The organism is Corynebacterium sp. CQ3829_602738, from assembly GCF_054478435.1.
Genome location: NZ_CM137003.1, coordinates 1757207 through 1872549, shown reverse-complemented (window position 1 = coordinate 1872549; position 115343 = coordinate 1757207). Strand labels below are relative to the sequence as shown.

Below are 115343 nucleotides of genomic sequence, written 5' to 3'. Positions count from 1 at the left end.
GGCGGCCTGCTGCAGCTCCGGGACCTGCAGCCCCAGGTGGCGCCGGACGCAGTCCACGAGCTGCACCGCCCGGACCACCTCCGCTGCAACGCCCGGGACCGGCTCCGTCTGCCACGAATGTTCGCCGGCTCGAATCTGCTGCAAGGCCTGGATGGTTGCCCGGGCCGGCGTGGCGGTGCGGATAGGCATGCCGCGGTGGGTGAGTGTCCAGGTTTCGGTGTGGGGCGCTCGCAGCCGAGCAACCGCGGGTCGGAAGGTGGAGGCAGGCAGTGTCGCCCGGACGGCCGCCCGTAGCGTCGTGTCCGCCCCTTCCACCAGGTACGGCAGTCGGTACAGCGCCAGCGCCGAGAAGCCGCAGACCACGCTGCCGGGCCGTTCGGAGGCGTGCACCACCGCGCGCACGGCTGCGGCGACGTCGTAGCGTTCCCGGCGCGGGTGGTGTCGCGCGGCCAGTTGCGTTGTCCACTCGTCGTGCCCAAATCGTTCGTGAACGAATAGTCGCTTGCTCACGCGCAGGTAGTACTGCTTGGGTTGCATCTGGTCGGCGCGCAGGATCACCGGGTCGAATTCAATTTCCATGCCGTCGTGCATAGGTATATGACGCTCCGAGCTGCGCCTCGGTTCCTACAATCGCCGTATGCGCGAAATCGAAATCACCCGCGGCGGGTTCACCGTCTTCGCCCGCGTTGTCGGCGACCCCAAGGCCCCGGCGCTGCTGTACCTGCAGGGCGGGCCGGGGTTTCCGGCGCCGCGCCAGCGCTTCGCGTGGATCACCCACGCGCTTGAGCGTGGCTACCAAGTGGTGCTCTTGGACCAGCGCGGCACCGGCCGCTCCACCCGCATCGACGCCGCTACACCTTCGCTTATCGACGCTAAAGTGCTCACGCAGCTGCGCGCCGACGAGATTGTCGCCGACGCCGAAGCGCTTCGCGAGGAGATGGGGCTGAAACGGTGGGACGTGCTGGGGCAGTCCTTCGGCGGGTTCTGCCTGATGCACTACCTGGCCGCGCACCCGGAGGGTGTGGGCAGGGCGTTGTTTACCGGAGGTGTGCCGTCGATAAGCAAGGGCGCGGACGAGGTGTACCGTGCGACGTTTGCCAAGCTGAAGCACCGCAACCTGCAGTTCAACGAGCAATACCCGGCCGCCGAGCGGATGGTGCGCGAGGTGTGCCGCCACCTGGAGGCACAGGAGGAGCTGCTGCCGACGGGGGAGCGCCTCAGTGCGCGCCGGCTACGCACTGTGGGCATCGAGCTGGGCCGCGAGGGTGGCTTCGAATCCCTGGCGCGGCTGTTCGAGGCACCGTTCCACCAAAACGGGCGCCTGCGCACCGATTTCCTGGCGGAGGTGGGCGAGCGCGTCAGCTTTGCCAAAGGCCCGCTGTACGCCGCGGTGCACGAGAGCATCTACGGCGGGACGGTGCCGGGTGCGACCAACTGGGCGGCCGAGCGGGTATCGGCCGAGTTGGACGGGTTCAGCCCGCACGCACACCCGGACGATGCGGAGTTCTACCTCACCGGCGAGCACATCTTCCCGTTCCAATTCGATGAGGATCCGGCGCTGCGCCCGTTCGCACAAGTCGCCCACGACCTGGCGGAAAAGGACGACTGGCCCAACCTGTACGCGGGATTGGGCAGCGACTACGACGCGTACGCGGCGGTGTACACCGACGACATCTTCGTCCCGCGCGAGCTGTCGCTCGAGACCGCGTCGGCGATCGGCGCGCAGGTGTTCGAAACCGACCAGTTCCAGCACGACGGGCTGCGCCGCCACGGCGAGGCGGTGCTGGGCCGCCTGCTGGACATGGCGGGAGTGTAAAGGGGCCTAGAGCTCCGGCAGCTCGTCGCCCACGGAGGGGTAGGACGGCTGCGCGCCGGGCCGGGTGACGGAGAACGCGCCGACGCGGCACGCGAAGGCGGCGGCGTCGGCCATGCTGTCGCCTTCGAGGATGCGGTGGCAGAACGCGCCCGCGAACGAGTCGCCGGCGCCGACGGTGTCCACCGCCTCCACCTTGGGCGAGTCGATGTGGGTGAGCCCCTCGGCGGTGGCGACGAGCGCGCCGGCGGAGCCGAGGGTGAGCACCACGGAGGCGAACCCGGCGTCGAGCAGGCGGCGGGCCAACTCTTCCGGGGTGCCGGCGCTGTCGAGGCCGAGCTGCTGCAAGATCAGGCCGGCTTCGTGCTCGTTGGCCATGAGCGGATCGGCGGCAAGCAGCGCCTCGCGCGGCACGTCGACGACCGGCGCCAGATTGATCACCACGCGCCCGCGCGCCAGCTCCACGGCGCGCGCGAAGCCGTCGGCGGGGATCTCGCCCTGCAGCAGCACCAGCTCGGCGGTTTCCACGGCGTCGGCGTGCCTGTCCACGAACTCCGCGCCCACCCGCGCGTTCGCCCCCGGCACCACCAGCACGGTGTTCTCGCCGTTGGCGGCGACGGTGATCACGGCCAGGCCGGTGACGTCCTCGACCTCTTCGACGTGGCGCATGTCCACCCCGGCCTCGCGCAGGATTGCGGTGGCGGGGTCGGCGTTGGCGTCGGTGCCTGTCGCGCCGACGAGCACGACCGGGGTGCCCAGCTTCGCCGCGGCGACGGCCTGGTTCGCGCCTTTGCCGCCGGCGGTGATCCCGCCGCCGGAGCCCAGCAGGGTCTCACCCGGGGTGGGGTGGCGCTCCACGTTGACGGTCAGGTCGGCGTTGATGGATCCGACGACGCACATACTCATGGCCGTCAATCTACAGCACAGCGGCGAGCAGCTCGCGCGTGTACGGGTGCTGCGGCGCCGCCCAGATCTCCTCGGTCGCGCCCTGCTCCACGATGCGCCCGTGCCGCATCACCGCCACGGTGGGGCACAGCTCGCGGGCGACCTTCAGGTCGTGGGTGACAAAGATGAGCGTGTGCTTGCCGACGGTATCGCGCAGCAGGTCCAGCACCTGGTCTTGGATGGTGGCGTCGAGGGCGGAGACGGGCTCGTCGGCAAGCAAAATGCTCGGGCGCGGTGCCGCGGCGCGCGCAATCGAGATGCGCTGGCGCTGCCCGCCCGAGAATTGCCTAGGTGTGCGGTCGCCGGTGCCTTCCAGCCCGACGCGCGCGAGCACCTCGTCGGCGCGGGCGGCATCGACGCCTGCCTCGCGTATCGACGTCCTCACGGCCATCCGCGGATCCAGCGACGAGTACGGGTCCTGGAAGACCATCTGCACGTCGCCCGCAACGTTGACGGTGCCGGCGGTCGGCTCGCGCAGGCCGGCGATGATGTGCAACAGCGACGTTTTGCCGGAGCCGGACCCGCCGACGATGGCGAGGCGCTCGCCGGCGCGCACGGTGAGGGTGACGTCGTCGACGGCCAGGGTGTGCCCGCGCCGCAGCGAGACCCCGCCGAGGGTGACCACCGGCTCGCCGAGCGCTGTCGGTGCGGCGGGCGGGCCGGGCACCGTGGCCGCGGCGAGCGCCTTGGCGTAGTCGGAGTCCGGCGCCATCATGCGCCCGCCCTTGAACACGAGCACCCGGTCGGTCATGCGGCGCACCACGGCGAGGTCGTGGGAGATGAACAGCAGCGCCATGCCACGCTCGCGCACGAGGCGGTCCAGAAGCTCCAGGATCTCCGCCTGCACGATGGCGTCGAGGGCGGTGGTGGGCTCGTCGCAAATCAGCGCGTCCGGGTTTTGCGACAGGGCCAGCGCGACGAGCACGCGCTGGCGCTGCCCGCCGGACAGCTCGTGCGGGTAGGCGCCCGGCCGGTCCACGCCGACCTCGCGCAAAAGCTCGCGGGAGACGAGTTTGCCGATTTTCTTCAGCGGGTCCAGCGCCGTCATCGGCTCCTGGAACACCATCGCGACCTTTTTGCCTCGCACGCGCCGGCGCACGCGGTCCGGGGTGCCCACCATCTCGGTGCCGTCGACGGTGATGGAGCCCTCCGCCGGCAGGTCGGTCAAACCCATGATGGACAGGGCGGTGACGGACTTGCCGGAGCCGGATTCGCCGATGATGCCCACGCGTTCGCCCGGCGCGACGGAAAAGGTGATGTCGTCGAGGATGCCGGGGATGGAAAGGTGTTTAACGTCGATCATCAGCGTGTCCCAGAAGGTTGAAGCCCAGCACGGTCAGCGCGATTGCGGCACCCGGCCACAGCGCCAGGTGCGGGGAGGTGGCCAGGTACGGCTGGGAGGCCTGCAGCATGCGGCCCCAGGAGGCGTAGGGCGCGGGCGCGCCGAGCCCCAGAAACGACAGGCCGGCTTCTGCCAGGATGGCCAGGGCGACCGCGACGGAGACCTGGGTGAGCACGAGCGGCCAGATGTTCGGCAGCACGTGCCGCCACGCGATCAAAGGCCCGGAGACCTTAGCGATGCGCGCGGCCAGGATGTAGTCGCGCTGCATGACCTGCATGGTGCCTGCGCGGGCCACGCGCACGAAGGCGGGGATGCCGGCGATGCCGATGGCCAGCACCACAATCCAGATGGAGGCGCCGAACACGGCGGTGAACACAATCGCGAGCAGCAGCGCGGGGAAGGCGAGCAGCAGGTCGGCACCGGCCATGACAAACCTCGACGCGCCGCGCCGCATCCCGGCCCAGATCCCTAGCGGCACCCCGACCAGGCCCGACAGCGCGACCGCACCCACGGCCACGGTCAGCGTTAGCCGCGCGCCGTCCATGACGCGCGAGAGAATGTCGCGGCCGAACTGGTCGGTGCCCATCCAGTGCGTCGCGGAACTACCTTGCAAGCGCGCGGCGACCTCGGTCTGTAGCGGGTCGTAGGGCGTCCACACGAGCGACAGCAGCGCCGCGAAGGCCACCAGCGCGACGATCGCCGCGCCAACTTTGCGCTGCCAGCTCATGCCTGCCTCCGAATCCGCGGGTCCACCACCGTGTAGGTCAGGTCCACGATCAGGTTCACCACCAGGGTGAACGCCACGATGACCATCATCACGGTTTGGACGGTGGCCAGGTCGCGGTTGCCTACTGCGTCGAGAAGCATGGTGCCCAAACCGGGGATGGTGAACACCCGCTCGATCACCACGGCGCCCACCACCAGCGACGCCAGCTGCACGCCGACGACCGTGATCACCGGCAGCGCGGCGTTTCGAAGCGCCGAGGTGAACAGCACATTGCCTATCGACGCACCAAGGGCCCTGCCCGTCCTCACATAATCTTTGCCCATCTCCTCGCGCACCGAGGCTGCGACGTAGCGCGTGAGGATCGAGGCCTGCACGAGCGCGAGCGAGGCCACCGGCAGCACCGCGTGCGCCGGCGTGCCCCAGCCGTTGGCCGGCAGCCAGCCCAGGCGCACCGAAAACAGCGCGACCAGCGCGATGCCGACCAGAAACGACGGCACGATGATGCCCACCTGCGACAGCGCCCCGACGAACGCGCCGTCGGGGGAGTGGGTGCGCCGCGCCAGGTACACGCCCACCGGCACCGCGACGGCGAGCGAGACCGCCATCGCCACAAGGGTGAGCGTGAGCGAGACCCCGGCGCGCTCGATCACCGTGTCGGTGATGTCTTTGCCGGAGGACATGGAGATGCCGAAGTCGCCGGTGAGAAGGCCCGAAACCCAGTCGATGTACTGCACCGGCAGCGGCTTATCCAGGCCCAAGCGGGCGGTGAGCTCCGCGACGGCCTCCTCGGTGGCCGAGACGCCCAGCGCCACGCGCGCCGGGTCGCCGGGAACGGCGCGCAGCAGGGTGAAGATGACCACGCTGGCCGCGGCGAGCAGCAGCACGAAGCGCAGGATGTGTTTTGCCAGCGTGCGGATCATTTCTCCACCTCGTTCAACGGCAACGAGTCGGTGACTACGTTCGGGTCCAGGCCGGACACCCCGGGGGCGTAGAGCACGATGTTCGGCGCGTTGGCCAGGGTCAGCGCCGCGGCGTCGTCCATGATCTGCTCCACTGCACCCGCCATGTCGCCGGCGGCGATGCGCTCGCGCACCACCGCGTTGTCGTAGCCCAGGTAGTAGTCCGGGTTGCCAAAGAGCATGGGCACGTCGCGCGGCTCCACGTGGGCCACCAGCGAGGCCTGGTAGTCGTGGCCCTTGAGCACTTGGTTCAGCCAGACCGCGGGGAATTCGACGGTTTCGAGGCGCACGCGGAAGCCGACGTCTCGAAGCTGCGAGTACAACAGCTCGCTCGCTTCCTGGGCGTAGGGCCGGTTGGGCACGGTGATGGTGATCTCCGGGGTTCGCCCGGCGAGCAGCTCGCGGGCCTTGTCCGGATCGAAGGGGTAGAAGTCGCGGCCCGGGTACCAGGGGTCCGTCGGCGGCACGGGGGCGCCGCCGGTGTCGGTGGCCAGGCCGTTGTAGACCACCTCGTTGACCGCCGCCCGGTCCACCGCGTACGCCACAGCGCGGCGCACGTTCGGGTCGTCGAAAGGCGCGCGGGTGTTGTTCATGGAAAGCAGCACCTCGCCGTTGGTGGTGCCCACCTCGACGCGGATGTCCTCCGGCAGCGTGTCGATCAGCTGCGGCGCCTGCATGCCCCACACCACGTCCGCGTCGCCCACGCGCAAGGCGTTGACGGCGGAGACCGGGTCGTCGAAGTAGCGGATCATCCCGTCGCGCGCGACGTCGCCGCCCCAATAGTCCTCCCGCGCGTCGAACTCGATGGCCTCGCCCACATCGAAGCGGGCCACGGTGTACGGCCCGGTGCCCAGGGGAGCGGTCGCAAGCTTGTCGACGCCTGCCGGTGTCATCATCGCCCCCGTCAGGGTGCCCATGGACCACAGCCACGCGTCCTCGGCAGCGGTCCCGCCCTCGACGGTCACGCGCAGCGTCCGCTCGTCCACCACCTCGACGTCTGTGACCGGATCCATCTGGGCTTTCAGCCCGTTGGTCCACTCATTTTGCACGTAGTGGATGGAAAACGCGGCATCGTCCGCAGTAAACGGTTTGCCGTTGGCGAAGGTGACGCCGTCGCGCAGGTGGAAGGTGAACGTGCCGCCATCGCGCTCCACACGTTCGGCGAGGTGGGGCACGGGGGCACCGGAGGCGTCGATACGCACGAGCGTTTCGTAGACATTGCCCACGAGCGCCTGGGGCGCGGCCGCGCCGCCGGTGGTGGTGAAATCCAGCCCGGCCGGTGCGCCGGAGGCGGCCACGACCACGTTGTCGCGCGGCACCGAATCGCCGCACGACACTAAGGGGAGGGCCAAGGCGACAGCGGCCGCCAGAGTCCTTACATGCATGGAGGAGAGGTTAGCGGATCTCTGATTCCGCCTGGAACCACAGCGGGGATGAGTGCCCGCGCACGTTGTTCAGACCGAAGGACAGCTTGTCCACGCGGAAGGTGTGCACCGCGGCCTCGAGCACGTCGCCGTTGTGCGTCAGCGCCTTGATCTTCACGCGCAGCACCGGGGCGCCTTCGGCGATGCCCAGCTTGCCGGCGACGTCGGCATCCGCCTGCTCGATAGTGAAGGCGCGGGAGATGTTGTTGAAGTCCGCGCCGGCGCGGATGAGCTCGCGGTGGATGGACTGCTCGGAGGTGTCCACGGATTCGATGACCTCCGAGAGCACCGGCAGAAACGCCATCTGCTCAATCACCATGGGCTCGCCGTCGGCGCTGCGCACGCGGCGCACAACGAAGACCTCGTCGCCGGGGGTGATGCGCATGCACTCCGCCAGCTCCTCGCTGGCGGTGTCCAGGCCGAACTGCTCCATGTCCTCGCTCGGGTCCTTGCCCATGCGGAAGATCCAGGAGGTGTTGGACAGGATCTCCTCGAACGTCTCGGTGCGCGTGTTCGACAGCACCAGGGAGCGGCGGCCGCGGCCGGAGGACAGCAGGCCCTCGGCGCGCAGGGTGGCCACGGCCTGGCGCACCGGCCCGCGGGAGGTGTTGAACTGCTCGCACAGCTCCACCTCGCTGGGCAGCGACTCGCCGGCCGGGATGTGGCCGGCGAAGATCTCGTCGCGCAGGTAGTCCGCGATCTCCTCGTGCTGCTGCGGGCGGCGGAGTGGGCCGGTAGGCAGTTGCGCCATGTGCAGGATCACGTCCTTTTTCGACAACCGGGTATGTAACGACACCCGATACTAAACCAGCCGACGAATAACTCCTATTAGTTGGAGGCCTGTCCCGATTAACCCCAGGCTTCGGCGAGGATTTCCATGGACCGGCTCACCTCGTCGTGGCTGCCGGCCTGCAGCGAGATCATCAGCTCGTCGGCCTGGGCAGTCTTGCGGAACGCCTCCAAGTACTCGGCGACCTGCTCGCCGGTGCCCTCGGCGGTGTAGCGCAGCATGTCGATGATCTGGCGGCCCTGGTACGAGTTGACCACGGTGTCCAGCTGGTCGTCGGAAAGCTGCTTGCCCTGGCGCCCCATAAACGCGCGCACGCGGTTGCGGTGCACCACCTTCGTCTGGCGCTTCGCGTCCTCCTCGGTGTCGGCGGCGGTGACGTTGACCGCGGCGATACAGTACGGCTCCGGGTGGCGCTCGGACGGCTGGTAGTTGTCGCGGTAGTAGGCGGTGGCCTGCTCCAGGTGCTGCGGGGCGAAGTGGGAGGCGAACGCGTACGGCAGGCCCAGCTGCGCGGCCAACGAGGCGCCGAACATGGACGAGCCCAGGATGATCAGCGGCACGTTGGTGTTAAAGCCCGGCATGGCGGTCACGCCCGGCAGCGGCGAGGTGTTGGACAGCCACGCCTGCAGCTCCTGGACGTCCTGCGGGAAGTTCTCGGCGGCGCGCGGGTCGCGGCGCAGCGCCCGGCCCAGGGTCTGCTGGTCGGTGCCGGGCGCGCGGCCCAGGCCCAGGTCGATGCGGCCGGGGTAGAGCTCCTCCAGCATGCCGAACTGCTCGGCGATGACGTACGGGGAGTGGTTCGGCAGCATCACGCCGCCCGCACCGAGGCGGATGCGGCTGGTCTTCGCGCCGATGTGGCTGATCAGCACCGCCGGCGACGAGGAGACGATGCTGGACATGTTGTGGTGCTCCGCGTACCAGATGCGCGAATAACCTAAGGCCTCCGCCTGTTGGGCGAAGGCCACGGAGCGCTGCGTCGCCTCGCCGACGGATTCGCCGGGGTAGCGGGTGCAGAAATCGATGAGCGAAAGTGGGGCGTTCATGCGCCCCACCGTACTAGTCCCTGGTTTGCAGGACGGGGACAGCGTCGCCCTCCGCCGAGAGGTCTTCGCCCTCGACGGATTCCATCGTGCCCGGGATCATGGCGGGCTTGGGGCGGACAAAGTCCACGACCAGGCCGATGACGAAGGCGATGACCACCGGCACGACCCAGCCGAGCCCGGCGTCGAACATCGGCGCCCACTGCACAATCGGGGTCAAGGCATCCGCGCCCCACTCCAGCGAGATCAACGTCTCGATCGCGGACCACACCACGGCCGTCCACAGCGGCAGGAAGAACGCCCAGCTGAAGCGGGTGCGGGCGCGGAAGGCCGGCTCGATCAGGGTCAGGGCGATCAGGGTGATCGCCGGCGGGTAGAGGAAGCCGATGACCGGGGCGGCGATCGTCATGACGAACTCGAGGCCCTGGGTGGCGATGATCATGGAGGTCACGGCGAAGATGACGGCCCAGACGTGGTAGGAGCCGGGGAACTGCTCGGAGAAGTACTCGCCGGTCGCGGTGATCAGGCCCACCGCGGTGGTCAGGCAGGCCAGCAGCACGATGGCGGAGAACACGGCCTGGCCGGCGCCGCCCATCGTCAGGTTGGCGGCCTCGGCGAGCAGCCCGGCACCGTTGTCGAACTCGCCGGCGTTCGGCATGACGCGGCCGATCAGGCCCAAGCCGATGTAGACCAGGCCCAGCATGATGCCTGCGCCGACACCCGCTGCGATGGTGCCGCCGACCAGCTCCTTGCCCTCGTTGAAGCCCCGGTGGCGCAGGGTGGAGATGACCACGATGGAAAACGCCAGCGCGGCGATGGAATCCATGGTGAGGTAGCCCTCGAGCAAGCCGGCGGTCAGCGGGCCATCGTCGTACGGCTCGTTCGGCGCGGCCGGTTCGGCGCTCCAGCGGAACGCGGCCACCGAGATCATCACGACCAACAGCACCAGAAGCGCCGGGGTGAGGAACTTGCCCAGCTTCTCCATGATGGTGGTGGGGTTCCAGGACAGCGCCAGCGCGATGCCGAAGAACAGCACGTTGAACACGCCGGAGGAGGCGAAGGACTCGAAGCCGAACAGCGGGGTGATCGCCGTTTCAAAAGAGACGGCTCCGGTGCGCGGCAGCGCGTAAAACGCGCCGATGGACAGGTACGCCAGCACCGGGAAGACCACGCCGAAAATCGAGCCGGCGCGCTGCGCTAGGTCGCGCAGGTTCGAGCCTGACAGCGCGATGGCGATCACGGCCAGCACCGGCAGCAGGGAGGCGGTGGTGAGGAAGCCGAACAGCGCCGGCCAGAAGTTGTCGCCCGCCTCCACGGCCAGCATGGGCGGGAAGATGAGGTTGCCCGCGCCGAAGAACATCGAAAACAGCGCCAGCCCGGTGACGACGATCGCGCTGGTGGAGCGCTTCGAGCCGCCTTCGGGCTGTGATGCCACTGTGGAACCCATGGTCGTTCCTCTCTAGTTGGGTTGAAGTTCCCTAGAGTTTAAACCACCCGACCGCTAGATGGGAACAGGGTTCCATGAAGTGGGATGCTAAAGCTTTGCGACGGCTCCGCCCATCCGCCGCACCGCTTCCTCCAGGATCTCCGGCGAGGTGGCGAAGTTCAGCCTTGCGCGGTGCTCGCCGCCGGGTCCGAAGTCCACGCCCTCGTTCATGGCCACCTTCGCGTGGCGGCGCAGCCACGCGGCGGGTTTTTCGTCGACAAGCTTGGTGTTCTTGAAGTTCAAAAACATCAGGTAGGTCGCCGCCGGCACCTCAATCTCGATGCCCGGCACCGCCTTGGGCAGGTTTTCCACCAGCCAGTCGCGGTTGGCCTTGAGCTGCGCGATCTCCTCGTCCAAGAACTCGCGGCCGTGGTCGTAGCAGGCCTCCGCCGCGACGATGCCCAGGGTGCCCACGCCGTCCTTGGCCACGCCCGACATCGCGTTCCAAGTCTTAACGTCCTCGTCGTTGGAGAAGATCATCTGCGCGCACTTCAGCCCCGCGACGTTCCACGCCTTGGACGTCGCGGTGACCGTGATGCACACGTCCGGGTTGTTCGCCGCGGCGCAGACGTGGGTGCCGTCGTAGACCAGCGGGGCGTGGATCTCGTCCACGATCACCCGGGCGTTGTACTTGCGCGCCAGCGCGCAGACCTCGTCGAGCTGCGATTCGGTGAACACGTAGCCGCCCGGGTTGAACGGGTTGGTCACGATGATGCTGCCCGCGCCGTTTTGGAACGCGGTTTCCACTTCCGCCAGATCCAGGCCCCCAGCGGAGCTGACGTCGATACGCTTGCGCCCCGCAACCTCCGCCACATCCAGGAAGGGGAAGTAGGCGGGGACCGGGACCACCACATCGCCCTCGGTGAAGTACTGGATGGCCAGCATCACGCCGCGCACCACGTCCGCGACCGGGAAGATCCGCTCCGCGTCCGGGCGCCAGCCGTAGCGCTCCGCGTAGAAGTCGGAGACGGCCTCGCCGAGGCGGTGCGCGTGCGGGGCGGGGGTGTAGCCGAACATCTCGCGCTCGGCGGCGTCCACGATCGCCTGCTTCACAGCGGGCGCGGTGGGAAAATCGCTCTCCGCGATAAACAGCGGCAGCACGTCAGGGTTGAACTGCGTCCACTTCCTCGTGCCGCGGGCTTGCAGGGTGCTTAGGTCGGGGAATTGCATGGGGCCTACGGTAGCCATCATCTTCTCTGCGTTGGGTCAGCGCCCACGCGGCGAACACCGCGGCGGCGAGCAGCGTCCACCACACCACGGACGACATGACCCAGTCGCCGAGCACCCGGTCGCGTCCGGCGATGGTGTCCATGTTTTTAAACTGCGAGTGCGGCACGAACACGGTGGAAAGGCCCAGGTAGGTGAGCATGGTCAGCAGCGCGGCGACGTCGCGGCGGCGCCAGGCGAACTCGCCAATGATGAACACGCCCGGCAGCATCCACGCCCACGCGAACGGCGGCGCCCAGGAGGACACGGTGAGTGCCGCGAGCGCAAGGCTGACCGCCGCCATCGGGGCCTCGTCGCGCTGAATAAAAACGCGGGCGGCGTAGATCAGCGCGCCGCCGACGACGAGCACCGCGAGCACCCACAGCGCGCTCGCGCCGTCTGCGCCGGTAAACCGTTGGGCGGCGCCGAACAGCGTGAGGTTCTGGGCCTGGGAGAGGTCGTAGCGCTCGCCGATGTGCCACAGGTAGTCGGTGAAATACGCGGCGGTCATGCCCGGTTGCGCCACCGCACCCAGCGCGGTGAGGGAGGCGAACGCGCCGCCCATCCAGCCGAGCGCCCGGTAGTCCTTGCGGAACAGGAAATACAGCGCGAAGATCACCGGCCGCAGCGTGAATGCCGCGGCGATGCCGGTGAGCATTCCCTTGGGTACCCAGCGCTGGAATTGCGCGGGGCGGGTCCACCACAGGTCCGTGGCCACGAACGCTACGGCGAAAATGGCCAGCTCGCCGTAGTAGAAGTTGAACCGCACCGGGTCCAGCCACAGCACCGCCGGCAGCAGCACCGTCGCGCAGGCGACCGGCGACGGCCAACGGAACCGCCTGAACAGCAGGTAGATGATCCACCACACCGCCAGCGTGCCCGCGATGGTGTGCAGCGCCTCCCACGTGCCCATCTCGCCCGCGCCGAGCAGCCGGCCAAACAGCATGGTCACCGGCGGGTGCAGGAAGTAGTCCTGCCGCCCGTCGGGGTAGCTGAACGCCACCGAGTAGATGTCCGGTTCGGCGAAGAAACCGTCGCCCGCCCCGCGCAGCATCTGCAGGTGCTCCAGCGGGTGGAACACGCCCTCATACGCTGACAGCATCGGCGATTCCATCTTGCGCCACCAGGCTGTTGCAAACGTGCACAGCACCGCGTAGGCCACCAGCGGCGGGAAGGCCACGAACTGGGTGAACCGCAGGGGCTTTTGCCTATCGACGAGCACGAATCCCCGCGCCTGCACCCACATCACAAACACCACCAAAATCGCCCACACGACCAGGCTGGACTGCGCCAAGTCGCGCACGGTGTACGAATCCGGGGTGGTGGACATCGGGTTCATGATCTGCTTGTGCGGGATGAAGATCGTGGAGATGGTCAGATACACCGCTACCAGAAACGGCGGCCACGGGTTGGCGTTGCGGATGCCGCCGACGACCATGATGATGCACAGCGGAACCACCCACACGTAGTGGTGCTGCCAGGTGATCGGGGCGACGAGCAGCGACAGCAGCGCGACGCACAGCACCGCCGCCTCGTTGGCGCGGGCGGCCAGCAGGCGTCGCAAGGCCAGCAGCGCGAGCGCGATGATGCCGGCGAACATGATCGCGGTGAAGTAGGTCTGCGCCGCTTCCGGCACGTACCGGGCCACCAGGCCGCGGGCGGACTGGTTGTGCGAGCGGTTCAGCCCCAGCACGCCGGACATCTGCCCGATCTGGGTGGTGAAGTAGTACGCCAGCGCCTCCGGTTTCAGCGCGCCTGCAACACCCAGCGACATCACGCCGGTGAGAAACGCCGCGGCCAGCGCCTTCCAGTTGCGCGTGAAGATGAAGTACAGACCGAACAGCGCCGGCGTCATCTTCACCGCGGCCGCGACGCCGGTGAGCACACCCGTGGGTAGGTACTTGCGCTTCGGCGAATCCCACCACAGGTCCGTGAGCACCAGCGCCATGAGCACGATGTTGACCTGGCCGTGGTGGAAGGTGTTGTGGACCGGGTCGACCCAAAACGCCAGCGGCAGCGCCACCAGCGCCCACTTGCCGGCGTCGTCGATGCGGCACTTGCGCAGCGTCAGCGTGATCACCCACCACAGGGCTGCCAGCGACACCAGCGAAAACACCACCAGGCCCACCGTCTCCCCGAACAGCGTCAGCGGCGAGAAAAACAGCAGCGACGACGGCGGGTACGAGTACGGCAAATCGCCCGCCGTACCCGTGTTGATCAGGGACTCGTAGACGTTCGGGCTCGCCCAGAACGCCTTCGCGCCGCGGTAATAGACCAAAAAGTCCTCCACCTCGCGCCGGTCCGTGCTGTAGAAGGGCACGTAGCTGTGCTGGTACCAGCCAATCAGCAAACTGAGCAGGCACAGTACAAGCGCCACCGCCATCATCGGCACAGAGAGGATTACTTTTCGCACAAATGGGCATACTAGGGGGTGAGCGCGCCGCCCGCGGGCTAGCGCCTACTGTTCGGCTTCCGCATCTTCTTCGTCCCCGCCGTCGACGTGGAACCCGAACGCCTTCAGGCGCTCCCTGTCCGCAGCGGACGAAGACGCCGTCAGGCGCAACAGCTCGGAGTAGATGCCGCCGGAGACGGCCAGTTCGGAAGGCGAGCCGATCTCGTCGACGTGGCCGTCGCGAAGTGTGATGATTGTGTCCACACCCGCGATGGTGGACAACCGGTGCGCGATCATGATGGTGGTGCGTCCCTCCATCAGCTGGTCCAGGCCGGCCTGCACGGCGCGCTCGGCCTTGGTGTCCAGGGCGGAGGTGGCCTCGTCGAGGATCAGGATCGGCGCGTCCTTGAGCATGGCGCGCGCCACGGCCACGCGCTGGCGCTGCCCGCCGGACAGGCGCAGGCCACGCTCGCCGATGACGGTGTCGTAGCCGTCGGCGAACTTCATGATGAACTCGTGCGCGTTGGCCCGCTTCGCCACCTCCACGACTTCCTCCAGCGTCGCGTCGGGCTTGCCGTAGGCGATGTTCTCAAACACCGACCCGGAAAACAGCGCCGCCTCCTGGAACACCACACCGGTGGTGGCGCGCAACTTCTCCACATCCAGCTCCGAGATCTCCTCGCCGCACACGCGCAGCCGGCCGCGGGTGATGGGGTAGAGGCCCAAAAGCAGGTTCACAATGGTGGATTTGCCGCCGCCGGATTCGCCGACAAGGGCGATGGTTTCGCCTTCGTGGGCGGCGAAGTTGACGCTGTGAAGCACGGGCTCACCCTCGGTGTACTCGAAGGTGACGTCCTCAAACGCGATCACCGGCTCGCGCACCTGCAAAGGAGCCTGCTGCTTTGCGACGACCTCCGGCATGCCCGACGCCTTCGTCGCCTCGACGAGCTGCCGGTTCGCCGTCGGCTCGACCGGCTCGTCCATCACATTGAAGTAGTCGCGCGAGCCGGCGATGGCGCGCTGCGCGGAATCCACGATCCAGCTCATCATCGTCACCGGCTGGCGGGCCATGGTGACCATCTGGATGAGCATGACCATCTCGCCGACCGTGAAGTGCCCGTGCAGGGTGCGGGTGAACAGGATCAGGTAGATGCCCAAGAAGATCAGGTTCATGGCCACGCCGCGCAGGGTGTCCATGGAGTGCCACCAGCGCGACTGGGGGCGGGTGATGTCCACAGTGTTGGTGTAGTGGCGGCCGAACTTCTCCAGCTCGCGCACCTCGGCGCCGTAGGACTTGGTCACCTTCACCTGGCCCACGACCTCGGCGAAGCGGCCGTTGCCTTCATCGATGTTGGCGTTTTTCTCCTTCTCAAAGACCTGCCAGCGCTTCGACGTCAGCGCGGTGAGCCAGGTGTAGAGCGGGAACAGCAGCGCCAGCAGCACTGTCAGCGGCCAGTAGTAAAAGGCGGTGATGCCCAGAATCGCCACCACCTGCATCAGCATGGGCAAGAAGTTGTTGGTGAACGACTGGATGAACTGCGTGACGTTGGCGATTGAGCGGTCCAGCCGGGCGATGATGGTGCCGGTGACCTGGTTGTCGTAGTAGCGCTGCGGCAATGCCAGCAGCTTGGCAAAATACCGCGTGGACAGGATCTGGCGGATCCGCGCGACCATCACGTCGCCCAAGTAGCCGGAGACGTTGCGCAGCACCGAAGCCATGGCCTCGGCGGCGAACAGCGCCACGGCGAGCCAGATGACGGTTTGGGTGGGGTCGGGCAGGGAGGCGTCGCCAAGTTTGGCCACGATCGTGTCAGTCGCCTCCCGCAGCAGAAACGGGGTGACCAACCCTAAACCAGCCACCAGCGTCGACACCGCCACAACCGCGATATAGAAAGGCCAGAGGGCGGAAGCGCTGCGGACAACGCGCATCAAAGACTGCATAATTTCGACACCCTACTAGGGCTGTAAAGTGGTGCAGCAAAGCTTCCCACCGCGACAAAAGAAGAGGCGCACATGTCCCACTGCACCCGCCGCCCCAAGGCCGCCCTGGCCGCCACCGCCCTGGCAGCCGCCTTGGCGCTTTCTGCCTGCGCGGACGCCGAGATGGGGGAGGACACCATCAGCTCCACCCAGGTCACCGCCGCCGAGGACGCCCCGCAGGGCCAGGCCGACGACCGCATCGGTGTGCAGCGCAAGCCCTTCGAGGTCAACGAGGCGGAGCCGCTGGTCAGCGACGAAACCACCGGCGAACGCGTGAAGGACCCGGCGATGGAACTGTCGTACAAGTGGCAGGGCTCCTCGTACGCGCCGAACGGCGGCTCGGTCGTGGTGGTGGCAATCACCAACGAGTCGGACGCGCCGCTGCCGGAAGACGCCCTCGAGCCGAAGCTGCGCTACAACGTCAACTCCACCTCGAACCCGGACATGAAGGACGCGAAGTTCATGCCCATCGCGGAGGATGCTGGGGTGGACATTGTGGGCCTGGACCGCCCGCTGGGCCCGGGCGCGACCGTGAACGCGAAGTACCCCTTCGACGTGTCCACGGGCAACCTGTGGGACGCGGAGTTCACCATCGGCAACGTCACCTTCAAGGGCAACCTGAACAACTAGCGGGCGAACTGGGCGATCGCGTGCGGGTCCAGGGCTTCTGCGACGCGCACGGTTGCGAGGTCGGCGAGCTCGGTAGCGTCGTAAGGCTGCGGGCCCATGGGCCCGAAGAACTTTGCGTATCGACGATAGCTCCGCCCAATCCTCGCCGGCCGGTTTTCCGCCAACTCGTTGAGCTTCGCACGCGTCAGCGGCGCGGACAGCAGGTAGCGCACGATCCACTTGCGTTTCTCGTACGGCGCGCGCGGGAACACCGGATCCGCGGCCCACACCCGGCGGAACTCGCCGGCGTAGTGGTCGCGCCGGCACAGCCACAGCGCCACCGCGGCCTCCTCGCCGGCGCCGACGACGGTGATGTTGGTGGGGTCGCCGCCGAACGCCTCGATGTTTTGCTGGACCCAGCGCAGGGCGAGCTTGACGTCCGCGACGCCGCGGAAGTGCCCGATGGCGTCCGCGGCAAAGGGGAGGAAGCCTTCGAAACCGCGGCGGTGGGGCACGTGCACCTCGACGAATCCATCGCCCAGCTCGACCGGTTGTGACAGCCACACCACCACGGGGCAGTCCGTGCCGGGCCGCGCGCTAACCGGGGTGCTGATGGCAAGTGCGTTGGGGTTCGGCGCGGTGGCGTCGATAAGCAATCCCTGCTCCATGGGCGCCGGGTCGTCGAAGGGGCGCGCTTCGGCGAGGTAGGGGATGGCGTCGAAGACGCGTTTGCCGCCGCGGGCAGTGCCCACGATGGTGCCGGCCGCGCATGTGATTTCCGTTTCACCCATGCGGCAGATCGTATCCGCATACACTGACCGCCATGACAAACCCGCTTCTGACCCCCTCGACCCTGCCGTACAACCTGCCGGACTTCGCCGCGATCCGGCTGGAGCACGTGGAGCCCGCGTTCGAAGAGGCGCTGAAGCGCCACGCCGCGGAGATCGCCGAGATCACCACCGCGGACGCGCCGACGTGGGCCAACACCGTCGAAGCCTTCGAGCTGGCCGGGCAGGACCTGGACCGGGTGATGTCCTGGTTTTTCAACCTGCAGGGCACCGACGCCACCGACGAGTTCGACGCGGTGGCCGACCGCATTGTGCCGAAGCTGTCCGCGCACGTGGACTCGATCTACCAGAACGACGCGCTCTACCAGCGCATCAAGGGCGTCGAGGTGCCGGGCGATGCGGAGTCGCAGAGGCTCTACGACGAGCTGCTGCGCCGCTTCACCCGCCGCGGCGCGGACCTGGACGCCGCCGGGAAGTCGCGCCTGCAGGAGATCAACCAGCGTTTGTCTGAGCTGTCGGAGCGCTTCGGCCGCAACCTGCTCGCTGACACGAAGAAGCTCGCGGTGGAGTTTTCGCGCGAGGAGCTCGCCGGGCTTTCGGACGACCAGCTCGCCGCGTACGAAGACGGCGGCCACTACGTCGTGCCGATTGAGCTGCCCACCACCCAGGCGCTGCAGTCGGAGCTCGAGGAGTCTTCTGCGCGCCACAAGCTTTTCGACGCCTCCCGCGCCCGCGGCCGCGACTCCAACCCGGACATCGTCCTGGAGTCGGTGAAGCTGCGCCAGGAACGCGCGAAGCTGCTCGGCTTTGACACCCACGCCGACTACGTCATCGCGGAAGAGACCGCCGGCACCGCCGCGGCAGCGCGCCAGCTCATCGCGGACCTGGCACCGGCGGCGGCCGCGAACGCCGAGGCGGAGCGCAAGCTCGCCGGCGAACTGGCAGGCGAGGAGCTCGGCGGCGCGGACTGGCCGTACTGGCAGGCCAAGCGCCGCGAGGAAGAACTCGGCATCGACGAGGCGGAGCTGCGCAAGTACTTCCCGCTCGAGCAGGTGCTCACCGACGGCGTCTTCTACGCCGCGAACCTGCTCTACGGCATCACGGTGGAGAAGCGCGAGGATTTGGCCGGCTACCGCGAGGACGTCGACGTCTGGGAGGTGAAGGAGGAGGACGGCACTGGCATCGGGCTGCTGCTGACGGACTACAACGCGCGCCCGTCGAAACGCGGCGGCGCGTGGATGAGCTCGTTCGTGGACCAGTCTCACCTTGCCGGCACGAAGCCGGTGGTGGTCAACGTCATGTCGGTCAGCTCCAACCTGCTCACCATCGACGAGGTGACCACCCTGTTCCACGAGTTCGGCCACGCCCTGCACGGCCTGCTCTCCGACGTGCGCTACCCGTCGCACTCCGGCACCAACGTCCCGCGCGACTGGGTGGAGTTCCCCTCCCAGATCAACGAGAACTACGCGTTTGCCCCCGAGATCGCCCGCAACTACGCCCGCCACGTGGACACCGGCGAGGTCATCCCGGCGCCGCTTCTGCAGGCGATGGAGGCCTCGCGCCAATTCGGCCAGGGCTTCACCACCGCCGAATACCTCGCGGCCAGCGCGATCGACCTTGCGTGGCACTCGCTTGCGGACGACGTCCCGTCGGACATCAACGCCTTCGAAGACAACGTCCTGCGCGAGCTCGGCCTGGACGTCGAGGGGTTGGAGCCGCGCTACCGCTCCACCTGGTTCAACCACATCTTCGCCGGCGGCTACTCCGCGGGCTACTACTCCTACCTGTGGGCCGAAGCGCTCGACGCCGACGGCTACCAGCTCGTCGCCGAAGAAGGCATCAACCGGCAGACCGGCGCGAAGTTCCGCGAGGCGATCCTGTCCAAGGGCTCCTCGCGCGACTACGCGGAGGCCTACCGCGCCTTCCGCGGCCGCGACAAGGACACCCGCCCGCTGCTCGAGCGCCGCGGACTCGCCGGCACGGACGTGTAGCGTCTTACGTTTCCGCGGGTTCGTGCTGTACAGTTCCGGGGAAACCGTTAAAAGACAAGACAAGGAAAGCTGCATGGCGAACGGTACAGTGCGACGCCCCCGCGTGGGCGCACGCGTCGCTGCGCTCGCCGCGGCGTCCGCGCTGGCAGCTTCTGGTCTCGTCGGTGGGGTGGAGGCGCCGGCGGCGGAGCGGCTCGTCGTCAAGCAAGGTGCCCGCATGTTCGTGGACAACCTCGGCAACGACAACCTCACCGCCTGCACCATCGGCTACAACGACCCGAAGCAGCGCCGCAGCTACACCGCCGGACACTGCGCCGACAACGGCAACTACGGGTGGCAAACCGGCTCGCTGGTCTACCTCGCCGACAGCAAGGGCCGCGAAATGACCACCCCTGCCGGCATGATCTACCCGGCCGCCGCCTACTACGGCGCCTCCAACGCCAACGACTGGGCGGTGATCTACTGGTTCAACGGCGTCGAGGTGGAGGCCAACCCCTTCGGCGGCGAGTACGTGCCCATCGAGGACATCGAGCCCGGCGAGACGCTGTGCTACCACGGCTACGCCTCGCACGGCGGCACAAACCGCGCCACCTGTGGGCCGTTCGTGGGCATGATCGAGAAAACCATCTACTTCGACGCCCCCGGCATGCCGGACTACGGCGACTCCGGCGGGCCGGTCTACGCGCCGGGCCGCGGGCTCGTCGGCGTGATGTCCGGGGCGAACGCGCTTGTGGACGAGCGCGGCGAGGAGGTCGTGGGCTTCGAGCGCGCCAGTTCGCTTCAAAGCGGCGCGCTTTACGACGACTCCGCCATCGACACGTTCCTCCGCTCCCACTACGGTGCGTCGGCAAAGCCGGCCTCGCCGAGCAGGAAAACGTCGACGCCGGCGGTGCCGACGTCGGTGCGCAGCACCGTGGTGAACCCCGTTGCGGAGGTCACGCGGGACCCGAAGCCTGCCGCGGAGGCACCGGGGGCGTCGCCGCAGCCCACCCGCGAGCCGGCGCCCGCGGTGACGTCGGTGTCCGGCAACACCATCCACATCTCCGGGCCGACGAAGAAAACCGTGGTGATCCCGGCCGCGACGTTGCAGCCGGCCATCCCGGTCGGCGCGGCGACGCCGTCGAGTGTGCCGAGTGAGGCGCCCGTCGTCACGCCTGAGGCTCAGGAGCAGAGCAGCGAGGACGCCGCGGAGGAGCCGCGCGACAACAACGTCGCCAAGGCGCTGCTGATCACCCTCGGCATCGTGGCCACCGTGGCGGTGCTGGTGCCAGCGATCGGCTACGCGATGGGCCTGATCTGATGAGCAGCGTGCTGCTCGGCTGGGTGATGGGCCTAAGCCCCTGGCTGCAGGTCCCCGCGATCCTCGCCGCGGCCGCGCCGGTGTGCGCCGCGGCCGGCTACGCGCTGCTGCGCCTCGTCGACGGTGTTGCCCGGGCCACCGCGCGCCTGGTTTCCCGCCGCTAGCCCGCGGCGCTAGGCTTACACACCATGGCCAACCCGGAAGAGCTGCGCAAGCAGGACCAGAAGCTGCCCAAGCCGCAGCGCAAGTACCCGCAGTCGCGGGTGACCCAGGTGATGTGGGTGCTCATCGCGCTCGTCGTCTTCGCGGCGATCGTCAGCGCCCTCTAGCGTTCGCTCCGCGCGCTGGCTTTGGCGATGCGCGTGAACAGTGCGACGTCGGGGAGGTCTTCGATGAGGACGGGGGTACCGGAGGCGTCGCAAAGCGGAATGCACCAGTTGGAATACATCTCGCGGTTGGTGCCCGGCTGGTTTTGAATGCGGGTGTCGCCCACCATGTCCACCAGGTTCGTGCACGTCATCGCGGACGGGGTGGAGGCGATAAACCGCGTCAGCCCCTCGACGAGGGCGTCCACGTCGTCGTACTCGCCCAAGTCCCGGTCGAGAAAGTCCACGTCAGCGAGCGGCGAGTTGTCGAACGCCCCCTCCGCCTGCGCGGCGGCGAGCACCTGCGAGATCCACACCGCGTCCGTGGCGTTGAGCTCCTCCAGCGACTCCTTGACCAGCCCGAGCTTGTGGCGCAGCGCGTTGTGCGCGCCCTCCAAATACCCGGCGGTGGGCGGCAGGTCGTGGGTGCCCACCGCGGTCAGCGCGAGGTTGCGGTACTGCTGCGACGGGCGCGGTGCCTCCGGCGGCACGGACTCGAACCACAAAACGGAGGTGCCGAGGATGCCCTTGTCGCGAAGCACGTCCTGGACCCACGGCTCGAACGTGCCCAGGTCTTCGCCGACCACCACGGCGCCGGCGCGCTGCGCCTCCAGCACTAGCACGCCGACCATGGCTTCGAAGTCGTAGTTCATGTACGCGCCGTGCGCCGGGGGGTCCATGCGCGGCAGCCAGAACAGGCGGAACAGGCCCAAAACGTGGTCCACCCTGATTCCACCCGAGTGCCGCAGCACCGTGCGAAGCAAATCGCGCCACGGCCCGTAGCCAGCCTCCGCCAGCTGCTGCGGGTTCCACGGCGGCTGCGACCAGTCCTGGCCCTGCTGCGAGTACTGGTCCGGCGGTGCGCCCACCGAGGCGTCGGGCACCAGCACCTCGTGCAACGTCGCCGCGTCTGCCCCGCCGGGGTGGATGCCCACCGCCAGGTCGGTCATGATGCCCAGCCGCATCCCGGCCGCGAGCGCCCGCTCCTGCGCCACGCGGCGCTGCTCGTCGGCGATGAACTGCAGCCACATGTAGAACTGCACCAGCTCCTGCGGGTCCTCGCCCGCGTGCTTCGGCGCGCCGTGGTGTTCCGACTCGCTTGCCTGCGCCGCGCACCACTCGGCGAACTGGCGCAGCCCCTCGCCCTCAACCTCGCAGAACAGCTCGAAGTCCCGCGTGCGCGCCTCGTCCGCCGCCGAAAGGTAAAACAGCGTGCGCAGCGCCGCCAGCTTCGCGGCGAAAATCCGGTCGCGCTCCAAGGGGTCTGCGGTGTTGTTCATCGCCTTCAACTCCGCAGCAAGCTTCTCGACGTCCTCCCGGTCCCCCTCGTCCAACAGCCCATACTCCGGCACCTGCTCCACCGCGATGTAGATCGGGTTGACAAACCGGCGGGAGGTGGGAAGGTACGGCGAGTCCTCGATCGGCGGGACGGGTTCGGCGGCGTGTACCGGGTTGATCAAAAGGTAGTCCGCGCCCTCGGCCGCCACCGCTTCGGCGATCGCGCCGAGGTCGTTGAAGTCGCCGATGCCCCAGGAGTCCAGCGAGCGCACCGAGTACAGCTGCGCCATCACGCCCCACACCGGGTCCTGCACAACCTCGGCGTTGGTGGACAAGGACGCCGGCACCACGATCAGCGGGCAGACCTCATCCAAGTTGTCGGACTCCAAGTGCAGCTCGTGGTAGCCGGCCGGCAGATCGCCCGGCACGTGGAACGTGGCCTCGCCCCAGACCACGCCGTCGGCAGCGGTGAACGGCGGGGCCCAGTTCTCGTCCTGGTAGGCGTCGCGCGAGGAGCCGTCCTCCAGCCGGATCCAGCAGTGCGCGAAGTGCCCGTCGTGGACGTGGACGTTGAAGTGTTTCTCGGCGCCCTCGGTGGCCACCACGCACGGCGGCATGGGCCTGGTCGCCCAGAATTCTTTGCGGGCATCGAGGTGGAATTGGAGTTCTTCGTCCGACGGGTCGTCGTTAAGCGAAAGCCCCAAGGCCCGCAGCAGCTTGATAAACGACTCGGCGGGCGGCTCGGTGACCAGCCCGTTCGAGGCGCGGTAGGACGTGCCGAAGCCATACGATTCGGCGAGGGCGTGGAGCAGGGCAACGTTGGTCACGCCACGCATTGTGCCAAAGCTAAGGCCAGCACGCTGGGGTAGTCTTGGACACCATGCCTTCAAACGCGCACACCACGGAACTTGGATTCACGCTCAACGACACGGACACCTGCCTCAGCCGGCTGATTCGCACCTGCGAGCAGAGCCCCCACCTGGTGCTGTACTACCGGCCGCGCAACTACGAGTGGGTCTCCGTCACGGCGGCGGAGTTCTTGGAGGAGGTCTACGAGGTCGCGAAAGGCCTGATCGCCGCGGGCGTGGAGCCGGGCGACCGCGTGGCCATTTTGTCGTCGACGCGCTACGAGTGGTCGCTGGTGGACTTCGCCATCTGGGCCGCCGGCGCCGCCTCGGTGCCGATTTATCCGTCGAGTTCGATGCACCAGATCCAGTGGATCCTGGAGGATTCCGGCGCGAAGATCGCGTTCACCGAAACTCGCGACCACACCCAGCTGATGAGCCCGTTCCTGCTGGACGAGACGGGCAAGCCGAAGTTCGCGGACTCCCCATCAAAGCTCGAGCGCATCTACGAGTTCAACGCCTCGGGCGTGGAGACGCTGAAGTTTGAGGGGCGAGACGTCGAGCAATCGCTTATCGACGAACGCGTGGCCGCCACCCGCCACGAAACGCTGGGCTCCATCGTGTACACCTCCGGCACCACCGGCCGGCCGAAGGGCGTGGAGATTTCGCACGGCAACTGGGCGTATCAGTGCTGGGCGCTTTTGGAAAACGAGATCGGCTCGGTGTCCTTCCCCGGCCAGCGCATGGTCACGTTTTTGCCGCTGGCGCACGTGCTGGCGCGCGCGGTGTCGCTGGCGTGGACGATCTCGGGCGCAACCCAGTCGCACTGGTCCGACACGTCGACGATGATGGTGGAGCTGCAGCGCGTGCGCCCGAACCTGGTCGTCGGCGTGCCGCGCGTGTTTGAGAAGGTGCGCGAGGGCGCCTACAACAAGGCAGCGGACGGCTCCGCGATTGGCAAGCGCATGTTCTTGGAGGCCGAGAAGGCCGCGATTGAGTACTCGAAGGCGCTGGACACCCCGGAGGGCCCGTCGCGGGTGCAGAAGGCGAAGCGCGCGGTCTACGACAAGGTCGTCTACGGCAAGATCAAGGAGGCCATGGGCGGCTCCGTCTGGTACGGCATCACCGGTGGGTCCGCAATGAGCGCGGATTTGTCGCACTTCTTCCGCGGCATGGGCGTGCCCATCTACGAGGGCTACGGCCTGACCGAGACGTGCGCGGCGGCATGCGTGAACAACGCGCATGCCAACACGATCGGCACCGTGGGCCGGCCGGTCAACGGCTACTCGGTGCGCATCAACGACGACGGCGAGATCGAGTTCAAAGGCCCCGGCGTGTTTGAGAAGTACTGGCGCAACCCGGCCGCCACCGAGGAGGCGCTCACGGACGGCTGGTTCAACACCGGCGATCTCGGCGAGGTAGACGAGGACGGCTACGTCTCCATCACCGGCCGCAAGAAGGACCTGATCGTCACCGCCGGCGGCAAGAACATCTCCCCGGGCCCGATGGAGGAGATCATCCGCCAGGACCCGCTGATCTCCAACGCGCTGGTGGTCGGCGACGGCAAACCCTTCGTCGGCGTGCTGGTCACGTTGGACGAAGAAGAACTGAAGCGCTGGAAGGCCAACCACAACATCCCGGCGAACAAAAAGGTTGCCGAGCTCGCCCAGGACCCGGCGCTGCGCGCGGAGGTCCAGGACGCGGTGAACCTGGCCAACGCCACCGTCTCGCGCGCCGAGGCGATCAAGAAGTTCCGCATCCTGGACCGCGACCTGTCCGAGCAGCACGACGAGATGACCCCGACGATGAAGGTCAAGCGTAACGTGGTGTTCCAGCGGTTCCAGGAGGACATCGACAAGCTGTATCAGCGCTAAGTCCGGCGCGCCTTCCTTCCTCCTTGGCGGCTGTGGCATAGCATGCCAATTTGTCACTTCCCACAGGCGTTTCCAAGGAGGGCTCGCGATGCACAAGACTGCCGCCGTGCTGCGCCACCGCGAGCTCACGCAGGAGATTTACAACATCGGCGACGAGGTGGCGGAGTACACCGAGCACCTTGCCGAGGCGATTGCGGATTACGACGGCGAGCTCACCGAGGACTGCCTCGCCGAGTTCGTCGAGATCGTCGACGACGCCCGCCAGGATGCCCGCCGCGTCGTCGCTGAGCTGATCGGCTTGCGCCAGGCGCTGACCTCCGGCCGCGCCGCCGGCCACCTGTCCGCGGGCGCGAAGCCGGAGGAGCGCATTCCGGAGCCCGAGCTTCTCGACGCCTCCGGCCTGAACGACCTCTTCCCCCTACAAGCCCCGTTCTCGGTGCAGACGATGCAGGACGCGCTGACCGGACGCACCGACTTGGTGGTGCAGCACTTGGGCGAGATTGTGTCCTACTGCCTGGAGCAGACCGACATGGTCGCCCGCGAGCTCGGCGTGGTGTCGCTGCCGCAGATGTACGCCCGCGTCGGCGAGATCGTCGAGGAGGCCGTTGTCGGCTGGGTGGAGACCGTCTGTGTGGACCACCCGGCGTTCGTGCGCACCATGCGCGGGTCCAACCCGCCGGAGTTTTTGGAGGAGCGCGCCCGCATCGACAGGATCGTGGCCAAGGTCGCCGCGAAGCGTTCTCGCCGCGGCGCCTAGCCTGAGGGCCATGGATTCTTTCGGCGTTTACGTCCACGTCCCGTTTTGCGCCACGCGCTGCGGGTACTGCGACTTCAACACCTACACACCCACCGAGGTGGATTCCTCCCACGCCCAGTACTTGGACGCGCTCGAGAAAGAACTCGAGCTCGCCGCCGCCCGCGGCCTGCCCAAAGCTGACACGGTGTTCATCGGCGGCGGCACCCCGTCGCTCCTCGGCGCAGACGGCCTGACCCGCATCCTCGACGCCGTCCGCAACACCTTCGGCCTGAACCCCGGCGCGGAGGTGACCACCGAGTCCAACCCGGAATCCACCAGCCCCGGCTACTTCGCGGGCCTGCTCGACGCCGGCTTCACCCGCGTCTCACTCGGCATGCAGTCCGCCTCCACGCCGGTGCTCAAGGTGCTGGACCGCCAGCACACCCCGGGCCGCGCCGTCGCCGCCGCCCGCGAGGCCCGTGCCGCCGGGTTCCAGCATGTGAACCTGGACATGATCTACGGCACCCCCACCGAAACCGACGACGACGTCCGCCGCACCCTCGACGCCATCCTGGCCACGGACGTCGACCACGTCAGCGCCTACTCGCTCATCGTCGAGGACGGCACCGCCATGGCCCGCAAGATCCGCCGCGGCGAGCTGCCGGCGCCACAGGAGGACGTCTACGCCGACCGCTACGAGATCATCGCAGACACCCTCGCCGACCACGGCTATAACTGGTACGAGGTCTCCAACTGGGCCAAACCGGGCGGCGAGTGCCGCCACAACCTCATTTACTGGCGCAACCGTAAGTGGTGGGGCGCAGGCCCGGGCGCGCACAGCTTCATCGCTTCCGAGCGTTTCTTCAACGTCAAGCGCCCCGAAAAGTATGCACAGTTGCTTGCCGACGGCGCGCTGCCCATCCAGGACACTGAACCCATCACGGAAACAGAGGCCCACACCGAGGCGGTCATGCTCGGCCTGCGGCTGAAAGAAGGTATCCCGGCAGCTTGGGTCGGGGCGGGGGCACGGGAGGTCGTCGATAGGCATGTGCGCGCGGGGTTGCTCGAGCAAACCGACAGGCTGCGGCTGACCGACAAAGGGCGGCTGCTTGCAGACGGCATCATCACCGATATCCTGGCAGCCGAGTAAGGAGGCGTAATGGGTACTGCGGACCAGCGGCGCCAGGCGGTGCTGCGCGCGATCGTGGCGGACTACATTGCAAGCCAAGAGCCGGTGGGGTCGAAGTCGCTGGTGGAGCGGCACAAGATGGGGGTGTCCTCGGCGACGATCCGCAACGACATGGCGGTGCTGGAGCAGCAGGGCTACATCTCGCAGACGCACGCCTCGTCCGGCCGTATCCCGACTGAGGCGGGCTACCGCGCGTTCGTGGACGCGCTGCACGACGTCAAGCCGTTGAGCGCCGCCGAGCGCCACGCCATTTTGGATTTTTTGGAAAACGGCGTGGATATGGAGGACGTGCTGCGTCGCTCCGTGCAGCTGCTCGCCCAGCTGACCAACCAGGCGGCGGTGGTGCAGCTGCCAACGCTGACGGTGTCGCGGGTGAAGCACTGCGAGGTGGTGGAGCTGACCCCGACGCGCCTTTTGCTGGTGCTGATCACGGACGCCGGGCGCGTGGACCAGCGCAACGTGGAGCTTTCGGCGCCGATCGGGCCGGACGGGGTGCGGCTTTTGCGCGACCTTTTGAACGAGGCCCTGGTGGGCCAAACCATGCGCGACGCCTCGGAGGCGCTTTCTCGCCTATCGACGAAAGCTCCGCCCCACCTCGCCGATCCCACCTCACGCGCGGCAGAAGTGCTGATCACCACGCTTGTGGACGCAGCGCCGGACCGGCTGATCATTGCGGGCTCGTCGAACCTGGTCGTGCCGTCGGGAGGCTTGCAGGGCGTCATCGACGCGCTTGAGCAGCAGGTGGTGGTGCTCAAGCTGCTCGCCGGCGCGCAGGAGCTCGAGCGGGTGAGCGTGCGCATCGGGCGCGAAAACGAGGACGAGGAATTTTCGCGCGCCTCGATTGTTACAACAGCGTACGGCTCGGGCGACGAAGCACTCGGCGGCCTCGGGGTAGTGGGTCCAACCCACATGGACTACCCCGGTACCATGCAAAAGGTTGCCACCGTGGCCCGCTACATCAGCCGCATCCTGCGGGGCGAATAGAAGGGAAGTTATGGCTCGCGATTACTACGGCATCCTCGGCGTGGACCAGGAAGCGACCGAGCAGGAGATTAAGAAGGCGTACCGCAAGCTGGCGCGCAAGTACCACCCGGACGTGAACCCGTCCGAGGAGGCCGCCGAGAAGTTCGCGGAGATCGCGGCGGCGCAGGAGGTGCTGCTGGACCCGCAGAAGCGCGCAATCGTCGACCGCGGCGGCGACCCGATGGAGGCCGGCGGCGGCATGGGCGGCGCGGGCGGCTTCGGCGGCGGGGGACTCGGCGACATCTTCGAGGCGTTCTTCGGCGGCGGCGGCGCCCGCCAGCCGCGCTCGCGCGTGCAGCCGGGCAACGACGCGCTGCTGCGCACCGCCATCACGCTCGACGAGGCCTTCGCGGGCACGAAAAAGGACGTCACCGTGGACACCGCCGTGCTGTGCGACAAGTGCCACGGCACCGGCTCCAAAACCGAGGCGAAGCCGGTGCCCTGCGGCACCTGCGGCGGCGCGGGCCAGGTCCAGGAGATGCAGCAGTCGTTTTTGGGCAACGTCATGACCACCCGCGAGTGCCCCACCTGCCACGGCTACGGCGAAGTGATCAAGGATCCGTGCACCCAGTGCGCCGGCGACGGTCGCGTGCGCGCCACCCGCGACCTGACCGTGAACATCCCGGCCGGCATCAATTCCGGCATGCGCATCCGCATGGCGGACCAGGGCGAGGTCGGCCACGGCGGCGGCCCCGCCGGCGACCTGTACGTGGAGGTGCAGGTGCAGCCGCACCCGGTGTTCGTGCGCGAGAACAACGACCTGCACGTCCGCCTGACCGTGCCGATGTACGACGCCGCGCTCGGCACTGAGCTGAGCGTGGACAACCTCGCCGGCGGGCAGACCACCATCGAGGTGCCCGGCGGCACCCAGCCCGGCGACACCATCCACCTGCAGGGCGAGGGCATGCCGCGGCTGCGCGCCGAGGGCGCCGGCGACATGATCGCCCACGTCCAGGTCACCGTGCCCACCGCCTTGACCAACGACGAGCGCGCCGCCCTGCAGGACCTCCGCGACGGCCACCCGGACAACCCGGAGGTCCACGTCGAGTCCGACGAGCACGGCGAGGGCTTCTTCTCCCGCATGCGCGACCGCTTCCGCCGATGAGCCTGCCGTACTTTTTCACCGACGACCCCGCCGCCGGCACGCTCACCGGTGCCGAAGCCAAGCACGCGCACGTCAAGCGCATCGAGCCCGGCGAGCGCATCATGCTTATCGACGGCCAAGGGTCCACCGCGCTCACCCGCGTCACGTCGGTGGGGGCTGGTCGGGTTGATGGAGTCGTCGAAAGGCAAGAGTTCGTGCCACAACCCACGCCGCGCGTGACGGTGGTGCAGGCGGTGCCGAAGGGCGAGCGCGCGGAGCTCGCGGTGGACCTGGCGGTGCAGGCCGGGGCCGACGCGATTGTGCCGTGGATTTCGCACCGTACGATCGCGCGGTGGCCGGCGAACAAGCAGGCCAAGCAGGTGGAGAAGTGGCGCGCGCAGGCGCTTTCCAGCGCGAAGCAAGCGCGGCGGGCGTGGGTGCCCGAGGTGCGCGACCCGGTGACGACGAACCAGCTGTCCGCGCTGCTGCGTGAGTGCCACGCTCTGGTTCTGCACGAGGACGCCACCGACTCGATCCGCGACGTCGAATTCGGCGATGACGTGTGGCTGATCGTCGGGCCCGAAGGCGGCATCGGCGAGGACGAACTGGAGATTCTCGGCGCCCGCCCGGTGAAGCTCGGTCCCGAGGTGCTGCGCACCGCCTCGGCGGCGTTCGCGGGGCTTTGCGCCATCGGGGCGTTGACCTCCCGCTGGTAGGGTTGGCCCCCATGGAAGAAATGGTGACGCGCAAGGTCGAACTCGACTCGGCGTACGCACAGTCCGTCCTGGGGATCAACGACGACAACCTGCGGGTTTTGGAGGACCAGCTCGGGGTGGGCTTCCACGCCCGCGGCACCGAGCTGACCGTCAAGGGGCACGCGGAGCAGGCGGCGCACGCGCTGCGCGTCGTCGAGGAGCTTGAGTCCATGGCGCGCCGCGGTGTTCCGCTGGGGGTGGACACGGTGGTCCAGGCGGTGCGCATCATGGAGGCCGAAGCGCCGGGTTCGGTCGCGGACATCCTCGGCGAGGAGATCATCTCGCGCCGCGGCAAGGTCATCCGCCCGAAGACGGCCGGGCAGCGCGCGTACGTCGACGCGATCGACGACAACACCATCACCTTCGGCATCGGCCCGGCCGGTTCCGGCAAGACGTACCTCGCCGTGGCCAAAGCGGTGCAGGCGCTGCAGAACAAAGAGGTCAAACGCATCATTTTGACCCGCCCGGCGGTGGAGGCGGGCGAAAAGCTCGGTTTCCTGCCCGGCACGCTCTCGGACAAGATCGACCCGTACCTGCGCCCGTTGTACGACTCGTTGCGCGACATGATGGACCCGGAGGCGATCCCGAAGCTCATCGAGGCCGGCATCATCGAGGTCGCGCCCCTGGCCTACATGCGCGGGCGCACCCTGTCGGACGCGTTTGTCATCCTGGATGAGGCGCAAAACACCACCGGCGCGCAGATGAAGATGTTCCTCACCCGCCTCGGTTTCGGCTCGAAGATGGTGGTCACGGGCGATACGTCCCAGGTGGATCTGCCGCGCGGCACCGTCTCGGGCCTGCGCGTGGCGCGGCGCATCCTCGCGGACATCGACGACATTTCCTTCCAGGAGCTCGGCGCCGGCGACGTGGTGCGCCACCACCTGATTTCGCGCATCGTCGCAGCGTACGACCGTCACGACGCGCAGAACGCCCTGCGCTACGAGAAGCGCCAGCAAGCGATCGAGGCCGAGCGGGAAGCGGAGGCGAACCAGTGAGCATTGAAGTCTTGAATGAGTCCGGCGAGGCGGAGGTCAATGAGCAAATGCTTATCGACGTCGCGTCGTTCGCCATGCGCTCCATGGACGTCCACCCTGAAACCGAAGCCACCATCACGCTCGTGGACGAGGCCACGATGGCAGATCTGCACGTGCGCTGGATGGACCTGGAGGGCCCGACGGACGTGATGAGCTTTCCCATGGACGAGCTCACCCCCGGCGGCGGCCGCCCCGACGCGGACATGCCGGGGCCGGCGATGCTCGGCGACATCATCCTGTGCCCCGCCTACGACCGCAAGCAGGCCGAAATGGCCGGCCACGACCTCGCCCACGAGATGGCGCTGCTCACCGTCCACGGCGTGCTGCACCTTTTGGGCTACGACCACATCGAGCCGAAAGACGAGCGCGAGATGTTCGCCCTGCAAAACGAGATCCTGGCGGACTGGTACGACGACCTCGCCCGCCGCGGTATCGAGTACCAGCCGAAGCCGACCGGCGCGCACGCGTTTCCGTCGGCAGCCGACCGCGACGAGCTGGACAAGCTGATGAAGGGCATCGAGTGACGCTGACCTTCGTCTACGCGGCCGTCACCGTCGCCGCGCTGCTGTTGTCCGGCCTGCTCGGCTCCATCGAGTCCGCGCTGGCCCCGATCTCGCGCGCCCGCGTCGAGGGCATGGTCAAAGACGACACCCCGGGCGCGGAAGCGCTGTTGCGGGTGGTGGACCACCGCGCGAACCACGTCAACACGCTGGTGCTGGTCAAAACCGTCCTGGATGTCATCGCGTCCGTCACCGCGGCGATGCTCGCAATGGACCTGCTCGACTCCGACGGGTGGGCGATCGCGGTGGCGGTGGTCGTCGTCACGCTGCTGCAATTTTCCATCGTCGGGGTGTTCGCGCGCACCGCGGGCAAGCGCAACCCCTACACCATTTCGCTCAAGGCGGCGCAGGGGCTGGGGGCGTTCCAGGTGGTGCTCGGGCCCGTCGCAAAGCTGTTGATTTGGGTGGGCAACCTGTTCCACCCCGGCGAGGACTTCCGCGACGGCCCGTACGCCACCGAGATCGAACTGCGCGAGATGGTCGAGGTGGCGCAGGAAAAGGGCGTGGTGGAAACCACCGAGGGCCGCATGATCCAGAACATCTTCGACCTCGCGTCCAACTACGCGCGCCAAGTCATGGTGCCGCGCCCGGAAATGGTGTGGATCGAGGGCGAGAAAACCGCGCGCCAAGCCACCGCGCTCATGGTGCGCTCCGGGCATTCGCGCGTGCCGGTGATCGGGGAGAGCGTCGACGAAATCGTCGGCATCGCGTACCTGAAGGACATGTTCACCGACCGCGGCACCCCCATCGACCCCGCCACGCCGATCACGGAGTTCATGCGCGAGCCGCTGTTCATCCCGGACTCGAAGCCGCTGGACGTGCTGCTCAAAGAGATGCAGCAGTCGAACACGCACATCGCCATGCTTATCGACGAATACGGCACCGTCGCCGGCCTTCTCACCATGGAGGACCTGCTGGAAGAGATCGTCGGCGAAATCACCGACGAGTACGACGAGGACGAGGAAGCCCCGGTGACCGAGGTGGAGCCGCGCGTGTTCCGCGTCCAGGCGCGCCTACCGCTGGACGACCTGGTGGACTACCTCGCCGACAACCTGGACTACGAGCTGGAGTACGCCGAGGACGTCACCGACAACGTCGATACGGTGGCCGGGCTGTTGTCGTATGAGCTGGGGCGCGTGCCGCTGCCGGGCGCGTCGATTCTGCGCGACGGGGTGCGCTACACCGCCGAGGGCGGCCGCGACCGCCGCGGCCGGGTGAAGACCCGCACCGTGCTCGTCTCGGTGGCGGAGGCCACAGAGCCGCTCCACGGCGATTAGTCCTACTTTTCGGTAGAATTGTGCACGTAAGCAGGTTTCCACCGAGAGGAGCTTCACATGCGCGCTGTACGTTACTACGGCCAGAAGGACATCCGCGTCGAGGACATCGACGCCCCAGAGGCAGGCAAGGGCGAGGTGCTCATCGACATCGCCTGGTGCGGCATCTGCGGTACCGACCTCCACGAGTACCTGGAAGGCCCGATCTTCTGCCCGAAGCCGGGCCACCCGCACCCGATCACCGGCGAGGAGCCGCCGGTCACGCTCGGCCACGAGTTCTCCGGCGTCGTCGCGGCACTGGGCGAGGGCGTGGACGACCTTGAGGTCGGCCAGCATGTCGTCGTCGAGCCGTACGTGCTTCCCGACGATGTCGACCCGAAGGAGCCGGGCCCGTACAACCTCCACCCGGACGTCAACTTCATCGGCCTTGCCGGCGGTGGCGGCGGCCTGTCCGAGAAGATCGCGGTGCAGCGCCGCTGGGTCCACCCGATCAAGAACGACGTGCCGCTGGACGAGGCCGCGCTCATCGAGCCGCTGTCCGTCGCCCACCACGCATTCTCCGCCTCCGAGGCCGGCGAGGGCGACGTGGTTCTGGTCGGCGGTGCTGGCCCGATCGGCGTGCTCACGGCTGCCGTCGCTAAGGCATACGGCTGCACCGTGGTCGTCTCCGAGCTGTCCGAGCTGCGCCGCCAGAAGGCCCTCGACGCTGGTGTCGCCGACCACGCCATCGACCCGTCCAAGCAGGACCTGAAGGAAGAAATCCTGAAGATCACCGACGGCAAGGGCGTCGACGCAGCCTTCGAGGCAACCTCCGTCAACGTCGTGCTCGACCAGCTCGTCGATTGCCTGAAGCTCAAGGGCACCCTGGTTGTGGAGTCCATCTGGTCCAAGAAGGCCGAGCTGGACATCCACGCCGTGGTGATGAAGGAGCTGACCATCCGCGGCATCATCGGCTACGCCCACGACCACGAGCAGACCATCAAGCTCGTCGAGGAGGGCAAGGTCGACCTGAAGCCGTTCATCACCGGCAAGATCGGCTTCGACGGTGTCGTCGACGAGGGCTTCGACACCCTGATCAACCGCAACGAGACCGCCGTGAAGATCCTGGTGTCGCCGGAGCTCTAAAATGCTCGTATGAGCAATATTCTCTCCATCCAGTCCGCTGTCGCGTATGGCCATGTTGGCAACTCGGCAGCGGTCTTTCCTTTGCAGCGCATCGGCCACGAAGTCTGGCCGGTGTACACCGTGAACTACTCCAACCACACCGGCTACGGCGCGTGGGGCGGGCCGATCATCCCCGCCGACGACGTCTCCGCGGTGCTGAGCGGCATCCGCGACCGCGGCGCATTCCCGCTTATCGACGGCATCCTCACCGGCTACCAGGCTTCCCCCGAAATCGCCGACGTGATCGTTGGCACCGTGCGCGACATCAAGGCGGAGAACCCGGACGCGCTCTACACCTGCGACCCGGTGATGGGCTCGGCGACGTCCGGCTGCTTCGTCGCCGACACCATCCCGCCGCTGTTCCGCTCGACGATCGTGCCGGCCGCCGACATCATCACCCCGAACCAGTTCGAGCTGGGGTACCTGACCGAGCGTGACGTGACCGACCTCGATTCCACCCTCGCCGCCGTCGACGCCGCCCGCGAGATGGGCCCGTCCACCGTGCTGGTCACCTCGGTAAAGCGCCCGGAGACGCCTGAGGACGCCATCGAGATGATCGCCGTCGACGATAACGGCAAGTGGATCGTGCGCACCCCGCGCCTGCCGTTTAAACGCAACGGCTCCGGCGACGTCACCGCGGCGCTGTTCACCGGGCACTACCTCCGCGGCCGCGACGCGAAGGACGCGCTGGCCAAGACGGCGTCGTCTGTGTTCGACCTGCTGCGCGTGACCCTCGAGGCAGACTCGCAGGAGCTCAAGCTCGTCGAGGCGCAGGACTACTACGCCAACCCGCAGCTCCAGTTCGAGGTCGAGGCCCTCTAACCGTTTTCAGGCATGCCGATGTGCCCGCCCTTTTGGGGCGGGTTTTCGGTGTGTGGTTAGTCGAAGAGCAGTTCCATCGCGCCCGGGGTGGTCATTGGGACGCGGGTGCCGTTGGGTGCGACCCAGTAGATGCGGGCGTTCGGGTTATCGATGTAGCCGAACGGGCCTTGCCTGTTGTCGGCGTTGACCCCGTTGTGGAAGGGGCACAGTTCGGCGAGGTTGTCCATGTTGGTCATTCCCCCGTAGCGCCAGGCATTGATGTGGTGGGTTTGGGTGGTCTCTGCGGAGTGTTTGCAGTCGGGAAACGCACATCGCGGGCAGAGTAGCTTCGACATGACCTTCTGTTTCGCGTTGGCGCAGCGCTGACCGCAGTACAGGTTGACGGGTCCTTCCTGGGGGTGGAACGCGGCGACTTCGAGTATGTCGCCGAATTCGTGCTCCATGTATTCGGCACCGGTCATGGTGGTGCCGTCGGTGCAGATCAGGGTGACTTCATCGGCGTGGCCTGATTGGATGCGGGCCCAGTCGGCGATCGGCACCAGGATGATCGGCCGGAAATTCGCCTTCGGCACGCCTTTGCCGTCGCGCAGGATCCCGATGAGGGTGTGGGCCATTTGGGCGGCGGCGGGGTCGTCTGCGTCGATGAGTTTGCGCAGCAGGTGCTCCAAATCTGCGAGGTCGCGCTCGTTGTAGGTCAGGATCATGGTGCGCATGCCCGCCTTCGAGCGGGAAAACCTGCACGACGGTGGGGCGGGTTTGACGGGTTGTTTGATCAGCCGTTTGATCCGCTTGGTCAGTGCCCTGTACGAGCCGCGGTGGCGCACCAGGTCGAGGCGGATGCGCCAGCGTTCGGCTGCGCCTTCGACGGCGAGCAGTTTCTTCTCGATGTGCACGAGCTGGTCGATAGGTAAACCCTCGGCGGCGGCGAGGGCGTCGCGTTGTTTGCGGGTGAACTGGGTCGGCCCGTAATACGCGTGGTGCACCCGGGCCAAATCGCGCACCCGGCCGGTGGACAGGCCGGCGGCCATGGCCACGTCGCGGTCGAAGTCGGCGAGTATGGAGACGCCTGCGGAAACAAAGTCAGTGAAGTTCATGGCCTGAAAGCTATGGCGGCACCGCAACCCCCAACACCAGACCCAAAACGAAATCTGTGGATAACCCCCGCCAAAAGACCCCGCCACAACACGGTTGTCCACAGCGAAACCACTCAGGGGTTGACAGGTAGAATCCCAGGCCATGAACGACTTCCCCGATTTCCCGGACGATCTGCCCCGAGAGGCCAGCGCGAACGACGTCGAGCGCGCCGACGCTGGCGGCTTCACTGACACCCCGGAGGGCTTCAGGTCGGGGTTCGTCAGCTTCGTGGGACGCCCGAACACCGGCAAATCCACGCTGACGAACGCGCTGGTGGGGGAGAAGATCGCGATTATGGCGGATCAGCCGGAGACGACCCGTCACCCGATCCGCGGCGTGATCAACCGCCCCGACGCGCAGGTCATCGTCGTGGACACCCCGGGCATCCACCGCCCGCGCACGCTGCTGGGCGAGCGCCTCAACGACGTGGTCAAGGACACCTTCGCCGACGTGGACGTCATCGGTTTCACGGTGCCTGCGGACGAGAAGATCGGCCCCGGCGACCGCTACATCCTGGAGCAAATCCGCGAAACCAAGCCGAATACGCCGATCGTGGGCATCGTGACCAAGCTGGACAAGGCCGGCAAGGACACCGTCGGCGAGCGCCTGCTGGAGCTGCACGAGTTGCTCGGCCAGGACGCGGAGCTGGTGCCGGTGTCGGCAACGCAGCAGATTCAGGTGGATACGCTGCTTGACGTGCTCGTCGATAAGCTTCCGCAAGGCCCGCGTTTCTACCCCGCGGGCCACACCACGGACGAGGACATGGAGACGCGCATCGCGGAGCTCATCCGCGAGGAGGCGCTGCGGGGGCTTCGCGACGAGCTGCCGCACTCCGTCGCCGTCCAAATCGACGAGATGATCCAGGAGGACCGCCGCGTCAAAATTTACGCCGTGCTCTACCTGGAGCGCCCGGGCCAGAAACGTATCATCGAGGGCCCGGACGGGCGGCGCTTGAGCGGCATCGTGCACCGCGCCCGCAAGCAGATCATCGAGCTGACCGGGCAAAACGTGTACCTGGACGTGCGCGTGAAGGTGCTGAAGAATTGGCAGCAGGACCCGAAGGCGCTGGGCCGGCTTGGCTTCTAAGGCCCCGCGCCCGAACTGGCGCGACCGCGCGTTTGTCGTGCGCACCTACGACTTCGGGGAGGCGGACCGGGTCGTCGTCCTGCTCACCAAGAACCACGGGCTTATCCGCGGCGTGGCCAAGGGGGTGCGCAAGGCGAAGAGCCGCTTCGGGTCACGGTTGCAGCCGTTCGTGGAGGTCGACGCGCTGATCTACCCGGGCCGAGGCCTCTCGGCGATCGCTTCCGCCGACACCGTTACCTACTACGGCGCCCGCATCATCGACGACTTCGACCGCTACGCCGCCGCCTGCGCCGTGATGGAAACGGCGGAAAAGCTCAGCTTCGACGAAGCCGACCCCGCGCTGTTCGCCCTGGTCCAGGACGCGCTCAAAAACCTGCAGACCAACCAACACCCCACGATGGTCCTCGACGCGTTCATCCTGCAGGCCACCGAGCACGCCGGCTGGGGCCTAAGCCTGTTCAACTGCGCGAACTGCGGCGCGCCCGGCCCGCACAAGGCGTTCAACGCCACCGTCGGCGGGGCGGTGTGCAACAACTGCCGCCCGCCGGGCTCCATGGACGTCCACCCCGAAACGCTGCACGAGATGTGGCTGATGGAGAGGGGCAGCGAAGTGCCGTCGATACGCGTGGCGCAAATTCACCGCGCAACCGTGGCGCACCTGCAATACAACCTGGAAACCGGGCTGAGAAGCTTCAAGATTATGGAGCAGGCATAATTGACGCCCATGGGCGCACCAAGAATTGACAAAAAGTTCATCCCGAAGCACATCGCGCTGGTGATGGACGGCAACGGCCGTTGGGCGCAGCAGCGCGGCCTCAAGCGCACCGAGGGGCACAAGGTGGGCGAGGAGAAACTCATGGACGCCGTCGACGCGTGCATCGAGCTCGGCGGCGTGGAGTGGCTCTCGGCGTACGCGTTTTCCACCGAAAATTGGAAGCGCAGCCCTTCCGAGGTGCACTTCCTGATGAACTTCACGCGCGAGGTGCTGCGCCGCCAGCGCGACGAGCTGCACGCCAAAAACGTGCGCGTGGTGTGGTGCGGGCGCCGCCCAAAGCTGTGGGGCAGCGTCATCGAAGAACTCGAGGTCGCCGAGGAGCTGACCAAACACAACACGGGGCTGACGTTGGCCATGTGCGTCAACTACGGCGGGCGCGCGGAGATCGCGGATGCGGTGCAAAAGCTTATCGACGCTCACGTGTCCACCGTCGACGAAAAAACCATCGCCCGCTACCTGTACCGCGCGGACATGCCGGACGTGGACCTGTTTCTGCGCCCGTCGGGGGAGCAGCGCACGTCGAACTTCCTCATCTGGCAGTCGGCGTACGCGGAGATGGTGTACCAGGACGTGCTGTTCCCGGACTTCACCAAGGAGGACCTGTGGGACGCGGTGCTGGAGTACGCCAAGCGCGACCGGCGCTTCGGCGGCGCGGTGGACAAGTTCGACAGCTAGCGCTTGGCCTGGCAGGCGCGGCACACGCCGTAGATTTCGGCGTCGTGGCCGACCAGCTCGTAGCCGTAGTGCGAGGAAATGACCTCGGCCCACTTCTCCACGGGTCCGCCCTCGATTTCCTCGCTGCGGCCGCACTCGGTGCACACCAGGTGGTGATGGTGGTGGCCGGATAAGCAGTCGCGGTAGAGGGTTTCGCCGTCGGGGGACTGCAGCACGTCCACGGCGTTGACCTCGGCAAGCGACTGCAGTGTGCGGTAGACGGTGGTGAGGCCGACGGACGCGCCGTCGTCAAGCAATTGCTCATGGATGGTTTTCGCGGACGCGAACTTGTCCAGCCCCCGCAACGTCTCCACGACGGCGGCGCGCTGGCGCGTCATGCGCGGGCCCAGCTTGGGCACGGGGCGGGTGTGCGCCCGGCGGTTCGTTTGCGTCATACCATTGCAGTGTACCTAGTCGCGCACAGGCTTTGGAGTCTGCGGGGCGAGGCCGGGATCCACTTCGGGACGCACGTTCGCCGGCGGGTCGACGATCGCCGCGCCGATGGAGCCGCCGGAGCTCCCGCTGTTTTCCCGCCTGCGCTTGCGCAGCTCGGCCAGCTCGTCCTTGGCCTCGGTGAGTTTCTCCAGCGACGCCAGCTCGTGGATGATGCCGATGATGTCCGGCTGGTCCAGCGCGTAGAGCACCTCGCGGCCCTTTCGCGACGACGACACCAAACCCGCCGAACGCAGCACCCGCAAGTGCTGGGAAATCAGCGGCTGCGACTTCTCCAACTCGGTGACAAGCTGATGGACCACCTGTTCTTCCTCGGCCAGGAGCAGCAAAATCTCCAGCCGAGTCTTCGAGTCCAACACTTTTACAAGCGCAGCGGTGCGGTCTAGATCCTCGTCCGCCAGCTTTGGAAGGTCCGCCAAATTGTAGCGTTCGCTCACGGCGTCCCCTTTCCTCAGCGCCAATGGGAAACAGATGATTCGTTCAGAATACAAGAATGCCTAAACAGAGTGGGACTTATGTCCAAACTGGGCGGGTGACCGGAGGCGTCGTAAGGCGGGCTATGCTGTTGACCGTAATTTGCACGCACTTTCCCACCAGGAGATGTTGATGCCCGCATCAAAGATTGAGACCGTCGTTAACCTGTGCAAGCGCCGCGGACTGGTGTACCCGGCCGGCGAGATTTACGGCGGTACCCGCTCCGCGTGGGACTACGGCCCGCTCGGCGTGGAGCTGAAAGAAAACCTCAAGCGCCAGTGGTGGAAGCACATGGTGCAATCCCGCCGCGACACCGTCGGCGTGGACACCTCCGTCATCCTGCCCACCCGTGTGTGGGAAGCCTCCGGCCACGTCGAGGTGTTCACCGACCCGCTCGTGGAATCGCTGTACACCCACAAGCGCTACCGCGCCGACCACCTCCTCGAAGCCTACGAGGAAAAGCACGGCCACCCGCCGGCAAACGGCCTGGCGGACATCAACGACCCGGAAACCGGCCAGCCCGGCAACTGGACCGAGCCGAAGGCGTTCTCCGGCCTGATGAAGACCTACCTGGGCCCCGTGGACGACAAGGAAGGCCTGCACTACCTGCGCCCGGAGACCGCGCAGGGCATCTTCGTGAACTTCAAGAACGTGATGACGTCGTCACGCATGAAGCCCCCGTTCGGCATCGCCAACACCGGCAAGAGCTTCCGCAACGAGATCACCCCGGGCAACTTCATCTTCCGCACCCGCGAGTTCGAGCAGATGGAGATGGAATTCTTTGTCAAGCCCGGCGAGGACGAGAAGTGGCACGAGTACTGGATTGACAACCGCTACAACTGGTACGTCGACCTGGGCATCAACCCCGACAATCTGCGCCTCTACGAGCACCCGCAGGAGAAGCTGTCGCACTACTCCAAGCGCACCGTCGACATCGAGTACGCCTTCGGCTCCACCGGCTCCAAGTGGGGCGAGCTCGAGGGCGTGGCCAACCGCACCGACTACGACCTGAAGACCCACGCCGAGGCCTCCGGCGAGGACCTGAGCTACTTCGACCAGGAAAACAACGAGCGCTGGATCCCGTACTGCATCGAGCCCGCCGCGGGCCTGGGTCGTGCGATGATGGCGTTCCTCATCGACGCCTACGACGAGGAAGAAGCCCCCAACGCCAAGGGCGGCACCGACACCCGCGTCGTGCTGCGCCTGGACCGCCGCCTCGCCCCGGTGAAGGTGGCCGTGTTGCCGCTGTCGAAGAAGCCGGAGCTGTCCGGCCCGGCTGAGGAGCTCGCGGCGAAGCTGCGCCAGCACTGGAACGTCGACTTCGACACCTCCGGCGCGATCGGCCGCCGCTACCGCCGCCAGGACGAGACCGGCACCCCGTTCTGCGTCACCTACGACTTCGACACCCTGGAGGACCAGGCCGTCACCGTGCGCGAGCGCGACACGATGGAGCAGGAGCGCGTGCCGCTGGCGGAGCTGGAGTCCTACCTGGCCGCCCGCCTGATCGGCTGCTAAATTTTCGCTCATGCATTACGTGAGCTGGGACCGCACGAACCGGGACGCGCCGAAGCTGCTGGCTGAGGACGGCCCGGACGTCCTCGGCGTGTTCGAGCACGACCGCGCGATCGTGTGCGGCCAGAGCTGGGATCTGACCGCGCACGCCGAATCGGGCGCTGTGGCCACGTGCGGCGGCGAGGACGTCGTGCGCACCTCCGACAGCCTGAAGCGCGCCAAGCGCATCGACGCTGTCGTGGACGGCACCTCCTTCGCCCTGATCCCGGAGACGTCCAAGAACTGGGTGGTCGAAGGCCCGGACGGCGAGAAAGTCGCCCAGTTCACGCAGGACCACAACGGGGTGCGCAAGGCCATCCTCGAGTTCGAGGGGGAGACGCAGCTGCCGCCCGTGCAGGTCGCCGGCCTGGCGTGGCTGTCGCGCTGCGTGCTGGAGGCCCGCAAGATGGCCAATTCCAACGCGTTGATTGCCACGCTGGTGTTCCTGTCGCTGTTTGTCGTGGTGGTGGCAGTGCTGTGATCTGGCAGGGAGCTTCGCTTATCGACGACCAAAGGTCCATCGCCGAATCCACCCCCGACACCGTTACGGTGGGCGAGATCGTTTTGAGAATTACGTCCGACAACCCGGCGAAGTTCCGCGCCTTCGACGTTGCGACGAACGAGGAGTACCTGCTGCGCAAAGCCGGGTTCACGGTGTCGCGCTACGCCGCGAATTGCGCTGGCCGCCGCTACACCCTAAACCGCTCGGGCTTCGACCTGTTGTCGGGTGCGATCACCCCGAAGCGCGAGATCCGCGACGGCGCCGGCGAGCTCATCGCCGTGACCCGGGGCTTCCCGTCCGGCGAGCTGGGCGTCGACGTGGCGGAGCCGACGCTTCGCGCCGACGGGTTCGACGAGATCCAGCTGGTGGACCTCGCCTTCATGACGTGGGCGCTGACCTTCGTCGACGCGCCGGCGCGCCGCACGCGCTACTGAGCCTCGGACGGCGCGCCGCTGCGGACCCGCTGTCCATTCCCGCAAACCCTGAGTAAGCCCTCCAGAGTATGCCCGTTTTTGGGCCATACTCTGGGTTTGTTGCTCTGGGTTTGTCGGGTGGGGCGGGGGAGCGGCGCCGGGAGCAGGCGGCGTTGGAGCCGCCTAGAAGGTGCCGCCGCGGTTGGAGGGGCGCCCGCCGGAGAACCCGCCGCCGCCTCCGAAACCACCGCCGCCAAAGCCGCCGCCTCCGCCGAATCCGCCGGAGAGCATCGAGCCCCACAGCACGGCGCTGGCCAGCGAGTCAGCGGTCTGGCGGTTGCGCTGGGCCTGGTAGCGGCGCAGGTCGTCGTTCGCGGCGGCCTCGGCGCGGCGCGCGGTGTCGGTGGCGGCGCGTGCGGCGTCGATGCCCGTGCGGGTGTCGCGCACGCGCAGCTGGTGGGCCTGCGCGTACTGGCGTTTCGCCTCCGCCAGCAGGGTGCGTGCGTGTGAGCCGATGATGCGGCCGCGGGACAGGATCAGGTCCTCGGCGCGCTGGATTTGGGCGCCGGCGACTTGCATTTGCTGGTCGAAAAGCTGCAGCGCGCGGGACTGGTCGCCGGCGATGCCCTTCGCGCGGTCCAGCGCGGCGTCGATTTCGGCGTCCATGCTGGTCAGCTCCTGGTAGAGCGCCAGCGGGTCGGACTGGTCGCGGTCGCCGATCTCGCCCAGCATGCGTTGGGCCTTGGCGGAAACGGTGTCGAGCGAAGTGACGTCGATAGGCGCGCCCTGCGCACGAGCCCCCTTGACTTGCTCGATTTCGCGCAGCTCGCCGCGGATCTCGTCGATCAGCGCGGGCAGGTTGGCCTTCGCGGCGCGGATGTTGTCCTCGGCGTGCTCGATGGCGGCGAGGTTGGTGTCGGAGACGTTGACGGCGCGGGTGGCGGCGGCCAGCGTGTCCAACAGCGCGCCCTGGCGGCCGGCGGGCTGGTCCGCCAACGTGCGCGCCTCGCCGAGGGCCTTTTCCGCCTCGTCCAGCGACGCTTCGGCGAGGTCCACGTTGTCCACGATGGACTCGAGGATCTGCGCCGGGTACTCGCCCTTAAGCTGCGCCAGCGTCGCTCGCGCGGGTTCCAGGCGCGCCCGGATGTCCACGGTGCGCGCAAGCACCTTCTCCACCTCCTCGGGCGCGCGCATGAGCACGCCGCGCATCTCGTTGAACTCGGTGGTTTTGTCGCGCAGCGCCTGCTCGGCGCGTCCCGAGGAGGAGATGATGTCCACCAGCATCGCGCGTTTTTCGGGCTCGGTTTCGGGGATGGCGTCGTACAGCTTCTGGTGCGTGGCAAACGCGCGCTGCAGGGTGGTGGTGGCCTCGTTCATCGCGGAGGTGAACGGGCGCACGCGGTCCGCGCCGAACTCGGCGGTGGCCAGCTCGAGCTCCTGTTTGCCCTGGGTAATCGAGTCGTCGGCGGAGACCAGCGCGTCGCGCGCGACCTCCTCCAGCGTCGGCGTGGGCAGGCGCCCCAGCGAGTCGGTGTCCGCCGGGTCCAGGGCCTTCGCGGACTCGATCTGCTTGGCTTGCTGCTTCTTCGAGCCCTTGCGCGTCGCCGCGTACACGCCGCCGCCCGCCAGCGCCGCGACACCTAGGCCGCCCGCGAGCCAGCCTGCGCCATCGCCTGACGACGAGCTCCCGCCCGCCACCGCATTCACCGCATTCAACGCGGCCGAAGACCAGTTCATCTCGGACAGCTGGGCGTGCGCGGCGGAGTTCATCCGGTCGATCTCGGACTGGGTCCACTCCTCGCCGCCGCCGACGTTATACAGCCGCTCGTCCGGCGAGATCGCCAGCACGGCGGTGTTGGAGCCGTTCGCCGCCACGGCCTTGTCCACCCATTCGGGCGGGGTGTACTGCCCGAACGAGCGCAGGAACACCACGCGCACGGACTTGCCCTGGGTCTTGCTGACCTCCTGGATCGCGCCTTCGATCTCGGCCAGTTCGTCGGCGGAGAGCACTGCGGCGTCGTCGGTCACCGGCTGCGTCAGCCGCCCCGGCTCGAGGGATGCCTTGGTGGCGGTTGCTTGGGCCTGGATGAGGGTGGGCGGAGCTTCCGTCGCAAAGCTGGGTGCGGCGGCGACAAAAAGGCCGCCGGACACGGCGAGGATGCGCAAGTAACGGCTAGTCATGCCGACTAGGGTAGCGCGACGTGTACGTTTACAACGCCGCCGATACGCAGCGCCGCGCCGACGAGGCGCCGAAGGGCGCGCAACTCGCCCCGGATTCGCGCGGGGATTTCGCCCGCGACCGCGCCCGCGTGCTGCACTCCGCGGCGCTGCGCCGCCTCGCCGACAAGACGCAGGTGGTCGGTCCCCGCGACGGCGACACCCCGCGCACGCGCCTGACGCACTCGCTGGAGGTCGCGCAGATCTCGCGCGGCATCGGCGAGGGCCTGGGTTTGAGCCCCGACCTGTGCGAAATGGCCGGGCTCACCCACGACATCGGGCACCCGCCGTACGGCCACAACGGCGAAGTCGCGCTCAACGAGGTCGCGCCGTGCGGCTTCGAGGGCAACGCGCAGACGTTGCGGATCCTTGCGCGCCTGGAGCCCAAAGTGCTTATCGACGGCACGTCCTTCGGCCTCAACCTCACCCGCGCATCATTGGACGCGGCCGTGAAGTACCCGCTGACGCGCACGAACGCGGACGGTTCTGTGAACCGGAAGTACTCGGCCTACGACGAGGACGCTGGCGTGCTGGAGTGGCTGCGTCTCGGGCACGCCGACGGGGCGCCGCCGATGGAGGCGCAGGTGATGGACTTTTCCGACGACATCGCTTACTCCGTCCACGACGTCGAAGACGGCATCGTCTCCGGGCGCGTCTCCCTGCGCGTGCTGTGGGACTTCGTCGAGCTCGCCGCCTTGGCCGAGAAGGGCGCGGCCGCATTCGGCGGCGACGCCGATTCGCTTGTGGACGCCGCCGATAGGTTGCGCTCCCTGCCCGCCATCGCCGCGGCCGCCGAGTTCGACTACACGCTTAGCGCGTGGGCCGGCCTGAAGGCGTTGACGTCGCAGCTGGTGGGACGTTACGTCGGCGCCGTCACCCGCGCCACCCGCGAGGAAAACGAGGGCGTCACCCTGGGCCGCCAGCATGGCCGCCTCGTCGTCCCGCCGGACGTTGAGGCCGAGGTCCGCCTGCTCAAGACCGTCGCCGTGCTGTACGTGATGGACCAGCCGTCGCACCAGGCGCGCCAGGACCGGCAGCGCGACCGCATCTACCGCGTCCACGAGTACCTCCGCGCGGGCGCGCCAGGCACCCTGGACACGATGTTCCAGGCGTGGTTCAACGCCGCCGAGACGGACCTTGAGCGAGAGCGCGTGATCGTGGACCAGATCGCGTCCATGACCGAGTCGCGCCTGGAGCGCACCGCCAAGAAGGCCGCCGCCTTCGAGGGGTACTTCTAGTAAGGTAGGCGCTGTAATCCCCTCCCGTAGTGGTCCCCCGTTTTAACGGCATGGCTGTGGAGGGGTTTCTTTATTACAACCGCTCGGCGATGGCGGCGAGCGCGGCGCGGGTGCCGATCTCGCCGGGGAGCCAGGGCAGTTCGACGCGGGGGACGTCGGGAAGCTGCGAGTCGAGCAGTGCGAGCGCGGAGTCCTCCACGGCGCGGCGCGAGGCCATGAACTCGCCGGCATCGGCGGGGCTGCGGCGGTTGATCACCAGGGTGCCAACGGAAATGCCGTTGGACGTGAGGTCGTCGTAAAGCTCGATGCTCTCAAGGACCGGGAGGCGTTCCGCGGTGAGCACGATGTGAAACGCGCAGGCTGCGGGGTCGGTGAGGATGTCGCGCAGGCGCTCGAACTTGCGGCGGCGGCGCAGCAGCGTGGCGCGGATTTCCTGGTTGCGGCGCTCCACGGGGTCGTCGACCGTGCCGCCGAGGCCGCGGACGGCGCGGGAGAACTTGTCGGATTGCTCGCGCCGCTGCATCAGCCCGCCGGTGTACGCGGCCATGAGCTCCGGCAGCGCGAGCAGGCGGGAGGTGTGGCCGGAGGGCGCGGTGTCGAAGATGATGTGGTCGTAGCCAGGCCTATCGACGAGCTCCGCCACCGCCTCCAACATCGCCGCCTCATGCATGCCGGGCGAGTGCCGTGCCAGGTCCAGGTGGCGGCGGATCTCGGGGTGCATGCGCTCCGGCATCATCGCGCGCATGGAGCGCTCCACGTCTGCAAGGTGCCGCTCGGTGGTTGCGGCGGGGTCGAGCTCCACTACGTCGAGGTTGGGCTCGATCGGCGTGGGGGCGTCGGAAAGCTGCGCGTCCCAGATGTGGCCCAAGTTGTGCGCCGGGTCCGTGGACACCAGCAGCACGCGCCGGCCGGCCTCGGCAAGGCGCACCGCGGTGGCCGCCGACACGGTGGTTTTGCCCACCCCGCCCTTGCCGCCGAAGAACATCACGGGCGCGGCCTCTAGCAGCATCGCACGCCGTCCAGCGGGGATCGCTCCATGCCCATGCGGGTGTGCCAGGCGTGGAATTCGTCGTAAAGCAATGGCATCAGTTCGAGTGTGTAGAAGCTTGTGGGGTTGGGGATGCCCAGCGTCTCCGAGGCGACTAGCAGCGTGAACAGGTCGTCCTCCTCGCGCGCGGCGCGGGCGAATTCGCGCCGGTACGGGGCTTTGTAGAACTCGTCGAGGCCGCGGGCAATTGCTTTAAGACGTTCGCGCATCCGCCAATTCACCCGGAATCGTCTCATCGTCGCGCCAGGTCACAGCCGGTTCCTTGCGCGACTTCGTGATAGCCGTGAACGCCTCGACAATGACCCAGATGGCGCAGCAGATGATGATCACGTCCAGCACCAGCAGCAGCCAGTTGCCCGCCTCGAGGAACGTGCGCAGCTGCAGGACCGCCGCCCACAGCGACATCGCGGTGACGAACACCAGCGGGACCAGCACCGGCCAGGTCGGGCGGCGCAGCTGCGTCAGGATGATCACCACGATGGACAAGGTCAGGCCCGCCATGAGCTGGTTGGTGGTGCCGAACAGCGGCCAGATCAGCATGCCGCCGGAGCCGTCCAGGCCCATGGAGAACGTCAGGCCCAGCGCGCAGCCCACCGCGATGATGGTGGCGACCGCGCCGGAAAGCTTCACGCCGGCCAGCTCCGCCATCTCCGAGACCACGAGCCGCTGCAGGCGGATGCCGGAGTCCATCGTGGTGGCGGCGAACAGCACGGCCATGGTGGCCAGGATGGTCGCCGACAGGGAGGTCGGGATGCCCAGGCCTTCGTTCATGAGGTCGCCGCCGCCTTTGATGAACGCGTCGACGCCGCCGGCGTTCCACTCGTTGTAGATCTCCTCCCAATCCGCGAGGGTTTTGAAGCCGGAGGTGGTGGCGACGATCGTGCCAAGCGCGAGCAGGCCCTCGCCGACCGCGCCGAAGTAGCCGACGAACCGCGCGTCCGTCTCCTTATCCAGCTGCTTCGAGGACGTGCCCGAGGAGACGATGCCGTGGAAACCCGAGATCGCGCCGCAGGCGATGGTGACAAACAGCAGCGGGAAGATGCCGGGGGTGCCGTCGGGGACGGCGTCGCGAAGCGAGGGTGCCACAACCTCCGGCCGCACGATGAAGAACGAGCCGTAGAGGATGGTCAGGCCCACGAAAAGCTGCAGGCCGTTGATGTAATCGCGAGGCTGCAGCAGCACCCACACCGGCAGCAGCGAAGCGATGAACGCGTAAGTGAACAGGAAGATGATCCACCAGCCGCGGTCCGGGATGCCCAGCATCGTCTCCGGCAGGGCGAGCGGGAACTGGTCGCCCAGGATCATCAGTCCGTACAGCGCCGCGACGCCCACGACGGACACCAGCGGCAGGTTCCAGTTGAAGCGGTAGATGGCCTGGCCGATCAACAGCGCGACGACGATCGCGCCCCAGGTCGGGATCACCGCCGTCGGCGTGGAGATGAGCAGGTTGGAGATGACCACCGCGAACGCCGTGTTGACCATGAGCAGCAGCAGGAAGATCACCACGAGGAACAGGTTGCGCCCGCGCGCGCCGATGTAGCGGCCCGACAGCGTGCCGATCGACTGCCCGCGATGCCTTTGCGACGCCCACAGCGCCCCCAAGTCATGCATCCCCGCGAAGAACACGGTGCCGAGCGTGACCCACAGAAACGCCGGCACCCAGCCCCAGATCACCGCGACAGCCGGGCCGATGATCGGTGCCGCGCCCGCCACGGACGTGAAGTGGTGGCCCCACAGGACGTACTTGTTCGTGGGGACGAAATCCACGCCGTCCTCCATCGTGTGCGCCGGGGTGGTGTACGCGTCCGAGAGCTTGTAGACGCGTTTGCCCAGGAATGTGGAGTACAGCAGGTAGCCGGCAGCCATCATTGCCAGGCCGACGAGCACCAGGATGAGTGAGCTCATGGGTCTTCTCCGATCGTGTCGTGCTTCACATGGTCTGTGTCACATTGGTTGGGATTATGGCACACGACACTTTCCTAGGGGTTTCTCAGGGGGTTTCTATTCTTCGGCGCGCTTGGCTTGCGCTTGTGGCGTCGCCAGCGGTCCCTGCATCTCGGCCAAACCCGCAAACCCCTAGTAAGCCCTCCCGAGAATGCCCGATTTTCGGCCTTACTAGGGGTTTGTTCCTAGGGGTCTGCGGGCAGCGGGCCAGGGGGCCGGGCACCGAGCGGCCCCGGCGGCCGGCCCCGAAACCCGGCAAGAACAACGCGCCTCCTGTAATCTCTGCAGCGGGGTAACTAGTCAAGGGGGACTAATGAAAGACACGCGCAAGAAAGAGCTGCGGGAAAAGCTGGTCGATCTGCGGAGGGTGTCGTCCGCAGACACTGAGACGCACCGGCGCATCAGTGAAGGCCAGCTGGTGCAGCTAACCAAGTCCATGTACTTTTGCGCCGAGACGTGGAAGCACCTCAAGGAGTACCAGAAAGCCTTCCTGAGGTGCTACGCAGCAGGGTGCCAGAGCAGGAAAGCCGTGCTCGTCGACTGCTCAGCCGCGCGGCTCAACGGCGTGTGGACAATCGCACGCGGCGAGCCCGTCACACTCGCGGTGCCCAACGGGCGCCCAGCCTCCACCAATAGCAGCTGGACCGGTTACGAGTACCGCCACCGACAGATCCCGGAAGCCGACATCATCTATGACGGGCCCGTGCGCTACACCAACGCGATCCGCACCGCCGTCGACATTGCCCGCGAACGCGGCGTGCGCGAAGGCGTCATAGCGATAGACAGCGTGCTCTCCGGCCACGGCGACCACCTCTACGCGGAACTGCTGCACCAGTTCCGCGCCACCATCGCTCGTCTGGCCGGCACGAAAGGGATCGCCAATGCCCGGAAAGCGTTGCCGCTGGCCAGCAGACTTTCGGATTCGCCCTACGAATCCCTCCTGCGCCTGATCCTCGATGCCCACGGGGTCCCGTACCGCACCCAGGCGGTGATCGGCCGGTACCGGGTTGACTTCCTCATCGGCGACAACCTTGTCGTGGAAGTCGACGGGTGGGAAAAATACGAGGAGGTCCCCCATGACGTCCTGCGCAAGCAGCGTGTGCGTGACGACTGGCTCGCGGAGCGCGGATACAAAGTCTTGCACTTCTACACCAGCGACTTCTGGGGCGACGAAGATGAGTTGATCCAACGCATCCGCAACGCCTGGCCGATTGCCCGGGGCCTGCTCCCCGTGCAGGTGAAGCCAAAGGGCTACACGCCGACCAGCCCGGGGCGCGCCGTGGCGCTGCCGCCGGACCTGCAGGAGGCCGTCGACATGCTAAGCAGACCCTAGCCCCTCGACTTCCGAACACATTCCGAATACCCTTTGAGCCATGACACTTGCAGCAGGAACCACACCGCACACCCGCCGCTCATCCGACCTGAGCAAGCGGTCCGCCGAGGTGTTCGCCGAAGCGGAGAAGCACCCGGTCACGGTCACGCGCCGCGATGGGGAGTCGTTGGTGCTCATGTCCGCGCGGGAGGCGCAGGGGCGGGCGCAGCTGCTGGAGCTCGCGGCGCAACTCGTCACCGTCGCCACGGAAGGCGTCAGCAGCCTCAGTGAGCGAATGGCCCGAGCGTTCCCCTGGATGTTGGCGCTGTCGCAGGCGGACAGGGAATTATGTTCGCAAGAGCTTATCGACGCAGCACGCGCCTCCTTCGCCACCGAACAACCACACCTCGCCCTCGCAGAGTTCACCGCCTGGAAGGAAACTGCGACCGCCATCGCGGCAGGGCTCGGGGACGTCGAAACCGACTGGCTCGACGACAGTGAGCCAGTGGAGCGGCCCTGACGATGGCGGCCGGGAGGACGGGGGAGCTGGTCCCACGCCCCGCAAAGAAGGTCGAGTACGACATCCGCTTCGCCTCGTCCGGGGCGAAGAAGGGGTGGCGTGACCTGGTGGCGACCATGCGGAACCCGATGGCCGATGCATGGGATTTCCTCACCAGGACCCCGACGTCCACCACTTCCACCAACTATCGGCTGAAGGGAGAGCTTGGGGCCGTGCGGCGTGGCGGGCGCTCGTACGAGCGGTGGCAGCACAAACCGACGCTGAAGGGCTCGGCGCGGATCTGGTTCTATGTCGATGACCGCACGGTCTTCCTCGAGGCCGTGCACACCAGCCACCCGAACGAGACGAAGTAGCCCCTCCCGCCCCGCAAACCCCTAGTAACAAAGCCCGAGTATGCGCCATTTTGGGCCTTAATAGGGGTTTGTTACTAGGGGTCTAGCGGGAAAGCTCGACGCCTTCGTCGGTGAGGACTTCGAGCAGCCCGCCTATCGACGCCTCCGGCATCCCCCAATCCGCCACCACCACACGTTTCACGCGGGTCTCGCGCAACAGGTCGGCCAGGGCGTCGAGGTTGCGCGGCACCGGGCGGGCGTCTGGGGACGCACCGTCTGCGGACACAGCGTCAGGGGACGCACCGTCAGGGGACGCAGCGTCGGGGGAAGCAGCCGCGCCCGCGCCGTAGACGGCGGCGATGATGGCGGCGCCGAGGTCCTCGATCGAGCGCACCGGGCGCATCACAAAAACAGCGGGCATTAGTTGACCTCCATTTCGCAGAAGGATTCGTAGTGGTCGGCGGTGTAGAACCACTCGTCGACGTGGCCGTCCGCTCCGCCGCCGGTGACGATGCGGCGCGCGCCGCGGTGGTTCACGCCCGGGGTGTCCACGGTGTACTCGCGGTAGTAGTTGCGTGGCTGCTCGGGGAGTATGCGTTCGTAGTTGCCGAAGCGGCGGTCGTCGTTGTCCGGGTGGGGGAAGGGGCCGCCGGCTTCGATGAGGTCGACGGTGTCCCAGGCTTCGTCGGGAAGCGAGCCGCACGCGGGCAGCCCGGAAGCTGACTCAGCCGACGACTCAGGAGGGGCCGGAGGTGGCGTCGATAGGCAACTGCTCAAAAACAGGCACGCGAGCAGGACGGATAGGCGCTTCATGGGCAATATCGTGCCACGCGCTAGAGTGAGCGCCATGGCTAGGGGCAGAATTCCGGATAGCGACATTGAGGCTATCCGTCAGCGCGCGCCGCTCGACGAGATTGTCGGGGAGTACGTGCAGCTCAAACCTGCCGGTCACGACTCGTTGAAGGGCTTGAGCCCGTTCAAGGACGAGCGCACCCCGAGTTTCCACGTCCGCCCCGCGCACGGCTACTACCACTGCTTCTCCACGGGCAAGGGCGGCGACGTTTTCAGCTTCCTCATGGAGATGGAGCAGCTGAGCTTCCCCGAGGCCGTGGAGGCGGTGGCGGACCACATCGGCTACCACATCAATTACCAAGGTGGATCCACGGGCGCGCGCAAGGTGGACCGCGGCACGCGTCAGCGCCTGTTGGCGGCGAACAAGGCGGCGCACGAGTTCTTCCGCGAGCAGCTGGAGACCGAGGACGCCGCCCCTGCGCGCGAGATGCTGCTCAAGCGCGGCTTTTCCCGCGAGCTCATCTACGACTTCGAATGCGGCTACGCGCCCTACGCGTGGGACCCGATGACCAAGCACCTGTTGCGCAAGGGCTTTGAGGTGCAGGAGCTTATCGACGCCGGCCTGTCCTCGATGGGCAAACGCGGGCCGATCGACAAATTCCGCGGCCGGCTGATCTGGCCGATCAAGGACACCGCCGGCAACGTCATCGGCTTCGGCGCCCGCAAGCTGTTCGAGGACGACCGCCTGGGCAAGTACATCAACACCCAGGACACGCTGCTGTACCACAAGTCCAAGGTGCTCTTCGGCATTGATAAGGCGAAGAAGAACATCGCGGAGAAGCACCAGACGGTGGTGGTGGAGGGCTACACGGACGTGATGGCGATGCACGCCGCGGGCGTGGATACGGCGGTGGCCACCTGCGGCACCGCGTTCGGCGGCGACCACATGAGCCTGATCCGCCGCCTCATGCTCGACGACAGTTTCTTCCGTGGCGAGCTGATCTACACCTTCGACGGCGACGAGGCCGGCCGCAAGGCCGCCATGCGCGCCTTCGAGACTGACGCGGAGTTCGGCGCGCAGTCCTTCGTCGCGGTCGCCCCCGACGGCATGGACCCGTGCGACCTGCGCCTTGCGCGCGGCGACGGGGCCCTGCGCGACCTCGTCGCCTCGCGCGTGCCCGTGTACGAGTTCGTCATCGAGTCGTTGTTGAAGGACTACTCGTTGGATTCCGCCGAGGGGCGCGTGCAAGCCTTACGACGCACCGTCCCCGTCGTCGCCACCATCTCCGACAAAGTGCTCCAGCAGGAGTACGCCCGGCGCCTAGCCGGCTGGGTCGGCTGGCCGAACCCGGATGAGGTGCTGGAGCAGGTCCGCGCCGAGGCCAAGAAGCCGAAGAAGCAAAAGCGCGCGCCTAAGGATCCGGCGCGCGCGGCCGGCGCTGGTGGTCCCGCCGGTGGCGCGGGTGCTGCCGTCGGCCCCGACAGCTCCGGCGCGCAGTCCGAGATCCTCATCCCGCCGCGTCCCGACGACCCGGTGCTGTGGCCCCAGCGCGAGGCCCTGAAGCTGGCCCTGCAGCACCCGGCCGCTGCCGGCAACTACTTCGACGGCATCAACCCGGACGCCTTCACCCACGACGCCTACCACCAGGTCCGCGAGGCGATCACCGCCGCCGGCGGCTGCGCCCGCGCCGGGGCTGCCGCAGCTGCCGCGGGTGCTCCGGGCTCGGACGGCTCCGCACCTGGCGCCACCCCTGAGAGCCCCGCCGCTGGCACCCCGGACGCCTCGAACTTCCTCGCCGCGGTCGCCGGCGAGATGCGCGACTACGCCGGCCGCAACTTCGTCTCCGAGCTGGCCGTCGAGCCCATCCACGCCGACGACCTCTACGAATACGCCGACTCCGTGCTCTCACGCCTGCAGGAAGCCCACGTGGGCCAGCAGATCGCTCAGCTGAAGTCGCAGCTCCAGCGCATGCGGCCTTCCGACGACGAGGAGGCCTACAACGCCCTCTTCTCCGACCTCGTCGCGCTCGAGCAGGCCCGCCGCGACCTCAACGACCGCGCCTTCCGCGGTAACCGGTAGCACCCGAGGAGCTTGATCTTGCGTTTGTTTTACTTTGACGATTCCGGTTCGCGGGTTCCAGGGAAGGGGAAACCGTTTTTTGTTCTCGCAGGATTCGGGATCGACAGCGACGATCTGCCATTGCTGAAAAAGGCAGTAACCCAGCAAGCTCGCTTCTACGGGATGGAGCTTGGCTACCCGACTGAGTTGAAGTTTCATCACGTTGCAACTCTCAGGGATAACAAGCCAACAAAACCTCAGTGGATGCTTCGCTCGGGATTGACGGAGATGAATCAACGGAGGGCTTTGGTCTATTCCTGTCTCCGAGCAGCCTTATCTATTCCGTCCGCGGAAGCTCTCTGCGTTGGGGTTAACAAAGAGCGTTTAAGTGGCGATCAAAGCGCAATTTCGGAAGCGCTGACGCTCCTGCTGGAGAGAGTTCAGATGAACTGCCAGAAGCATGGAACTTCCGGGCTCGTATTGATGGACGAAGAGCGTAAGGAAGACAAAGCCCTTCGCGAAAGTTTGCGTCAGGGCTCACCATTTTTTCAGTATGACCGAATCGCCGACACCATCGCATTTATGCCGTCTGAGGAAAGTATTGGCATCCAGATAGCGGACCTCGTGGCCGGTGGATTTTCGAGGCATTTAAACCACGGCGACCCAGGGTATCTAAGAACATTTGCAAGGTCTGCGGACGGTTACCCGCACTCGGTTATCGGAAGAGGCCTCAAAGTTCTCAGCAACCTGGACAATGTCCAAATGCCTGCAGCACGCACTCCACCATGGACTACCCAGGACCGGGAAGTTCACGGCTGGGAAATGCAGTTCACACAGAACCAAAAGTTGGTGTGGAAAAGCGATGGATCTCCAAACCTCATTTTCCCGTTTGACACAGACAGTCGATAAAAGGAAAGAGACCGAGTGCATTGCTGCAACGGGGTACGTAGCGCCCCTCTCGGTCTATCTCGAATGGTAATGATTAGGTGGGTGTGGGGTCAAGGCCCAGCGCATGCGGCCTTCCGACGACGAAGAGGCCTACAACCCCCTCTTCTCCGACCTCGTCGCACTTGAGCAGGCCCGCCGCGACCTCAACGACCGCGCCTTCCGTGGCAACCGGTAAGGGACGGGCTGTGCCGAAATCCGAAATCGGAAGGTGGCAAATATTTGCCACATTCCAAAAACGGCCTCATCCGGCGGCTGCCTTTCACGGTGCGAGCGCGCTCTGGTGCGCTGGCAGCTGGCGTCGGACCTCAAATGGTGAAAACCCGATGGTGAATCCGCGCGAATCGGCGCGGAACTATTAAAGCGTCTTCGGCACTTTTGAGGACAACTGTCGCAACGTGCGTTCACAGGTTAAAGTAACACTTTGATGAGGTTCCGCCCGGGCGCCTCAACGGTTCCTGAAAGGAAGTCAGATGGACTTTAAGCTCCCCACTAAGCCTGAGGATCTGGTCAAGCTCGCCGGACCCATTATCGGCGTGATTGTCCTGTTGCTCGCTCTGGTTGGCATCGGTGCAGGTTCGAGCGAGGGTGGCACCAACCCGGCTCCTTCCACCACCGCCAAACCAGCCTTGGAGCAGCCGGCGCCGACACCGACTCCAAATCCGACCACCGAAGCGCAGTCCGGGAAGTTTGAGAATAACCTTCTCGATTCTCTCGACTACCGCTTTGAGATCACCAAGGTCGAAGTTGTCCGCGCGGGCGGGCGCGAGAATGTGTGGGGCTCGAAACCAGTAATTGTGTTCACCTACGATTTCACCAACAAGCGTGCACGCGAGGTCGACACCATCGAAGCATGGCTCGGAACCTTCTCCGCTAAGCAGGAGGACGAAAATGTCCGTCAGGATCTGCGGATGGCCGCCTTTTACACCGATGATCTAGCAGATAGGAAGGTCGTTAAGCCGAACGGTAAAGTGACCGCCAAGTTCGCTTACGAACTGAAGGAAGCAGATCTCCCCGTGACGCTTACTGCGCAGACAGGTGTGCTTCTGAAGAATGCTGCGGGCAAGCAGGTATACCCGATTAAGTAAGCCTCGCGAGTCAACGTGTTAGCCCAGCTCCGGGAGACTGGAGTTGGGCTTTCTTATGCGTTCGTTGGGATGTTTCGATGATGTAGGTCCAGGATGCTTACTTCTGGACGTTTACGTTTCGAGTGCGACTGAACATGATGAGGCACCGGGTGACGAACGACGAGCAGCTTGGAGTAAGCATCCTCTTTAACCCTATGGCGATCTACTAGGTAAGAGGAGGCTTACAACGCCCTCTTCTCCGACCTCGTCGCGCTCGAGAAGGCCCGCCGGAACCTCAACGACCGCGCCTTCCGCGGCAACCGGTAAAGGGCAGGGATATACCGAAATTGGAATGTGGCAAATATTTGCCACATTCCCCAAACAGCCCTACCCAGCGACTGCCTTCCAGGGCGTGAGTACGCTCTGATGCGCTGCCAGCTGACACTGGGCCCAAATGGTGAAACCCTCGAAACCGGGGCAAACATTGGCTTTACGCTGCGGAGTGCTGTTTGAGAATCTGCCCGACTCGGCCGTAGCTGATGCCCAGGAGGTAGGCGATGTCACGGTAGTTGTAACCGCGTTCAGAGAGGTCTTTCGCGTGCTGGGCGATCTTCCCCAGTTGATCGTGTTCTCGCCGACGCAGCTCTTCGAGCTCGTCTCGTGCCGAAAGCGCCGCCTTTTCCGCTTCGCCACCGATGGCGAGTTCGATCTGGGCAGACTCTGCATCGTGGGTCAGCTCGGGAAAAAGTCCAAGGGCGTCTTTGAGCTCGTCTTCAATCTGATCAAGGCGACGCGCTTGGACAATGACACCAGGGTCTTGATCGAGTTGGCCGACCCACCAGCCGGAGTCACGTTCGACAGTCGCGGTAAAACAGTTCATCGTCATTTCAGTCCAATCTGCTTGTAAATCTTTTGGGCGGCGAGATCGGGAATTTCTCGATGCCGGGGAACAGTCGTGTAGCGGTCACCGACCCATATGCGTGTGTGGTTTCCGCCTTCTTTGATGGTGAGTTCCTGCTCGGTTGTCTTTGCGTAGTGGGATATCGCTTTGAGGATGTCCTTGCGTTTTGTCACGATGCTAGTTTAGCGCGATTGACTTAATCAAGTTTAGGGGGATAAACGGAAGGGGCTGGTGATGTACTGCCCGCCACTGACCACCAAAAACAAAACCCGGCGAATTCAGGTTTTCCCTGAGCTCGCCGGATCGCACATATTCCCCTTACTCGGAGCGGCGGGCGAACTCGCGCAGTGCCCACTCGACGGCGTCCAACTGCAGCGACGAATCGTAAGCGTCGCGCGCCAAAGCCAGCGCGGCCAGGTACTCGCCGTACTCCTCGGCGGTCCAGTCAGCGTCAGAAGACAGCCCGGCCAAACGAGCGCGGTTGGAGCAAATGATCACCGGCTTCGAAGCCTCACCCGACTCCTGCTCCCCGGCCAGGAAGTACGCCACGGCCGACGCGAACTTCGGCGGCAGGCCAGTCGCAACCAAAGAACCGTAAGCGTCGACGGCCCCCACACCGTCAAGCTTCCGCACCGCCGCCAGGAGCTGAGACGCATTCCCCTTGTTCCGCAGGAACGCCTGCATCTGCATCACCTGGTTGGACTGGCCGGCAACGTAGGCGAAGCAGGCGCCCAGAAAGTCGATGATCTGCTCGCGCGCAAAACCGGACTCGCGCACGTCCTCGCCGAACGCGAACACTTCGGAGCGGGTAATGGAGGCGGTGGCGTCGTCGCGGAACGGCGGCACGCGGCGCAGGTGGTGCGGCCACCCGGTTTTCCAGCGGATGGGGGAGAAGGTCACGGAGTCGCCGAGCGCGTCCTGCGCGGTGGGCTTGACGGTCTCGAGGGCTTGAGCAATCTGAGTCATGCGCACCATCTTAGAGCCCTTAGACTTGCCCAACATGACCGCAACCGTCCTGCTTCTCGACCCCCGCTGGCCCTCCCTCATCCCCCTGCACCTCGCCTGCCGCATCAGCGGCGATGTCGCTTTCACGCCTGAGGTGCCTGTCGACGTCCGCTGGGCCCTCAACGTCAAAGGCGGCACGGGCAGCTGGCTGATTTCCACCGATCCGGACGACCCGGAGGTCCTGCGCTGGCAAGGGGAGGGCGCGACGACGGAAAAGGTCGACAGCCTCGACGACCCGGTATTCCAGGCCACCCGCACCATGCACGCCGCGCGCCGCCGCGGCGAGTGGGAGCAGGCCATGACGCACGAAAGCCTCCTGCCGTTTCTTCGGGAGGAGGCTGAGGAGGTCGCGCAGGCAATCGAGCGCAAGCTGCCTATCGACGATCTAAAGTCCGAACTGTCCGACCTGCTGCTCCAAATCCTGTTCCATGCCGAAATCGCGCAGGAGACCGGAGCGTTCGACTTCGGCGACGTGGCCGACGCGTTCGTACAGAAGATGCGCCGCCGCGCGCCCTACCTCTTCGACGGCTCAACCGGCCCCGTGGACAAAGCCACCCAGGACCGGTTGTGGGAGGAAGGCAAGGCCGCCGAGAAGCGCTAGCGCAGCGCGCCGATGTAGTTGCGGATCTCCGGCAGGTTGGCCTGGGAGGACATCTGGGAGCTCATCTCGAAGAACTTGTCCATCGGGGTGGCCGGGTCGGGTTTGACGATGCCGCACTCCAAAGCGCGGTCTGCAAGCGCGCCGACCGTGGATGCGGACACCAGGCGCAGCGTGGCGTCGGTGCCCACGACGTTGTTCACGTTGGAAACCAGCTGGGAGCGGGTGGTGTCGGGGCCGACCATCTTGGTGGAGGTCAGGCCGACGCGCAGGGCGTCGCAGTTGGCGGTGGCGATGTTGCCGTTGAGCAGCTTGATCAGCTCGAGCGACTGCGTCTGAGCCTGGGCGGTGGCGGGGGAGGCGATGGCGGCCGCGGCCATCAGGCCAGCGGCGGCAAGGGTTGCGATACGGCGCATTGTGAGGGGTCCTTTCGGGGAAGAAACAAGGTCGCGGAGAATCATACATGTTAAACAAGTGGCAGGTGTGACAGATGTGCTATTTCACCGGCGCGTTAGTCATTCGCGGGCATCCGCGCGGTACACTCTCCGGTCATGTCAGCAGCCAGGCGAGTAGCGCGCGGGTGCGGCTGCGCGGGTGTCCTCGTCGCGGCCGCCGCGGTGGTGATGGTGGTTGCGCTGGTGGCGTGGCTGATCGCCGCGTTTTCCACCCCAGAGCGCCACGAGCCGCTTCAGCCGGTGCCCACCACGATGCCGCCGCCGGCCGCCGTAGCACCCCCGCCTATCGACGTCCACGGCCCCGGCCGCACCTCCGACCTGCTCTTCGACTGGTCGCAGGACATCGGCAACGCCACCAACGTCCCCGGCCAGGCCATCCGCGCCTACGCCAACGCCGCCCTGATCGCCGCCGAGTCCTGGCCTGCCTGCAACCTGCAGTGGAACACGCTCGCCGGCATCGGCTGGGTGGAAACGCGCCACGGCACCTACACGGGCCACTTCAACAACTCCCAGTTAAACCAGGACGGCTACCCGGAGCCGCCGATCATCGGCCCGAAGCTCGACGGCGACGGCTTCGCCCACGTCACCGACACCGACCAAGGCGCCTTCGACAACGACCCCGAGTTCGACCGCGCTGTGGGCCCGATGCAGTTCATCCCCGAGTCCTGGGCGCGCTACGGGCGCGACGCCAACGGCGACGGCCATCCGGACCCGCAGCAGATCGACGACGCCGCCCTCGGCGCGGCCAACCTGTTGTGCAACTCCGGCGGCGCCACCCGCGACTTGGCCACGGAGGAGGGCTGGCGCCAGGCGATTTTCGCCTACAACCAGTCCAATGACTACGTGGCCAAAGTCCGCGACGCCGCGGCGAACTACGCGCTGAACCAGCCGGCACACCGCTAGCCAAACCCGGGCTAAGCTGGTACGCGGTAAGACAGCACTCGACCCATGCAAGGAGTCACCATGGCCGACATCATGCACATCTTCGCCCGCGAGATCCTGGATTCCCGAGGCAACCCGACTGTGGAGGTGGAGGCGCTGCTCGCGGACGGCTCCCACGGCCGCGCCGGCGTGCCGTCCGGCGCGTCCACGGGCGAGCACGAGGCGCACGAGCTTCGCGACGGCGACGAGCGCTACGCCGGCAAGGGTGTGCTGAAGGCTGTCGAGAACGTCAACGAGACCATCGCGGACGAGTTGGCGGGGATTGAGGCGGACGACCAGCGGATCGTCGATAGGCTGATGCTCGAGCTCGACGGCACCGACAACAAGAAGAAGCTGGGCGCGAACGCCCTTCTGGGCGTGTCCATGGCTGTGGCGAAGGCCGCCGCTGATTCGGCCGCGCTGCCGCTGTACCGCTACATCGGCGGCCCGAACGCGCACGTGCTGCCGGTGCCGATGATGAACATCCTCAACGGCGGCGCCCACGCGGATTCGGGCGTGGACGTGCAGGAGTTCATGATCGCCCCGATCGGCGCGGAGACCTTCACCGAGGCGCTGCGCATGGGCGCCGAGGTCTACCACGCGCTCAAGAGCGTGCTGAAGTCCAAGGACCTGTCCACCGGCCTGGGTGACGAGGGCGGCTTCGCCCCGTCCGTCGGCTCCACCAAGGAAGCCCTGGACCTCATCGTTGAGGCTATTGAGAAGGCCGGCTACACCCCGGGCGACGACGTCGCGCTCGCCCTCGACGTCGCTTCTTCCGAGTTCTTCGAGGACGGCGCCTACAACTTCGAGGGCGGCAAGCACTCCGCCGAGGAGATGATCAAGGTCTACGCGGACCTGGTGGAGCAGTACCCGATCGTCTCCATCGAGGACCCGCTGGATGAAAACGACTGGGACGGCTACGTGACACTGACCGAGCAGCTGGGCGAGAAGGTGCAGATCGTCGGCGACGACTTCTTCGTCACCAACCCGAAGCGCCTGGCCGAGGGCATTGAGAAAAACGCCGCCAACGCGCTGTTGGTTAAGGTCAACCAGATTGGCACCCTGACCGAGACCTTCGACGCCGTGGAGCTGGCCCACCGCAACGGCTACCGCACCATGATGTCGCACCGCTCCGGCGAGACCGAGGACACCACCATCGCGGATCTGGCCGTGGCGCTGTCCTGCGGCCAGATCAAGACCGGTGCGCCGGCCCGCTCCGAGCGTGTGGCCAAGTACAACCGCCTCCTGCGCATCGAGGAGGAGCTCGGCCCGGCCGCCGAGTACGCGGGCCGCTCCGCCTTCCCGCGCTTCAAGTAAGCACCTGCCTATCGACGCACCTTCGGCCCCGCCCGTTTCCGGCGCGGGGCCTCCGTCGTGTCGGTTGGATTAACGTTTGTATCAGTTTAAACTGACGATTGTATCCTTCTGGGTGATACAATCGTCAGTCAAAATCGATACAAAATGACGGAGGGGTGTATGAAGCAAGCGGAGGTGCTTGCGACCTTGGAAATAATCGCCTCCGATCAGTGGGGGATCGTGACTACGGCACAGGCTGGTCGGGAGGGCGTGGAAAGGCTGCAACTGTCGCGGTTGGCTGAGAAGGGTGACCTCGATCGAGCGAGGCACGGTGTGTACCTGCTGCCCTCCCATCAGGCTGGGCCCCAGGATGAGATTCGTGCCGCGTGGCTGTCGCTCGAGGCGAAGAAGCTCATCGACGAACGCTGGGAGGATGAGCAGCCGGTCGTGGTCTCTCACGAGTCTGCAGCACGCATCCACGGCATTGGGCGATTGATCCCGCCGAAACTCACGTTTTCAACTGGCGGCACGAAGCAGACGCGGCAGCAGGGGATCCGTATCTACACGCGCCGGGAGATTCCTGAGACGGACATTGTGTCCGTGGACGGGTTGCCGGTGACGAGCGTGGCCAGGACGGTAGGCGACCTGGCTGAACTGAAGATCGAAAGGGGCTACCTGGCTGACCTTGTCGCAGATGCCCTGCGGAAGGAGAACGTACGCATAGATGACCTCGCCGAGAAGCTGGAGCCGGCAGCTCGTTCCTACGGGGCAAAAACCGGTACGCAGTTGGTCTCCGAGCTGAGTGCTGAAGCGTCCTCCGTGGAGGACATCGATGAACTTCGCAAACGACTGGTTCACACTGCGAAAGGGATGAGGGTCGAGACTATCGATGACAGCGTATTGCAATTGCTTAACAACCAAATCGAAATAGCACTAGAACCACTCCGGAAGCAGCTCGATCGGATGGCAAGGCAGCGGACTCAAGGCGTGTGTTCGTAAAAATTAACGATGCACATTTCCCACCTCGGCAAACGCGCACCGAAAATCGCCGGAATGCCAACTTTTGCGACGCAACATCATTTCCCTGCAGCGATGCCGTATGTCTCTGAGGGGCTGGATCCGGCGCTGTCCAGTGATTAGGCAGCGTTGGGGCGAGAGCACGTAAAGTTGGACGGGTGACCATTCGTACCATGTTTGATCAGCTGACCGTGGACTACCTGGCGGAGCGCACCGACCACGCGAGTTTTGACCGCGGGCAGAAGATCGACCCGCAGCGTGTGGAGATCACCGAGCGCACCGACAACGTGGTGCGCTCCACGGTCACCGCGCCGCACGAGTACCACGTGCGGCTCCTACTCAGCGGCGCGGACTTGCAGGCCGAGTGCGACTGCGCGATCGAGCACGAGTGGTGTCGCCACGCGGTTGCCACCGCGCTGAAGCTGATCAGCGAGCGCGGCAAGGTCTTCACCCCCAACGTCCAGGCGGCGGCCGCGGCGGAGGCCGTGTTCGACGACGAGATCGACGAATACGTGGCCAACCTGCGCCACGACCAGCTGGTGCAGCTGGTGCGCAACCTGCGCGTGGCGCAGCCGAATGTGGACCTCGTGCTGGAGGTTGGGGCGGCGGAGCACGGTGGGGGACCGGAGGCCGTCGGTAGGCGAATCGCCAAACGGGTGGACCGCTTGAGCCGCAAGAACCCCGGCTGGTCCGCGCGCTTGACCGCGGAGGTGGCGCAGGAGTGGTTCGCGCTGCTGGACATCTGCTCCACCTGCATCGACCGCGGCTGGGGCGCGCAGCTGGTGCGCCCGCTGGAGGCCGCCACCGAGGGCATCGGGCAGATGCTGCTGCGCACTGACGACGCCTACGGCTCGCTCGCCGACGCCTACCGCACTGCCATCATCCTCCACCTCGCCGCCTACCGGCAGGCCCCGCCGACGCCGGGTGAGGTGGTGGAGTGGATCTCCAACCTGGTCTTCGACGAATCCGGCTTCGGCGAGCCCGACCTGGCCGACTACGCCGACTGGCTGGACATCCCGGCCATCGACGAGCTGGAGCGCCGCCTGGACAAGCAGGACACGCAGGACACCCACGGCCGCTACGGCGACGCCCTGGAGTACCTCCGCGAGGGCATCGCACGCCTGCGTGGCGACGACCTCGCGCTCGAGCAGATGCTCTCAGGCGACGAGCTGCTCGCCTTCTACGAGGAGCGCGCCCGCGACGAGGACGCCCGCGAACTGCTCGAAGCCGCAATGAAAGAGCGCGTGAGCACAAAGCGCCTGGGACTCGGCGGCACCGGCGTCTCCATGGAGGCTCTGACAGCCCGCCTGGACCGCTACTTCGGCCCCGGGGCGCTGCTGAAGTTCCGCACCGCCTACGCCAAGGCCCACCCGGGCCGGGGCTTCCGCGAGCTGCTGAACGAAGACGGCGCCACCCCCGCCATGGCCCAGGAGGTCATCGACGCCGCGCCGAGCTGGATCCAGGGCAACCTGCAGCTGCTCTACGCCGAGCACTTCGACGACTTTGAGCTGGGCTACCGCGTGGCCACCGAACACCCGCGCCCCGACGAGCTGGACCCGGAGCTGATCTTTGAGATGGGCACAGCCATCGGTGTGAACGTGGACCGCGCCCGCGGCACCGAGCTGATGTTCCGCCTGGCAGAGCACTTCGCCGCCGCGGGCGACCTGCCCAGCTACAAACGCCTAGAGGCGGAGCTGCGCGACATCCGCAAGTTCGTCGCCGACGACGCGAAAGCGCAGGCCCGCTTCAACGAGCTGGTGGAGGACCTGCGCGACCGCCACGCCGGCCGCGCCGCAATCCGCGAGATCCTCGAGCGCATCTAGCCGCTGGCGTATCATCTGCTGATTATGACGAAGCGCTCCCGCACCCGCCGCCCCAGCACGGTCCCCGTTGCCAGCCGCGACCGGGAAAACGCCGAGCGCGCCGCGCGCCGCAAGCAGCGCGGCAGAGCCATTGCGTTTCCGAAGCAGGACATGGCGAGTGTGGTCATCCTCATCGCCGTGCTGATCCTCGTGCTGCTGGCCATCGCCGCGCCGCTGCGCAACTTCTACGAGGGTCGCGCCGAGATCGCCCGCGCCAACGAGTCCATCGCCCGCCTGGAGGCCCAGAAGAAGACCCTGGAGGACGACATCGCCATGTACGACGACGATGCCTTTATCAAACAGGAAGCCCGCCGCCGCCTGGGCGTGATGGAGGAGGGCGAGACCGCCTGGCGCATCATCGACCCCCGCATGACCGCCCCCGAGGCCATCACCACCGGTAAGGATGACATCCCGGACACCCGCACCTGGCCGGAAGTGATGTGGGATTCCCTGCGCGAGGTCCCGGGGGAGGAGCTTCCGCCTATCGACGACGCTCCGCCCGCCCCGGCACCCGAAGCGCCAGCGCCAGAAGCTCCCGTGGCGCCAGAAGCTCCGGCTCCTGAGGCGCCTGCGCCCGATGCTCCCGTCGTGCTGCAAGCACCAGTACCGACGGCTAAAATGAGCACGAGAGACTAGTGAGAGGTGAGAACCAGGGGTTCGAATTAACTTTGCTTATTCAACTGCTGGTGCAATGTCGTTTTAGTCAGTATCGTCAACGTCTTCATCGTCTGACGACTGTTTATCGAAATGAGTACGTGGTGTGCTGAAAAGATAGTGCGCGACGATTCCAACAATGCCAATTACCTGACCGGCGAAACTCACCGAAATCGCTATCCCTAGCTGCGGGTCTAGATTGCCCTTTAACGCTAGGACGACCATGCAAACAGAAAGTGAAAGTACGAGAAGCCCAGCCATACCGAGTGCTGATGCCATAAAAGGGGTTCGGAGTTTGTTTGATTGATTGAAACGGTCAATTTCTGCTTGTTCAAAAGACTTTGCTAGTCTCTTGTCTTCCCGTTTTACCTCGGCCGGACTCTGCTCGTACGTTGCCCGAAATAGATCGGCTTCGTTAGTACCTTCTACTGGCTTAGTGTTTGAATCCGATGCGGCATGATCGAATCTGGCGACATGGTGGGGTGACTTTTCGAAACTACCTTCGTTGCTGGTCATTCTCATGGCACCTGGTTGTCCGCTGTAACTGTCGACTGGGATTTCAAGATGCGTTCATGACGCTTACGCGCGGCTGCTCTGGATACACCAAAGAATTCTGCCGTTCCGTTCAGGCCCAAGGTATTCCACTTACTCAGGAATTTCTCCTCCGGCATCAACAGTTCACCGGCAAACTCGTCGGCAAAAAATTCCTGGAGATTGTACTCGCCGCCCCGGGGAAGCATGACTTCATCCTCATCGTTGCTTCTGAACACGAAATCGCTGAATGAGTAGCTGTCATCGTCGGACGCGATTCTTTCAAAATAGTGCCCCAGCTCATGCGCGAGAGTGAAGCGACGTCTTGTTGGTGGCTCCTTCTCGTTTAGGTAGATTGTCGCTCTCTTTCCTTTTTCCTTAATGATTAATCCGGAAAAATTGGGGAGATGACCCACTTGTACCCGAATGCCGAGTTCCTCGCACAGGTAATCGAGATCGATAGGAGTTTCTAAAGCGAATGCTTGCTGGACCGACCTTGCGCTGGATCGTGCCTTTTCCCATACCAGCATTGATATCACCTCACAGTTTGAAGTGTAGTTAGTTTGGAACTAAATAGGTGGATAGGACGAACAATAGTCGACGTTGTGAAATTTTTCATCCGCCAGAGGAACGTATGTTCGATTTGGGTAGTTATGATGGCCGACGCTACTTGCGCGTGTGGGACAATGGCCCGCATGCACACTCCTCCCACAGACGAACAACTCGCCGTCGTCGCCGAGCAGCTCGGCCGCACCCCGCGCGGCGTGCTCGCCATTGCGTACACCACCCCGGACAACCAACCGGCAGTGGTGAAAACCGCGCCCAAGCTCGACGACGGCACCCCGTTCCCCACCCTCTACTACCTCACCGACCCGCGCCTAACCGCCGAGGCCTCCCGACTCGAGGTCGCGCAGGTGATGAAGTGGATGGAACACCGCCTCAACGAATACAGCGACGCCGGCGAGCGCCTCCGCGCCGACTACCAGGCAGCCCACGAGCACTTCCTGAAAGAGCGCAACGCCATCGAGGACCTGGGCACCGACTTCTCCGGCGGCGGCATGCCGGAACGCGTGAAGTGCCTCCACGTGCTGATCGCCTACGCGCTCGCCGAAGGCCCGGACCGCGTCCGCTTCGGCACCGAGGCCGTGGCCCTGGCCGCCGAACACGGCGACCTGCGCGGCACCGCCATCCCCGCCGACTGGCCCACGCTCGCCGACCTCGGCATCACACTCGCCGAAGCAGGGGAGGGCCTGGCATGACCCGCGTCGCCGCCGTGGACTGCGGCACCAACTCCATCCGACTGCTCATCCACGAAACGGACATCGGCGAGATCTCACGCCGCAACACCATCGTCCGCCTCGGCCAAGGCGTCGACGAGACGGGCCAGTTCGCCCCTGAGGCGATCGAGCGCACCCGCGTAGCGCTCGCGGACTACGTCGACGAGATGCAGCGCGAGAACGTCACCCGCGTGCGCATGGTGGCCACTTCCGCCACCCGTGACGCCGCCAACCGCGAGGACTTCTTCGCCGTGACCCGCGAGCTGCTCGGCCAGATCCAGCCGGGGGCAGTCGCCGAGGTGATCACCGGCGAGGAGGAAGCGGCGCTGTCGTTTGCCGGCGCCACTGCAGACATCGACCCCGCCCGCGGCCCGTTCTGCGTGATCGATCTTGGCGGCGGCTCGACCGAGTTCGTCATGGAGGGCCACGCCATCTCCACCCAAATGGGGTGTGTGCGCATCACCGAGCGCATCATGCGCACCGACCCGCCCACAGCGGAGGAAACCGCCGAGGCGCGCGCACTTATCGACGAAAAAATCGCCGATGCCGCGTCCACCGTTCCTTTTGCAGATGCTCGGGCGTTTGTCGGCTGCGCCGGTACCTTTACGACGCTCTCCGCACTAGCGCAGGGACTGGACAGCTACGACCCCGAGCGCATCCACATGTCGGAGATCCCCTTCGAGCGTCTCCGTGAGGTAACCGCCGACCTAAGCGCCAAGACCGCGGCGCAACGCCGCGAGAACCCGGTCGTCCACCCCGGCCGTGCGGACGTGATCGGCTCCGGCTCCACGGTGGTGGAGCAGCTCATGGATACTTTCGAACGCGAAGCTGGCGCCACCAGCTTCATCATCAGCGAGAAGGACATCCTCGACGGGATTGTCGCCGGGCTGGCCTAATCCTGATCCGGCTCGTAAATCGTATCCTCGATCTGCTTTTCCGAACCGCCACGGAGCTTCCTGCCCTTGCGCAGGTCCTTCACCTCGCGCATGCGCGGCTCCGGATCAATCTTGTTCGCGATAGCCCGGCGTGCCGAGGCGGTGACCTGCTTGGTCACCGGCGAGTTGGCGACAGCCTGCGCGGCGTTGACGATCTGGTGGTAGCGCTTCCGGCCGGCTTTCGTGCCGAGCACATACCCGGCGGCGGCCCCGACAACGTATTGGTACATGGTGGCTAGTGTATCTAGGAGTGGAAGTTCGCATTGACTTCACAACTGTCGGTAGAGTTCATGGAGCTAGCCGCATGCTCGGAATCGATTCATCTTGGGCGGAGAAAGAACAGCTTGGACGTGGAATGGTAAGTGAAAACCCAAAGGTGATGGTTGTGTATGGCACGCGACCAGAAGCCATCAAGCTTGCACCGGTTATCCGTCGACTGAAGTCGTACGACGACCTCGACGTGGTCGTCGTATCGACGGCGCAGCACCAGCAGCTGCTTGAGTCGATAGTCGAGCGGTTTGGCATTCAAGCTGATTATCAACTGCCAGCGATGCCTGTGGGAAGGGCACTCAATGAACTCCTGGCGGCAACCATTGATGGTCTTGACTCCATCCTCGCGGAAGTTAGACCGCGGCTGGCTCTCGTCCAAGGGGATACTACGACTGCTTTTGCCTCCGCATTGGCGGCGTTCAACAGGGGAGTGAAGGTGGCGCACCTTGAAGCAGGGCTGCGGACCGGAGATATTCGTGCGCCCTTCCCTGAAGAAGCCAACCGCCGGTTAATTAGCCAGATAGCTGAACTTCACTGCGCGCCGTCTGGCGATGCCGCACAGAACCTGCTGGCGGAAGGAATCCCCAAGGAAAAAATCGTCATAACGGGGAATACGGTCATCGATGCCCTCTATGAGGTTGCGGAATGGGATGTGGAGTTCTCTGACCACCGCGTTAAAGATCTGGTTGATCGGGACGCCAGGTTCGTCTTGATCACGGCCCACAGAAGGGAAAATCTGGACAAACTTGGGGAGATTGCTTCTGCGATAGCTCAACTAGCCAAATCGTTCAGCAACGTTTCTTTTGTGGTTCCGCTTCATGCCAACCCGCTTGTTAGAGAAGCATTCAAACAGAAACTGGCCGGTAAGGAGAATGTGTTCTTAATCGATGCCTTGCCGTACCCGGAGTTCACCGCGCTCTTGAGACGTAGCTGGATGGTGATTACGGATTCCGGTGGCGTGCAAGAAGAGGCGCCAGCTTTAGGTGTACCGGTATTGCTGATGCGAGATAAGACTGAACGGCATGAAGTTCTTCAGTCGGGGTCAGTCCGGTTAGTGGGTACCGACTCGACCCGAATAGTCGAGGCAGCTACTCGGATATTGGATGACGAGGAGGAGCGGGCAGCCATGTCGGTAGTTTCAAGCCCGTACGGGGAAGGAAGAGCTTCCTACCGGGTTGCTGATGCACTCCACAACCTACTCATAACGAATGACTGGCGGCTCACGTAGAGGGCGGGCAAGGGGCATTTCATTGCTGGCAGGATCCCATGGCTATACTTTCCGCAAACGAGGGGCTATAGCTCAGTCGGTTAGAGCTACGGACTCATAATCCGTTGGTCGCGGGTTCGAGCCCCGCTGGCCCCACTTGGATCCCGACCGCCAATGCTGGAAGGAAAATACACTTGCGTATTTTAGTACTTTCACAGTATTGGTGGCCGGAAAACGGGGTGCCTCAGCGTCGCTGGTCTTGGCTGACAAACCATTTGAGGGATCTAGGTCACGAAGTTGTGGTAGTGGCGCCACCTCCTCATTACAACCGAGAACTTAGTTTCAAGGATTACGTCAATTCGATTTCCAATAGGAAGACCGCTTACGAGGTCGGTCCCGACGGCGAAAAGATATGGCGCTGTGGCTATTTGCCCTCCAGCAAATCGTTAACCTACCGCGCGTTGAATCAGGGGTACGTGGCGGTGAGCGCAGTTATAACAAGCTATCGACAGCGCAAGTCAGCCGACTTTAGGCCTGACCTAATCATCGGGACAGTGCCTGCGTTGCCCACCGCCGTGGCAGCTTACCTTGTGGGACGTATGTTTAACCGGCCCTACGTCATTGACTTGCGAGACGCTTGGCCGGATCTACTTAATTACAGCTCCTCGTGGAATGCAGAAACAGGACGGAAATCGTTGCGTGAGCGACTGTTGCGGAGAGGGCCGCTTCAGTTTGTAAGCAAAATGACGCACGTTGCATTGCAGTTTTGCTATGAGCGCAGCGCCGCGATGATTTTGACGTCTGATCACCTTAAACAACGGCTATCGGCGCGGATGAGTGGAAACAGGCCGGGGCGCAACCCCTATTTAGCAACGATTCGTAATGTCTTTCCACCACGATCCGCACCGGAAAGAAGACAAGCACGACTCCATGGAGACTCCCTCCGAGTTCTCTATGCGGGGACTCTTGGCCGTGCGCAGCAATTGTCAAATGCAGTCGAGGCCGTCCGCATCGCGAAGGCTAACGGGTGTGATGTGGAACTTCACCTTGTAGGAGCGGGAGCAACCAGCGCTGCGCTGCGCTCGATGATTAAGGGAACTGGATTACCCGTAAAGATCTATCGGCGTCTCGGTGCTGAGGAGATTGCAGATCATTACGAGTGGGCAGATACCGCACTGGTTCACCTAGCGGATTGGGAACCGCTGAAAGCTGCTGTGCCTAGTAAAACTTTTGAGTTGATCCAGCTGGGAATTCATATTAGCGGTGCGATCCAAGGCGAAACAGCAGACATTATTCGAAATCTGCAAGCAGGAGATGTTGTACCGCCGAACGACCCCGAAGCACTTGCAGAACTCTGGTGCAGCCTGAGCCGAGATCGTAGACGCCTCTTGATAGGAGACGGGCCTGCGAAAGCTCTCCAGCACGAAGAAAGCACAGTAGTACCGAAAACCCTAAGAACGGTCTTGGATGAAGCTACCGGGAGATGAGAGATGCTAAATGCTCCGCGCGCCTTCAGTGCCTTCACTACATATATTGCCCAGCAGATTCTGCTGGACCCTCGTGAACTTGCTTCAAAGGCGCGTCGAAAGCTGGGGCTGAGTGCCCACCGTCCTGTTCGCCTAACCGAGGCTGAACGTTGGGAAGATTTGGGCGAGTACTCACTGGCAATCGAAAAAGCGGACTTCTTTGCATTTCGGCCCCTGGAAACGTGGAAAAACCTGCTAGTTCGAATGCGGTGCCGCCAGAAACTGGCATGGTTTGATGCACCGATTGACGGGGCAATTGACGAGGTCGCAGCCGGGAGCCAGCAGCGTAAACAAGGGGTGCTGTATATATGCGGCAACTCACTCCCCTACACCAATTCCGGCTATTCGAAGCGCACACATGCGCTGCTGAGTGCAATAGCGCAGGCGGGATATCCGGTCGCCGCTCAAACACGCTTGAATTATCCAGCCGAGATTGGCGAACCGGTTTTTCGCCTGCAGAATCGCATAGAAGGGGTCGACTACTTTCGGGATGTTGATGCTGTTCAGCCAGCGACTGTGAAGCGCTATATCCGGCGCAGCGCTCGTGGAATTCAGAAACGAGCAAGCCAATGTAGCCCCATGATTTTGCACACGACCACTGGGTTTCCAAATGCAGTTGTGGTATCGCGAGCTGCACTGGATGCAGGGCTACCGTGGATTTACGAGATGCGGGGCGAGATCGAAAAGACCTGGCTTTCAGCTCCAACTAAGAGCGGGGAGCCTCGTTCTGAAGAATCGGAGCATTACAGGCGTTGGCGGGAAAGAGAACTCGAGGCAGCTAAGCGCGCCGCTGGGGTGGTAGTTCTAAGCGAAATCGCCCGTGACGATCTCATCACGCGAGGAGTCGAACCCGAGAAGATAATAGCCGCGCCCAATGCAGCCGAAGAATCGGTTTTCTCCTACGAGTTGTCAGCGGATGAAGCAAAGCAGCAACTCGGGGTGGACCCGGAGAAAACCACAATCGGTTCTGTTACGTCAGTGGTCCACTATGAGGGGTTAGAAACTTTGATCCGCGCTCTCCCTCTGCTTCCGCCGACGTATCAGGCTCTCATTGTCGGTGATGGGGAAGATCTCAATCGATTGAAACAGGTCGCGAAGGACTTGGATGTATCATCCCGCGTTCGCTTTGCAGGGAAACAACCTCAAGATCAAGCGCTGCAGTGGTACCGGGCCTTGGACGTCTTCGTAGTCCCGAGAAAAGATCTACCGGTGTGCAGAACAGTGACGCCAATCAAACCGCTAGCAGCCCTAGCTTTGGGAATTCCAGTGGTTGCCTCGGATTTACCAGCACTCAGGGAAGTGACCGGCGGTCATGCAACTTACTTTGCGGCGGATAACCCTGAAGAACTGGCAGGTGCCATAATAAATTGCCGAACAACTAGCGAAGATGCTTTTCAAGGAAAGGCTTGGGCTCAAAATCGCACCTGGCCAATAATTGCAGCAGATGTCGTGGTGTTTTATCAAAAGATCGCGGGCGACTTAGAAAGCGAGTCAAAGTGAGTGAGCGAAAGATGCGAGCATCCGTTTGCGTCGTTGGGCTTGGGTACATCGGTCTGCCAACAGCCGTTGTATTGGCGAGAGCTAACGGAAATGTTGCCGGGTACGAGATTGACGATGTAAAACGGCGAATCATCTTCGGCGGGCGTGCGCCGTTTGCGGAAAAAGGGCTTGATGGGGCGCTACGAGAAGTACTTGAAGCCGAATCGCTCACGGTGGCGGACACCCTCCCTGAGGCGAACTGCTACATCGTGGCAGTTCCGACGCCGATTGACGCTGATAAAAATGTAGATTTGGCGTATCTGAAATCAGCCATCAGACAAGTTAGCGTGCGCCTACAAGGCGATGAACTGATCGTCATTGAATCGACCTGTCCGCCTGGCACGACGCAGCAAGCTCGAGACTGGGTTCTTGAGGCACGTCCTGATCTCACCAGTCACGTCGAGAGTGATTCAATCCAGTTCGCATACTGTCCCGAGCGGGTTTTACCAGGGAATATACTCTTTGAAATTTCCGAGAATGACAGGATTGTGGGCGGACTTTCGGAGTCTGCCGCAAATCGGGCGAAGACGCTGTACGAAACGTTTTGTCGCGGAACGATTCATCTGACGGACGCAACAACTGCAGAAATTACAAAGCTCGCAGAAAACACTTTCCGCGATGTCAACATCGCTTTTGCGAATGAGCTCGAAACTATCTCCCGCGATTTAGGGGCCAATGCTTGGGAGGTAATTTCACTGGCAAATCACCACCCCCGTGTGAATATTTTGAAACCGGGCCCCGGCGTGGGCGGGCACTGTATCGCGGTTGACCCGTGGTTTTTAGCAGCCGCTTCTGAGACACCGACTCCAATGATCGAAGCAGCAAGGGCGGTCAATGACGGGAAACCCACGCAAGTTGTGCGTCGAGTCATCAGAGCTCTTGAAGCTAATGAAACCGCTTCAATTCTTGTGCTTGGCATCACATTTAAAGAAAATGTCGACGATGTTAGGGAGTCGCCGGCCGTGGCAGTGGTATCGATGCTCTCGCGGGAATTACCTGGTAGCGAGATCCTGGTGGTTGATCCAATGGCATCCGAGCTCCCAAAGTGCTTAAGCGGAGCCAAGAATGTGCGGTTCAGTGCGGTGATGCCAGCTGAACTCAGGGACTTCGATGTGGTTGTTGGGCTTGTTGCGCACGACGACTTTAGAGCATTAGATACTGCAGATTTCGGGGAAGCCACCGTTGTGGATACCCGGAACATGTTCTAGATGTGCGCGAAGCAACGAGTAAAACGTATAGTTAATGCATTGATCTACGGATAGGCTTTTGCGGCTCGCTCGTGATCACCGACGGTAAACGATTAACCCGATTGGGAGGAATTGTGGAAAGAACAGCGACGATTGTGGGGCAGGGATACGTTGGTCTGCCGCTCGCACAAGCTGCAGCAAAAGCGGGTTGGAAGATTTGGGGCCTGGATACCAACGCAAAGACCGTTGAAGCGCTAAATAGCGGTAAGTCCCACGTCGACGACCTATCAGACGGTGAGATCGAGGAGATGATCTCGCTCGGCTACGAGGCAACGGTCGACCCAACATGCATTGCCAATAGTCAAGTGGTGGTCGTCTGCGTACCTACACCTCTTGGAGATGCAGGTTCTCCCGACCTGCGGGCTGTCGAAGCTGCTACGTCCACGGTAGGTCGGCATCTGCGCAAGGGGAGCACCTACATCCTCGAATCCACGACGTACCCCGGTACTACCGATAACGTCTGCATCCCGTTGCTGGAGGGGCACTCGAAATTCGTCGCGGGTAAGGACTTTCATGTCGCTTACAGTCCAGAACGTGTTGATCCGGGCTCGAAGAAATTCGGCATCACAAATACTCCGAAGCTAGTCGGTGGTTTCGATGCTGAATCGAGCGAGAAGGCTAAGGAGTTCTACGGAAGCTTCATCGACACGGTCGTTGATATCGAAGGCACTAAAGAGGCCGAGACAGCAAAGCTATTGGAAAATACTTTCCGTCACGTCAATATCGCTCTAGTGAACGAGATGGCCCAGTTCTGCAATGAGCTTGGAATCAACATTTGGGAAGTGATCCGAGGAGCGTCGACGAAGCCTTTCGGGTTCATGCGATTTAATCCGGGACCGGGCGTGGGCGGCCACTGCATCCCGATCGATCCCAACTACCTCTCCTACGAGGTTCGGAAAGAGCTCGGATACCCGTTCAGGTTCGTGGAGCTTGCGCAAGAAATCAATAACTCGATGCCTACGTATGTCGTGGATCGCGCAGTGCGACTGCTTAATGGCGAGAAAAAAGCACTCAACGGTTCTAAGGTACTGCTCTTGGGCATCACCTATAAGCCGAATATCGCTGACCAGCGACAGTCTCCGGCCGTTCCTGTTGCTCAGAGACTGTTGTCTCTTGGCGCTGACCTGCATTACCATGACCCATTCGTCGAAACGTGGAACGTTTCTGACGATCCGAATGATGACGAGATCAAACTCGGCAGGGTTAATGACCTAAATAACGCGGTCGAAGAAGCGGACATCGTAATTCTGTTGCAGCCTCATGCTGACTACGACATCGAAGACCTTGTCAACAGGGCAGATATCTTCTTCGACACTGTGGGTATTACTGACGGCGATAAAGCGCATCGTCTCTAACACGATTTGGAGTGCGATCGTAGAAACGGTCGCATTCTGCGATCTCGATAGGCTAAAGGCTGGAGCATTGTGAGCGAAACTATTCACGTCAACATAAGTGGATTGAAGCGTCTCCAGTCTCGGCCACCAATCGGAGAGTACCTCCGAGATATTTGGCGAACCCGAAACTTCACGCTGCTAAACGCCCGAACCAGCGCGAATAGGAATGGTCGAGATACATTTCTGGGGCGCATCTGGGTGCTGCTAGATCCAATATTGCAAACCGCGTTTTATGGGTTCATTTTCGGCCTAGTTCTACAGGTGTCCAGGGGAATGGATAATTTTCCAGGCTTCCTAGCGTTAGGCGTTGTCTTCTTCCGGATCACTACTCGTGGCATCACTAGCGGAGTAAACTTGGTTCGAAGATCTCGCGCGATGATGTCTTCATTCAACTTTCCGCGCGGTGCTGTCGTTATCGGGGAAACGTTAAAGAACGCCATTGATGGAATTGTGCCCGCGATAGTCGCAGTCGCGCTCGCAATTTTGTGGCAGCTGGACCAACCTATTCACTGGACTGTGATCATGGTTGCACCGATATTTATTCTGATTCAATTCTTTAGCCTTGGCTGCAGCTTTATAGTTGCTCGAGCATGTGCGTTTGTGCCGGACTTAAAATCCCTGGTTAATCTTGTAAATCGTGGCCTATTCTTCCTATCGGGTGTGTTTTTCTCTATTGAAAGATTCGTTAATCACCCAACTCTTGCACTGCTAATGAAGCTCAATCCGGTGCACCAGTTTTTGTCCGCGGTTAGAGGTTCTGTCCTAGATGGTGTTATTCCATCAAGTTTTACCTGGCTGTATTTAGCTAGTTGGAGTTTCGGCTTGGCGGCTATTGGCCTTCTCTACTTCTGGGCCGCGGAAGGGCGCTATGCAACCCTCAGATAAGCCAGTGATCGTTGCCGATAATGTAGGTTTGACATACAAGTTGAGCAATAGTGGCTCCGCCTACCTCCTGCCATTGCTGGGGAGAGGCAGGAGCGTCGAGGCGCTAAAGGGGGTCAGCTTTGTAATCCGGCGTGGTGAATCCGTCGGGATTTTAGGAAGAAATGGGTCTGGGAAATCTTCACTGCTATCCATAATGTCCGGACAAATTGCGCCATCGTTCGGTGACGTATTTGTTTCATCCACGCCGTCATTGTTGAGCGTTTCTGCTGCTCTTCAGGGAGACCTGACAGGCAGAATCAATGCCCGTCTCGGTTTGCTTGCGCAAGGAATGACAAGGCAAGAAAGCAGAGCTCGAGCAGAAAGCATTGGTGAATGGACGGAATTGGGCGAGGCTTTCGACCGACCGCTCAAGACCTACTCATCAGGTATGAAAGCACGACTCAAATTTGCGATCGCAACGGAGACGGCCTCTGAAATCTTGATGGTCGATGAAGCTCTCTCGACCGGCGATTCCACATTCGCGATTAAGGCACGGGAGAGAATGACAAATTTTCTCGGTGATAGCGGAACCGTGATTGTTGTTTCTCACTCAGCGTCCACGATTCGTAAACAATGTGACCGGGTGATTTGGATTAATAGCGGGGTGCTAGTCGCAGATGGCGCGGTAGAGAGCATTGCGCCAATCTATGAAAAGTGGAACAAGTTGCGAGCGCATAAGCGGGTTGACGAGGCAGCTGGATTGCTGGAACAAATCGTCGCAGACTACGGGCAACCAACGCTTCACATCACCGGTGGTAGCCACTAGATGCACGTGAAACGAGCGACCGTAGCTAGTTTAGGAAAGTGAGAAGAGCCATTGAGATGGTCAAAGTTGCGATCCCGCCTATCGGCTGGGAGAGGTAGAGTTAGTGAATCTGCTTTTGGGGAGATGACACGGCGGATTGAACAGAATTCTAAGAACGTCGTCTCCACCTCTAGTCGCCGGGTCCTGTTGGTCAGTAGTAATGGAGCGGGGCTAGGCCACCTAACACGCCTAGCAGCGATCTCACGTTTTGTGGATGGACAGAGCCTCATTTATACACTCTCGAGTGCATATCACGTCTTGGGAAAGAGCTCAAAAGAGATAGTCTATTTTCCCTCCTATGGCGACATCGGTCTAGATGGGGCGGTATGGAATCCGCTGTTAAAAGCTCATTTGGGGGCAGTGGTCAAGGGGTTCCGCCCAGATGTGATCGTTTTCGACGGTACTTATGTCTACCGAGGCGTCACAGCAGCGGCACGCCAAGCAGGCGTCCCGCTAGTTTGGCTGCAGAGAGGATGTTGGCGTCCTGAGGTGCTGAAGAAAAGTGCTCAACGGCAGAACCCTGAAGGATACGTTGATCACATAATAGTGCCTCGCGATTATGGTTGCCGTGAGCCCGAAGAGGATAAGCAGGGGAATTTGGCAACCCGATATGTAAATCCCGTGGCTCTACTTGGGCGCAACGAATTGCTGGACCGCGTCGAGGCTCGCCGACAGCTAGGACTGCCACAAGATAAGCAGCTCTTCTTAGTACAGGTCGGAGCTGGCGTTTTAAATGACACTAGTGAGTTGAAATCTGTAGCGATCTCCGCAATCCGAGGGTTAGGTGAGCGGTGGGAGCCGGTTTTGGTTGCTAACCCTCTGAAGAAAGACTTCGAGTTGGAACATCAGGATGTACTTACCTTCAGTGCCTACCCGGTCCTCAAATACCTCAAAGCTTTCGATGCTGCGATATTTGCTGCGGGCTATAACTCAGTTCAAGAGAGTGTAGTTGCGGAACTGCCGGCGATCTTTGTGCCAAACCTTCAAACCAAGACCGATGACCAAGTGCGGAGAGCGAGGGGAATGGTTGAGGAAGGCCTAGGGTTGATTGCTACCTCAGTCGATGAAATCGAAAGCGCCGTTAATAAGCTTGGAGATTCTGTCAATCGGGCGATGATTGCCAGCCGACTGTTTGACGCTGGTTTGAGCAATGGTGCCGGAGAAATTGCAGCCATTTTGAAGCAATATTAACTTTAAAGGGTGCGAAAATTGATTATGAAGTTTAGCAAAACGCAGCTTATTACGCTTGTGGGAATTGTGTTGGCGATTGTCGCTGCCGTTCTTGCGGCTCTTGGGAAGACCACGGCAACGCTGTTCTTTTTGGCGGCCACGCTGCTGGTTTTAATGTCTATTACAGCGGTTATCCACCGATATCTGGTGAGTACGAGAGCTGCAACCAACCGCCAGTTCGAAAAGGTTCGCAAGATTATTGACGAACAAGGTGAACTAAAGACGATTGCACTGTCTGAAACGGTCACAGCAGCGGCAGATGCGGGTAAGACAACGCCGACTGGGAACAAGTCGAAGGAGGCTGGGCAGGCCAGAGCCGCTGTACCGAAAAAACGGAAAACTGCAGAGGTCAAGCCAACCTCTATTCCACCGCTTCAATCGCCGATGATTTCCGTCAATGATCGGGAAGCTGAAGTTGCGCGCTCGATAGCTAAAGACCCTAAAGCTGCCTCTAGATTTGCGCTTAAAGTAAAGAGCCGGAATATTCGTAACAACTTTGCGCGGGCAGCTTCGGGAAACTTCTATACCTACGAAGAGGTTATCTCAATTCTTCGTCAGCTGAGAGAGGGTGACACCTCGGACTTTGAGACCGTCAAGGGCTGGGACGCGACAGCACTTATTGCCTTGGCGAACGTCCTAGGCAACCAGAGACTAATAGAAACCGACCTTGAAGACGCGCGAACTATTCTTGTCGTTGTCGCTGCGGTATTCGGGCAGAATAGCCTGGATAAAGAGGATCGTTTGTTCCTTTCGGAGATCGTTGGCGAGTGTGGGGACTGGGAGACTGCGGCATATATCCTTGAAGCGCTAGGGCTAAAAAAGAGTAACCCCGCGCAATATCACTTCACAGTAGCGAACCAGTTCGCTGGCAGGAGCGGGCAAACTAGTGGTTGGCTTAATGCGGTGAACTGGGTGTACCGAGCCAACGGCTTTAGCCAGCTTAGTTTCAAGCAAGGCGATGTGACCGATATTGATCAGCTTCAAGCGGATACACTACCTGCAGATACCTCGCCGGATTCTCAACCGTTGGTGAGCATCATCGTTCCAACATTCGAAGGTGCGTCGCGCATCAGAACAGCACTGAGATCGCTCGTCGCTCAATCCTGGGAGAATCTTGAGATCCTCGTTGTTGACGACGGATCTAGTCGTGCGAACGTTTCTGCATTGGAGTCCATAGTCGCTGACTATCCGGCTGTGCAGTTAGTACTACTTGAGGAGAACAGTGGCGCCTATATAGCCAGAAATGAAGGTCTCCGTCTTGCTAAAGGCGAGTTCATCACAGTCCACGACGACGATGATTGGTCTCATCCACAAAAGATTGCCAGACAGGTTGAGCACCTTCAGAAGAACCCCGATCTTGTAGGTACTATCTCTAAGCACGCCAGGGTCACTGAAGACCTAAAATTTACTCGTATTAACCGCCGACCGGAATTCTCGCAGAACAACATGTCTTCTTTGCTTTTGCGAACGCAGGATGCTCGAGCACTAGGCGGCTGGAATGAGGTTAATCGCGGGGCTGATGAGGAATTCACGTTGCGATTGCAAAAAGTCACAGGAAAGAAGATTGGGTGCTGTTCAGAGACTCCGTTGTCCTTTACCCGCACCCATTCGCATTCATTGACTTCCGGGGAAATTCTGCGAGGATTTCAGAACCCGTCGCGAATGCTGTATCACTCCGCATTTACATCTGCTCACCTTGGGATTGATGCGGAAAATGTGAAGCCCGAAATCTTGGCTCTACCTGCCGATATGGGGCGAGGGAAGCGTGGCACTGACTTCGGAACCTTTGATTTCGGCTATGTCTTTGATACGAAGCTCGACAATCTAAATCAGGCCTCTGCGCTTGCGGAATTGCGACATCTGGATGATCTAGGCTACCGAGTCGCCATTGTGCATCACCATAGCTTCGAGGGCTCGGCTATTCCCCTAGTAAGTCATGGCGTATTGAAGCTGCTGGAAGAAACCGGAGTCCAGTTTCTTTCCTTCCAAAATGTGGCACACTTTAGATTCCTCATTGTGCGTGATCCCCGAGCTTTTGAATTTGCGGAAGACACTGCTACAAGCGTCACAGCGGAAGAACTTGCCTTAGTCACTGTTGGGGCAGGTGAGAGCAATCAATCTCAACCAGCGCTGACTGGCAAAGCGCTATTTGCCCTTGGCCAGGTTTTCGGTCAAAGGGAGTCAGACATATGCGTGTTGGACGACTGGATGGGGCTGACTCCGTTTGGTCCCCGGCAAACCCACTTCTTGAAGGCGGAATCAAAGCCTGTAGTTGGTCGAGGACGCGCGTCGTCTTCCAAGAAGTGGCCGAGCAAAGCATCTGAGATTAAGGCTGTCTACGGAAAAAACGAGCTCTACGAGGTGCTACTTGTCGACGATTTCGATAAGTCAAGCGAGCGAATTGAAACGGTTCTAAAGCAAGGCGCTGAGTTTGTTCCTGTCGATAGCTACGACTTCCAGGATTTCACGAGCAAGATTGATTTTTGGGTTGATATGGGTGAGACGCATTCTAAGCGATCCGTCGAACTACTTTCAGCGGTTGCTGCAGGGCTCGTTGTCCTGATCCGCCCAGGTGCGGAAGATCTATATGGTGACTCTGTGTTGTACGTCAATCCCGAAGGTGTTCAGACCGTGGTCAAACGGATGGTCGACTTCCCTGAGCTGTATGAATTGCAGCAGGAACGCGGTGCGCAATGCCTGCCTGGGCTTTGGAGTCCGGCCACCTTCGAGACTTATATTGAAAAACTGAGGGAGAAGTAGTCGTGGTAAACGAGATATCTTGGCTTGACGAGCGTCCCAGCGCAGCCGACAGGTTGAATAAGGACAATTTGCTGCGCGATTACGCGATAATATCTTCACGCCGCCGAGGTGCGGCAATCGCAACTGCGAGGAGAGCGCAGGCGGGCAGCTACCTCGATATCTTGGCTACCGAAGCCAGCGGCCGGCCTACCAGCTGGCGGGAGTTGCGGGGTGATCTTCTGCGAGCCTACACCGAAGGCGGGATCGGTCGGATGACGTCCCTCATTCGGCGAAAGTATAAACCGGTCGTGATCGGAGAAGTGGGGAACTATCTCCTGCTTTCAGGAAAGAACGAAAGCGAACAGAGGGTTGGGCTTGCTCTTCTTCGGGCAGCACTGGGAGTGCTGCCGTTTGATCGTTCTATCCAAAAGTGGCGGCGCAATTGTGTGCAGGCGTTAATTTTGCGCGAGCGAGATAGTGAAGCCCTGACCCTACTGGATAGATGGAAAGAAACTGACAATTTTGAGAGAGGCTACCTTCGAGCCGAGTTGAAGAATCCTTACAGGTTTGGGGCTGCAAAGTCGAACCCGCGTGCAGACTTCGACGCATGGCTGGAAAACTTCAACCGGCGCTTTGTGGACGATGGCGTGTCACCTGTGGAACTTAAGCTATCGGATAGAAAACCGTTTGATCGGTTGACTTCTAAAGCGGATAGGGCCCAAGTCTCCATAGAAGACTCTAAACCGTTGATTTCCGTTGTAATGACTTCGTATCAGCCAAGCCGCGACGAGCTCGAAACCTCGGTTCGTTCGATCTTGGATCAGACGGTTGGCGATTTTGAGCTAATTATTATAGATGACGCCTCAGGACCCGACTATGAGCAACTTTTTGACGAAGTAGCTACATGGGATGATCGGATCCGTGTGGAAAGAATGTCCAAGAATGCTGGAACTTACGTATGTCGCAACCACGGATTGTCACTCGCCAGGGGAGAGTTCTACACCGGCCAGGATGATGATGATTGGTCGCATCCTCAACGTTTCGAGCATCAGCTTCGTCTGATGATGGATGAACCCAGTGTGCCTGCCTGTAAGGTTAGCGCCGTACGTTGCGGTGAGAACCTCGAGCGTGTGTTTCTTGGCTATAATCACCGATCCGGTAATGCATCATCACTTATGGCCCGGGTATCGTTAATGCGTCGTCTTGGGGGATTTATGCCTGTGCGCAAGGCGGCTGATACTGAACTTGCTCAGCGAATTAAGATCGAGACCGGCCGGGAAATAGTCACAATTGATAAGCCTCTAACGATCGTCCGTATTCTCAGCGACAGCCTCTCGAGAAGCGATTTCGCGGCGGGGTGGAGTCACCCGAGCCGCGACAGCTACAAGTCTGCCTACAACCTGTGGCATGCGACTTCCGAGAAGCAGCAGCTGCGGCTTAGTACTAGCGGTCAAACGTCACTTCCGGTCTTTGCTCCGCGTCGCATCCGTGGTCTAGTGGGTGGTGAATCGGCTGCGTACGACGTTGTGCTAGCGGGGGATTGGAAGAAGTTCGGTGGACCTCAGAAGTCTATGCTTGAAGAAATCAAAGCTCTTACAGGTGCGGGATTCAAAGTCGGTATTCTACATCTAGAAGCTGCTCGTTTCATGAGCACGAGATCGGAGAATCTGAACGAACCGATCCAGACCTTGTTGAACAGTGGTGTTGTTGAACAGGTCTTTTACGATGACGAGGTTTCGGTAAAACTGCTCATATTACGTTACCCGCCTATTTTACAGTTTCCTCCAGACGAGCCATCTAAACTGGAGATTGGTCGGACTGTGGTTCTTGCTAATCAGGCTCCTTCCGAGAAGGACGGGTCGGACATCAGGTACCTGGTGCCGGAATGTCTGAAAAACGCGCGGTTTATGTTTGGCTCTGAGGTCTTGTGGGCGCCGCAAGGTCCGCAAGTTCGAAAAGCGATTGAGCCCTACCTAGAGAATTCAGAGCTATGTAGCTTCGATCTACCCGGACTCGTTGACCCAGCGGAGTGGAAAAAGGACTCCATCAATTTCAACGGCCAAAAGATTCCTGTCATCGGCCGCCATTCTCGTGACGACCGTATGAAGTGGCCGGAGTCTCGGGAAGCTCTATTGGCGGCGTATCCAGACGATGGCACAGTCAAAGTGCGTGCGATGGGAGGGTACGATACGGTACGCAAAATCCTAGGGAAAAAGACTCCTGATAATTGGGAATTGCTGCGTCGTGATGAAGAAAGTGTTCGATCCTTCCTGCATTCGTTGGACTTCTATGTTTTTTACCAACACTCGAATGCGATCGAGGCCTTCGGTAGAGCCATTCTTGAGGCAATCGCATCAGACCTGGTAGTGATCTTGCCTCCTCATTACGAAGAAGTTTTCGGCGAAGCTGCTGTCTACTGCTCACCCCACGAGGTGAAACAGGTCATTAATTACTACAGCCAAAACGCTGATGAGTACTTTGCTCAAGTAGAAAAATCGAGAGATGTCTTGGCAAAGAACTTCACCCATGATGCGCACACCAGAAAAATTCAGATGCTTCTGAGCGAGCTAGGAACTGCTTTGTCTGTCTCTTAAATCGGCTGCGAATGTAGACTGTGCCTAGTTGAAATTTCAAAGATCTAAAGCCCAAGCGGATAAGGACTTCGATGGTGTTCGATGACTTTTTGCATATTAATCTAGCCGATATTGCTACTACCCCCCTGGGTGCGGAAGTAGGATTTGGTGTCGACCGAAAGCTTTTAATCGAGTCTGAAGGCGTTTGGTTTCCGGTGCTTGTTCACATCAGCAAGAGGTTCAACTCCCGTTTACTCGTTATGTATAACGGAGCAGTTGATCGTAAGCGTTCGAAATCGGGCCTTGTATTTCAGCGATCCTCCTGGGTTGAGGATTTTAATGCGACCCGTGTGCATTTCGCCGACCCCACGATTCTTGACTTCCCCGAGATGTCGATCGGCTGGGGGCAACTCTCTAAGGAACGCTGGGGGATCGAAGTATATGTTGAAATACTAAACGAACTAAGAAAGGCTTTGTTGCTTCCATCTGCAGGTCGCACGCTCCACTACGGAAGCTCTGCAGGTGGGCATCAAGCGATTATGGCTGCGGTCTTAGATAGGGGCAGTCGTTGCCTTGCCAACAACCCACAAACAGATATCACTAAGTATTGGCCGGGTCACCAGGCAAGGCTCTACGAGAATATCTTCCGCGATGACTCTGTAGGTACGCAAACTCTGAAAGAAATGCCTTGGCGTCTCAAATGCGTGGAGCAGTTCCGCAAGCAGGGCTACGTACCTCCTCTTGAAATTGTTACGAATATCAATTCAAGTAGAGACTTCGACCGCCAGTTCATTCCATTTATACGTGCTATGAACGGACTTGAGCCGAGCAAAAATTCCGTGACCTTCGAGGGATACTGGGATCCCGAGGGTGGGCACCGGGCTCTGGGCAGGAGAGACACTAGTATTCGAATTAATAGGACACTTAATCGGTTCGATGCTGAGCTGTCGTAGATTGCTGGCGTTGCTCTAACTGCGTGTAGAGGGCGCTTACGGTTGAGAATCCGCACACGGTAGCCAACTACTGTGACCGACCTCCCCGACGTCAAGAAAATTAGTCACCCTCTCGCTAGCGGTAAGGTGCTGTCCGCCAATACTCAGCATCGAGGGCCAACTAGGAACTCGAAAAAGGTGGTCTTTGCGATTAACAGCATAAAAGCTGATTCACTTTCCTAAAGTTGCTTGGAGAAATACGGCAATTAACCTCTTGCGAACGGCGGAGAGAGTGCCCGAGACTGACTTGAGGTTCGAGTGTGACTTCGCTAAGGCGTTGAATTTAAGAAACTCGGACATGTCTTCTCCAACATCCACTGTTGGAAAGGATTCTGTGAACATTTCTACTGCTTCGAGTTTCGGCTGGTTGAGGTAGTTGCGGAAGCGATTGCCAAGATCTCCATCAGGCTTATTCACGCCTGAATCTTGATTGAGATGAATTGAGTGCAGGAATTGTATTGCTCGGCTATCCAAAATTACAGGTGCGACCATGTCGGTTTTGGTGTGTGCAACTCTTTTGGGGCCGTTGATCGTCCCGTTGGCGTTCATCTGGCAAACCCGAGTTAGTCCAATTGCGATTTTTGGGCGATGCTCCACGCGTGGTTCCCGGAACTTGCCCGCGTCGTAGAAGGCTTGAACTCCATATCCAAAAGATACGTAGCGTCCAACGTTCTCCGGGGTTAAATAGTCCGCTAGCGTGTCGAGAAAATTGACACCCAAAATATCGTCGTCGTCTAAACGGAATTCTCCGAAGATATCTCCCGCGCGAAATTCTTGCTGCGCCCACTTCTCTAGGGGGCGTCCTTTACGGTTGCCTTCCGATCGCCTATCAAGACGAAGCCAAGCATATGTTTCGTCAGCAGATTCCAAATACGCTCGATACTTGTGCGGCAACTCCTCGGAGTAGCTCACGACATGGACTAAGTTGTGGGCGGCAGCAGCTTTGGCGAGTGTAGGTAACGAATGGTCAAAAAAGATTTCAACCCTACTTCCCATGCGCTCTGGCGAGTAGAGCTGTTTGAGGTATTCACTCTCTTTTCTCCTGCCTTCAAATCTAGCGAGTCGCCAGGACGGAGAGGTGGGATCATAGAGACTAAAGCGAGTGTGACCTAGAAAATTCGCCAGCATAAATCAATTATAACTTTCTTTCGAAGTCTACTTTGAAGGCTGTCTGACATATCTTTGGACAGCTATATCTCGGGAATAGGTAGTAGTGATAGATCTCGAGGGGGAGAGAGTTTGCAACCTCGGGATTGTGGCAATGGCAAGAATTACGTAGCCAATTTGTAGCTATAATCGGTCAAGAGCTAAATGGAAAAGAAACCATATCGAATTGGAGGATCCTCGAATGGTATTCGAACCGCACAAGGAATTTGTTTCACGTCATATTGTCCAGGCGGGACTTCAATACAACGCGCTAGGGCCGATTACGTCATCAGCGGAGGAACTATCCCGTTCACTCCCTAAAGGCTGGCAGTTGAAAAGGCATTCAACGAATAAGAGACGTTACACGGTGACCGACAAAGAAGGAGTGGCCAGGGGGGAGGTTTCCGGAACGAAACTCGGACAGCATCCAGCGGTCATAGATCATCTGATTAACGATAAACAGCAGACCAAAATGGTACTGCAGCTGGCTGGCGTGCCCGTGCCTCTTGGTTTCACGGTGCCATCGACTCAGCCTAAGATTGGGGAGTACCTTTTTGAAAAATTGCCAGCACCTGTTGTTGTTAAACCTTTGGACGGGGCAGTGTCTCGTGGCGTCACTGTTAACGTGACCGATTTGGGGACCTTTCGGTCGGCTTGGAAGCAGGCAAGTGAGAATAATGTTGGAGAGCCCAGGGTTATGCTCGAAGAGCAGCTAATTGGGTTCGACTTGAGGACGTACGTTGTCGGTGGTCGCTGCGTTGCAGCCGCCACCAGGATGCAACCCTTCGTGGTGGGGGACGGGAGATCGGATATCGCAGAGCTTCTGAAGGCTGACCGGGAGAAGCGGAAAGTTAACGCACAACTTTCAGCAGCTGAAGTCTATATCGATGACGCTTTTCTGGGTATGCAAGGCTATGCGAATAAGTCTGTGCCAGCATTGGGGGAAGTTGTATTTCTCAACACCCTCCCCGTGGTTGGTAAAGGTGCTGTGACCGTTGAGGTTTCGCCATTGGTTTGTTCCGCACTCACCGACCTTGCAGTCGATGCGGTGCGGTCCTTTCCGAAGCTGGAGGTGGCTGCCGTCGACCTGCTAGTTGAATCCTTGGACAGCGCACAGGGAGCTAGGGTTCTGGAAATAAATACTAGGCCTGCCCTAACAATGCATACGTTCCCCTCCATGGGAGCTCCTACAAAGCCAACTGATAGTGTCTGTGACCACTATCGATGGGTAGATTAAACTGTCTCCGTTTGTTATTTTTACGTCGTATGGGTGGAGTAGATATGCAACCTTATTTGAAGGGCTTCTTTATTGCGGAAGATCAAAGGAGCCCCCGGGAAAGCTTCAACGTAATCTCGGAAATTCCGGGTTTGCAAGTAGAGGCTTCTACGAAACTCGAAACATCTGAAGATCCGTCGGCCGGAAAGTTCGTTTCGGTCTTGGGATCTTGTGTGGACACTTTTAGTCGCGAGGGATCGGTAGCGTCACGTTTACTTGAGGCCTTGAAGGCTGGTGAATCATCCTTCTACCGAGAGCTTCCGCATCTTGCAGGTAGATACGCAATCGTTTTCGGAAGCCGGGAAGATTTCTCGTTAGTGGGGGATGCTACCGGGATGATGCCGGTCTTCTATCGAGAAGGCGGAGGACTAGTCGGCTCTCACGCACGCCTCTTGGCTGAGCTATCTGAAACGGAAAATGAGAGATATGATTTACCATTTTCAAGCGCATTCCCGGGGAACTTTACCCCGTACAAAGGGGTGAAAATCCTCCCCCCTAATTTTACGCTCAACTTCCGAACTGGAAAATTGACACGGTATTGGCCCAACGCACCTCTACCAAAGCTTTCGACTGAGAGCGTGGCGCGCGAGGTTTTCGAAATGTCGAAACTGGCGTTTGAAAACTTGGTTGCTTCGCGGCCGTTCAAGATGGCACTCACAGCGGGCCTCGATTCACGGGTCGCACTTTCGGTGGCGATGGGAGCAGGATATGAGCCGGAAATGTTCACCTACGGCTCAGGCGTAGGGACCGAGGTTGATCGGAACTTAGCTGCTAGCATTTGCGCAGGACTAGGGTTGAAACATTCGGTCCTTCCTCAGCAGCTTCCGGGGCCAAGGCTGAAAGAAGCTCTTGAGAAAGCGCACTATTGGGATCATCACTGGTCAGCTGTGCCGACCCTACGAAAGTGGTTAGGGGCCGGGGACACTGCAGTTTTTACTACGAACATTCTCGAAATTGGACAGCGATTCTATAGTCGGCGTAAATGGGCGAATGAGATCGTGGCGCCTGACAGTGTTTCGGGATTGTCAGCAGCATATATGCGGACATTGTCCCGTACTGCCAAAAAAGAAGTCGAGTCCTATGGGCGCAATCGATATCTTGAGCAGGTTGAGTCCATGTTTGGCCATTTTTTGGACGCGATGGGTGGATTCAGTGGCTATCTCGATCCATTTGACGAATACTATTGGGCCCACAGGATGGGTATGTGGCACGGGCCATCCAGCGTGGAAAAGCACTTCTACGGTGAGCCACTTAACCCGTTCAACAACACGGCTATGATTGAACAATTCCTTTCAGTTTCAGTGGAAGACCAGCTAGATGGGTCAGTCTTCTACCGGATGATCTCCATCGGAGCTCCCCAGCTCCTTGATTATCCTGTTAATCCACAGAGTTGGCCTTAGAAAGCTCGATTTCCAGGCAGATACATTTTCGACAGTTGCTGATTCGCTTGTGTCCCTCGGATTGATACAGGCAAGGTCGAGTAAGTTACTCTCCGTGATTCGTATAGCTGTTTTGTACGGTGGCATGTCCACCGAGCACTCGATTTCCTGCATCTCCGCCGACTCGGTCATGGCCCACATGCCCGCAGACTACGAGGTGTTTCCCATCGGCATCACGCAGGAAGGCGTGTGGGTTGAGGGTGTGGCGAATCCGGCGGAAGGGGCGGAGCTTCCCGTCGTGAAGCTTGGGCGCGAGGTTGCGCTCTCGTTGAATCCGCAGCGCAAAGGGGTGCTTTACGACGTCACCTCCGGCGAGACCATCACCACCATCGACGCCGTCTTCCCGGTGCTGCACGGCAAGTACGGCGAGGACGGCACGGTCCAAGGCCTGCTGGAGATGGCCGGGGTGCCGTACGTCGGCCCGGGCGTGCTGGCGTCCGCGTGCGGGATGGACAAGGAATACACGAAGAAGCTGGTGGCGGCGGCCGGCATTCCGGTCACGCGCGAGGTGATCCTGAACGGCGCGCGCGAGCTCACCGAGGCGGAGCGCACGCATCTTGGTCTGCCGGTGTTTGTGAAGCCGGCCAACGGCGGGTCTTCTATCGGCGTGTCCAAGGTGACCAGCTGGGAGGCGCTGCCGGCCGCGGTGTCGCTGGCGCTCGAGTCCGACGGCAAAGTCATCGTCGAGGCCGAGCTAGTCGGCGACGAGGTGGAAGTCGGCGTGCTCGAGCGCCCCGACGGCACCATCGCCGCGTCCGTTCCCGCCAAGCTCAACGGCACCGAGGACTCCGCGGAGGGCTTCTACGGCTTTGAGACCAAGTACCTCGAAGAAGGCGTGACCGCCACCATCCCGGCGCCGTACTCCGACGAGCTGATCGCCCAGCTGCAGGAGATGGCGGTGACCTGTTTTCGGGCGTTGGACTGCAAGTCGCTGGCGCGCGTGGACTTCTTCGTCACCGACAACGGGCCGGTGCTCAATGAGGTCAACACCATGCCCGGCTTCACCACTATCTCCATGTACCCGCAGGTGTGGGCCGCCACCGGCGTGGATTACCCGGAGCTGCTGGACACGCTGATTCGGGCGACGTTGCAACGTGGATAGGAGGCTGGGGCAGTCCCATCCATTCGAGTAGTCGAAATACGCTAGGACCTTTTTGGGGCCACGCTCAGCTTGGTCTAGTGGAAGGGCTCCCGGCATAAACACGGGACCTGGGTTAGACAAGCTGGAACGTAGTTTGCAAAGCGGAAAGCGGAATCTATTCCGTTTAAGGTCGCAAGGCTGTGCCTTCACTAGAAGTCTCCGAGGTCGTATCGAAAGCGCTTCGGGTGCCTAGCTCTATTGGGAGAAGTGTTTAGAAGATCGAAATGGAAGCGGTGTGGTGAGTTTGTGGTAGCGCTTGAGTGGGGATCCGGTAGCGGGTCCCTGCTCAGGCGCTTTGTGTGTTACTGGTTAGCTTCCAGTCTCATGTTTGGTCCTTCGAGGGTGATGATTTCGGCGCCGGCGATGAGTCGGTTGAGGATGGACTCGGCGATGACGGCGTCCGGGATGGATCTGTACCAGTCTTGCGGGGTGAACTGTGAGGTCACGATTGTTGATCGGTTGCCTTCTCGTTCGGAGAGAATGTTGAAGAGCAGGTGCGCGGTGGCGGCGTCGACTGGGGTGGTGAGGAAGTCGTCGAGGACTAACACGTCGACGCTGATCAACTCGCGGGTGCGTTTGAGCCGGGCTGGGTCGTCGAGCGGCATCACTGCGAAGTGCGCGGCAAGCATGTCGGTGCGGTAGAACCTGGCGGAGTAGTCGTTGCGGCATGCTGCGGTGATCAGAGCTTGGGCGAGGTAGGTCTTGCCGACTGAGGATTTGCCCAAGATGACAATGTTTTGGCCCAGGTGGCACCATTGTCCGTGAGCGAGTCGGCTGACTTGTTCTGGGTTGATGTTGCGGTCAGGTGCGTAGACGACGTCTTCGAGGCAGGCATCGGGGTTTGGCGATCGTGATGCCTTGAGCAGTTTGTTGATGCGGCGTTCGCGTCTGGCCGCGACTTCTTTGTCGAGTGCGTAGAGCACCTTTTGGGAGAAGGTCCACGTGTCGAAGGCTGGGTCGTTGGCGATGTCGATGACGCTTTTGCCGAAGGCTGTCATGCGCATCGCTGTGAAGTCCGCGAGGACGGATTCGTCGAGGAAACGCTCTTGAGGCGGGGTCGGTGGGGTCATGGCGTTGTGGTTCCTTTCTTGATGAGGTTGTCCAGACTGAACTGTGCTGCGCCACCGAGGTAGGCGCCGCTGGTGTCGCGTGTGGCAGCGGCGGGTGCGTGGGCCCGATGCCCAGGTGTGGCCGGTGCCGGTTGGTCGAAGCCGTGTGGTCGGGTTGCGGCTTCTTTGCGTACGGCGGCCATCATGTTTTTGACCGCGGTGTAGGACACCGCCCGGCGGGTCCCGTCGGAGGAGACCAAGCGCTTACATGCTTCTTCCAACACGAGCTTGTTGGCGTGTTTGCCCATTGACAGCACGTTCCTGCACGATTGGTACGCCTGGGCCGGGATTGCTTTCGCCGCGATCATTTCCTCGATGACGGTGCGTGTCGCCGGGCCGATCTTTTGGGCTTCGCGCAGGAAGTAATCGCTCGTCCACAGTCCCTGGGTGTGATCCATGTTCGCCGGTATGTGGTCGGCATCGGTGACATACGCCCCGCGGGTGTGGGCAAGCGTGTGGGTTGTAACGGCACGGCCACCATCGAAGACCGTGAGCACTTGCCCGGTGATGCGCACATCGACAGTGCGGCCAACGAGCTGGTGCGGCACGGAGTACCTCACGCTGGCTACGGTGATGTGGAAATCTGGGGCGATCTTGGCGCGTTTCCACTCGGTGCGCTGCCACGGGGTATCGGGAAGTGCTGTCAACAGGTGCCTTTCATGCGCATCGAAAATGTCTTTGCGGCTTGACTGCTGGTGACGAAACGGTACCGCCTGGTTGATCTGGTCAACCAACTGCCTCATGCGCGTGTTGAGTTCGTCAAGGTCGACGCACTGGTGGCCATCGAGTGCGTGGATGACCTTGTGGGTGACGATCTTGACTGCGGCTTCGACATTGGCTTTGTCTTTCGGCCGTTTCGCCCTCGTGGGCAGTGCTGCGGTGTTGTAATGCTCCAAAAACTGCTCGTAGGTGTCGTTGACTTTGCGGTTTCGATCCGCCGCGCTGATCGCGTTCGACGCAGTCGAGGCATTATCCGGCACCACAACCTCAGGCACGCCCCCGAAGTAGGCGAACGCGTGGTGGTGGGCATCAAGCCAGGAATGCTGGCGCTCATCCGGACATGCGAGGGCAAAAATCATCCCTGAATACGGCATTGAGGCGACAAACACGCTGACCTTCACCCCCGGTGCGCCATAAGGGTCTAACAGGCGCATCTTGGTGCCTGCCCAATCCACCTGCATGGTGTGCCCCGGTGTGTGGGTGATGCGTGCGGTCAAACCGGCCGCATCGACATGAGACGCCACCAACTGGCGAAACCGGTCGTAGCTGTAATGGAGCTGGCCGGGTAAAGCAGGTGTGGTGGTGTAGCGCGCCCACAGCACTTGCAGTGTCTGCTTGTTACGCCCCGTGCGGGCTTTGACCACCGCATCAAAATCGATAGGGACGAACTCGCCCTGGCCGGTACTGCGCCCATCTACGAATAACTCGTCGAGCTCATCATCCGTCAACGCCAAAACCTGGTCGACGGTGCGAATCCCAAGGGATCGAAGCACCTGATTCGACCGGGAAATCGTGCGGTGCGAGCACCCGAGCTGTTGTTCAATCTGGCGGTACGAACGCTGCTGCACAAGCAGCTTCATCACCGCCCGGTAATCCGTCATCAGCGGACTCCTTCCGGTAACCGGCTACACCCCTGTGGCGCAACCACCCGAAAGCATCACCCGCCACCGCCAACCCCGCTACCGGAAACCCACTGAACCGCTACCCGAAAGTCACCACACCGCTACCAACTAGCCGGTCGCAACAGGAGAAGATTACCGCTGAAGATTTCCGCAACGAGCCGGGCCGCAAATAGGTGCTGGACTCGCTTCCGCAGTTGGTCACCTGCCTAAGAGAATTAAGTTAATTCACATTTCACCTTAAGGTAAGCGCAGGTTCCCAATTCACCTTTAAATTCCTTTGTATGCGCCCCAGAAAGGGGCGCAACGTATTGCTAAGGAACTGAAAATGGGAATTCGGAAACGGGCGGTGCGCGGGTGCACCGCCCTTGTGTCCAGCGTCGTCATCGCGCTGCCGATGGTTGCTGCGGTGGCGCCGGCGAAGGCCGCGGACGCGGCTGCGCAGTCGGGCGGCCAGGTGGTCATCAGCGAGATCGCAAACGGTGGTCCGGGCGGCTACCACGACAACTTCATCGAGGTCGCCAACTGGGGCGACCAGCCGGTGGACGTCACGGGCTGGGAGCTGTTCCGCTGCACCGGCACCGGTTCGGTGGCGTCGGCGCCGCAGAATACGCTTGAGGGCACGATCGGTGCGGGGGAGCGTTGGGTCTTCGCCAGGGAGAGCGATCAATCCACAATCGCGGACGCGGACGTGAAGCAGCGCTACAAAACCTCGCTGGCTAACGAGTCCTACGGCGCGCTGCTGCGCGATAGCTCGGGCGAGGACGTCGACGCTGTCGCGGTCCAATTCCCGGGCACCGCCAACCAGGCGTGCGGCGAGGGCACCGTGCTGGCCAACACCACGGATTCCGCCGCCGGCGAGAGCTTCCAGCGCACCCAGGACACCGACGACAACGCCGCGGACTTCATCCGCGCGCCGCGCACCCCGGGCAAGGAGAACGCCACCGAGCCGTCGGCGGCGCCGAAGCGCGGCGACGTGCTCATCTCCGAGGTCGCGCACACTGGCGCGGACGGGGAGGGCCTGATTGAGATCGCCAACTTCGGCGATACGGAGGTCGACGTCACGGATCTGCAGGTAGACGTGGTCAACCAGTTCGGGCGCCGTTTCGCGGGGTATGTGTGGGCGGGGCGGATGCCCGTCGAGAAGCTTGGGCCCGGAGAGGCTGTCGTTGTGCCGCGCGATGAGGGCGGCCGCGACTTCACCGAGGGGGCAGCGGGCGTGGTGCTTTACGACGCCTCCGGTGCCGTCTGGGACCGCGTCGCCTGGGCGGACAACCAGGACTCCGCCGCTGCGGACGGCACGCCGCTGCCGTACACCAGCCTGGACGCCGCCGACGGCGTGTCCTACCAGCGCACCTCCAACACCGGCGACAACGCGTCCGACTTCGTGGCGGCGAAGCGCACCCCGGGCACGATCGAGGTGGGCAAGCCCGCCGAAGAGAAGACGCCCGAATACACCCACGAGGAGCCGCACACCACCGGCGGGGCGAACGTGCTGGTCTCCGAGATGACCAATACTGGCCCCGGAGGCAACGGCGACATCTTCTTCGAGCTGCAGAACTACGGCGACGCGCCGCAGGATATGACCGGCTGGAGCGTGTACCGCTGCATCGGCACCGGCGTGCGCGCGTCCGTCCCGCAGGTCTCCGCCGAGCAGCTGAACGGCGTGGTGCTCGAGCCGGGGCAGCGCTTCACCGCGGGCCGCTCCGGCCAGGCGGGCGCGGACATCCGCGCGGCGCAGGACACCACCTTCGGCATCTCCTTTGCTACCCAGTACGGGCTGCTGGTTTTCGACCAGGACGGCAAGATCGTGGACCGCGTCGGCTCCGCCCGCGCGGACGTGGAGAGCTTCTGCGCGCCGGGCCAGCCGCTTCCCGGCGTGCTCAACGGCCTGCACGGCGAGTCGTGGCAGCGCGTGGACATCACGGGCGATGACCGCAAGGATTTTGTGGTGGCGGAGAGGACCCCTGGTCGTCGCAACGCAGAGGCCCCGCAGCACCAGCGCGTGGATTCGCCGGTGAAGATCACCGAGGTCACTAACGGCGGCCCGGGCGGTACCGGCGACAACTTCTTCGAGCTGACCAACACGGGTGACAAGCCTGTCGACGTCACCGGGTGGCAGGTCTACCGCTGCACCGGCACCGGCCGCGTGTACGAGGACATGCTGCAGCTGAGCCTGCCCGACGGCGAGATGGCGCCGGGCGAAGTCTTCACCGCCGCGCGCAAGGGCGCGGACTCCACCGTGGAGGACCCGGACGCGACGTACGGCACCTCGTTTAACGCCGTGGACGGCTTCGGCCTGATGGTGGTGGACAAGGACCGCAACGTGGTGGACTCCGTCGGCGTGTTCGACCGCGTCGATTCCCCGTGCACGGTGGGCGAGCCGCTGAGCGACACGCTCGACTTCGCCACCGGCGAGTCCTACCAGCGCGTCGCGTTCACCGGCGACAACGCCAAGGACTATGTCCGCGCGATCCGCACCCCGGGTAAATACGACCCGGAGGTTTCGGCGATTGAGGTGCAGAAGCCCAAGACGGGCGATGTGGTGATCAACGAGATCGCCGCCGGCCGCCCCGGCGACAAGGGCGGGCAGAAGGCGCAGTACATCGAGATCATCAACAACGGCACCGCGCCCGCGGACCTGTCCGGGCTGCGCGTGGACTACTGCGCCGCCGACGGGCGCCGCATGATGGACCCGGCCGCGGTGGTGCCCGACGGGTTCTCGCTCGCGCCGGGCGGCGTGCTCACCGTCGCTAGGCCGGAGGCGGGTGTGAAGGACGCGCTTGAAACCGACGCCACCTTCGAGCAGGAGGGCTACGGCGCCACGATCACGGACGCCGCCGGCACGCTCCTGGACGCCGTCGGCGTCTACTACGACGACGTGGGCAAGGTGACTAATGCGCCGGAGGGGCCGTGCTCGTCGGCAGGTGTGCCGCTGGACCGCCGCATGCGGTTCACCTCCATCGAGGAGGCGCAGAAGCATGACTACGCCTGGCACCGCGTGCAGTCCACCGGCAACAACTGGGCGGACTTTGTCACCGCCCCAGCCACCCCGGGGTCCGCGGACGGCCCGGAGTACCGCGACGTGACCGAACCCGTCGACGGTTCCCTCGACCCGGTCGAGGTCGAGCGCGCGGCCCGCACCGGGGTGCCTTCGCTTTCCGACGGCACGCCCCTGACCGCCACCGGCACCTCCGACGCCGACGTGACCGCGTTCGGCGCGAAGACGGCTGCGATCGACTGGTCGAAGTCCGCCGGCTTCATCGGCGCCTCCCCGCAGGCGGCGCTGGATACGCGCGTCGGCGAGGGCGAGACCCGCGCCGCGGACGTGCGCAAGATGGACCAGGCGCAGGACACCGGCCGCGAGTTCCCGTACCAGCGCTTCGAGCTGGCGGTGGAGCGTCCGGAGGACAGTGTGGTGTCGATTGCGTGGCGCGGCCACTCCCGCGACCGCCACGAGCTGCAGATGTACTTCTTCAACCACACGACTGGCCAGTGGCAGCGCGTGGACACCGCGGCAGGTGAAGAAGGTGCCGACGTCACCCTTGTGGGCACCGGTGCTGTTGCCGATTTCTACCGCGACGGCACCGTGGACGTGCTGGTGCAGGACGGCAAGCGCGTGGCGGATCCGTTCAGCGATTCCAACGGCGAGACGAACCAAATGTTCAAGACTCCGGGCGAGTACGACCTCGCCATCGCGCACGTGACGGATTCGCAGTACCTCACCGAGCAGAACCCGACGTCGTATACCCAGATGATCGCGTGGTTGGCCGCGAACAAGGACGCGCGCGACATCATCGCCTCCGTGCACACTGGCGACGTGATCCAGAACTGGCTGCGCGGTAATCAGGAGCCGGACCGTGCGGTGCTGGAATTTGAACGCGCCTCCGAGATCATGAAGATCTTCGAGGATGCCGGCATGCCCTACGGCATTCTGCCGGGCAACCACGACAACGTGTGGGGCGCATCCAACGAGATGTTCAACGAGTACTTCCCGGCTTCGCGCTACGAGTCCAACCCCTGGTGGGGTGGCCACGGACCGGACGGCAACGCGTCGAACTTCTTCACCGTGGAGCGCGACGGCGCGAAGTTCCTCTTCCTGCAGATGGGCTTCGACTCCTCCGAGGAGGAGATCGACTGGGCTGACAAGGTCATCGCGGACCACCCGGAGCACAACGTGATCTTCTCCACCCACGAGTACCTGCGCCCCGAGGAGGACGCCCGCTCGAACCCGGACAACGGCCGTTGGACCGCCCAGGGCGACCTGCTGTTCGACCGCCTAGTCAAACCCCACTCCAACGTCGTGCTGGTCTTCTCCGGGCACCTGCACGGTGTGCGCCAGCGCATCACCGAGCGTGAGGACGGCACCCACGTCATCGAGACCGTCGCCGACTACCAGTCCTACGAGGAGGACGGCGCCCGCGACGCCCTGTACACACGCCTGTACCAGTTCGACCTGGACTCCGGGAAGGTCGCCGCCAACGCATACTCACCGCGCCTGCAGTCTTTCGAACCGTGGAAAAACGACCCGCGCGATCTGGGCTACACCCCGGAATCCGACGAGTTCGTCTACGACGCCGACCTGCAGTACGACAAGCAGGTGACTACCGCCGGCATCGCCGCCTTTGGCGCACCGGTGGAGCTGGGATCTGCCCAGCTTTCCGACGGCACCGCCGCCGAGTTCGCATGGGACGACCTGGAACCGGGCGCGGAGTACCTCTGGTACGCACGCGCGCAACGCGACGCATCCGCCACCGGCGGCCCCGACCCGCGCTACTCCGACTTCCGCGTGTTCACCGCGCCCGCGGAGGCGGAGGAGACCCCGGAGACGTCTGTGCCTGAAACCTCGGCGCCCGAGACCTCGGCAGAGCAGCCCACCGCAACCGTCACCGCGACCACCACGACGTCTGTGTCCGCAGACCCGGTGACCCACACGGAAACCGCTAGGGAGACCATTAAGGAGACGGCCACGGAGACCGAGAAGGTCACCGAGACCGAGCCGGCGGTCACGCACCGCGAAACGGTGACGACCTCGACGACCGTGGTTACCCCAACCACGGTGACCTCCACCGCAAAGGAGGTCTCCACCGCGCCGAACACGACGGTGACCAAGTCCGTGCCCACCACGGTGGTCACCCCGACGACCGTTACGGTGCCGACGACGGTGGCAACGACCGTCGAGAAGCCTGGCGACCGTGTCACCGAACCGGCGGTCACGCACCGCGAAACGGTGACGACTTCCGCAACTGTGGTCACGCCGACGACGGTGACCTCTACCGTGGAGGAGGTTTCCACCGCGCCGAACACGACGGTGACCAAGTCCGTGCCCACCACCGTGGTCACCCCGACGACCGTCACTGTTCCGACGACTGTGGAGGTGCCGACGACGGTCGCAACGACCGTCGAGAAGCCTGACGACCGTGTCACCGACGAACAGTTCCCGAACGAGGGCAGCTCCGTGACCGTTGGCTCGAGCGTCACCATCACCCCGCTGGGCATCCTGCTCTCCCTGCTTGGTGCGCTGGGGGCGGTCGGCCTGATTGCCGCGCTGCTCAACTACATGGGCATTGACCTGCAGGAGTACTACGAGCAGTTCCTCGACATGCTCCCGTAAACCAAGCTCCCAGGCGAGTGGATGCGGCTGCGTTGCGCCGCGTCCACTTTTTATATGCTCGGCCGCATGCGCAACTTGGAGTACAGCGAAGTCATGTCCGCGGTCGCGCCACGTGCGGCGGTTGATGCGTTGCGGGAGGTGCTGAAGGGCGGGTTCGACCCCGCCACCGATCCGCACCGGCAGAAGGTGGCGCTGCCGCACGGGGAGATGCACCTGCTGCCGTCGGCGCTGGATGGCGCGGTCGGGGTGAAGGTGCTGGGGATTCAGCCGGCGGGCTCGACCGTCGATGTGCCGCTGGTCCAGGGGTCGTACCTGCTCATGGGCGGGGAGACGCTCACGCCGGAGGTCGTGATGGATGCCGCGGCGCTGACGGAGGTGCGGACACCGGCGGTGGCTGTGGCGGGGGTGTTGGATCGGTTGCGGGCGTCGAGCGAGCCGTTGGAGTGTGTGATTGTCGGCGCGGGTGTGCAGGGGCGGGCGCATGCGCGCACGGTTGAGGATGTGCTTGCAGGGGTGCGGGAGGTGTCGGTGACGTTTATCTCGCGGAGCGAGCCGGCGGATTTGCCGTACCCGTGGGTGGAGTCGGGGAGTGCTGCGGCTGATGAGGTGTTGGGGCGTGCCGGGTTGGTTGTGGTGGCGACTTCTGCGGGGGAACCTGTGGTCGTCGATAGGCAGTTGCGAGCTGATGCGACCGTGCTTGCTGTGGGGGCGCACACGGTGGATACGCGGGAGTTGCATGAGGATGTGCTGCGGGGTGCGCAGGTGATTGTGGAGGATGTGGGTGCTGCGCGGCGGGAGGCCGGTGATGTGGCGATCGCGGTGGAGAAGGGGGCGCTTGCGTGGGAGGATGTGGCGACGATGGCTGAGGTTGTGCGCGGGGATGTGGCGCTGGATCCGGCGGGGCGGGTCGTGTTTAAGACCGTCGGGATGCCGTGGGAGGACCTGGCGGTGGCGCGGGTTATCGCCGGCCAGGTCCATGCGGGGTGAGGCTTAGCCGAGGTCCTTTACCAGGCGCTCCGCGAGCTCCTTGGACGAGGACGGGTTCTGCCCGGTGTACAGGTTGCCGTCGACAGTGACGTAGGACGCCCACGGCTCCGGCGCCTTCTCGTACTCAGCGCCGAGGGCGACGAGCCGGTCCTCGAGCAGCCACGGCGCCTTGTCTGCGAGCCCACCGGCGCGTTCCTCGTCGTTGGAGAAGCCGGTCATCTTTCGCCCGGCGAACGGGGAGCCGCCGGGGGCGTTCTCCGTTGCGAGGACCGCGGCCGGCGCGTGGCAGAGCAGCGCCACAGGCGCGTTGTTCTCCATGCGCTCGGTGAGGATGCGTCCGGACGTCTCGTCCACCGCGAGGTCTTCCATCGGGCCGTGCCCGCCGGGGTAGAAGACAAGGTCGTAGTCCGCGGCGTTGACGTCGGTCAGGTTGAGCGGCTTCGCCAACACGGGTTCAAGCTTCTCCAGCTGCGTTTTCACCTCTGCCAGGGTGCCAGCGTCGCCGGCGCTGTCATCGAGGCTCGCCTTATCGACGACTGGCGCTCTGCCGCCGGGTGTCGCCACATCGACGTCCCAGCCAGCGTCCGTGAAGATCGAGTACGGGGTTACCAGCTCTTCGGCCCAGAAGCCGGTGGGGTGGGGTGTGCCGTCGTTAAGCGTCCAGTGGTCTGCTGCTGAAACGACCATAAGAACGTTGGTCATTGTGTCCTCCTAAAACTTAACGATCATCTTGCCGGTGTTACCGCCCTCGAACAGCTCGAGGAACGCGGCCGGCATGTTGTCGATGCCCTCGCGCGTCGTGGTCTCGAACGCGATTGAGCCGTCGACGACGAGCGGGGCGATCTTCTCCTGGAACTCCTTGGTCAGGTGGGAGTATTGGCCCACCACGAACCCGCGCAGCGTGAGGCACTTGCCGATGGAAAGGCCCAGATTCCGCGGCCCCGGTGCCGGCTCCGTGTCGTTGTACTGCGCAATGGCACCGCACATGGCGATGCGGCCGAACGTGTTCGCGTTCTGGACCGCGGCCTCGAGGTGGTCCCCGCCGACGTTGTCGAAGTAGACGTCGATGCCCTCCGGCGCCGCCTTGGCGAGCTGGCCGTTGACGTCGCCGTCCTTGTAGTTGAACGCCTCGTCGAATCCGATGTTTTTGAGGTATTCGATTTTCTCCGCGGAGCCTGCGGACCCGATCACCTTCGCCGCGCCGAGGTGCTTCGCAATCTGTCCTGCGGCCGATCCCACAGCACCTGCCGCGCCCGAGATGAACACGACGTCGCCCTCCTTCATTTCGCCGACGGCGATCAGGCCGACGTAGGCGGTAAGCCCTGTCAGGCCGAGGATGCCCAGGTACGCCTCGGCAGGGGCGATGGTTGTGTCGATCTGCTCCGCCTCGTCCTCGTTCAGGACGGCGTGCGTGCGCCACCCGGCGAAGTGCCGGACCGTGTCGCCCGCGTTGAACTTGCTGGAGCGGGACTCGGTGACTGTACCGATCGCGGTGCCGTTGAGCGGCTCATCGATCTGGAACGGCTCGATGTAGGACTCCACGTCGTTCATCCGCCCGCGCATGTAGGGGTCGACGCTGGAGAAGGTGTTCTGGACGAGGATCTGGCCGTCGGAAAGCTCTGGCAGCTCCACCTCTTCCATGCGGAAGTTCTCGGCGGTCGGCGCGCCCTCCGGGCGAGAAGCGAGAACCCATTGCTTGGCTGTAGTCAACGCATTACTCCTTTAATCGCTGTTCCTGGAACAACGGTAAGAACGTTGGACGGGGAGGTCGCTATTCCCTCCGCTTGGCCCTCCGCTTGGCCGCGACAACGAAAACACCCCGCGAGCAGCTTTAGCGCTGATTGCGGGGTGAAGGTGCTGGGGATTTCGGCGCAGCGGGTGGTGTTCAAGACCGTCGGGATGCCGTGGGAGGACCTGGCGGTGGCGAGAGTGATTGGGGAGGGGTAGCGATCGGGCTTGAGGCTGATTAAGCGGGTGCTAGAATCCGTGAGGAAGCGACACTGGGGGGTGCGGTGGCCAGGAAAACATATAGGGCCGGGGATAGATGGCCAGAGCTAGAGGACAAGGACTGCAATGAGCAGGCGCAGCGGGCGAGGTCTTTAGGATGGACCGCAAGATCCAAGGAGAGCCACGGGGGCTTTGTGATCCGTTGCCCAGCTGGGGAATGCGAGGTGCGGTTCGACTCGACTCCAAGGAACCCCACCGCCAAGGCGAAAGAAGCTCGCCGAATAATTCAGCTGTGCGAACACGGTGCGGAGCACACCGATTCGGTCGCGGCGGCGCACGAAGCTCTCGACCGCGCGGAGATGCTGATTGGCGCGGTAGAAAAACAGGCGGCATCGAATGCACTGTTGAATGCTGCGCTGAATGAGGAGCGGAGAGCGCTGCTTGATCGTGCAGCAAAGTTGGAGAATGAGGCGCTGCGGATTCTCTCGGTGATTGAACGGGAGGGCGCCGACGGTGGTGATTTGGGCGATGTCTCAGGAATCGCGGATCGTGCTCGTGGCTATCTGAACCGTGCTCGCGAGAAAATTGCTCCGTTGCGTCAAAGCAAACCGGTACGTCGAGACGTGGAGGCTGCTTGGCAGCGCTACAGGTCAGTTCGAGCGCGGCTAAACACGCTGCAACAGGGATAGGGGAGTGAAGCCGAGGGGTGACGGTAGCCGCTGGCGGGCTGCTGCAGGCTTGGCAAATCTTCCCTATGCTGATTAACTAGTTGTCAATTGACAACTGCGGGCGTGTTGGAGGGGTAGAGGATGGCTATTGTCTTAGGCCTGCGAGTATTGGGCATTGACTTTGACGATGAAGAACGCATCGAGCGGATCGAGAGCGCCTTCCCGGCGGTTTCTTTCGTCCGGCTAAATGGCTGGACGATCGCGGAACTGCACCTGGAATGCTCTCCTGAGAAGGCCTTTTATGAGGTGGCCGATCTCATGCGCCAAATGGGAGCTTACGACGAACTTGAGTTTGTGGAAGTCGTCCCCCACTTGTCGAATACGAGCGACATAGCGCGACTAACGGGCGTGACCCGTCAGGCGGTGAACAAATGGGTCACGCACCCTGATTTGGGCTTCCCGGTGGAGACAGATTTTGTTGGGGGCGGCCAAGCGCGGCAGAAGATCTGGAGCCTCTACACCGTCAACGAGTGGCTGTCTGAAGTGATGGGAATTGATCTCGGCCTTGAGCTGCCGCCGATGAACCTGGTGAAACAGGTGGACGGGTACCTGGCGTCGGAGGAGGATCCCCTGCTTGATGGGGCGAAGGATCTTCACACTTCCGGTTTGTGAGGTGTTGTCAGGTGTGTGGGGTGGCACGCGTTGTCCGTGGCTACATTTTGACTACAAAAGACCCCGGAAGCCCCCGGAAACAGAAATAGCGACACAGCAAGAAAAACATCCCCTAACCAGGCAATCCGTCTGGTGAGGGGATGTTAAGTATTTGCTCCTCCAACTGGGCTCGAACCAGTGACCCTTCGATTAACAGTCGAATGCTCTGCCAACTGAGCTATGGAGGAATATGTTGCCGTTGCTTGCGCTGTGCAACGAGATGTAACAATAGCGCGGGATGTTTGACTTGCCCAAATCGGCAGGTTGAACGGGGTTTTCTGGGGTGGCTATGCGGTTGGATTTTTTGGGTAGGGTTGCGGGCATGTTGATTCCGGTAGGAGGATTCCGAACAAACGCCGTCGCATGGGGGCTGGCGGGCTTCGGTGTGGTGTGCCTGTTGTCGGCGAACCGTCTCGACGACTGGCGGGCGCTGACGTTTCTGGGGCTGGCGCTGGTCGTTCCGAGCGTCGTTTGGTTGGCTGCAGACAAGTGGTTCTCGCGGCCGCGCGGGGTGCTGTGGTGGGTGCTCGTGGCGGCCGCCGTCGCGTTGGGGGTGTGGGGAATTGCGCTGTTCCCCTCGAAGTGACGGGGATAACGCGATAAGGTGGCGGGCATGAAGAAACCGATGCTTGCACTCGGTGTCGCCGCCGCCGTCACCACCTCCGCCGTCATTGCGCCTGCCACCTTTGCTGAGGAGGGCGCAAACACTACCGATACGGGTTCGTCTGCGGATTCGGGGGAGGCCGAAGGTTCGTCGTTAAGCACGGGCGCGATTATCGGCATCACCCTCGGCGTGCTGGCCGCGGTGGGCGCCGGCGGGTACTTCGCGGTGCAGCAGGGCTGGCTGGAGCTACCCGAGTTTGTGGACCCGGCTGCGGCCGCGGGGCTGTCCTCGCTGGTGCCGGCGCTCGCGATCCCGGGGCTGACGAAGAAGGACAATGGTGCGGCTGCTGGTGGATCTTGCGCGCCGCAGGCTTTCGACGCGGTGGTGCCGGAGTGGCCGCACTTTACTGGTACCAACGTGATGTTCTGCGACGGTAAGTGGGCCATCGCGGGTGCGAACCAGACGGACTGGATCCTGTACTTCAAGAACTCGAACGGCAAGTGGGCCGTGATCCCGACTGCCGGCACGAAGCAGAACGGCATGGCGCGCGGGTGCTACAACGGCATCACGCTACGCGAGCAGGGCGCGCCGGAGGAGTTCATCCGCCAGGCGCCGATTTGCACGCCGGCGGAGATTGGGAAGTAGTTCCTCGTCCTCGGGGGTTCGCGGGCGCTTGGGGCGCTGGGGGGTGAGGGGGAGTTGAGCTGGGAGCGGATTGTGTCGCTGCCGGCTTTTCTTTTGGGATCGCAGTGGGTCAGTGTTGCGCGATTTTGGCGTATAGGCGAAAGCCTGAATTCGTCGGCGGGGGAGGCTGTCTTCGCTCCCTTAACTCGCTGGTCCGATTTTTGAGGCTGCGCAAGGCGTGTTGCCCCAATTAGGGTTTTGGCTAAAACCTGAATTCAGGGTCGGCGGAGGCCGCTCAGGGTGGTGCTTGTGGCTGATGTGGCGCGCATCTGTCCGTCCGATTCAGGCTAAATGCGACGGAAGTTGGTGTGCGATCCCGACCGCCGGTACGAAGCAACGCGGGATGTATTGCGGTGCTACAACGGCTGGACTCTGTGCGAGCAGGGTGCGCTGGAGAGGCTCACGCGCCAGGTGCCGATTCGCACGCCGGCGGAGATTGGGAAGTAGCACTTCTGCAGATACGAAAGTGCCCCACCTCGGATTGAGGTGGGGCATTGCGCTATTTGCTTACTTCAGCGTCGGAGTGAGCATTGCGAGGCCGTTCGAGTTGACCTTCTTCTTATCGTCCACTTTGTCCACGGCGTACATGATGATTTTGACGCGGCCGCCGCCGCGGATGTCGGCGCTACGTTTCTTGGCCTCGCCCGGCTTCACCGTTACGCGATCACGAAGGCCGTCGTTCAGATAAACCTCGATCACGCCGACACCGCCAGAGTTCGGGATGTTGGAAGCCCACGCAGCGGTGTAATTTAGCGTCGAGTACTTCTTGTTCACATCAAACGTCGAGTGGTCATACCAGTCTGCGTTCGTGGAGATCAGTGACATCGGGTAGTCCTTCCCGTTGAGAGTCACGTCGACACCGGACTGGATTCCATGGATACGGTTTCGGTGGGTGTGCAGGTACTTCCCGTCGGCGAACTCCGGCTTGGAGTACTTGCCCGAGTTACCCGGCTTCGACGGGGCGGACGGGGAGGAGTTGCCGCCACCGTTGTTGCTGGAGCTATCACCCAGTTCCGGGGCGACGGCGCCAAGGATCACGCCAAGGGCGGTGATGATCGCCAGCACAGAGCCGACGATTTGGGGCAGCAAGTTCTGGAAGTCACGGAGCTGACGCTCGAGATCTTTCGCGTTAGGCACGGAGCTCTCCTTTGCAGGATTCGTTGAAGATTCTGACAATAGAATCTAAGCACGTGCCAAGCTGCTTTGCAGGGAATTGGGTGACGGGTCTTGCCGGAGGCTCGTCGATAAGCAAAAGGCCCGGCTGCACGGACGCAACCGGGCCTTCACCGCCCCCGAGCTACACCTGGTACCCCATCGGGGAGCCGGGGCCGAGCGGGATGCCCAGGGCGTACCAGATCATGAAGAAGACGAACCAGCCCACCAGCATGGACACCGCGTACGGCAGCGCCAGCGACATCAGGGTGCCCACGCCGGCTTTCTTGTAGTACTTCTGCAGGAAGGTCAGTGCGAGGGCGAAGTAGGGCGACATCGGGGTGATGATGTTCGATGGCGAGTCGCCGATGCGGTAGAGCATCTGGGTGACTTCGGGGGAGACGTCGACGTACATCATCATCGGCACCACCACCGGCGCCATCAGCGCCCACTGTGCGGAGCCGGAGGTGATGAACAGGTTGATCAGCGTCACCATCAGCACGAATGCGGCGAAGAGGATCACGTTGGGCAGGTCCCAGGACTGCAGCAGCTCAGAGCCCTTAATCGCGGTCCAGGGGCCCAGGTTGGACCACTGGAACCACGCCAGGAACTGGGAGACGGCGAAGAACAGCACCAGAATCGGCAGGAGGGTTTCCAGGCCCTTGGCCATGAACTTCGGGATGTCGGCGGCATTGTTGATGGTGCCCACGATCAGGCCGTAGACCAGGCCGGTGACGAAGAAGATCAGGGTGATCGGCACTGCGATCGCGCGGATGAGCGGGGACTCCATAAAGCCCTCCTCGGGCCGCGCGAACGGCGAGCCCGGGATGAACAGTAGAGCGAAGTAGGCCACCAGGCTGAGTACGAGGGTGATGCCGGCCCAGGACAGGCCCTTGCGCTCGAGTGGGGTCAGCGACAGGTCATCGTCGTCGGTGAGGTGGGAGTCGTCGGGCTGGTTGGACTCGTCGAGTTGGAGTTCCTCCTCGTCGATGTGGTCGTGGTCGACAAGGTTCTCGGCCTTCTTGTCCACGAACAGCTCCGTCACGGCCGTGATGATCAGCGACAGCACCACCGCGGAGGGGATGACAAAGTAGATGTTGGCGAGCGGGGAAACTTCGTAGGCTTCGTCGACAAGCTGCGCGGCGGAGGTGGAGATGCCGGCCAGCAGCAGGTCGGTGATGTTCAAAATCAGCGAGGAATTAAAGCCTGCCGACGACGCCGCGAACGCCACCATCGCACCCACCACCGGCGAGCGGCCCACCGCGTGGAAGGCCATCGCGCCCAGCGGGATGATGATCACGTAGATGGCGTCCGAGGCCACCGAACCCGTCACGCCAGCGAGCGCGACCATGAACGTGAGCATCTTCGGGCTGACCTTGTCCACCATCGCGCGGACCATCGCCGCGAGCAGGCCCGTCTGCTCCGCCACGGCCACACCCAGCATCACCGCCAGGATCACGCCCAGCGGCGGGAAGGCGATGAAGTTCTCCACCGCGTCCGTGACCATGCGCGAGATGTTCTCGCCGGTGAGCAGCGATTCGACGTGGATTTCCTCGCCCGAGGCCGGGTCGATCGCGGACAGGCCCGCCTTGCTGGCCAGCCAGGAGGACACCGCCACCACGCCGGCGAGGATCACAAACAGCCAGAATGGGTCCGGCAGCTTGTTGCCGACTTTTTCAATCCAGCCCAGGAAGCCGGACATGCCCTCCTGTTGCTGGTTGTTGTCCTTGCGGTCCGCGTTGTGCTCCGGGGCCGGGCGATCTTCCAGGCCTTTTTCTACTTTGGTTGATCCAGTCATGGTGGGTCTTCCTGGTCGGCGATAATTCGTCGTGAAAAGGTGAGAGCCACCTTACATTTTCTCGACGAAGTAAGGTAAACGAAGTGAGCACGAAATTGCAGATTTCCCCGCGCGATACCCGGCCAACCGGCTGCTTCGGTGCGCTGGCCTCGGTCATAGCCGTGGTCGCCATCGTGGCGCTCGTCTTGGCGCTGACCCGCCCGGCGCTGCTCAATTGGAAAGAGGGGGAGGTGACGTCGACGACCATTGGGGCGTCGTTAGGCGATATTGCCGAGCTTTCTGTGGAGGAATACGTCTTCTCCGACGTGGGCAAATTCGACCAGGAAGGCCTCGAGGTGCTCGGGGTGCGCGTGCCGTTTACCGGACGGAATTTCCTGGTTACGTACGACGGGCGCGTCACCGCGGGCATCAAGGACGCCTCGCTTATCGACGTCCACCTGGCCGACGGGGAAGTCAACGTGCAACTGCCTGAGGTGGAGGTTCTGGAATCCCACATCGACGCCGACAGCGTCAAGGTTTACGACCAAACCATGAACCCCATCAACCAACTCCGCGTCGAAGACGTCACCGGGTTCATCGCCGACCGGGAGGCCGACGCGCGGGAGAAAGCCATCGCGTCCGGGCTTCTCGACCGCGCCGGGCAGCACGCCGAGGAGCTCGTGCGCGCACACGTGGCGGCGCTGGTGTCCGGCACGGAGTACGAGGACTACGAGGTGCGGGTTTCTCGGGGTTTGTGGAAAGGCTGGTAAGGAGGTGCCGTGCGGGGTATCTTTTTCCACATGCGTAAAACTCTCACTGCCGGCGTTGTCGTCTGCGCCGCCGCTGCTGCCGTACTTCCGCCCGTCGCCGGAGCCGCCGACGCGCCTGAAGCGCCCGTCGACCCGGGCTTTTCCCGCGTCTGCGCCGTCGAGTACAACGCGGACCAGGTGCCTGCCCTGGCCGCCGGCCTTAACGCCGACGACATCCTTTACCACTCCGGTTCCCGCGCCGACGCGCTCGCGTTGTGGGCGAAGAAACAGGACGAGCTGCGCGCCGGGCTCGGCGAGAACGGCTGGGGCTCGGTGAAGCAAACCGATGATCTGCAGCTGTGGCCCGTCGAGGAGCACACCACCAGCTCCGTCATCGCCGACGACCTGACAAGCTCCAAGACCGGCGCGCCGCGTCCACCTTTGAGACCCCGTTCAGCGCCAACGAGGTCGCCTACGTCAAGTCCGCCGCCTCCTACACCGCGCAGCGTTTCGAGGACTGCGGCAAGGACATCAACCGCACTGCGCCGGCCGCGCCGTCGAGCCTGAATTCGGAGGTCGCGCCGGGCACCATCGCCGGCATCGTCGCCGTGGTGCTGGCGCTGCTCGGTGTTGGGGCGGCGTTCGCGGTGTCGGCAGGCATGGTCCCGGGGCTCACACTCCCGGCGCTGCCGTTCTAAGGACACAAACCCCGAGTAAGCCCTCCCGAGTATGGCTGAAAATGGGCCGTAATAGGGATCGCTTACTAGGGGTCTGCGGGTGGGGCGCACGCCACCCGGTCCCCGGCTTGAGGCTCGTGACTGCCGACGTTGCCGGGTGGGCGGTTTGAATTTCTGCGTGAAACCCTTTGACGTTGTACCCCGCGCGTCGTATATTCACAGATGTGAGCCAGAGGTGAGCGTCCGCAAGAATCCTCCGGGCAGCAACTCCGAAACCCACACGCTAGTGTGGGTTTTCGTGTATTGAATGCACGACTGTCCTGGCGCTTCGCCTGAAGGGGGTTTCGCGTGCTCCTTGCGTATCTAGATGAGATAGGGGCACCTGGCGCCTTTGTCTCCCCTAGTCATCCAAGGTTCGCTGACAGCCCAGCATTTGGCTATGGCGGGTTCATCATTCCAGAGGACAAAGCGCGTGTATTCGGGGCGTACTTCGCAGAAGCGAAGAAGAGATTGTTCAAAAACGAGATTCCTGAAGGCCAAGACCCGGGGCGTTGGGAGAAGAAAGGTGCATCGCTCTTGTACGCGAGGGTGTGTGAAGAGCGACCCCAGAATCTGAGGGTGTTTAACTCTTTGATCGGTTCGTTAAGGGGAATGGGCGGGCACCTTTTTTATTACGTGGATGAGAAGCCAGTGGGGACACCGAAGCAGACCAACACCGGCCCAGCAGAATTCGAAAGGCGCGAACAATCTGCAATGTACGAGGCGCTAAATCGGATCGCTCGGCACGCCGACAAAGCCGACCAATCGGTGATGGTGATGATGGATCAGATTAATGAGAAGTCTCGGAAGCAACGCCTACCTCAGATGTACGCCCACATTCTGGGAAGGGCCGCTGACTTCGAGGAAATGCGGAGAATCATTGAACCACCGATGCATATTGATAGCACGCTCTCGGCCAACATCCAGTTTGCGGATTGGGTTTGCGCTCTCGTTAAACGCGCTGTTGAATCCCAACTTGTTCCTAATTCTCGCTACGAATGGTTAGCGGAATCCAAGCAGATCAGTGCAGCACGAGGGGCTTTTACATACGAATCCAAATTGCATCTGTTCGAGCGGGGAATACCAGACTTGGTTCATTCCGATATTTTGGATCCAAGGCGTCCGGTTATCAACGACCCGAGCATGCTGACCCCGGAAAACCGAAGGAAGCTTGAACAGGTGCGTGTTGCGGCTGTCAGGGCGAAGAACAGCTGAAGAAACGAGCTTCTACGTAAGGTGGGCGGCATGGAGCTCGAGAAGTTTTTCAGCAACTGGCCGGTGGACAACGTCGCGGCGGCCCTCGTCGGCGACACGGAAGCCACGTTCGGCGACCAGGACAAAGTCTTCGAACTCGCGAGCGTGACCAAGCTGCTCTCCGCGTACGCCGTGCTCCTCGCGGTGGAGGAGGGGGCATTCGAGCTTGACGACGCCGCCGGTCCCCCCAACTCCACCATCCGCCACCTCCTCGCGCACGCTGCCGGGGTGGGGTTCGACTCCCGCGAGCCGCAGAAGGAATCGGGGGAGCGCCGCATCTACTCCTCGGCCGGCTACGAGATCCTGGCCGACCACGTCGAAGAAACCACCGGCATCGCGTTTGCGGACTACGCCCGCGAGGGGGTCTTCGAGCCGCTCGGCATGGACTCCACCGAAATCTACGGCTCGGCCGGCCACGGCGGGCGCTCCACCGTCGGCGACCTTTCTGCGTTCGCCTCCGAGCTCCTCTCGCCGCGTCTTCTGGACCCGTCGACGCTTGGCGAGGCCTTTTCTAACCAGTTCGGCGACCTGCGCGGCGTTGTGCCTGGTTACGGCATGCAGAAGCCGTGCCAGTGGGGCCTCGGGTTTGAGATCAAGGGCGAGAAGGCGCCGCACTGGACCGGCGACGGCATGCCCGCGGACACCGTCGGGCACTTCGGCATGGCCGGGACGTACCTGTGGGTCGCGGGCGGGCAGGCGTGCGTGGTGCTGACGGACCGCGAGTTCGGCGACTGGGCCAAGCCGTTGTGGCAGGAGACCAACACTGCGCTGTGGGAGGCGCTGGGGTAAGCGGCGATCTTCGGCGGGGGGAGTGGGGGCCGGTGAGGTGGGCGTCGATAGGCAAAATGCCCCCGCATTTCGGGTGTAGCCACCGCCTTTTTCGTGTAGGCGCGCGGCGCGCAGTGTTTTAAACTGCACGCATGACTACGACAAACACCCCGCTACCAGCAGCGGGGCAGAAGCTGCCGACCAACCAGGTCGTGCCCCTGATGACGGCGCTGCTGGTCGCCGTTTTCGCGTTCCAGCTCAACGCTTCCATGCTCGCGCCGGCGCTGCACACGATGGAGATGGACCTCAACGCCACCACCGCGCAGATCGGCATGACGCAGACGGCGTTCTTCACCGCGGCGGCCGTGTTTGCGCTGTTCATGCCGCGCTGGGGTGACTTGATTGGGCGCCGCAAGGTGCTGGTGTGGATGATGATCGGCACGGTCATCGGCTCCGTCGTCGCGGCGCTGGCCACCAACGTGACCATGCTGTTCATCGGCCGCGTGATCCAGGGCGTGTCCGGCCCGACCGTGGCGCTGACGTCCGTGATGCTGCGCCAGGCGGTGCGCGAGGAGAAGCAGTTTGCGTTCCTGGTGGGCATCCTCACCTCGGTCAACGGCGGTATCGCCGGCATCGACGCGATTTTGGGCGGCTGGCTTACCGACGCCTTCGGTTTCCGCTCCCTCTTCTGGGTCATCGGCGCCGCCGCGCTGATCGCCGTATTCGCCGTGCAGTACGGCGTGCCGGAGACTAAGTCCGACCAGCTCCAGCCGATGGACTGGAAGGGCGTTGTCGGCCTGGTCGTCGGCGTCGGCCTCGTGCTGACCGCCCTGAACATGGCCAGCGAGCTCGCCGCTGCGAACTGGTTCATGGTGATCCTCTTGCTGGTCATCGGCGGCGCGTCGCTGGTGTGGTTCTGGCGCACCGAGAAGTCCAGTCCGCACCCGCTGATGTCCACCGACCTGCTGTCCCAGCGCCGCACCTGGGCGCTGCTTTTGACCACCACCCTGACCATGACCGGCGTGTTCGCCGTGATGAACGGCCTGGTGCCCAACCTGGCGCAGGACCCGGCGGCCGGCCCGGGCATGTCCGCTGGCGTCGTGTCCTGGTGGACGCTGACCCCGTACGCCCTGGCCGGCCTGGCCATGGGCCCGATCTCCGGCTGGCTCGCGGGGCGCGTGGGCTACAAGATCATCCTGCAGATCGGCATCGCGGGTGCTGCGCTGTCCGTGCTGTTCGGCACCGTCGTCGTCGGCAACGCCACCCACGCGATGCTCCTGGCCATGTCCATCCTCGCCGGCATCACCTACGCCGGCATGGGCAACATCATGCTCGGCTCGCTCGGGGTGGTGCTGGCGCCGAAGCACAACCAGGGCTACCTGCCGGGGCTCAACGGCGGCGCGTTCAACCTGGGCGCCGGCCTGTCGTTCACCATCATCTTCGCCGTGTTCACCGCCACCGGCGGCAGCTACCGCGCGGGCATGATCGCCGGCGCGATCCTGCTGGGCTGCGCGTTCGCGGCGTCCTTCCTCATCCCGAAGCCGGAGACCGTTCCGGACACGCTCGCGGCGGAGGATATGGCTGCCCGTGCGTAAAATCATCCTGGACTGCGACCCCGGCCACGACGACGCCGTCGCCATCCTGCTCGCCGCCGGCCACCCGGACATCGAGCTGCTCGGTCTGACCACCGTCGGCGGCAACCACACCATCGACCACGTCACGCGCAACGCGCAGCAGGTGCTCACGGTCGCCGGTCTCACGGATGTCCCCGTCTTCCGCGGGGTGACGCGCCCATTGCTTAACGACGTCGTCACCGCCGAAGACATCCACGGCGACACCGGCATGGAAATCCACGGCTTCGACCTGCCGGAACCTGCTGTTCCGGTGGGGGAGATCGGGGCGGTGCAGTGGATCGTCGATACGCTGATGCGCGAAGAGCCGGGGACCGTGACCCTGGTGCCCACCGGGCCGCTGACCAACATCGCCTTGGCCGCGCGCCTGGAGCCGCGGATTGTCTCGCGGGTGCGCGAGGTCGTGCTGATGGGTGGCGCGTACGGGGCCGGCAACTACTCGCCGTCCGCGGAGTTCAACATCGCCGTCGACCCGGAGGCCGCCGCGATCGTGTTCGGCGAGGACTGGCCCGTGGTCATGGTCGGGCTGGACCTGACGCACCAAGCCTTAGCGACGCCCGCAGTGCAGGAACGTTTTCGGGATTTGGGCACGCCGAGCGGCGACTTCCTGGCCGCGCTTGTGGACGCGTTCCGTTCCAACTACAAAAACGCCCAGGGCTTTGACAACCCGCCGGTCCACGACCCGTGCGCGGTGGCGTACGTCATCGACCCGACCGTGGTCGAGACCGCTTCCGTGCCGGTGTCGGTGGAGCTTGCCGGCACGCTGACGCGCGGGCGGACCGTGGCGGACCTGCGCGCGTTCGGCGCTGCGCTCGCGTCGGGCGTGCCGGGCGGTGGCGCTGCTGGTGCTGCTGCGTCCGCCGCAGACCCGGCCTGCAACACTTCGGTGGCGACGCGCCTGGACGTGGACCGGTTCTGGGACCTCGTGGTCGACGCCGTCGAGCGCCTGGGGTAGGGGCGCGCCACCCGCTCTCTTCCCGCAAATGGTGAAAGGCAGATGGTGAATATGCGCAAAATTGGCGGGAGTTGTCAGTGGGTGAATGCGCCACCTCGACTTGGAGGTTGTTGTGGCTGGTCGTTGGACTCCGAAGGATGTGAAGGCTGCTTCTGTGGCGCGGCTTGTTGCAGGCGATGATGTCGGCGAGATTGCTCGTGATGCCGGAGTGGCAGAGGCCACGGTTTATGAATGGGTCAAGCAAGCTGGCGCACTCCCACCGATGAAGGCGTTGGCGCGTGAGCGTGACCAGCTTGTCGACGACGCGGTGGCGCTGGTGATGTCAGGCATGTCGGTACCGGACGCGGCTGCGACGTTGGGCATGTCACCAGGGGCGTTGTACCAGCGGTTGGCGAAAGTCGGTGTGCGGACCGAACTGCAGCAAAAGCCCCGTATCACCCCGCAGCAAAAAGCAGACGCGGTCGAGCGAGTATTAGCTGGTGAGCCGGTTGACAAGGTCGCGGCAGCGTTCGACAGGTCTGCGAATTCGGTGTATCGCTGGGTGCAGCAAGCACGCCAGGAGAAAGCGGCGAAACGCGTTGATGCGCCACAGCGCGCGGACACGCCGGATGCTTGCGCGGTAAAGACCCCTGCACACAGCAAAGTTGATTCCGTGCCAGCACCAATGAAAACACAGGCAGGCCACGTGCCTGCCGCCCATGCCGAGGACCGTGTGAAAGTCGGCCGCGGGGTCCAACTGTCGTTTGAAGACCGCCTGACGATCCAACATGGGTGCAGCCAGGGATTGTCAGCCAGACAGATCGCCACACTTCTGGGGCGCCACCACAGCGTGATCAGCCGGGAAATTGCCCGCAACGGATGGGAAATCATCGACGATGACGGCGAAAAGAAGGTGTTCTACAACGCCCGGCGTGCCCACACGGGTGCTCAGGCGCGTGCGTGCCGGCCGAAGGTGCGCAAGCTCGACGACAACCCGGCACTTCGCGCTGTGGTGGTGGAGTGCCTTGCCCGCCGGTGGTCACCCGGGCGCATCAGTGTGTGGCTTCAGCATGCTTTCGCCGATGATGAAAGCATGCGTATTTCCCACGAAGCGATCTACAGCGCCTTATACATCCAGGGCAAAGGCAGCCTGCGCGCCGAGCTTGAAGCGGTGATGAAGACCCAAGATGTGCTCATCCGCGGCGGGAAACGCCGAAAAACCCGGCCCCGCAATGCAGGTCTGCTCACCGGCAAGCCGTGGATCAAAGGCGCTGAAATCACCAAGCGCAGCCCAGAAGCCGACGACCGGGCAATCCCCGGGCACTGGGAAGGCGATCTTGTCATCGGCAAAGGCGGCAAAAGCGCGCTGATCACCCTAGTTGAGCGCACCAGCCGCTACACCCTGCTTGGACATCTGCCCACCGAACACACATCGATGACGGTGATTGCAACGATCCAGCAGATGGTCAAAGACCTCAACGCCGAACAGCTCAAGACCATCACCTGGGACCAAGGCGTGGAAATGGCTGAAACCGCACGTGTGCGCATCAAAGACGGCTGCGAGGTGTACTTTTGCGACCCGCACTCGCCGTGGCAGCGGCCCACCAACGAAAACACCAACGGTGAGATCCGCCGCCGGTTCTACAAGAAAGGCACCGACTTCGCCGAAGTCACCCCCGAGCACGTCGCCTGGGTACAAAACGAACTCAACGACACACCACGACAAGTCCTCGGCGGAGCAACACCACGTGAAATACTCGAGCAAATATTCAAACGTGGCGCATTAACCGCTTGATCCCGCCGCGCGGATTCACCATCTGCCTTTCACCATCTGTGCGGTTTGCTCGGCCAAGCACCTGCTTTCCAACAAAACCGGCTACCTAGAACCGGTTACCCTGCGAAAATTCGGCTGGTAACCGGTTCTAGGTAGCCGGTTTATGGCATGTGGAGCAACCCCACACCGACCACCTAATGCCCGTCCAGGCGCGCACCCGCCCGGAAAGCTAGCCTTGGCGCCCATGGACTTTTCTGATGATGTGGGCACTCTTTACTTTGTCCTCGAATACACCGGCGTGTTGTTGGCGGCCACGATCGGCGGGACCGTGGCCAAGCGGATGAACTTCGACATTGTGGGGTTCGCGTTCGTGGCGCTGATTTCGTCGTTAAGCGGTGGCCTCATGCGCGACGCCATACTTAACGACGGCCCCGCCGCCGCCATGACCAACCCCGGCTACTTGATCACCGCCACGATCGGCGGGCTGATCGCCTACTTTGCACCCCTGCGCGGCAAACTGTGGGAGAACTTCCGGTTCTACGCGGACGTGGTCACCATCGGCGTGTGGGCGGTCGGCGGCACGATCAAGGGGCTCAACGCGGAGCTGAGCTGGGTGCCGTGCGTGCTGCTCGCCGTGATCACCGCGACCGGCGGCACGCTCGCCCGAGACATTGTGCTGCGGCAGATCCCGGCGCTTTTTACCAGCGAGAAGATGACGGTGTTCCCGGCGATCATCGCGTCGGTGATCATGTTGGTGCTCAACCGCTTTGACCTGGTGTGGGAGGGCATGCTGGCCGCCGCGATCGCCGCGCCGCTGTTCGCGCTGGCGGTGTACTTCGGCGGCGACAAGCTGTTGGGGCTCCAGACCAAGCGCATCGAACGCCCGCTGGAGGAGAAGATCGGCGAGGCGCTCGGCGTGGACACGGATTCGCGACGCCCGGCCGAGTCCGGTCGGGAGGTGCGCAACGCGTTGGAGCACGCCTCGGACGAGCAGCTGATTCAGGCGCTGCGGGTAATGCTGCAAAACGAGGTGCGGGAGAGCACGGAGGCCAAGACCTAACCCACGACCGAGCTCGCCCCCTACGATGGCGCGCATGTACTTCGACAACGTGCTCACCCCTGTGGGTTTTTCGTTTGCCGTGATGGATCTGATCGGCGTGTTCCTCAACGCTTTGATGGGCGGGCTTGTGGCCAGGCGGATGCGTTTCGACGCCGTCGGGTTCATGATCATCTCCATAATCTCCGGCATGGCGGGCGGCATGATCCGCGACGCCCTGATCGGCTCCACCCCGGCGTCCGCGCTGCAGAACCCGTGGTACATCGGCACGGCGCTCGTCGGTTCGCTGGTGGCGTTCGCGCTGTCCATCGGCGGCCGCGCGTGGGAGCTGTTCCGCTTCCACGGCGACATGGTCATCGTGGGCGTGTGGGCGGTCACCGGCACGGTCACAGCATTGCGTGCCGACGTCACGTGGTTCGGCTGCATCCTCATGGGCGTACTCACCGCCACCGGTGGCATGGTCATCCGCGAGATGATGATCGGGCAGATTCCCAACATTCTCATTGACCGCCAGTTGTACGTGGTCCCGGCGATAGTGTCGTCGATAAGCGTGCAGCTCTTCTACGACCTTGGCTGGCAGTCGGTGGGCCTGGCGGTGTCCGCGCTGCTCGGCATCGCGCTGGGTGTGGCCGCGTACTGGCTGGATTGGTCGGTGCCGGGCGTAGAGGCGCTCGCGCCCGTGGACAGCTATTTCACGCGCATGAAGCACCGGGTCGGCGGCAAGCTTCCGCCCGTTACGTACCGGCAGCGCAACGCCAACCCGACCCTGATTTCCGCGCCGACGCGCAAAGATGTGCGCGACGAGCTCGCCGCCATCGACGGCGACATCACCCACGACGAGTTCATCGCCGCCCTCTACCGCGCCTACGGGCTGAAGTAGCTACCGCTGCGGGCTAGACAAACGGCGGCGCGCTGGGCGTGAGAAGATCGGCGCATGCTGTTGCTTGTGGCGCTCGCCGTCGGCGGGCTGATTCCGATCCAGACCGCGGCGAACTCCCGCCTGCGTATGAGCGTGGGGAACAAGCCGGTGGTGTCGGCGCTGATCTCGTTTAGCTCGGCGCTGTTTTTCGCGGTGGTGGCGACGACGGTGCTGCGCGGCAACCCGGTGCCGCAGTTTTCTGCCGACGTGCCCTGGTGGGGCTGGCTCGGCGGCGTCATGGGCGTGTGCTTCGTGCTGGGCAACATCCTGCTGTTTCCCCGCCTGGGTGCGCTGGAGACCGTGGTCCTGCCGATTCTGGGGCAGGTGGTGATGGGGCTGCTCGTGGACCGGTTCGGGCTGTTCGGCGCACCCGCGATGCCGGTGTCGTGGATGCGCGT

105 protein-coding genes, 2 tRNA genes and 1 pseudogene (2 of these 108 running past the window's edge) are annotated in these 115343 nt (G+C 63.2%); 70 read left to right on the top strand and 38 right to left on the bottom strand.

What is annotated here, in order from left to right; all coding sequences use genetic code 11:
* A protein-coding gene (locus ACX1NL_RS09000) for a hypothetical protein (RefSeq protein ID WP_181888907.1) crosses the window boundary here: on the bottom strand, positions 1-579 show its 5' portion. It extends 381 nt beyond the left edge of the window; 579 of the gene's 960 nt are visible here — the first part of the coding sequence; it begins with the start codon at positions 577-579; its stop codon lies beyond the left edge, outside the window.
* A gap of 58 nt (positions 580-637) precedes the next feature.
* Between ACX1NL_RS09000 and ACX1NL_RS08995 the strand changes: the two genes are divergently transcribed.
* On the top strand, positions 638-1816 hold the full coding sequence (locus tag ACX1NL_RS08995) for an alpha/beta fold hydrolase (protein WP_458897958.1): 1179 nt from the start codon (positions 638-640) through the stop codon (positions 1814-1816).
* A gap of 6 nt (positions 1817-1822) precedes the next feature.
* Here the strand turns inward: ACX1NL_RS08995 and ACX1NL_RS08990 are convergent, their stop codons facing one another.
* The 11 genes from ACX1NL_RS08990 to ACX1NL_RS08940 form a co-directional block, all read right to left on the bottom strand.
* Positions 1823-2719, bottom strand: coding sequence for a ribokinase (locus ACX1NL_RS08990; RefSeq protein ID WP_458897957.1), 897 nt, complete (start codon positions 2717-2719; stop codon positions 1823-1825).
* 10 nt (positions 2720-2729) lie between these two features.
* Positions 2730-4061 (bottom strand): ATP-binding cassette domain-containing protein, encoded by a 1332-nt coding sequence (locus ACX1NL_RS08985; protein ID WP_458897956.1) that lies wholly within the window; start codon positions 4059-4061, stop codon positions 2730-2732.
* Positions 4048-4827 carry an ABC transporter permease gene (locus ACX1NL_RS08980; RefSeq protein WP_311389681.1) on the bottom strand — a complete coding sequence of 260 codons (780 nt, stop codon included), beginning with the start codon at positions 4825-4827 and terminating at the stop codon, positions 4048-4050. The genes ACX1NL_RS08985 and ACX1NL_RS08980 overlap by 14 nt, the downstream gene beginning before the upstream one ends.
* Complete coding sequence (locus tag ACX1NL_RS08975; protein ID WP_458897955.1) at positions 4824-5747, bottom strand: ABC transporter permease; 924 nt, start codon at positions 5745-5747, stop codon at positions 4824-4826. Before ACX1NL_RS08975 ends, ACX1NL_RS08980 begins: the two co-directional genes overlap by 4 nt.
* Complete coding sequence (locus tag ACX1NL_RS08970; protein ID WP_458897954.1) at positions 5744-7171, bottom strand: ABC transporter substrate-binding protein; 1428 nt, start codon at positions 7169-7171, stop codon at positions 5744-5746. Before ACX1NL_RS08970 ends, ACX1NL_RS08975 begins: the two co-directional genes overlap by 4 nt.
* Before the next feature lie 10 nt (positions 7172-7181).
* The gene (locus tag ACX1NL_RS08965) at positions 7182-7961 is read right to left on the bottom strand and encodes a GntR family transcriptional regulator (protein ID WP_458897953.1); all 780 of its coding nucleotides are present in this window, start codon (positions 7959-7961) and stop codon (positions 7182-7184) included.
* 98 nt (positions 7962-8059) lie between these two features.
* On the bottom strand, positions 8060-9043 hold the full coding sequence (locus ACX1NL_RS08960) for an LLM class flavin-dependent oxidoreductase (protein ID WP_239306256.1): 984 nt from the start codon (positions 9041-9043) through the stop codon (positions 8060-8062).
* A gap of 13 nt (positions 9044-9056) precedes the next feature.
* Positions 9057-10487, bottom strand: coding sequence for a branched-chain amino acid transport system II carrier protein (gene brnQ, locus ACX1NL_RS08955; RefSeq protein WP_458897952.1), 1431 nt, complete (start codon positions 10485-10487; stop codon positions 9057-9059).
* A gap of 87 nt (positions 10488-10574) precedes the next feature.
* A complete protein-coding gene (locus tag ACX1NL_RS08950; protein WP_458897951.1) occupies positions 10575-11696 on the bottom strand; it encodes a MalY/PatB family protein in 1122 nt (373 codons plus the stop codon).
* Positions 11629-14145, bottom strand: a complete 2517-nt coding sequence (locus tag ACX1NL_RS08945; protein ID WP_458897950.1) for a glycosyltransferase 87 family protein — start codon at positions 14143-14145, stop codon at positions 11629-11631. The genes ACX1NL_RS08950 and ACX1NL_RS08945 overlap by 68 nt, the downstream gene beginning before the upstream one ends.
* A gap of 45 nt (positions 14146-14190) precedes the next feature.
* A complete protein-coding gene (locus ACX1NL_RS08940; RefSeq protein WP_458897949.1) occupies positions 14191-16065 on the bottom strand; it encodes an ABC transporter ATP-binding protein in 1875 nt (624 codons plus the stop codon).
* A gap of 72 nt (positions 16066-16137) precedes the next feature.
* Between ACX1NL_RS08940 and ACX1NL_RS08935 the strand changes: the two genes are divergently transcribed.
* The gene (locus ACX1NL_RS08935) at positions 16138-16734 is read left to right on the top strand and encodes a hypothetical protein (RefSeq protein ID WP_239356388.1); all 597 of its coding nucleotides are present in this window, start codon (positions 16138-16140) and stop codon (positions 16732-16734) included.
* Here the strand turns inward: ACX1NL_RS08935 and ACX1NL_RS08930 are convergent.
* A complete protein-coding gene (locus tag ACX1NL_RS08930) occupies positions 16731-17504 on the bottom strand; it encodes a carboxylesterase family protein (RefSeq protein ID WP_239356389.1) in 774 nt (257 codons plus the stop codon). The two genes, ACX1NL_RS08935 and ACX1NL_RS08930, sit on opposite strands and share 4 nt — an antisense overlap.
* 32 nt (positions 17505-17536) lie before the next feature.
* Between ACX1NL_RS08930 and ACX1NL_RS08925 the strand changes: the two genes are divergently transcribed.
* The 4 genes from ACX1NL_RS08925 to ACX1NL_RS08910 all read left to right on the top strand — a co-directional run bounded on the left by ACX1NL_RS08925 (position 17537) and on the right by ACX1NL_RS08910 (position 21121).
* Positions 17537-19492 (top strand): M3 family metallopeptidase, encoded by a 1956-nt coding sequence (locus tag ACX1NL_RS08925; protein WP_458897948.1) that lies wholly within the window; start codon positions 17537-17539, stop codon positions 19490-19492.
* A 73-nt stretch (positions 19493-19565) separates the two neighbouring features.
* The gene (locus ACX1NL_RS08920) at positions 19566-20792 is read left to right on the top strand and encodes a chymotrypsin family serine protease (RefSeq protein WP_458897947.1); all 1227 of its coding nucleotides are present in this window, start codon (positions 19566-19568) and stop codon (positions 20790-20792) included.
* Between the two features lie 26 nt (positions 20793-20818).
* On the top strand, positions 20819-20956 hold the full coding sequence (locus ACX1NL_RS08915; RefSeq protein ID WP_458897946.1) for a hypothetical protein: 138 nt from the start codon (positions 20819-20821) through the stop codon (positions 20954-20956).
* Positions 20957-20980: 24 nt separating this feature from the next.
* Positions 20981-21121, top strand: coding sequence for a hypothetical protein (locus ACX1NL_RS08910; protein ID WP_269511055.1), 141 nt, complete (start codon positions 20981-20983; stop codon positions 21119-21121).
* Here ACX1NL_RS08910 and malQ read toward each other — a convergent pair.
* Positions 21118-23262: a 4-alpha-glucanotransferase gene (malQ, locus tag ACX1NL_RS08905; protein ID WP_458897945.1), complete on the bottom strand. Its 2145-nt coding sequence runs from the start codon at positions 23260-23262 to the stop codon at positions 21118-21120. The two genes, ACX1NL_RS08910 and malQ, sit on opposite strands and share 4 nt — an antisense overlap.
* Positions 23263-23315: 53 nt before the next feature.
* Between malQ and ACX1NL_RS08900 the strand changes: the two genes are divergently transcribed.
* From ACX1NL_RS08900 to pdxY, 11 genes are all read left to right on the top strand, one after another.
* The gene (locus tag ACX1NL_RS08900; RefSeq protein WP_458897944.1) at positions 23316-25154 is read left to right on the top strand and encodes an AMP-dependent synthetase/ligase; all 1839 of its coding nucleotides are present in this window, start codon (positions 23316-23318) and stop codon (positions 25152-25154) included.
* 88 nt (positions 25155-25242) lie between these two features.
* Positions 25243-25911 (top strand): hypothetical protein, encoded by a 669-nt coding sequence (locus ACX1NL_RS08895; RefSeq protein ID WP_269511047.1) that lies wholly within the window; start codon positions 25243-25245, stop codon positions 25909-25911.
* A 10-nt stretch (positions 25912-25921) separates the two neighbouring features.
* Positions 25922-27040, top strand: a complete 1119-nt coding sequence (hemW, locus tag ACX1NL_RS08890; protein ID WP_458897943.1) for a radical SAM family heme chaperone HemW — start codon at positions 25922-25924, stop codon at positions 27038-27040.
* Positions 27041-27049: 9 nt separating this feature from the next.
* Complete coding sequence (gene hrcA, locus ACX1NL_RS08885; RefSeq protein WP_458897942.1) at positions 27050-28063, top strand: heat-inducible transcriptional repressor HrcA; 1014 nt, start codon at positions 27050-27052, stop codon at positions 28061-28063.
* A 10-nt stretch (positions 28064-28073) separates the two neighbouring features.
* On the top strand, positions 28074-29207 hold the full coding sequence (gene dnaJ / locus ACX1NL_RS08880) for a molecular chaperone DnaJ (protein ID WP_458897941.1): 1134 nt from the start codon (positions 28074-28076) through the stop codon (positions 29205-29207).
* The gene (locus tag ACX1NL_RS08875) at positions 29204-29902 is read left to right on the top strand and encodes a 16S rRNA (uracil(1498)-N(3))-methyltransferase (protein ID WP_301613560.1); all 699 of its coding nucleotides are present in this window, start codon (positions 29204-29206) and stop codon (positions 29900-29902) included. The genes dnaJ and ACX1NL_RS08875 overlap by 4 nt, the downstream gene beginning before the upstream one ends.
* 11 nt (positions 29903-29913) lie before the next feature.
* On the top strand, positions 29914-30936 hold the full coding sequence (locus ACX1NL_RS08870; RefSeq protein WP_301613558.1) for a PhoH family protein: 1023 nt from the start codon (positions 29914-29916) through the stop codon (positions 30934-30936).
* Entirely contained in the window at positions 30933-31499 is a 567-nt protein-coding gene (gene ybeY / locus ACX1NL_RS08865; RefSeq protein WP_458897940.1) for an rRNA maturation RNase YbeY, read from the top strand. The genes ACX1NL_RS08870 and ybeY overlap by 4 nt, the downstream gene beginning before the upstream one ends.
* A complete protein-coding gene (locus tag ACX1NL_RS08860) occupies positions 31496-32812 on the top strand; it encodes a hemolysin family protein (protein WP_458897939.1) in 1317 nt (438 codons plus the stop codon). Before ybeY ends, ACX1NL_RS08860 begins: the two co-directional genes overlap by 4 nt.
* A 57-nt stretch (positions 32813-32869) precedes the next feature.
* Positions 32870-33934: a 2,3-butanediol dehydrogenase gene (locus ACX1NL_RS08855; protein WP_181888879.1), complete on the top strand. Its 1065-nt coding sequence runs from the start codon at positions 32870-32872 to the stop codon at positions 33932-33934.
* Between the two features lie 9 nt (positions 33935-33943).
* Positions 33944-34795: a pyridoxal kinase PdxY gene (gene pdxY, locus ACX1NL_RS08850; protein WP_239306275.1), complete on the top strand. Its 852-nt coding sequence runs from the start codon at positions 33944-33946 to the stop codon at positions 34793-34795.
* Between the two features lie 56 nt (positions 34796-34851).
* Here the strand turns inward: pdxY and ACX1NL_RS08845 are convergent, their stop codons facing one another.
* A complete protein-coding gene (locus tag ACX1NL_RS08845) occupies positions 34852-35889 on the bottom strand; it encodes an HNH endonuclease signature motif containing protein (protein ID WP_458897938.1) in 1038 nt (345 codons plus the stop codon).
* A gap of 142 nt (positions 35890-36031) precedes the next feature.
* On the opposite strand from ACX1NL_RS08845, the gene era reads away from it, so the two are divergent.
* From era to ACX1NL_RS08830, 3 genes are read left to right on the top strand one after another with little or no spacing between them, the layout of a single operon-like run.
* Entirely contained in the window at positions 36032-37015 is a 984-nt protein-coding gene (gene era / locus ACX1NL_RS08840; RefSeq protein ID WP_458897937.1) for a GTPase Era, read from the top strand.
* Positions 37005-37730: a DNA repair protein RecO gene (gene recO / locus ACX1NL_RS08835; protein ID WP_458897936.1), complete on the top strand. Its 726-nt coding sequence runs from the start codon at positions 37005-37007 to the stop codon at positions 37728-37730. Before era ends, recO begins: the two co-directional genes overlap by 11 nt.
* A 9-nt stretch (positions 37731-37739) precedes the next feature.
* On the top strand, positions 37740-38465 hold the full coding sequence (locus ACX1NL_RS08830; RefSeq protein ID WP_458897935.1) for an isoprenyl transferase: 726 nt from the start codon (positions 37740-37742) through the stop codon (positions 38463-38465).
* On the opposite strand, the gene ACX1NL_RS08825 is transcribed toward ACX1NL_RS08830, so the two are convergent.
* Positions 38462-38899: a Fur family transcriptional regulator gene (locus ACX1NL_RS08825; RefSeq protein WP_458897934.1), complete on the bottom strand. Its 438-nt coding sequence runs from the start codon at positions 38897-38899 to the stop codon at positions 38462-38464. The genes ACX1NL_RS08830 and ACX1NL_RS08825 overlap by 4 nt on opposite strands.
* Before the next feature lie 15 nt (positions 38900-38914).
* Positions 38915-39394: an ArsR/SmtB family transcription factor gene (locus ACX1NL_RS08820; RefSeq protein WP_239356418.1), complete on the bottom strand. Its 480-nt coding sequence runs from the start codon at positions 39392-39394 to the stop codon at positions 38915-38917.
* Between the two features lie 169 nt (positions 39395-39563).
* Between ACX1NL_RS08820 and ACX1NL_RS08815 the strand changes: the two genes are divergently transcribed.
* Genes ACX1NL_RS08815 through ACX1NL_RS08805 form a run of 3 tightly spaced genes read left to right on the top strand, consistent with a single transcriptional unit; the run spans position 39564 to position 41918 of the window.
* Positions 39564-40946, top strand: a complete 1383-nt coding sequence (locus ACX1NL_RS08815) for a glycine--tRNA ligase (RefSeq protein ID WP_458897933.1) — start codon at positions 39564-39566, stop codon at positions 40944-40946.
* 10 nt (positions 40947-40956) lie between these two features.
* Positions 40957-41463, top strand: a complete 507-nt coding sequence (locus ACX1NL_RS08810) for a hypothetical protein (protein WP_458897932.1) — start codon at positions 40957-40959, stop codon at positions 41461-41463.
* Positions 41460-41918 (top strand): hypothetical protein, encoded by a 459-nt coding sequence (locus tag ACX1NL_RS08805; protein ID WP_458897931.1) that lies wholly within the window; start codon positions 41460-41462, stop codon positions 41916-41918. Before ACX1NL_RS08810 ends, ACX1NL_RS08805 begins: the two co-directional genes overlap by 4 nt.
* 162 nt (positions 41919-42080) lie before the next feature.
* On the opposite strand, the gene ACX1NL_RS08800 is transcribed toward ACX1NL_RS08805, so the two are convergent.
* A complete protein-coding gene (locus tag ACX1NL_RS08800) occupies positions 42081-44078 on the bottom strand; it encodes a TPM domain-containing protein (protein WP_458897930.1) in 1998 nt (665 codons plus the stop codon).
* A gap of 20 nt (positions 44079-44098) precedes the next feature.
* Here ACX1NL_RS08800 and ACX1NL_RS08795 point away from each other — a divergent pair, with 20 nt between their 5' ends.
* Entirely contained in the window at positions 44099-45352 is a 1254-nt protein-coding gene (locus ACX1NL_RS08795) for a deoxyguanosinetriphosphate triphosphohydrolase (RefSeq protein WP_458897929.1), read from the top strand.
* Between the two features lie 73 nt (positions 45353-45425).
* Here ACX1NL_RS08795 and ACX1NL_RS08790 read toward each other — a convergent pair whose 3' ends face one another.
* Genes ACX1NL_RS08790 through ACX1NL_RS08780 form a run of 3 tightly spaced genes read right to left on the bottom strand, consistent with a single transcriptional unit; the run spans position 45426 to position 48305 of the window.
* The gene (locus ACX1NL_RS08790; protein ID WP_458897928.1) at positions 45426-46361 is read right to left on the bottom strand and encodes an ArsA family ATPase; all 936 of its coding nucleotides are present in this window, start codon (positions 46359-46361) and stop codon (positions 45426-45428) included.
* A complete protein-coding gene (locus ACX1NL_RS08785) occupies positions 46352-46609 on the bottom strand; it encodes a cory-CC-star protein (RefSeq protein WP_458897927.1) in 258 nt (85 codons plus the stop codon). Before ACX1NL_RS08785 ends, ACX1NL_RS08790 begins: the two co-directional genes overlap by 10 nt.
* Positions 46593-48305, bottom strand: a complete 1713-nt coding sequence (locus tag ACX1NL_RS08780) for a carbon starvation CstA family protein (RefSeq protein WP_458897926.1) — start codon at positions 48303-48305, stop codon at positions 46593-46595. Before ACX1NL_RS08780 ends, ACX1NL_RS08785 begins: the two co-directional genes overlap by 17 nt.
* A gap of 352 nt (positions 48306-48657) precedes the next feature.
* Between ACX1NL_RS08780 and ACX1NL_RS08775 the strand changes: the two genes are divergently transcribed.
* The 3 genes from ACX1NL_RS08775 to ACX1NL_RS08765 are packed head-to-tail and all read left to right on the top strand — an operon-like array spanning position 48658 to position 50529.
* Complete coding sequence (locus tag ACX1NL_RS08775) at positions 48658-49677, top strand: endonuclease domain-containing protein (protein WP_458897925.1); 1020 nt, start codon at positions 48658-48660, stop codon at positions 49675-49677.
* A gap of 40 nt (positions 49678-49717) precedes the next feature.
* Positions 49718-50176 (top strand): prevent-host-death protein, encoded by a 459-nt coding sequence (locus ACX1NL_RS08770; RefSeq protein WP_458897924.1) that lies wholly within the window; start codon positions 49718-49720, stop codon positions 50174-50176.
* A 2-nt stretch (positions 50177-50178) separates the two neighbouring features.
* Entirely contained in the window at positions 50179-50529 is a 351-nt protein-coding gene (locus ACX1NL_RS08765) for a hypothetical protein (protein WP_458897923.1), read from the top strand.
* Positions 50530-50611: 82 nt separating this feature from the next.
* Here the strand turns inward: ACX1NL_RS08765 and ACX1NL_RS08760 are convergent, their stop codons facing one another.
* Positions 50612-50929: a hypothetical protein gene (locus tag ACX1NL_RS08760; RefSeq protein ID WP_458897922.1), complete on the bottom strand. Its 318-nt coding sequence runs from the start codon at positions 50927-50929 to the stop codon at positions 50612-50614.
* A complete protein-coding gene (locus tag ACX1NL_RS08755) occupies positions 50929-51321 on the bottom strand; it encodes a guanyl-specific ribonuclease (protein ID WP_458897921.1) in 393 nt (130 codons plus the stop codon). The genes ACX1NL_RS08760 and ACX1NL_RS08755 overlap by 1 nt, the downstream gene beginning before the upstream one ends.
* A gap of 34 nt (positions 51322-51355) precedes the next feature.
* Between ACX1NL_RS08755 and dnaG the strand changes: the two genes are divergently transcribed.
* The 3 genes from dnaG (at position 51356) to ACX1NL_RS08740 (ending at position 55392) form a co-directional block, all read left to right on the top strand.
* Positions 51356-53380, top strand: a complete 2025-nt coding sequence (gene dnaG / locus ACX1NL_RS08750) for a DNA primase (RefSeq protein WP_458897920.1) — start codon at positions 51356-51358, stop codon at positions 53378-53380.
* 18 nt (positions 53381-53398) lie between these two features.
* Positions 53399-54268: a DUF3800 domain-containing protein gene (locus ACX1NL_RS08745; protein WP_458897919.1), complete on the top strand. Its 870-nt coding sequence runs from the start codon at positions 53399-53401 to the stop codon at positions 54266-54268.
* 509 nt (positions 54269-54777) lie between these two features.
* Positions 54778-55392 carry a DUF5067 domain-containing protein gene (locus ACX1NL_RS08740; protein ID WP_239356435.1) on the top strand — a complete coding sequence of 205 codons (615 nt, stop codon included), beginning with the start codon at positions 54778-54780 and terminating at the stop codon, positions 55390-55392.
* 469 nt (positions 55393-55861) lie between these two features.
* Here ACX1NL_RS08740 and ACX1NL_RS08735 read toward each other — a convergent pair whose 3' ends face one another.
* The 3 genes from ACX1NL_RS08735 to ACX1NL_RS08725 form a co-directional block, all read right to left on the bottom strand.
* Positions 55862-56257 carry a hypothetical protein gene (locus ACX1NL_RS08735; protein ID WP_239356436.1) on the bottom strand — a complete coding sequence of 132 codons (396 nt, stop codon included), beginning with the start codon at positions 56255-56257 and terminating at the stop codon, positions 55862-55864.
* Positions 56254-56445 carry a toxin HicA gene (locus tag ACX1NL_RS08730; protein WP_181193099.1) on the bottom strand — a complete coding sequence of 64 codons (192 nt, stop codon included), beginning with the start codon at positions 56443-56445 and terminating at the stop codon, positions 56254-56256. Before ACX1NL_RS08730 ends, ACX1NL_RS08735 begins: the two co-directional genes overlap by 4 nt.
* 145 nt (positions 56446-56590) lie before the next feature.
* A complete protein-coding gene (locus ACX1NL_RS08725) occupies positions 56591-57238 on the bottom strand; it encodes an 8-oxoguanine DNA glycosylase OGG fold protein (RefSeq protein ID WP_458897918.1) in 648 nt (215 codons plus the stop codon).
* Positions 57239-57272: 34 nt separating this feature from the next.
* Between ACX1NL_RS08725 and ACX1NL_RS08720 the strand changes: the two genes are divergently transcribed.
* Positions 57273-57878: a MazG nucleotide pyrophosphohydrolase domain-containing protein gene (locus ACX1NL_RS08720; RefSeq protein WP_458897917.1), complete on the top strand. Its 606-nt coding sequence runs from the start codon at positions 57273-57275 to the stop codon at positions 57876-57878.
* Here ACX1NL_RS08720 and ACX1NL_RS08715 read toward each other — a convergent pair.
* On the bottom strand, positions 57875-58291 hold the full coding sequence (locus ACX1NL_RS08715; RefSeq protein ID WP_458897916.1) for a hypothetical protein: 417 nt from the start codon (positions 58289-58291) through the stop codon (positions 57875-57877). The two genes, ACX1NL_RS08720 and ACX1NL_RS08715, sit on opposite strands and share 4 nt — an antisense overlap.
* 135 nt (positions 58292-58426) lie before the next feature.
* On the opposite strand from ACX1NL_RS08715, the gene ACX1NL_RS08710 reads away from it, so the two are divergent.
* From ACX1NL_RS08710 to ACX1NL_RS08690, 5 genes are all read left to right on the top strand, one after another.
* Positions 58427-59233: a lytic transglycosylase domain-containing protein gene (locus ACX1NL_RS08710; protein ID WP_458897915.1), complete on the top strand. Its 807-nt coding sequence runs from the start codon at positions 58427-58429 to the stop codon at positions 59231-59233.
* A 60-nt stretch (positions 59234-59293) separates the two neighbouring features.
* Positions 59294-60568 carry a phosphopyruvate hydratase gene (gene eno, locus ACX1NL_RS08705; RefSeq protein WP_458897914.1) on the top strand — a complete coding sequence of 425 codons (1275 nt, stop codon included), beginning with the start codon at positions 59294-59296 and terminating at the stop codon, positions 60566-60568.
* 159 nt (positions 60569-60727) lie between these two features.
* Positions 60728-61546: a type IV toxin-antitoxin system AbiEi family antitoxin domain-containing protein gene (locus ACX1NL_RS08700; protein ID WP_458897913.1), complete on the top strand. Its 819-nt coding sequence runs from the start codon at positions 60728-60730 to the stop codon at positions 61544-61546.
* Positions 61547-61722: 176 nt separating this feature from the next.
* On the top strand, positions 61723-63387 hold the full coding sequence (locus ACX1NL_RS08695; protein ID WP_458897912.1) for an SWIM zinc finger family protein: 1665 nt from the start codon (positions 61723-61725) through the stop codon (positions 63385-63387).
* 24 nt (positions 63388-63411) lie between these two features.
* Positions 63412-64062 (top strand): septum formation initiator family protein, encoded by a 651-nt coding sequence (locus ACX1NL_RS08690; protein WP_458897911.1) that lies wholly within the window; start codon positions 63412-63414, stop codon positions 64060-64062.
* 63 nt (positions 64063-64125) lie between these two features.
* Here ACX1NL_RS08690 and ACX1NL_RS08685 read toward each other — a convergent pair whose 3' ends face one another.
* Both ACX1NL_RS08685 and ACX1NL_RS08680 read right to left on the bottom strand, forming a co-directional pair.
* Positions 64126-64596 carry a hypothetical protein gene (locus tag ACX1NL_RS08685; protein ID WP_458897910.1) on the bottom strand — a complete coding sequence of 157 codons (471 nt, stop codon included), beginning with the start codon at positions 64594-64596 and terminating at the stop codon, positions 64126-64128.
* A gap of 2 nt (positions 64597-64598) precedes the next feature.
* Complete coding sequence (locus ACX1NL_RS08680; RefSeq protein ID WP_458897909.1) at positions 64599-65141, bottom strand: ImmA/IrrE family metallo-endopeptidase; 543 nt, start codon at positions 65139-65141, stop codon at positions 64599-64601.
* Positions 65142-65306: 165 nt separating this feature from the next.
* On the opposite strand from ACX1NL_RS08680, the gene ACX1NL_RS08675 reads away from it, so the two are divergent.
* Positions 65307-65870, top strand: a complete 564-nt coding sequence (locus ACX1NL_RS08675) for a DUF501 domain-containing protein (protein WP_458897908.1) — start codon at positions 65307-65309, stop codon at positions 65868-65870.
* Complete coding sequence (locus tag ACX1NL_RS08670; RefSeq protein ID WP_458897907.1) at positions 65867-66784, top strand: Ppx/GppA phosphatase family protein; 918 nt, start codon at positions 65867-65869, stop codon at positions 66782-66784. The genes ACX1NL_RS08675 and ACX1NL_RS08670 overlap by 4 nt, the downstream gene beginning before the upstream one ends.
* On the opposite strand, the gene ACX1NL_RS08665 is transcribed toward ACX1NL_RS08670, so the two are convergent.
* Entirely contained in the window at positions 66781-67053 is a 273-nt protein-coding gene (locus ACX1NL_RS08665) for a hypothetical protein (protein WP_458897906.1), read from the bottom strand. The genes ACX1NL_RS08670 and ACX1NL_RS08665 overlap by 4 nt on opposite strands.
* Before the next feature lie 74 nt (positions 67054-67127).
* Between ACX1NL_RS08665 and wecB the strand changes: the two genes are divergently transcribed.
* The 12 genes from wecB to ACX1NL_RS08605 all read left to right on the top strand — a co-directional run bounded on the left by wecB (position 67128) and on the right by ACX1NL_RS08605 (position 83230).
* Complete coding sequence (gene wecB / locus ACX1NL_RS08660; RefSeq protein ID WP_458897905.1) at positions 67128-68321, top strand: non-hydrolyzing UDP-N-acetylglucosamine 2-epimerase; 1194 nt, start codon at positions 67128-67130, stop codon at positions 68319-68321.
* Positions 68322-68382: 61 nt separating this feature from the next.
* Positions 68383-68456: transfer RNA gene (locus ACX1NL_RS08655), tRNA-Ile, on the top strand.
* Between the two features lie 38 nt (positions 68457-68494).
* The gene (locus ACX1NL_RS08650; protein WP_458897904.1) at positions 68495-69787 is read left to right on the top strand and encodes a glycosyltransferase family 4 protein; all 1293 of its coding nucleotides are present in this window, start codon (positions 68495-68497) and stop codon (positions 69785-69787) included.
* A gap of 3 nt (positions 69788-69790) precedes the next feature.
* A complete protein-coding gene (locus ACX1NL_RS08645; RefSeq protein WP_458897903.1) occupies positions 69791-71326 on the top strand; it encodes a glycosyltransferase in 1536 nt (511 codons plus the stop codon).
* Positions 71327-71337: 11 nt separating this feature from the next.
* Positions 71338-72573: a nucleotide sugar dehydrogenase gene (locus ACX1NL_RS08640; RefSeq protein WP_458897902.1), complete on the top strand. Its 1236-nt coding sequence runs from the start codon at positions 71338-71340 to the stop codon at positions 72571-72573.
* 71 nt (positions 72574-72644) lie between these two features.
* Positions 72645-73967, top strand: coding sequence for a nucleotide sugar dehydrogenase (locus ACX1NL_RS08635; protein ID WP_458897901.1), 1323 nt, complete (start codon positions 72645-72647; stop codon positions 73965-73967).
* A gap of 69 nt (positions 73968-74036) precedes the next feature.
* The gene (locus tag ACX1NL_RS08630; protein WP_458897900.1) at positions 74037-74891 is read left to right on the top strand and encodes an ABC transporter permease; all 855 of its coding nucleotides are present in this window, start codon (positions 74037-74039) and stop codon (positions 74889-74891) included.
* Positions 74875-75696 (top strand): ABC transporter ATP-binding protein, encoded by an 822-nt coding sequence (locus ACX1NL_RS08625; protein WP_458897899.1) that lies wholly within the window; start codon positions 74875-74877, stop codon positions 75694-75696. The genes ACX1NL_RS08630 and ACX1NL_RS08625 overlap by 17 nt, the downstream gene beginning before the upstream one ends.
* A gap of 249 nt (positions 75697-75945) precedes the next feature.
* Positions 75946-76926 carry a glycosyltransferase gene (locus ACX1NL_RS08620; RefSeq protein ID WP_458897898.1) on the top strand — a complete coding sequence of 327 codons (981 nt, stop codon included), beginning with the start codon at positions 75946-75948 and terminating at the stop codon, positions 76924-76926.
* A gap of 24 nt (positions 76927-76950) precedes the next feature.
* Positions 76951-79725: a glycosyltransferase family 2 protein gene (locus tag ACX1NL_RS08615; protein ID WP_458897897.1), complete on the top strand. Its 2775-nt coding sequence runs from the start codon at positions 76951-76953 to the stop codon at positions 79723-79725.
* Between the two features lie 2 nt (positions 79726-79727).
* Positions 79728-82298: a glycosyltransferase family 2 protein gene (locus tag ACX1NL_RS08610; protein ID WP_458897896.1), complete on the top strand. Its 2571-nt coding sequence runs from the start codon at positions 79728-79730 to the stop codon at positions 82296-82298.
* 71 nt (positions 82299-82369) lie between these two features.
* Entirely contained in the window at positions 82370-83230 is an 861-nt protein-coding gene (locus ACX1NL_RS08605) for a hypothetical protein (RefSeq protein WP_458897895.1), read from the top strand.
* A gap of 210 nt (positions 83231-83440) precedes the next feature.
* Here the strand turns inward: ACX1NL_RS08605 and ACX1NL_RS08600 are convergent, their stop codons facing one another.
* Positions 83441-84397, bottom strand: coding sequence for a glycosyltransferase (locus ACX1NL_RS08600; RefSeq protein WP_458897894.1), 957 nt, complete (start codon positions 84395-84397; stop codon positions 83441-83443).
* Positions 84398-84617: 220 nt separating this feature from the next.
* Here ACX1NL_RS08600 and ACX1NL_RS08595 point away from each other — a divergent pair, with 220 nt between their 5' ends.
* The 3 genes from ACX1NL_RS08595 (at position 84618) to ACX1NL_RS08585 (ending at position 88232) form a co-directional block, all read left to right on the top strand.
* Positions 84618-85652, top strand: coding sequence for a hypothetical protein (locus tag ACX1NL_RS08595; protein ID WP_458897893.1), 1035 nt, complete (start codon positions 84618-84620; stop codon positions 85650-85652).
* A 29-nt stretch (positions 85653-85681) separates the two neighbouring features.
* Positions 85682-87091 carry a hypothetical protein gene (locus ACX1NL_RS08590; RefSeq protein ID WP_458897892.1) on the top strand — a complete coding sequence of 470 codons (1410 nt, stop codon included), beginning with the start codon at positions 85682-85684 and terminating at the stop codon, positions 87089-87091.
* Positions 87092-87215: 124 nt separating this feature from the next.
* Entirely contained in the window at positions 87216-88232 is a 1017-nt protein-coding gene (locus tag ACX1NL_RS08585; RefSeq protein WP_458897891.1) for a D-alanine--D-alanine ligase family protein, read from the top strand.
* Positions 88233-88573: 341 nt separating this feature from the next.
* On the opposite strand, the gene ACX1NL_RS08580 is transcribed toward ACX1NL_RS08585, so the two are convergent.
* The gene (locus ACX1NL_RS08580) at positions 88574-89341 is read right to left on the bottom strand and encodes an ATP-binding protein (protein WP_458897890.1); all 768 of its coding nucleotides are present in this window, start codon (positions 89339-89341) and stop codon (positions 88574-88576) included.
* Positions 89338-90981: an IS21 family transposase gene (istA, locus tag ACX1NL_RS08575; protein ID WP_458897889.1), complete on the bottom strand. Its 1644-nt coding sequence runs from the start codon at positions 90979-90981 to the stop codon at positions 89338-89340. Before istA ends, ACX1NL_RS08580 begins: the two co-directional genes overlap by 4 nt.
* A gap of 346 nt (positions 90982-91327) precedes the next feature.
* On the opposite strand from istA, the gene ACX1NL_RS08570 reads away from it, so the two are divergent.
* Both ACX1NL_RS08570 and ACX1NL_RS08565 read left to right on the top strand, forming a co-directional pair.
* Positions 91328-96613 carry a lamin tail domain-containing protein gene (locus tag ACX1NL_RS08570; protein ID WP_458897888.1) on the top strand — a complete coding sequence of 1762 codons (5286 nt, stop codon included), beginning with the start codon at positions 91328-91330 and terminating at the stop codon, positions 96611-96613.
* Positions 96614-96679: 66 nt separating this feature from the next.
* Entirely contained in the window at positions 96680-97600 is a 921-nt protein-coding gene (locus tag ACX1NL_RS08565; RefSeq protein WP_458897887.1) for an ornithine cyclodeaminase family protein, read from the top strand.
* A 3-nt stretch (positions 97601-97603) separates the two neighbouring features.
* Here ACX1NL_RS08565 and ACX1NL_RS08560 read toward each other — a convergent pair whose 3' ends face one another.
* Both ACX1NL_RS08560 and ACX1NL_RS08555 read right to left on the bottom strand, forming a co-directional pair.
* Entirely contained in the window at positions 97604-98302 is a 699-nt protein-coding gene (locus tag ACX1NL_RS08560) for a type 1 glutamine amidotransferase domain-containing protein (RefSeq protein ID WP_458897886.1), read from the bottom strand.
* Positions 98303-98311: 9 nt separating this feature from the next.
* Positions 98312-99310 (bottom strand): NADP-dependent oxidoreductase, encoded by a 999-nt coding sequence (locus ACX1NL_RS08555; protein WP_458897885.1) that lies wholly within the window; start codon positions 99308-99310, stop codon positions 98312-98314.
* 461 nt (positions 99311-99771) lie between these two features.
* On the opposite strand from ACX1NL_RS08555, the gene ACX1NL_RS08550 reads away from it, so the two are divergent.
* The gene (locus tag ACX1NL_RS08550) at positions 99772-100236 is read left to right on the top strand and encodes a hypothetical protein (RefSeq protein WP_311390039.1); all 465 of its coding nucleotides are present in this window, start codon (positions 99772-99774) and stop codon (positions 100234-100236) included.
* Positions 100237-100356: 120 nt separating this feature from the next.
* Positions 100357-100887, top strand: a complete 531-nt coding sequence (locus ACX1NL_RS08545; RefSeq protein WP_239356482.1) for a hypothetical protein — start codon at positions 100357-100359, stop codon at positions 100885-100887.
* A gap of 154 nt (positions 100888-101041) precedes the next feature.
* Here the strand turns inward: ACX1NL_RS08545 and ACX1NL_RS08540 are convergent.
* Positions 101042-101114: transfer RNA gene (locus ACX1NL_RS08540), tRNA-Asn, on the bottom strand.
* 134 nt (positions 101115-101248) lie between these two features.
* Between ACX1NL_RS08540 and ACX1NL_RS08535 the strand changes: the two genes are divergently transcribed.
* The gene (locus ACX1NL_RS08535) at positions 101249-101512 is read left to right on the top strand and encodes a hypothetical protein (RefSeq protein WP_239356484.1); all 264 of its coding nucleotides are present in this window, start codon (positions 101249-101251) and stop codon (positions 101510-101512) included.
* 27 nt (positions 101513-101539) lie between these two features.
* Positions 101540-102175: a hypothetical protein gene (locus ACX1NL_RS08530; protein ID WP_239356485.1), complete on the top strand. Its 636-nt coding sequence runs from the start codon at positions 101540-101542 to the stop codon at positions 102173-102175.
* Between the two features lie 546 nt (positions 102176-102721).
* Here the strand turns inward: ACX1NL_RS08530 and ACX1NL_RS08525 are convergent.
* A complete protein-coding gene (locus ACX1NL_RS08525) occupies positions 102722-103351 on the bottom strand; it encodes a hypothetical protein (protein WP_239356486.1) in 630 nt (209 codons plus the stop codon).
* A gap of 160 nt (positions 103352-103511) precedes the next feature.
* Complete coding sequence (locus ACX1NL_RS08520; RefSeq protein WP_458897884.1) at positions 103512-105164, bottom strand: AbgT family transporter; 1653 nt, start codon at positions 105162-105164, stop codon at positions 103512-103514.
* 83 nt (positions 105165-105247) lie between these two features.
* Here ACX1NL_RS08520 and ACX1NL_RS08515 point away from each other — a divergent pair, with 83 nt between their 5' ends.
* The 11 genes and pseudogenes from ACX1NL_RS08515 to ACX1NL_RS08465 form a co-directional block, all read left to right on the top strand.
* Positions 105248-105913: a DUF4230 domain-containing protein gene (locus tag ACX1NL_RS08515; RefSeq protein WP_458897883.1), complete on the top strand. Its 666-nt coding sequence runs from the start codon at positions 105248-105250 to the stop codon at positions 105911-105913.
* A gap of 338 nt (positions 105914-106251) precedes the next feature.
* On the top strand, positions 106252-106590 hold the full coding sequence (locus ACX1NL_RS08510; RefSeq protein WP_458897882.1) for a hypothetical protein: 339 nt from the start codon (positions 106252-106254) through the stop codon (positions 106588-106590).
* 327 nt (positions 106591-106917) lie between these two features.
* A complete protein-coding gene (locus tag ACX1NL_RS08505; protein ID WP_181888815.1) occupies positions 106918-107823 on the top strand; it encodes a DUF3800 domain-containing protein in 906 nt (301 codons plus the stop codon).
* 30 nt (positions 107824-107853) lie between these two features.
* Entirely contained in the window at positions 107854-108651 is a 798-nt protein-coding gene (locus tag ACX1NL_RS08500; RefSeq protein WP_181888814.1) for a serine hydrolase domain-containing protein, read from the top strand.
* Between the two features lie 131 nt (positions 108652-108782).
* Positions 108783-110225: a uridine transporter UriT gene (gene uriT / locus ACX1NL_RS08495; RefSeq protein ID WP_458897881.1), complete on the top strand. Its 1443-nt coding sequence runs from the start codon at positions 108783-108785 to the stop codon at positions 110223-110225.
* Positions 110218-111216 (top strand): uridine-preferring nucleoside hydrolase UriH, encoded by a 999-nt coding sequence (gene uriH / locus ACX1NL_RS08490; protein ID WP_458897880.1) that lies wholly within the window; start codon positions 110218-110220, stop codon positions 111214-111216. Before uriT ends, uriH begins: the two co-directional genes overlap by 8 nt.
* A gap of 85 nt (positions 111217-111301) precedes the next feature.
* Positions 111302-111730: pseudogene (locus ACX1NL_RS08485) on the top strand (transposase); the annotation flags it as partial.
* A gap of 150 nt (positions 111731-111880) precedes the next feature.
* Positions 111881-112990 (top strand): IS30 family transposase, encoded by a 1110-nt coding sequence (locus tag ACX1NL_RS08480; RefSeq protein ID WP_458898929.1) that lies wholly within the window; start codon positions 111881-111883, stop codon positions 112988-112990.
* A 223-nt stretch (positions 112991-113213) separates the two neighbouring features.
* Positions 113214-114029 (top strand): trimeric intracellular cation channel family protein, encoded by an 816-nt coding sequence (locus ACX1NL_RS08475; RefSeq protein ID WP_458897879.1) that lies wholly within the window; start codon positions 113214-113216, stop codon positions 114027-114029.
* A 34-nt stretch (positions 114030-114063) separates the two neighbouring features.
* Entirely contained in the window at positions 114064-114906 is an 843-nt protein-coding gene (locus ACX1NL_RS08470; RefSeq protein WP_458897878.1) for a trimeric intracellular cation channel family protein, read from the top strand.
* A gap of 54 nt (positions 114907-114960) precedes the next feature.
* Positions 114961-115343, top strand: partial view of a DMT family transporter gene (locus ACX1NL_RS08465; protein WP_269951992.1) — the 5' portion only. The gene runs 529 nt beyond the window's last position; only the first 383 of its 912 coding nucleotides appear in the window; it begins with the start codon at positions 114961-114963; its stop codon lies beyond the right edge, outside the window.

Coding starts and splice junctions, on each gene's coding strand:
- ACX1NL_RS08995 (WP_458897958.1), top strand. CDS start 638: ATGCGCGAAATCGAAATCACCCGCGGCGGGTTCACCGTCTTCGCCCGC.
- ACX1NL_RS08990 (WP_458897957.1), bottom strand. CDS start 2,719: ATGAGTATGTGCGTCGTCGGATCCATCAACGCCGACCTGACCGTCAAC.
- ACX1NL_RS08985 (WP_458897956.1), bottom strand. CDS start 4,061: ATGATCGACGTTAAACACCTTTCCATCCCCGGCATCCTCGACGACATC.
- ACX1NL_RS08980 (WP_311389681.1), bottom strand. CDS start 4,827: ATGAGCTGGCAGCGCAAAGTTGGCGCGGCGATCGTCGCGCTGGTGGCC.
- ACX1NL_RS08975 (WP_458897955.1), bottom strand. CDS start 5,747: ATGATCCGCACGCTGGCAAAACACATCCTGCGCTTCGTGCTGCTGCTC.
- ACX1NL_RS08970 (WP_458897954.1), bottom strand. CDS start 7,171: ATGCATGTAAGGACTCTGGCGGCCGCTGTCGCCTTGGCCCTCCCCTTA.
- ACX1NL_RS08965 (WP_458897953.1), bottom strand. CDS start 7,961: ATGGCGCAACTGCCTACCGGCCCACTCCGCCGCCCGCAGCAGCACGAG.
- ACX1NL_RS08960 (WP_239306256.1), bottom strand. CDS start 9,043: ATGAACGCCCCACTTTCGCTCATCGATTTCTGCACCCGCTACCCCGGC.
- brnQ (WP_458897952.1), bottom strand. CDS start 10,487: ATGGGTTCCACAGTGGCATCACAGCCCGAAGGCGGCTCGAAGCGCTCC.
- ACX1NL_RS08950 (WP_458897951.1), bottom strand. CDS start 11,696: ATGCAATTCCCCGACCTAAGCACCCTGCAAGCCCGCGGCACGAGGAAG.
- ACX1NL_RS08940 (WP_458897949.1), bottom strand. CDS start 16,065: ATGCAGTCTTTGATGCGCGTTGTCCGCAGCGCTTCCGCCCTCTGGCCT.
- ACX1NL_RS08935 (WP_239356388.1), top strand. CDS start 16,138: ATGTCCCACTGCACCCGCCGCCCCAAGGCCGCCCTGGCCGCCACCGCC.
- ACX1NL_RS08930 (WP_239356389.1), bottom strand. CDS start 17,504: ATGGGTGAAACGGAAATCACATGCGCGGCCGGCACCATCGTGGGCACT.
- ACX1NL_RS08925 (WP_458897948.1), top strand. CDS start 17,537: ATGACAAACCCGCTTCTGACCCCCTCGACCCTGCCGTACAACCTGCCG.
- ACX1NL_RS08920 (WP_458897947.1), top strand. CDS start 19,566: ATGGCGAACGGTACAGTGCGACGCCCCCGCGTGGGCGCACGCGTCGCT.
- ACX1NL_RS08915 (WP_458897946.1), top strand. CDS start 20,819: ATGGGCCTAAGCCCCTGGCTGCAGGTCCCCGCGATCCTCGCCGCGGCC.
- ACX1NL_RS08910 (WP_269511055.1), top strand. CDS start 20,981: ATGGCCAACCCGGAAGAGCTGCGCAAGCAGGACCAGAAGCTGCCCAAG.
- ACX1NL_RS08900 (WP_458897944.1), top strand. CDS start 23,316: ATGCCTTCAAACGCGCACACCACGGAACTTGGATTCACGCTCAACGAC.
- ACX1NL_RS08895 (WP_269511047.1), top strand. CDS start 25,243: ATGCACAAGACTGCCGCCGTGCTGCGCCACCGCGAGCTCACGCAGGAG.
- hemW (WP_458897943.1), top strand. CDS start 25,922: ATGGATTCTTTCGGCGTTTACGTCCACGTCCCGTTTTGCGCCACGCGC.
- hrcA (WP_458897942.1), top strand. CDS start 27,050: ATGGGTACTGCGGACCAGCGGCGCCAGGCGGTGCTGCGCGCGATCGTG.
- dnaJ (WP_458897941.1), top strand. CDS start 28,074: ATGGCTCGCGATTACTACGGCATCCTCGGCGTGGACCAGGAAGCGACC.
- ACX1NL_RS08875 (WP_301613560.1), top strand. CDS start 29,204: ATGAGCCTGCCGTACTTTTTCACCGACGACCCCGCCGCCGGCACGCTC.
- ACX1NL_RS08870 (WP_301613558.1), top strand. CDS start 29,914: ATGGAAGAAATGGTGACGCGCAAGGTCGAACTCGACTCGGCGTACGCA.
- ACX1NL_RS08855 (WP_181888879.1), top strand. CDS start 32,870: ATGCGCGCTGTACGTTACTACGGCCAGAAGGACATCCGCGTCGAGGAC.
- pdxY (WP_239306275.1), top strand. CDS start 33,944: ATGAGCAATATTCTCTCCATCCAGTCCGCTGTCGCGTATGGCCATGTT.
- ACX1NL_RS08845 (WP_458897938.1), bottom strand. CDS start 35,889: ATGAACTTCACTGACTTTGTTTCCGCAGGCGTCTCCATACTCGCCGAC.
- era (WP_458897937.1), top strand. CDS start 36,032: ATGAACGACTTCCCCGATTTCCCGGACGATCTGCCCCGAGAGGCCAGC.
- ACX1NL_RS08830 (WP_458897935.1), top strand. CDS start 37,740: ATGGGCGCACCAAGAATTGACAAAAAGTTCATCCCGAAGCACATCGCG.
- ACX1NL_RS08825 (WP_458897934.1), bottom strand. CDS start 38,899: ATGACGCAAACGAACCGCCGGGCGCACACCCGCCCCGTGCCCAAGCTG.
- ACX1NL_RS08815 (WP_458897933.1), top strand. CDS start 39,564: ATGCCCGCATCAAAGATTGAGACCGTCGTTAACCTGTGCAAGCGCCGC.
- ACX1NL_RS08810 (WP_458897932.1), top strand. CDS start 40,957: ATGCATTACGTGAGCTGGGACCGCACGAACCGGGACGCGCCGAAGCTG.
- ACX1NL_RS08800 (WP_458897930.1), bottom strand. CDS start 44,078: ATGACTAGCCGTTACTTGCGCATCCTCGCCGTGTCCGGCGGCCTTTTT.
- ACX1NL_RS08790 (WP_458897928.1), bottom strand. CDS start 46,361: ATGCTGCTAGAGGCCGCGCCCGTGATGTTCTTCGGCGGCAAGGGCGGG.
- ACX1NL_RS08785 (WP_458897927.1), bottom strand. CDS start 46,609: ATGCGCGAACGTCTTAAAGCAATTGCCCGCGGCCTCGACGAGTTCTAC.
- ACX1NL_RS08780 (WP_458897926.1), bottom strand. CDS start 48,305: ATGAGCTCACTCATCCTGGTGCTCGTCGGCCTGGCAATGATGGCTGCC.
- ACX1NL_RS08775 (WP_458897925.1), top strand. CDS start 48,658: ATGAAAGACACGCGCAAGAAAGAGCTGCGGGAAAAGCTGGTCGATCTG.
- ACX1NL_RS08770 (WP_458897924.1), top strand. CDS start 49,718: ATGACACTTGCAGCAGGAACCACACCGCACACCCGCCGCTCATCCGAC.
- ACX1NL_RS08765 (WP_458897923.1), top strand. CDS start 50,179: ATGGCGGCCGGGAGGACGGGGGAGCTGGTCCCACGCCCCGCAAAGAAG.
- ACX1NL_RS08760 (WP_458897922.1), bottom strand. CDS start 50,929: ATGCCCGCTGTTTTTGTGATGCGCCCGGTGCGCTCGATCGAGGACCTC.
- ACX1NL_RS08755 (WP_458897921.1), bottom strand. CDS start 51,321: ATGAAGCGCCTATCCGTCCTGCTCGCGTGCCTGTTTTTGAGCAGTTGC.
- dnaG (WP_458897920.1), top strand. CDS start 51,356: ATGGCTAGGGGCAGAATTCCGGATAGCGACATTGAGGCTATCCGTCAG.
- ACX1NL_RS08740 (WP_239356435.1), top strand. CDS start 54,778: ATGGACTTTAAGCTCCCCACTAAGCCTGAGGATCTGGTCAAGCTCGCC.
- ACX1NL_RS08735 (WP_239356436.1), bottom strand. CDS start 56,257: ATGACGATGAACTGTTTTACCGCGACTGTCGAACGTGACTCCGGCTGG.
- ACX1NL_RS08725 (WP_458897918.1), bottom strand. CDS start 57,238: ATGACTCAGATTGCTCAAGCCCTCGAGACCGTCAAGCCCACCGCGCAG.
- ACX1NL_RS08720 (WP_458897917.1), top strand. CDS start 57,273: ATGACCGCAACCGTCCTGCTTCTCGACCCCCGCTGGCCCTCCCTCATC.
- ACX1NL_RS08715 (WP_458897916.1), bottom strand. CDS start 58,291: ATGCGCCGTATCGCAACCCTTGCCGCCGCTGGCCTGATGGCCGCGGCC.
- ACX1NL_RS08710 (WP_458897915.1), top strand. CDS start 58,427: ATGTCAGCAGCCAGGCGAGTAGCGCGCGGGTGCGGCTGCGCGGGTGTC.
- eno (WP_458897914.1), top strand. CDS start 59,294: ATGGCCGACATCATGCACATCTTCGCCCGCGAGATCCTGGATTCCCGA.
- ACX1NL_RS08700 (WP_458897913.1), top strand. CDS start 60,728: ATGAAGCAAGCGGAGGTGCTTGCGACCTTGGAAATAATCGCCTCCGAT.
- ACX1NL_RS08690 (WP_458897911.1), top strand. CDS start 63,412: ATGACGAAGCGCTCCCGCACCCGCCGCCCCAGCACGGTCCCCGTTGCC.
- ACX1NL_RS08685 (WP_458897910.1), bottom strand. CDS start 64,596: ATGACCAGCAACGAAGGTAGTTTCGAAAAGTCACCCCACCATGTCGCC.
- ACX1NL_RS08680 (WP_458897909.1), bottom strand. CDS start 65,141: ATGCTGGTATGGGAAAAGGCACGATCCAGCGCAAGGTCGGTCCAGCAA.
- ACX1NL_RS08675 (WP_458897908.1), top strand. CDS start 65,307: ATGCACACTCCTCCCACAGACGAACAACTCGCCGTCGTCGCCGAGCAG.
- ACX1NL_RS08670 (WP_458897907.1), top strand. CDS start 65,867: ATGACCCGCGTCGCCGCCGTGGACTGCGGCACCAACTCCATCCGACTG.
- ACX1NL_RS08665 (WP_458897906.1), bottom strand. CDS start 67,053: ATGTACCAATACGTTGTCGGGGCCGCCGCCGGGTATGTGCTCGGCACG.
- wecB (WP_458897905.1), top strand. CDS start 67,128: ATGCTCGGAATCGATTCATCTTGGGCGGAGAAAGAACAGCTTGGACGT.
- ACX1NL_RS08645 (WP_458897903.1), top strand. CDS start 69,791: ATGCTAAATGCTCCGCGCGCCTTCAGTGCCTTCACTACATATATTGCC.
- ACX1NL_RS08640 (WP_458897902.1), top strand. CDS start 71,338: ATGCGAGCATCCGTTTGCGTCGTTGGGCTTGGGTACATCGGTCTGCCA.
- ACX1NL_RS08625 (WP_458897899.1), top strand. CDS start 74,875: ATGCAACCCTCAGATAAGCCAGTGATCGTTGCCGATAATGTAGGTTTG.
- ACX1NL_RS08615 (WP_458897897.1), top strand. CDS start 76,951: ATGAAGTTTAGCAAAACGCAGCTTATTACGCTTGTGGGAATTGTGTTG.
- ACX1NL_RS08605 (WP_458897895.1), top strand. CDS start 82,370: ATGGTGTTCGATGACTTTTTGCATATTAATCTAGCCGATATTGCTACT.
- ACX1NL_RS08600 (WP_458897894.1), bottom strand. CDS start 84,397: ATGCTGGCGAATTTTCTAGGTCACACTCGCTTTAGTCTCTATGATCCC.
- ACX1NL_RS08595 (WP_458897893.1), top strand. CDS start 84,618: ATGGTATTCGAACCGCACAAGGAATTTGTTTCACGTCATATTGTCCAG.
- ACX1NL_RS08590 (WP_458897892.1), top strand. CDS start 85,682: ATGGGTGGAGTAGATATGCAACCTTATTTGAAGGGCTTCTTTATTGCG.
- ACX1NL_RS08585 (WP_458897891.1), top strand. CDS start 87,216: ATGTCCACCGAGCACTCGATTTCCTGCATCTCCGCCGACTCGGTCATG.
- ACX1NL_RS08580 (WP_458897890.1), bottom strand. CDS start 89,341: ATGACCCCACCGACCCCGCCTCAAGAGCGTTTCCTCGACGAATCCGTC.
- istA (WP_458897889.1), bottom strand. CDS start 90,981: ATGACGGATTACCGGGCGGTGATGAAGCTGCTTGTGCAGCAGCGTTCG.
- ACX1NL_RS08570 (WP_458897888.1), top strand. CDS start 91,328: ATGGGAATTCGGAAACGGGCGGTGCGCGGGTGCACCGCCCTTGTGTCC.
- ACX1NL_RS08565 (WP_458897887.1), top strand. CDS start 96,680: ATGCGCAACTTGGAGTACAGCGAAGTCATGTCCGCGGTCGCGCCACGT.
- ACX1NL_RS08560 (WP_458897886.1), bottom strand. CDS start 98,302: ATGACCAACGTTCTTATGGTCGTTTCAGCAGCAGACCACTGGACGCTT.
- ACX1NL_RS08545 (WP_239356482.1), top strand. CDS start 100,357: ATGGCTATTGTCTTAGGCCTGCGAGTATTGGGCATTGACTTTGACGAT.
- ACX1NL_RS08535 (WP_239356484.1), top strand. CDS start 101,249: ATGTTGATTCCGGTAGGAGGATTCCGAACAAACGCCGTCGCATGGGGG.
- ACX1NL_RS08530 (WP_239356485.1), top strand. CDS start 101,540: ATGAAGAAACCGATGCTTGCACTCGGTGTCGCCGCCGCCGTCACCACC.
- ACX1NL_RS08520 (WP_458897884.1), bottom strand. CDS start 105,164: ATGACTGGATCAACCAAAGTAGAAAAAGGCCTGGAAGATCGCCCGGCC.
- ACX1NL_RS08500 (WP_181888814.1), top strand. CDS start 107,854: ATGGAGCTCGAGAAGTTTTTCAGCAACTGGCCGGTGGACAACGTCGCG.
- uriT (WP_458897881.1), top strand. CDS start 108,783: ATGACTACGACAAACACCCCGCTACCAGCAGCGGGGCAGAAGCTGCCG.
- ACX1NL_RS08480 (WP_458898929.1), top strand. CDS start 111,881: ATGAAAACACAGGCAGGCCACGTGCCTGCCGCCCATGCCGAGGACCGT.
- ACX1NL_RS08475 (WP_458897879.1), top strand. CDS start 113,214: ATGGACTTTTCTGATGATGTGGGCACTCTTTACTTTGTCCTCGAATAC.
- ACX1NL_RS08470 (WP_458897878.1), top strand. CDS start 114,064: ATGTACTTCGACAACGTGCTCACCCCTGTGGGTTTTTCGTTTGCCGTG.